Source organism: Streptomyces sp. ISL-94 (genome assembly GCF_018614075.1).
GTDB lineage: Bacteria > Actinomycetota > Actinomycetes > Streptomycetales > Streptomycetaceae > Streptomyces.
In genome coordinates, this window is the sequence record NZ_JAGGOZ010000016.1 from 1 (window position 1) to 115343 (window position 115343).

Here is a 115343-nt window from a genome sequence, read left to right on the forward strand (position 1 = left end):
GAACTTCAAACAGGACCTAGTGACCAAAGTGCCGCGGTCGTCGGCGGCGAAGCCGCTGCCGCGCGGCCGCCCGGCGAGATCGCAGATCCTGACCAGCTCCGACATGGCCGCACCGCTCCCCCGCAACGCCCCGTGCTCACGACGGTAGGCAGGGGAAGATCAGCACGAACAGCACGCGTGGCGAACGCGCCCCCTTACGCTCCCTCCATTCACTCCGAGCGCCTGCTCGGACGGGTGAATACCAGGGTCCGGGTGGATAAGCACCTACCCGAGGGGGGTCGTGGAGCGGTGAGCGGAAATCGATGTGCGCTCACCGCTCCACGACAACGAGCAGGCAGCCGGGATCAGACGAAGACCGCGAGGGACTTGGCCTTGCCGCCCTTGCTCTCCACGAGCCCGAGCAGCGTTCCGTCCGGCCCGTACACCGCCACCGTCTGGCCGGCGGCGTACGCGTCCGGCATCTCGATCCGCACGCCGTTGGCGAGCAGCGAGGCGCGCCGGGCGTCCAGGTCCCAGCGCGGGAAGGCCGCGGCCGCCGCCTCGCCGATCGGCATGACGGTCAGCTCCTGCTGGAGCTGGTCCAGCGTCCGGGCCAGGTCGAGCTTGTACGGGCCCACCCGCGTGCGCCGCAGCGCCGTGAGGTGCCCTCCGACGCCGAGGCCGGCGCCCAGGTCGCGGGCCAGCGCCCGGATGTACGTACCGCTGGAGCAGACGACGGAGACGACGAGGTCGACGACCTTGGTGCCGTCCTCGGCCTCCGCCTCCCGCATGTCGTACACCTGGAACGACGAGACGGTCACCGGGCGGGCCGGGATCTCGAAGTCCTCGCCGTCCCGCGCCCGCTTGTAGGAGCGCACGCCCTTGATCTTGATGGCGCTGACCTTGGACGGAACCTGCATGATCTCGCCGGTCAGCTTCGCGATCTCCGCGTCCACGCCCTCCCGGGTGACCCCGGCGGCATCCGTGGAGGAGGTGATCTCGCCCTCGGCGTCGTCCGTCAGGGTGTTCTGGCCCAGGCGGATCGTGCCGAGATACTCCTTCTCCGTGAGCGCGAGGTGGCCGAGGAGCTTGGTGGCCTTCTCGACGCCCAGGACCAGCACGCCCGTCGCCATCGGGTCGAGCGTGCCGGCGTGCCCCACGCGGCGGGTCTTGGCGATCCCGCGCATCTTGGCGACCACGTCGTGCGACGTGAAGCCGGACGGCTTGTCGACGATGACCAGGCCTCCCCCGGCCTCCGGCCGGGGGGTGCCCCCAGGAGTCCTCCCTGCGTTGGTGCTCATTCCGCGGCTGCGTCCTCGTCGTCGTCCTCGCCCGGCTTCTTGTACGGGTCGGCCTCGCCGGCGTACTGCGCGCCGGAGGAGACCTCGCGTACCTGGGCGTCGGAGGAGCGCGCCTTGTCGAGGAGGTCCTCGATGGTCTTGGCGTTCTCCGGGAGGGCGTCCGCCACGAAGGTCAGGGTGGGCGTGAACTTGGTGCCCGCCGCCCGGCCGACCGCGGAGCGCAGGACGCCCTTGGCGCTCTCCAGGCCCGCTGCCGCGCTGGCCCGGTCCTCGTCGTCGCCGTAGACCGTGTAGAAGACCGTGGCCTCCCGCAGATCGCCGGTGACCCGGGTGTCCGTGATGGTCACGTGCGTACCGAGGCGGGGGTCCTTGACACCACGCAGCAGCTTCTCGGCCACCACCTCCCGGATGAGGTCCGCCAGCTTCTTCGCCCGCGCATTGTCGGCCACTGGTCCGTCTCCTTCTTATGTCTTGCTATCAGTCTTCATCACCGTGGAGGCGCCGTCGTACGGACAGCAGCTCCACTTCCGGACGCGCCGCGACCAGCCGCTCGCAGCGGTCCAGTACATCCGAGAGGAACCCCGCGTCCCCACTCACCAAGGCGACCCCTATAAGGGCCCTGCGGTGCAGGTCCTGGTCGCCCACTTCTGCCGCGCTCACGGAGAACTTGCGTTGGAGCTCGGCGACGATGGGCCGGACGACGGAGCGTTTCTCCTTCAGCGAGTGGACGTCGCCGAGGAGCAGGTCGAAGGACAGAGTCCCCACGTACATGCAGTTCCGGATATCCCGCCGGTGCGGGTTCGGTGGCCTGCCGGGCCGTCACCCGGCAGGTTCACCCGGCCGCCGTACGGCCGGGTCACCAGAACCGTACACGCAACGGCCGGGGCCGATCGACGGATATTCCGCCGACCGGCCCCGGTGTTACGAGTTACGACACGGTGCGAACCGCCTCGCGCTTACGCGCGGGGCTTCTCGCGCATCTCGTACGTCGCGATGACGTCGTCGATCTTGATGTCGTTGTAGGAACCGAGGTTGATACCGCCCTCGAAGCCTTCGCGGATCTCGGTGACGTCGTCCTTGAAGCGGCGCAGACCGGAGATGGTGAGGTTCTCCGCGACGACCTTGCCGTCGCGCAGCAGCCGCGCCTTGGTGTTGCGCTTGACCTCGCCGGAGCGGATGAGAACACCCGCGATGTTGCCCAGCTTGGACGAGCGGAAGACCTCGCGGACCTCCGCCGTACCGAGCTCGACCTCTTCGTACTCCGGCTTGAGGAGACCCTTCAGGGCCGCCTCGATCTCCTCGATGGCCTGGTAGATCACCGAGTAGTAGCGGACGTCGACACCCTCGCGGTCCGCCATCTGCGCGGCACGGCCGGCCGCACGGACGTTGTAACCGATGACGATGGCGTCGGAGCCCATCGCCAGCGAGATGTCGGACTCGGTGACCGCACCCACACCGCGGTGCAGGACCCGGATGTCGACCTCTTCACCGACGTCGAGCTGGAGCAGCGAGGACTCGAGAGCCTCGACCGCGCCGGACGCGTCGCCCTTGATGATGAGGTTGAGTTCCTGGACCAGACCGGCCTTGAGCACGGAGTCGAGGTCCTCGAGGGACACGCGACGGACGCGCTTGGCGAAGTTGGCGTTGCGCTCACGCGCAGCACGCTTCTCGGCGATCTGACGGGCCGTACGGTCCTCGTCGACGACGAGGAAGTTGTCGCCGGCGCCGGGGACGTTGGTGAGACCCAGGACCAGGACGGGGGTCGACGGACCCGCTTCCTCGACGTTGTTGCCCTTGTCGTCGAGCATGGCGCGCACTCGGCCGTAGGCGTCGCCCACGACCATCGTGTCACCGACGCGGAGGGTACCGCGCTGGACGAGGACGGTGGCGACGGCACCGCGGCCGCGGTCGAGGTGGGACTCGATCGCAATACCCTGAGCGTCCTGCTCCGGGTTGGCGCGCAGGTCGAGCGAGGCGTCGGCGGTGAGGACGACGGCCTCGAGCAGGGAGTCGATGTGCAGACCCTGCTTGGCGGAGATGTCGACGAACATCGTGTCGCCGCCGTACTCCTCGGCGACCAGACCGAACTCGGTGAGCTGACCGCGCACCTTGACCGGGTCGGCACCCTCGACGTCGATCTTGTTGACCGCGACGACGATCGGGACGCCGGCGGCCTTGGCGTGGTTGAGCGCCTCGATCGTCTGCGGCATGACGCCGTCGTTGGCGGCGACCACGAGGATCGCGATGTCGGTCGACTTGGCACCACGGGCACGCATGGCGGTGAACGCCTCGTGACCCGGGGTGTCGATGAAGGTGATCTTGCGCTCTTCACCGTTGACCTCGGTACCGACCTGGTAGGCACCGATGTGCTGCGTGATGCCGCCGGCCTCGCCCGCAATGACGTTCGTCTTGCGGATGGCGTCGAGCAGTCGGGTCTTACCGTGGTCGACGTGACCCATGACGGTCACGACCGGCGGACGCGGCATGAGGAATTCCTCGCCGCCCTCGTCCTCGCCGAACTCGATGTCGAAGCCCTCGAGGAGCTCGCGGTCCTCTTCCTCCGGGCTGACGATCTGAACGACGTAGTTCATCTCGCCGGCCAGCATTTCGAGGGTCTCGTCGGAGACGGACTGCGTGGCAGTGACCATCTCGCCGAGGTTCATCATCACGGCGACGAGCGACGCCGGGTTGGCGTTGATCTTCTCCGCGAAGTCGGTGAGGGAGGCACCGCGCGACAGGCGAACGGTCTCGCCGTGGCCGCGGGGCAGCATCACGCCGCCGACCGACGGGGCCTGCATGGCCTCGTACTCCTGGCGCCTCTGGCGCTTGGACTTGCGACCGCGACGGGCCGGACCGCCGGGACGGCCGAAGGCACCCTGCGTGCCACCACGGGCACCGGGACCACCGGGACGCCCGCCGAAGCCGGGACGACCGCCGCCGCCGGCACCAGCCGGGCCGCCGCCGAAGCCGCCGCCACCGGGACGGGGACCACCGAAGCCGCCACCGCCGCCGGGACGCGAGCCCGGACCGGCCGGACGGCCGGCGAAGCCGCCGCCCGCGGGACGACCAGCGCCGCCACCGGGACGAGCGCCGCCCGCACCGGGACCACGGCCACCGGGGCCGCCACCGGGACGGGGACCGGGACCACCGGCAGCGGGACGCTGCGGCATCATGCCCGGGTTCGGACGGTTACCACCGGGAGCACCACCCGGACGCGGGGCGCCGCCCTGCGGACGGGGCATGCCGCCCGGGGTCGGACGACCCGCACCGGCGCCCTGCGGACGCGGAGCGCCACCGGGACCACCCTGCGGGCGGGGAGCACCCTGGCCGCCGCCGGCGCCGGGGGCACCGGGACGGGGAGCGCCGGCCGGACGGGGCGCCTGCGGGCGCGCCATGCCGGTGGAGCCACCAGAGGTGAACGGGTTGTTGCCCGGACGGGGACCCGCCGGGCGGGCACCCTGCGGACGCGGCGCCGAGGCACCGGGACGCGGGGCGGAGGCACCGGGGGCGGTGCCGGCCGGGCGCGGGGCGCCGGGACGGGCGCCGGCCTGCGGCTGACCGCCCTGGGCGGCCGGACGCTGCTGCGCCGGACGCGGACCGGGGGCCGCGGCGGGACGCTCGGTGCGCGCCGCCGGGGCGGCCGGGGCCGCCGGAGGCGCAGAGAACTCGGTCGCCACGGGCGCCGCCGGAGCGGGCTTCGGGGCGGCCGGAGCCTTCGGGCCGGGACGCGGGCCGGAGGCGGCCGGGGTCACCGGGGTACCGGCGGCCGGAGCCTCGGCAACGGCCGGCTTGGGGGCCGGTGCGCCGGGCTTCGGGGCGGCGGGGCGTGCCGCGGCGGCCGGGGAGGGCGCCGCGGGCTTGGCGGGCGCGGCCTTGCGGGGCGCGCCGGGCTTTGCAGCGGTCTTGCCGGCGTTGCCGCCGGGCCCCTGCAGTGCGTCAGTCAACTTGCGTACAACCGGCGCCTCGATCGTCGAGGACGCCGAACGGACGAACTCACCGAGTTCCTGGAGCTTGGCCATGACGACCTTGCTCTCAACTCCGAACTCCTTGGCGAGTTCATATACCCGGACCTTAGCCACTTCGCTCCTTTTAGGTCCGGGTTACGCCGGACCGTTGCTACTTCATGGGCGTACTCATCGCGTACTCATCGAGTGCTCATCGCAATCTCGACCTACTTCCAACTCGCGAGGTACCTGACCGCACGGGGTATCCGTGCCGTTCTCTGTCTTACGGTGTCGCCTCGGCCTGAACGGCCAGGGCTTTGCGCAGTTCCGTCGTGTCGAGCACTCCGACGGACCGAAGGGCCCGGGGGAACGCCCGGCGGCGGACCGCCTGGTCGACGCAGACCACGGCGGGGTGCACGTAGGCACCCCGGCCGGGCAGCGTACCGCGTGGATCGGGGACGCATTCGTCCTCGATCGCCACGATGCGCAGCAGATCGCTCTTGGCCGCTCGCTCCCGACACCCCACACAGGTTCGTTCGGGGCATGCGCGGGCTTGCGTCCGGCCAGACACGCCTCAGTCTACCTCCCCGTACCGACCTCACCCCTTCAGGTGATAAATCGAACGGATGTTGTTGTTCATAGACCCCCGGTGGGGGGCCCACGGTGGTCCCTGTCTACCGCCGGGGTAGCCCCCCGCGGTAGCGGTTTTATTCCCCGCCCTGCTCCGACGGCTGCTCGGTGTCGGAGCGGATGTCGATGCGCCAGCCGGTGAGCCGCGCGGCGAGGCGGGCGTTCTGGCCCTCCTTGCCGATGGCCAGCGACAGCTGGTAGTCGGGCACGGTGACCCGGGCGGAGCGGGTGTCCCAGTCGACGACCTCGACCTTGCTGACCCGGGCGGGTGACAGGGCGTTCGCGACCATCTCCGCCGGGTCGTCCGACCAGTCGACGATGTCGATCTTCTCGCCGTGCAGCTCGGCCATCACGTTGCGCACACGGCTGCCCATCGGGCCGATGCAGGCGCCCTTCGGGTTGAGGCCCGAGCGGGTGGACCGTACGGCGATCTTCGTGCGGTGACCGGCCTCACGGGCGATCGCCGAGATCTCGACGCTGCCGTCGGCGATCTCCGGGACCTCCAGCGCGAAGAGCTTCTTCACCAGGTTGGGGTGGGTGCGGGACAGCGTCACGGACGGACCGCGGACGCCCTTCGCCACCCGCACGACGTACGCCTTCAGGCGCAGCCCGTGCGTGTACTCCTCCCCCGGGACCTGCTCCTGCACCGGCAGCATGGCCTCCATCTTGCCGATGTCGACGAGGACGTTCTTGGGGTCCTTGCCCTGCTGGACGACGCCGGTGATGACGTCGCCCTCGCGGCCGGCGAACTCGCCGAAGGTCAGGTCGTCCTCGGCGTCGCGCAGACGCTGGAGGATCACCTGCTTGGCGGTCGTCGCCGCGATCCGGCCGAAGTCCGACGGGGTGTCGTCGAACTCCTTGGGTTCCTGGCCCTCTTCGAGGTCCCTCGGGTCTTCCGTCGCCCACACGACCACGTGACCGTTGGTGCGGTCCAGCTCGACGCGTGCGCGGCGGAAGCTCCCCTCGGTCCGGTGGTACGCGATGAGGAGGGCCGACTCGATCGCCTCGACGAGCAGGTCGAAGGAGATCTCCTTCTCCCGGACCAGACCCCGCAGGGCACTCATGTCGATGTCCACGGCTACGCCTCCTCTTCCTTCTTGTCCTTGCGGCTGAACTCGATCTCGACACGCGCCTTGGCGATGTCGGTGAAAGCAATACGGCGGGCGGTCGCCTTGCGGCCCTTCACGCCCGGGACTTCGAGGTCCAGTCCCTCGTCGTCGGCGTCGAGAATGCGGGCGATGATTTCCCCGCTCTCGGCCAGCTGGAACTTCACGAGACGGCCGATCGCCCGTACGTAGTGACGGTGCTCGGTCAGCGGGCGGTCGGCGCCCGGCGAGCTCACCTCGAGGACGTACTCGTCCTCGCCCATCACATCGGTGTCGTCGAGCCGGTCGGAGATCTCGCGACTCAGCTCGGCACACGTGTCCAGCTCCACGCCCTCGTCGGAATCCACGATGATGCGCAGCATCCGGCGCTTGCCCGCCCGGGACATCTCGATCTCTTCGAGGTCCAGGCCCTTGGCGGCCACGAGCGGCTCCAGCAATCCGCGCAGCCTGTCGCTCTGGGTGGTGCTCATCCGGGTGACTCCTCGGCCGCGTGTGCTGTTGTGGTTTCGTCGTGTGTCAGGTCAAAGGGTATCCGGTCGCGGAGGGTGTTGCCGTCCGCCCTCTGGACAGGGCCCCGGGTACCGTGATCACACCCTGCCCCGCCATCACCCCCGAGGACGTCGCCGTGCCCTGGACCCTGCCACCCCGGCCCTCGCGGAGGAGCCTGCTCGCCGGTGCCGCCGGCGCGGCCGGTGCCGCACTGCTCACCGCGTGCTCCGACGGCCCCTCGCCCGACGGTGACACCGCGATTCCACTCGAACGGCGGATGCGCGAGGCGGCCGTTCGTGACAGTGGGCGACTGCTGGAACGTTACGACGCCACGGCCGCGGCCCATCCGGCCCTGGCGGAGCGGCTCGCCCCGCTGCGCGGCGCCGTCGCCGCCCATGCGGCGGCCCTGGCCCCCACCCCCTCGGGCTCGCCGTCCGCGTCCCGTTCCGCGGCCCCGTCCCCGGCCCCGTCCTCGTCCGGTGCCACGGGGGTGGCAGCGCCCGCGACCGGCCCCGAGCCGGTGCCGGCCCAGGCCGAGGACGCCCTGAGCGCCCTGGCCGACGCCGAGCGCAGCCTCGCGGAGGCCCGGACCATCGACCTGGCCGGGGCCCCGGGGGAGCTGGCCCGGTTGCTGGCCTCGGTGGCCGCCTGCGGTGCCGTACACGCCCATCTGCTGACCTCGACCCCGGGAGCCAAGCCGTGACCCCCGCACCCTCCCCCGCCGGCCGCCCCCTGGAAGCCGCGCAGGCCGCCCTGGCCGCCGAGCACGCGGCCGCGTACGGCTACGGGGTGATCGGCGCCCGGACCGCCGGCGCCCGCGCGACGGAAGCCCGGGAGGCGTACTCCGGCCACCTCGCGCGGCGTGACGCGCTCGCCCGGACCGTGCGGGAGCTGGGCGGTGCGCCCCGGCCCGCGGAGGCGGCGTACGCCCTGCCGTTCCAGGTGCGCACGCCCGCCGACGCCGAGCGGCTGGCCGCCGAGATCGAGGACCGGGTGGCGGGGGTGTACTCCGATCTGGTGCGGGCGTCGGAAGGCCCGCTGCGCCGCATGGCGGCCGACGCGCTGAGCGCCGCGGCCGTGCGCGCGGCACGCTGGCGTGGTGTCGGCGTAGCCTTCCCTGGGCTCACGGAACGGCGCGCGACCTAGCGCGACAGGCCCAGTCCAGCTGAAAGGGACCACGCACGCATGGTTTTCGAACCGCCGCAGCGGCTTGTACGGGCGCTCGGCGAGATGCCGGAATCGGCCCACGACGCGGACTGGATGCGGCAGTTGCCGAAGCTCGCCGAGGCCGCGCTGGCCCGGCGTGGGGTACAGGCACAGCGGGTGGCGGCCCCCGGCGGCCGCAGCAGCCTGGTCGTCCTCGTCCGGTACGCCGACGGCACCCCGGCCGCCCTGAAACTGGCGCCCCCGCAGGCCCGTCCCGACCGGGAGCTGGCCGCGCTGGCGCACTGGGCCGGATTCGGAGCCGTACGGGTCCTCGACACCCGGCACCACGAGGACGACGGGGCGCTGCTGCTGGAGCGGCTGCACCCGGAGGTCTCGCTGCGGTCGCTGCCGGAGGCGAAGGCGCTGCTGGAGGCCAGCGGCACGCTGCGCAGGCTGTGGGTGGCGCCGCCGGCCGGGCACGACTGGGAGACGGTGGCGGAGCGGACCGAGCGGCAGTCCGCGGCGCTGCGGGCGGCCCCGGCAGACGTGCGGGCCCTGGCCGACGCGGCGCTGGCGATGCGCGAGGAGCTGGTCGCGGCCCCGCCCGAGGAGGTCCTGCTGCACGGGAACTTCCGACAGGGCAAGGTGCTCGCCGGCGAGCGTGCGCCGTGGCTGACCGTGGGTCCGGACCCGCTGACCGGCGAGCGGGCGTACGACCTGGCGCGGCTGGTCCGGGACCGGCTGGAGGACCAGGTGGCCTCCTCGGCGGGGGCGGCGGGCGCCCGGCGCCGGGTGAACAAGCTGGCCGACGCCCTGGAGGTGGACCGGGACCGGCTGCGGGGCTGGACGGTGTTCCGGGCCGTGGAGTCGGGCAACCGGGCTCTGGCGGCCGGACGGGACCGGGACGCGGAGCAGCTGCTGGAGTTCGCGTCCTGGTTGTAGGGCATACCGTAGAAAAGAAAGGTATGTCCGGCAGGGGGCCGTCATGGTCGAAGAACTGCTGACAGCGGGAATCGCCGCGGGCGTGGGGATCGTGGCCTACATGGGCGCCGCCGCACGGGTGGTGAAGCAGTACGAGCGGGGCCTTGTCTTCCGCTTCGGTCGGCTGCGCGACGATATCCGGGGGCCCGGCTTCACGGTGATCGTCCCGGGCGTGGACCGCCTGCGGAAGGTGAACATGCAGATCGTGACGCTGCCGGTGCCGGCCCAGGAGGGCATCACCCGGGACAACGTCACGGTGCGGGTGGACGCGGTCGTGTACTTCAAGGTGGTCGACCCGGCGAACGCGGTCGTGGCGGTGGAGGACTACCGCTTCGCCGTCTCGCAGATGGCGCAGACCTCGCTGCGGTCGATCATCGGCAAGTCGGATCTGGACGACCTGCTGTCGAACCGGGAGATGCTCAACCAGGGGCTGGAGCTGATGATCGACAGCCCTGCGGTGGGGTGGGGCGTGCAGATCGACCGGGTGGAGATCAAGGACGTCTCGCTGCCGGAGACGATGAAGCGGTCGATGGCGCGGCAGGCGGAGGCCGACCGGGAGCGGCGCGCGCGGGTGATCAACGCGGATGCGGAGCTCCAGGCCTCGCACAAGCTGGCGCAGGCGGCGGCGGTGATGTCGGACCAGCCGGCGGCGCTCCAGCTGCGCCTGCTGCAGACGGTCGTGGCGGTGGCCGCCGAGAAGAACTCGACGCTGGTCCTCCCGTTCCCGGTGGAACTCCTCCGCTTCCTGGAGCGCGCCGCTCCGCCTCCGGCGGGGGGCGCGGACCATCCCCCGGACGCGGCCCAGCCACCGCCTGCCCCCGGCCGACCGGCGGACACCCCGCCCCCTGGCCTCAAGGGCCCTGCGGCGGATTCCACGCCCCCCGGCATCACGGGCGCTGCGGCGGATTCCACGCCCCCCGCCGTCACCGGCCCTGCGCCGGACGCCCCGCCCCCGAGCGGGTCCGACCCGACAGCGGACGCCGCGCCCCCTGGCCTCACGGGCCTTGCGCCGGATTCCGCGCCTCCCAGCGGGACGGGCCCTTCCGGGGATGCCCTGCCTCCCGGGGACGCCGACGGGCCCGTGGCCGGGGCGGACCGGGCCGGCGATGGCTCGGGGCCGGTCCCGGGCCTGAGGCTGGACGGTTCGCCGCCCCCGGCGGAGGAGCCGCCCGGGTAACCGCTGCGCGGGGCTTCCCTCCCCCACCCCGCCCCTTCCCGAAGCCGGGGCTCCGCCCCAGACCCCCGGACTCCGTCCGGGGAGGCCGATGGCGCTCCGCGCCCGCACCTCAACGCCGGCACGGCTGAGGCCACTGGGGCTCCGCCCCAGACCCCGCGCCTCAAACGCCGGCGAGGCTGGAGGTGGCTGCTGCCTCCTGCCTCGCGTGACACCCCAGCCCCGTCGGCGCTTGAGGCGGGGGCGCAGGGCAGAGCCTCGAACTCCCAGCCCCGTCGGCGCTTGAGGCGCGGGGCGGAGGACCGGCCTCCAGGCTCGTCGGCGTTTGGGGCGCGGGGCGGAGGACCGAACCTCCAGGCTCGTCGGCGTCTGGGGCGCGGGGCGGAGGCCCGGCGCGGGGTTACGTCAGGCGGGACAGGGCCTCCGGGAGGGGGAGTTCTTCGCGGGTGCCCGTGGTTCGGTGCTGGAGTTCGACCACGCCCTCGGCGGCGCGGCGGCCCGCGACGAGGATCCACGGGACTCCGATCAGCTCCGCGTCCGTGAGCTTCACGCCCGGCGACAGCCCCGGGCGGTCGTCCAGCAGGACCCGCAGGCCCGAGCCCGCCAGGGCCGCGGCCGCCTGCTCCGCCAGCGCGAGCGGCACGGCCTTGCCCGCCGCCACCACGTGGACATCGGCCGGGGCCACCGCCGCCGGCCAGCACAGCCCGCGCTCGTCCGCCGTCTGCTCGGCCAGCGCCGCCACCGCCCGCGAGACGCCGATCCCGTACGAGCCCATCGTGACCCGGACCGGCTTGCCCTCGCGGCCCAGCACGTCCAGCCCGAAGGCGTCCGCGTACTTGCGGCCCAGCTGGAAGATGTGGCCGATCTCGATCGCCCGGCCCAGCTTCAGACCGGCGCCGCAGCGCGGGCAGGGGTCGCCCGGCTCCACCACGACCACGTCCAGGTACCGGTCCACCTCGAAGTCCCGCCCGCAGACCACGTTCCGCGCGTGCGTGTCGGCCCGGTTGGCCCCGGTCACCCAGGACGTGCCCGGGGCGACGCGCGGGTCGGCCAGGTAGCGGACCTTGTCCAGGCCCTGCGGACCCACGTAGCCCCGTACGAGATCGGGCCGGTCCACGAAGTCCTCGGCCGTCACCAGTTCCACCACCGCCGGGGCCAGGTGCTCGCCCAGCTTGCCGAGGTCCACCTCGCGGTCCCCCGGCACGCCGACGGCCACGATTTCGCCGTCCACTTTCACCAGGAGGTTCTTCAGGGTCGCCGAGGCGGGGACGCCCAGGTGCGCGGCCAGGGTCTCGATCGTCGGGGTGTCCGGGGTGTCCACCTCCTCCAGCGCCGGGTGCCCGCCGGCCACCGGGGCGGCCAGGGCGAAGGTCACGGCCTCCGTGTTCGCCGCGTAGTCGCAGGACGGGCAGTCCACGAAGGTGTCCTCGCCCGCCTCCGCCGGCGCCAGGAACTCCTCGGACGCCGATCCGCCCATCGCCCCCGACACCGCCGACACGATCCGGTGGTCCAGGCCGAGGCGCTCGAAGATGCGGATGTAGGCCTCGCGGTGGAGCCGGTAGGACTCCGCCAGCCCCTCGTCGGACACGTCGAAGGAGTACGAGTCCTTCATCTGGAACTCGCGCCCGCGCAGCACCCCGGACCGGGGCCGCGCCTCGTCGCGGTACTTGGTCTGGATCTGGTAGAGCATGACCGGCAGGTCCTTGTACGAGGTGCACTGGTCCTTCACCACCAGGGTGAAGATCTCCTCGTGGGTGGGGCCGAGCAGGTAGTCCGCGCCCTTGCGGTCCTTGAGCCGGAACAGCAGGTCCCCGTACTCCGACCAGCGCCCGCTGACCTCGTACGGCTCCTTCGGCAGCAGCGCGGGCAGCAGCACCTCCTGCGCGCCGATGGCGTCCATCTCCTCGCGGACGATGCGCGAGACGTTGTCCAGGACCCGCTTGCCGAGCGGCAGCCACGTCCACACCCCGGCCGAGCTGCGCCGGACGTAGCCGGCGCGGACCAGGAGCCGGTGGCTGAGGGTTTCGGCGTCGGCCGGGTCCTCGCGGAGGGTCTTGGCCATGAGGCGGGACATGCGCTGCACGTGTTGCGTAGACATGCGGCGAGGCTACCGGGGGCCGTACGGGGGCCGGAAATGGATTCAGGGCCGCCGCAGCGGCAGCGGGGCGCCCATGACGGCGTACGGGAGGCTCGCGCTCGGGAAGTGGACCTGGCGGGCGAGGTCCGTGTAGCCGAGGGCCCGGTAGAGGCCGCGGGCGGGGCTCTCGGTGTCGACGGCGGAGAGGATGGAACGCTGCTCGGCGGCGTTGTCGGTGAGGCCGGTGATCAGCGCGCGGCCGACGCCGTGGCCCTGGAAGCCGGGGTGGACGTGCAGCTCGGTGATGACGAAGGAGCCGTCGAGCCAGTCCTCGTGCGCGGTGGCCCGCAGGTAGGGCTCGACGATCGTGGACCACCAGTGGGTCCGGTCGTTGGGCATCCCGTAGACGAAGCCGGTGAGGGCGCCGTCCTCGGTGAACGCGCCGAGGGCGCGGGCGCCGCGGCACGTCATGTGGCGCTGGACGATGTAGCGGCGGATGCCGACCTCCTCCTCGCTGAGGCCGAAGGCGACGGCCTGCACGCGCAGGGCCTCGTCCACGCGGGCGGCGAGGTCGAGGGGGCCGATGCGGAGTCCGGTAGGCAGCATGCGGCGACCTTACTTCGGGGTACGGGGCTGCCGGTATGGCCTCGGCCGGTTCAGAACAGGACGCTCATGAACGCGCCGATCTCGCGGAAGCCCACCCGCCGGTAGGAGGCCCGGGCGGCGGTGTTGAAGTCGTTCACGTAGAGGCTGACCACGGGCGCCACGTCCCGCAGGGCGTAGGCGACCACGGCGGCCATCCCGCTCTCGGAATGCCCGCGGCCGCGGAACTCCGGGGCCACCCACACGCCCTGGATCTGGCAGGCGCGGGCGGTGGCGGCGCCGATCTCCGCCTTGAAGACGACCTTGCCGTCCTCGACGCGGGCGAAGGAGCGGCCGCTGCCGACGAGCTCGGCGACGCGGGCCTGGTAGAGGAGTCCGCCGTCGCCGGCCATCGGCGAGATGCCGACCTCCTCGGTGAACATGGCCACGCAGGCGGGCATGATCAGGTCCATCTCGTCCTTGCGGACCCGGCGGACCAGGGGGTCGGGATCGACCGTGGCGGACGGGCTCTCGATGACCATGAGCGGCTGGTGGGAGCGGACGTCGCGGGCCGGGCCCCAGCTGGGCTCCAGGAGCTGCCACAGCAGCCGGGTGGCCCCGGCGGGGCCGACGATGGAGGAGCAGCGGCGGCCGGTGCGGCGGGCCCGGTCGGCGAAGGCGCGTACGGCGTCGGGTCCGGCGCAGACGGGGACCAGGTTGGCGCCGGCGTAGCAGAGGGAGCGGAGCTCGCCGTCGGCGTACCAGCCCCACATCTCGCCGCCCAGGCGCCAGGGGTCGAGTCCGGCGACCTGGACCCGGGAGGTGACGAAGGCGTTCTCGACCGGCTCGCGCCCGAGGACTTCGAGCGCGGCGTCGAGATCACTGGGCTCAAGGACCCGGGTGGTGGTCTGCGTCAACACTGGGGCCTCACCATGCAAGTCTGCTGATCTCCGCACTGTACCCGGCGCGGGTGTCGGCTGCCGCGTCGCAGAGGTCACGAAAAAGCCCCGGCCCCGCCCCCGAGCTGCGGGAACAGGGCCGGGGCACGCCTGGGTGCCGGGGCGGTCAGACGCCGATGGCCACGGTGGGCTCGCCGGAGGGGATGCCGTCCTTCTCCATCTGCTCGGCGATCTTCATGGCCTCTTCGATGAGGGTCTCCACGATCTTCGACTCGGGGACGGTCTTGATGACCTCGCCCTTCACGAAGATCTGACCCTTGCCGTTGCCGGAGGCGACGCCGAGGTCGGCCTCGCGGGCCTCGCCCGGGCCGTTGACGACGCAGCCCATGACCGCGACGCGCAGCGGGACCTCCATGCCCTCCAGGCCCGCCGTGACCTCCTCGGCCAGCTTGTACACATCCACCTGGGCGCGTCCGCAGGACGGGCAGGAGACGATCTCCAGACGGCGCGGCTTGAGGTTCAGCGACTCCAGGATCTGGTTGCCGACCTTGACCTCCTCGACCGGCGGGGCCGACAGGGAGACGCGGATGGTGTCGCCGATGCCCTCGGACAGCAGCGCGCCGAAGGCCACGGCGGACTTGATGGTGCCCTGGAAGGCGGGGCCGGCCTCGGTGACGCCCAGGTGCAGCGGGTAGTCGCAGGCGGCGGCCAGCTGGCGGTAGGCGTTGACCATGACGACCGGGTCGTTGTGCTTGACCGAGATCTTGATGTCGCCGAAGCCGTGCTCCTCGAAGAGGGAGGCTTCCCAGAGAGCGGATTCGACGAGCGCCTCGGGGGTCGCCTTGCCGTACTTCTTCAGCAGGCGGGCGTCGAGGGAGCCGGCGTTGACGCCGATGCGGATCGGGGTGCCCGCGTCGCTCGCGGCCTTCGCGATCTCCTTGACCTTGTCGTCGAACTGCTTGATGTTGCCCGGGTTGACGCGGACGGCGGCGCAGCCGGCGTCGATCGCGGCGAACACGTACTTGGGCTGGAAGTGGATGTCGGCGATGACCGGGATCTGCGACTTCTTCGCGATGACGGCGAGGGCGTCGGCGTCGTCCTGCGTCGGGCACGCCACGCGGACGATGTTGCAGCCGGAGGCGGTCAGCTCGGCGATCTGCTGGAGCGTGGCGCCGATGTCGGAGGTACGGGTGGTGGTCATCGACTGCACCGAGATGGGCGCGTCGCCACCGACGGCCACGGAACCGACCTGGATCTTGCGGCTGACCCTGCGGTCGGCAAGCTTCGTCGGCACGGCCGGCATTCCGAGAGAGATGGCAGTCATCTGCTGTGCAACCCCAAGGTGTGGATCGAGGTCCCGATATCGGCGGGCTCCAGCCTTCGAGATTACGCCAATCACCGCGCGCTCCTCGCATCCGAGGGGGGTGCGCCACCCGAACGCAGGGAGCCGGGCACGATGTGTGCCCGGCTCCCGTGGTCGTGGGATTCTCCCGGCGGCGCTAGGTGATCTTGATGGGGTTCACCACGTCGGCCACCATCACGAGCAGGGTGAAGCAGATGAAGATCCCGGCCACGACGTAGGCGACGGGCATCAGCTTCGCGACGTCGAAGGGACCGGGGTCGGGGCGCCGGAAGACCTTCGCCACGGTGCGCCGGACGGACTCCCACAGCGCGCCCGCGATGTGCCCGCCGTCGAGCGGGAGCAGCGGCAGCATGTTGAAGAGGAACAGCGAGAGGTTGAAGCCGGCCAACAGGTTGAGGAAGAAGACCAGCTGGTACTGGGCGGGGATGTCGAGGTTGAAGATCTGGCTGCTGACCCGCGCCGCGCCGACGACGCCCATCGGGCTGTCCTGCTTGCGCTCGGCGCCGTTGAAGGCCGCGTTCCACAGGTCGGGGACCTTGGACGGCAGGTCGACGAGCGACTGCACGCCGGCCGTCATCATCTCGCCCATGCGGTCGACGGACTGGTCGAAGGACTGCGGGACGTAGCCGGAGGCGGGGGCGAAGCCGAGGAAACCGGCGGTGACGTACTGGTCCTTGACGTACTTGCCGCTGCCGTCCGTCTTGGCGACCTTGTTCTCGATCAGGGTGGCGTGCAGGTCGAGGCGCTGTCCGGCCCGCTCGACGGTGATCGTGGCGGGGCCGACGGTGGCCCGGATGTCCTTCTGGAGCGCGGACCAGTCCTTCACCGGGCGCCCGTTGAAGGCGACGATCTTGTCCTTCTGCTCCAAGCCGGCCGCCTTGGCGGGGGCGGCCGGGTCACCGGAGGAACACTTGTCGCGCTTCTCGCTCTGCTGGATCACGCAGTCCGAGACCGAGCCGACCACGGTCGTCTGGGTGTTCAGCCCGAAGGCCATCAGGGTGGTGAGGAAGATCGCCACGGCCAGGACGAGGTTCATGAACGGGCCGGCGAACATCACGATCACGCGCTTCCACGGCTGGCGCGTGTAGAACAGCCGGCTCTCGTCGCCGGGCTGGAGCTCCTCGTACGCGGCCGAGCGCGCGTCCTCGATCATCGACCTGAACGGGGAGGTGGAGCGGGCGGTGACCTTGCCGTCGTCGCCGGGCGGGAACATCCCGATCATGCGGATGTAGCCGCCCATCGGGATGGCCTTGATGCCGTACTCCGTCTCGCCCTTGCTCCGCGACCAGATGGTCGGGCCGAAGCCGACCATGTACTGCGGCACGCGGATGCCGAACAGCTTGGCCGTGGAAAGGTGCCCGAGCTCGTGCCAGGCGATGGAGATCAACAGGCCCACCGCGAAGAGCGCGACCCCGAGCACCGTCATCAGAAGTGTCATGCGCCCGCCTCCACGACGGCCCGAGCCGCCATCTCCCGCGCCCGGGCCCTGGCCCAGGTCTCCGCTTCGAGGACGTCCCGGACGGTCAGGGAAGTTCCCGACTCCGGCGTCCCGTGCTCATCGACCACGGCAGAGACGGTATCCATGATTGCTGTGAACGGCAGCCGACCGGCCAGGAACGCCTCTACGCACTCTTCGTTGGCCGCGTTGAACACGGCCGGTGCGGTGCCGCCGAGGGTGCCCACGTGCCGGGCCAGGCCCACCGACGGGAAGGCCTCGGTGTCCAGCGGGAAGAACTCCCAGGTGGACGCCTTGGTCCAGTCGAAGGCGGGGGCCGCGTCCGGGATCCGCTGGGGCCAGCCGAGGCCGATCGCGATGGGGCCGCGCATGTCCGGCGGGGTGGCCTGGGCGAGGGTGGAGCCGTCCGTGAACTCCACCATCGAGTGCACGTAGGACTGCGGATGGACGACGACCTCGATCTGCTCGAAGGGGATGTCGTAGAGCAGGTGCGCCTCGATGACCTCCAGCCCCTTGTTGACCAGGGTGGCGCTGTTCACCGTGATCACCGGGCCCATGGCCCAGGTGGGGTGGGCGAGTGCGTCCTCGACCGTGACCGCGGCCAGCTCCTCGCGGGTGCGGCCGCGGAAGGGACCGCCGGACGCGGTGACCACGAGCTTGCGTACGTCGGCGCGGGTGCCGGCGGCGAGCGCCTGGAAGAGCGCCGCGTGCTCGGAGTCCACCGGGATGATCTGGCCGGGCTTCGCGAGGGCCTTGACCAGGGGGCCGCCGACGATCAGCGACTCCTTGTTGGCGAGGGCCAGGGTCCGGCCGGCCCGCAGCGCGGCGAGGGTCGGCGCGAGGCCGATGGAACCGGTGATGCCGTTGAGGACGGTGTGGCACTCGGAGGCGGCGAGATCGGCCGCCGCGTCGGGCCCGGCCAGGATCTCGGGCAGCGGCTCGCCGGGTCCGTACTGGGCGCTCAGCGCCTCTTTCAGGGCCGGTACGACGTCCTCGCGGGCGACGGCCACCGTCTCGACCCGCAGCAGCCGGGCCTGCTCTGCCAGCAGGCCGACCCGTCCGCCGGCGGCGGACAGCGCGGTCACCCGGAACCGGTCGGGGTTGCGCAGGGCCAGGTCGATGGCCTGGGTGCCGATGGACCCGGTGGACCCGAGGATGACGATGTCCCGGGGGCCGGCCGCGGCGTCGAAGAGGAGGTGCGGATCGGCGAGGGGGGCTGGGCGGTCGCTCATGCCCCCATTGTTGCCGCAAGTCAGGAGCGGCCGGACACGGAGCCCCCTTCCGTGACCCGCAGGAGAAGGTGCGGGAGCGTTCCGGCGAAGTCCGGGAGCGTGACGGCCACGCGCCACCAGGCGTCCGGATCGGCGCCGACGGCCACGGCGAACAGCCGGTCGGCCTCCGCGCGCGCGGCGAGCACCGGCGCGGCCCAGTCGTGGCGGTCGGGGTGGTTCACGTCCCCCAACCAGTGGTCCTCGTCCAGGGCCCAGCAGGCGGGCGCCTTGTGCCGGATCACGTCCTCACCAGTGAGCAGCCCTCGGGCCAGGCAGTCGCGCACCCACCGGATGTCCTCCTGGACGGACTCCATGGGCACCGCGAGGCTCGCCAGGGCCAGTTCGCGCTCCACGCCCCCGACTGGCTCGGCGGCCCTCGGCGCCAGGGAGCGCACCGCCGCGGCGAGCCCGAAGACGGCCGGTCCGTCGTCGGCGGACTCCGGCAGGGTGCCGCGCACGATCCGGGCCACGAGCACCGGGAGGGTGCCGCGGAAGGCGGGGGCGTGCCGGAGCAGCTCGGCCCAGAGCCGGGGGTCGTCCCGCAGGGGGCGCAGCGCCCGGGCGACGGCGGTTCGCATCCCGGTCCATTCGGGCAGGGACCAGCGCAGGCCCCGGGTCTCGGGGAGGTCCGCGAGCAGCAGGGTGCGGTGCGCGGGGGCGACGTGGGCGGCGAGCTCGTCGCAGGTGAGCAGCCCCATCCGGACGGCCCTGACGGCGGGCCGGTACCAGCGGTACCCGGCCGTGTCCTGCGTACCGGCGTCGAGCAGCGCCCGGCAGACCTCGCGGGGCAGTCCGCCGACCAGCAGCAGGGCCTCGACGGCGGTGGGCGGCAGCGGCTCGCGGGCGTGTTCGCGCAGCAGCGTCCCGGCATCGAGGGGGGCGTGCGGCATCCGCAGCAGGGCGAGCGGGACCCGGGGCCGGCGCGTGTGCCGGCGCAGCAGGGCGATCAGCTCGCCGGTGGTGAACGGACCCGGGCCGACCTCCCGCAGCAGCTCGGGCGACGGCCCGGAGCGGGCCGCGTAGCGCGCCGGTCCGGGCAGCCCGGGCAGGGGCCGTCCGACGACGTGGGGGTTGCGGGCGACGTACTGCCGGTCCTCCTCGCTGCCGTGGCGCAGCAGCAGGGTGACGGTGGAGGGCGACAGCCACTCGTCGCGGCACAGGTACTTGCGGGCCGGCGCGTCGAGCCGGCCGATCAGGTCGTCGACGACGTGGTCCGGTGCGTGGCGCAGCAGGTGCGCCACGCACCAGGCCAGCCGTCGGCTGGAGCGGTCTTCCTCGGCCGTCGGCATCGCTCTCTCCGCCTTGCCCGTGCTCGTACGTGTACGGAGTTCGTACGCATACTCATCCTCGTACGTCTGTCCGACGTCCGGCGATGATCGCAGGTCAGCGGATGGGGCGGTGCACGTTTTTCCGGGCGGAGGGGCCGGGGGCGGCGTCCGCGATCCAGGGGCCGTCGCCGGAGGGGTCGATGATGCCCTCCTCCAGCCAGGTGTAGGTGCCGGTCAGCACTCCTTCGACGACCTTGCGGTCGAGCTCGTCGGTGTTGGTCCAGAGCCGTCCGAAGAGCTCCTCGACGCGGATCCGGGACTGCCGGCAGAAGGCGTCGGCCAGCTGGTAGGCCTCGCGGCCGTGCTCGCCGGTGGCGCGCAGGTGCTCGGCGCGGACGCAGGCCGCACTCATCGCGAAGAGCTCGGCGCCGATGTCGACGATCCGGCCCAGGAAGCCCTGCTTGGTCTCCATCCGGCCCTGCCAGCGGGACATGGCGTAGAAGGTGGAGCGGGCGAGTTTGCGGGCGCAGCGTTCGACATAGCGCAGGTGGGTGGCGAGATCGGGGTGGCCGCTCGGGTGGAAGGCCCGGAAGCTGCCCGGGACCTGGCCGGCGCCGGTGGCCAGCTGGGGCAGCCAGCGGGCGTAGAACCCGGCGGCGCGGGCACCCGCCCTGGCCTTGTCGCCGAGCGCCTTCTCCGGGTCGATGAGGTCGCCCGCGACCGACAGGTGGGCGTCGACGGCCTCACGGGCGATCAGCAGGTGCATGATCTCCGTCGAGCCCTCGAAGATCCGGTTGATGCGCAGATCGCGGAGCATCTGCTCGGCGGGGACGGCGCGCTCGCCCCGGGCGGCGAGGGACTCGGCGGTCTCGAAGCCGCGCCCGCCGCGGATCTGGACCAGCTCGTCGGCCATCAGCCAGGTCATCTCGGATCCGTAGAGCTTGGCGAGGGCCGCCTCGATGCGGATGTCGTTGCGGTCCTCGTCGGCCATCTGGGAGGCGAGGTCCACGACCGCTTCGAGGGCGAAGGTGGTGGCGGCGATGAAGGAGATCTTGGCGCCGACGGCCTCGTGCCGCGCGACGGGGCGGCCCCACTGCTCGCGTACGCCGGACCACTCGCGGGCGATCTTCAGGCACCACTTCCCGGCCCCGACGCACATGGCGGGCAGCGACAGCCGGCCGGTGTTGAGGGTGGTCAGGGCGATCTTGAGCCCGGCGCCCTCGGCGCCGATGCGCTGGGCCGCGGGGACCTTGACCTGGTGGAAGCGGGTCACGCCGTTCTCCAGGCCGCGCAGGCCCATGAAGGCGTTGCGGTGCTCGACGGTGACGCCGGGCGAGTCGGCCTCCACGACGAAGGCGGTGATGCCGCCGCGGTGGTTCTCGCTCTTCGGCACGCGCGCCATCACCACGAGCAGGTCGGCGACCACCCCGTTCGTGGTCCACAGCTTCACGCCGTCCAGGACGTAGCCGTCCGCCCCGTCCGGGACCGCCGTGGTGGCCAGGCGCGCCGGGTCGGAGCCCACGTCGGGCTCGGTGAGGAGGAAGGCGCTGATGGCGGTGGTGGCGCAGCGCGGCAGGTAGGTGTCCTTCTGCTCCTGCGTGCCGAAGATCTTCAGCGGCTGGGGTACGCCGATCGACTGGTGGGCCGAGAGCAGGGCGCCGATGGCGGGGCTGACCGAGCCGACGAGGGCCAGCGCCTTGTTGTAGTACACCTGCGTGAGGCCCAGGCCCCCGTACTTGGGGTCGATCTTCATCCCGAGGGCGCCGAGCTCCTTGAGCCCGCGCACGGTCTCGTCGGGGATCTTCGCCTCGCGCTCGATGCGGGCCCCGTCGATCTCGTTCTCGCAGAACGTCCGCAGCCGGGCCAGGAAGGCCTCGCCCCGCCGGACGTCCTCGTCCGGGGGGAGCGGGTGGGGATGGATCAGGTCGAGCCGCAGCCGCCCGAGGAAGAGCTCCTTGGCGAAGCTGGGCTTGCGCCAGTCCTGCTCCCGGGCCGCTTCCGCGACCTGCCGTGCCTCGCGCTCGGTCACCTTGGGCTGTACGGGCTGTGTTGCCGACATGAGGGACTCACCTCGCCGCCGAGTCGGGTGGTTCACCGATACCAGTCGGTGCTACCTGTGAGTCGTACCCAATGTGCGCGGAATGGAAAAGGGGGACGGCCGGAGCCCCCGCACAGTGGTCTCCCTGCAACGCCCCTGACCTGCGGCTTCTCTCGCACCTGCGCCAATGCTCGGCGCTTCGGCCCGCATCTTCACGCATCTGGCCGCATCCACCCGCATGATCGGCCATCGGTGTTCCATCCACCGTGGCCTCCACGGTGTCGTCGGCGATCCGTTCCGGGAAATGGGACTTCCCGTAGTAGCGGAGGCCGGTGGGGAAGAAGGCGTCGGCCGCGGCCTGAAGTTCCGTATATGCGACCGGGCCGATCCCGTCGACAAGCGGCGGGCCGAACCGCCGCAGTGGTCGCAGCACACGCTCGCCCTCCTCCACCGACCCGATGTAACACGCGGAGATGGCGAGCAAGGGGTCGCCATCGGGCGAGGTCAGGAAGATCGCGTCGGCCGACAGCTCGTCGGGAGCCGACAGGGAGTACTCGCCGTATAAACTCAGCGCGGCCTTCGCCTTCTTCAGGGGGTGGACGACGACGCCTCCGAGCACTTCGGGGCCCACGCGGTGGAGCTGGAACTCCAAGGAGGTCGTGACCCCGAAGTTGGCTCCGGCGCCCCGCAGACCCCAAAAGAGGTCGGCGTTGTCGGACTCGTCTGCTCTCACCACCCGGCCGTCGGCGGTGACGACCTCCGCGGCCCGCAGATTGTCGCAGGAGAGGCCGTACCTCCGGGCCAGCCGGCCCACGCCGCCGCCCAAGTGAGCCCGGCGACGCCCGTGTGCGTGACGACGCCAGACGTCGTGGCCAGGCCCGATGCCTGCGTGGCTCGGTCCAGTTCCTTGAGGGTCGCACCTCCCCCGACTCGGGCCGTGCAGCGCTCCGAATCGACCGCGACACCTCGCATGGGCGAGAGGTCGATCATCAGGCCGCCGGTGCACACCGCTTTGCCCGCGATGTTGTGCCCGCCTCCTCGCACCGACACCAGCAGGTCGTGCTCACGGGCGAAGGCGACGGCCTGAACGACGTCGGCCGCTCCGGAGCAGCGGGCGATCAGCGCGGGCCGGTGGTCGTCAGGCCGTTTCCAGACTGCACGCGCCTGCTCGTACGCATGATCACCCGGGCGGAGTAGCCCGCCACGCAGCCCCGCACCCAAGCGCTCGGCAGCCGATTCATCCAGGACCACCAGGTCGCCGGTTCGCGATTGCACCTGTAGGGACGGCACCACGCCTCCCCGGAATCTCTCGGGGCTCTCTCTCGTATGCCAGGCCGCCGCCCATTCGACCGCAGTGCGGAGCGGTTGACCTGGTCCCGGCGCGCGGTCTCGGCTGACAGGGAAGGTTGCCCGGGTTACTCAACGCGGAGGCGCACCCGCGGCCTCAGTAGAGCGCGAACCCGAAGCCCGGCATCACCGGGCAGCATCTCGACGGGCACCTCGGCGCCCGCCAACTCCTCAAGGAGGACCGGCGAGGCCGGATCCTCGACGTTTCGCCTGATGGTGGCGTCCACGGACGACATGGCCCTGCGTCACGTAGGCGTACGAGATGTTGCGGTGTGCGATCAGCGGGCTGAGGGTGGGCGGGACGGCACCGGATCCCCAGTGAGCGCGGATGAGACCGCGCACGTCGCGGTGCGCGAGGAGAGTTTGCGATGCGGATGATGATGAAGGCCCGCATGGACACCCAGATGTCGAATCAGGTGACCAAGGGCGGAGCGATGCCCGAGTCGCTGAAGTCGACCCTTGAGCGCCTGAAGCCGGAGGCCGCCTACTTCACCCCTGAGGGCGGGCGCACCATGATCCTCGTGTTCGACATGCAGGACAGCTCGCAGCTGCCTTCCATCGCCGACCCGTTCTTTCAGGAGATGGGCGCCGAGGTCACGTTCGAGCCGGTCATGAACCTTGATGATCTACAGAAGGGCCTTTCCGCCCTGCGGTAGCACCGCCTGAGGCCGGGTGTGCCGTAGTCAGCGGAGTTCGTCCGGGCAGGTTCGATCTTGCCGCCATTCTCATCCAGAGGTGCCAGCCAGGGGGAATACGGTGACCCGGATCAAGACCCTGCCCGGTGCGTCGAGGCGGACGACGACCTCCTCCGCGCCCGCCCGCTGCACCTCGGCGGGCGGGTTGGCCAGCGGGGTCGGGTTGTCGACCTCGTACAGCCGCCGGTTCTCGTCGGACCAGACCTGACTTCAGATACGGCAGCCCAACCCCGACCAGCTCCGTTTCCCGCTCCGCGCCCGAGTCGGGCACCCCGGTCCGGAGCACCGTGTAGTCCACCGCCCAGACGGGGTGAGCGCGGAGGACTCGCGGTGGCTGGAGGCCGGAACGGCCACGGCCTCGATCGCCGAAAAAGACGGCCGGAGCCCCCGCACAGTGGACTCCTCACTGTGCTGCCGCTGACCTGCAATCTTTCTCTCACGAACGCCCGGTGGCTTCAGCCCGCATCTTCACTCATCTGCCCTGATCTCCGCGCCTCCTCGATCACCCGTGTTCCCGTGGGAACACGGCTGGGACCGGAACATGAACCGGAGGGGGACATCGCCCAGTAGGGTGCGCCGAGTGAATAGTGCTTCTCGTCTCCCGGCCAGCTTCCGCCTCATCGTCACGGGGGGAGGAACCGGGGGGCACACCTATCCCGCGTTGACCGCGATCCGCGCGCTACAGCATCGGCTGGCGGCGGACGGCAGGGCGGTCGAGGTCCTGTGGATCGGCACAGCGGACGGCTTGGAGGCTCGGGTGGCACCGGCCGAAGGCATCGCCTTCAAGACCGTGGCCACGGGCAAGATTCGACGCTCCAGCAACCCGCTCAAGATGGTGAGCCCGGCGAACATGAAGGACATGGCGCGCGTGCCGCTCGGCGTGGCCCAGGCACGGAAGATCGTCGCCGACTTCCGGCCGGATGTCGTGCTCGCCACGGGCGGATACGTGGCTGTCCCGGCCGGCCTGGCCGCCCGCATGTGCCGCCGCCCGCTGGTCCTCCACGAGCAGACCGTGCGGCTGGGCCTGGCCAACCGGAAGCTCGCGAGCTCGGCGACGAGGATCGCGGTGTCGTCGGAGTCGTCGCTGCCGCTTCTGCCGGAGTCGGTGCGGGGCGCTGCGGTCGTCACCGGCAATCCGATCCGCCCCGAGGTGCTGACCGGGCACGCCGACAAGGCGGTGGAGGCTCTGGCCCTGCATGGCTTCGACCTGCGTCTGCCGACCGTGTACGTCACCGGCGGCGCGCAGGGCTCCCAGCAGATCAACGACGTCGTACGGGACGCCCTGCCTTGGCTGCTGGAGCGGGCGAACGTGATTCACCAGTGCGGGCCGGCCAACGTCGAAGGCCTGCGTCAGCGCGCGGCGGCTCTGCCTGTGGAGCTGTCGGGCCGGTACTACCTCGCCGGGTTCGTCGGCCCGGAGCTCCCCGACGTGCTGGCGCTGGCCGACGTCGTGGTCTCCCGGAGCGGCGCCGGGACGCTCGCCGAGCTGACCGCGCTGGGCAAGCCGGCGGTGTTCATCCCGCTCGCCTCCTCGGCCGGGAACGAGCAGGCGCACAACGCGCGGCACCTGGAGGACGCCGGGGCCGCCGTTGCGCTGCTCGGTGAGGTGACCGCGGGGAGCCTGCGGGAGGCGGTGGGCCCCCTCCTCACCGATCCCGCACGGCGCAAGGCGATGGCGGAGCGAGCCCGGGCGCACGGACGGCCGGACGCGGCGAACAGACTCGTGGACGTGATCCTGTCCGCCGCGTCAGGCTGAACGGCGCGGGTGAATCAGGAGGGAGCGATGGAAGCCACCCTCGTGCGGGAATGATAGGCAGCGGGTATCATTTACTCATGTTGTATTCGACTCCCCGTCTCGGTTCCGACGATCACCTGGTGCTGGAACAGATCGACGGACTGCGTGAGCGCCTGCGTGATGCGGTGCAGCAGGCCCCCATGAAGTGGACCCTCGATCTGCGCAAGGCGCTGACCGCCAGCGCGATCGCCGCGTCGAACACGATCGAGGGCTATCAGGTCGACGCGAAGGATGTCGCCGACCTGATGGACGGCGAGCGCGAAGTCGAGACCAGCGACGAGAACAAGGCGGAGACCCTCGCCTACCAGCAGGCGATGACATACATCCAGTCCCTCCACGACGTCACCGACTTCCAGTACAGCAAGGAACTCCTGAACGCGCTGCACTGGATGCTGCAGGGCCACCACCACCCGCTGCGGACAGCCGGCCAGTGGCGCAAGACCTCCATCCGCATCACCGCCCCGGGCGACGAGCTCGCCACCGACTACGACGGCCCCGACCAAGAACTCGTACCCGGCCTCATGGCGGAGCTGGTGGACTGGCTCAACGACGGCGACCTCGAAGAACACGTCCTGATCCGGGCCGCGATGGCACACCTGAACCTGGTGAAGATCCACCCGTGGTCGGACGGCAACGGCCGGATGTCCCGCTCGCTGCAGACCCTGCTGATCGCCCGAGGCGGGGTGCTGGCTCCGGAGTTCTCCTCGATCGAGGAATGGCTGGGTATGCCCGGCAACACATGGGAGTACTACAAGGTGCTCCGCGAGGTCGGCGGACCGGTCTACTCGCCCGAGCGTGACACCCTGCCGTGGATCAAGTTCAGCCTCCTCGCCTACCACCAGCAAGCCCAGCGCGTGCAGCACCGGGTCAACCGCTCGAACGACTGCTGGATGCAGCTCATGGACCACGCCCAGGCTCACGGCATCAGCGAGCGGCAGGTCACCGCCCTCCACGAGGTGGCGATGGTGGGCCGGGTCAGGCGCTCACGCTACGAGCGGGCCGAGGCCATCAACACCCAGCAGGCCACCCGGGACCTCCAAGCCCTGACCAAGGCCGGAGTACTGACTGCGGTCGGACAGACCAAGGGCCGCCACTACACCGCCGGCCCCCGGTTCCCGCAGAACGTCCTGGCCACCGCCCGCAGGCCGCACACCATCTCCAACCCCTACACCGCGTAGCCGAACCCAGGACTGCCGAGAACCCGGATCTGCGGTGGCGGCCCCGGAACCGAACTCGGTTCCGGGGCCGATCAGCCCGTCCTGGAGCCATCTGCGGAAAAAGGCGTAGACCCGGTCCCAGGCGGGGAAGTCGACCGGCATCGCCCGCCATTTGATGCCGTTGTCCACCAGGTAGCGGATCGCGTCGATCCCGGGAGCGCCGACCGGAACACCCGCTCGATCAACAGACAGCATGATCGATCGAACTGCAGCTTCTTACGCAAAACTACGCATTCGCACGCGTGGCGCTTAGCCCCACGTGTTCCCACAACTCTTCAGAGACTGCCAAGAACTGGCCATTCCAGCAGGTCAACGCAGGGATAAGGAAGACGGCCGGAGCCCCCGCACAGTAGGCTCCGGCCGTCGGCTTTTTGGCCGTACGAGATCAGATGTCGAGGCCGGTCAGGACCAGGACTCGCTCGTACGTGTAGTCGTCCATCGCGTAGCGGACACCCTCGCGGCCCACACCGGACTGCTTGACGCCGCCGTACGGCATCTGGTCGGCGCGGTAGGACGGCGCGTCACCGACGATCACACCGCCGACCTCGAGCTCGCGGTGGGCGCGGAACGCGGTCTGGATGTCGCGGGTGAAGACGCCGGTCTGCAGGCCGAACTTCGAGTCGTTGACGGCGGCGAAGGCCTCGTCGGTGCCGTCGACCTTCTGCAGCGTCAGCACCGGCCCGAAGACCTCCTCGGTGGCGAGCTTGACGCCCGCCGGAACCTCCGCGAGCACGGTGGGCTCGTAGGAGGCACCCTCGCGCTTGCCGCCGGTGAGCAGCTTGGCTCCGGCGGACACGGCCTCGTCGACCCAGGACTCGACACGCTTGGCGGCGTCCTCGGAGACGAGGGGGCCGACGTCGGTGGCGGAGTCGGACGGGTCACCGGTGACCTGGGCCTGGACCTTCTCGACGACCTTCTCGACGAGGGTGTCGTAGACGGAGGCGTCGGCGATCACGCGCTGCACCGAGATGCAGGACTGGCCGGCCTGGTAGTTCGAGAAGGTCGCGATACGGGTCGCGGCCCAGTCGAGGTCGGCCTCGGAGGCCCAGTCGGCGAGGACGACGGCCGCGGCGTTGCCGCCGAGCTCCAGGGTGCAGTGCTTGTGGGGCACCGACTGCTGGATGGCGTAGCCGACCGTGTCGGAACCGGTGAAGGAGATGACGGGGAGGCGCTCGTCCTTGACCAGAGCGGGCATCTTGTCGTTCGCGACCGGCAGGACCGACCAGGAGCCGGCCGGGAGGTCGGTCTCGGCGAGCAGCTCACCCAGGATCAGGCCGGAGAGCGGGGTCGCCGGGGCCGGCTTCAGGATGATCGGCGCGCCGACGGCGATGGCCGGGGCCACCTTGTGGGCGCACAGGTTCAGGGGGAAGTTGAACGGCGCGATGCCGAGGACCGGGCCCTTGACGAAGCGGCGGGTCAGCGCGAGGCGGCCGACGCCGCCGGCGTCGGTGTCGAGGCGCTGGGCGTCTCCGCCGTTGAAGCGGCGGGCCTCTTCCGCGGCGAAGCGGAACACGGACACCGCACGTCCGACCTCACCGCGGGCCCACTTGACGGGCTTGCCGTTCTCGGCGGAGATCAGCTGGGCGATCTCCTCGGTGCGCTCGACGAGCCGCTTGGACACGTGGTCCAGGGCGGCGGCCCGCACGTGGGCCGGGGTCGCGGAGAACTCCGCCGTCACGGCGTACGCCGCGGCCACGGCCTCTTCGACCTGCGCGTCGGTGGGCACGCTGACCGTGCCGACCAGCCGGCCGTCCCACGGGGAGTGGACGTCGAAGCTGTCCTGGCCGGTGGCCTGGCGGCCGGCGAGCCAGAAGGCGTGGGTGGAAGTCATGCGAATCCCGGCCCTTCGGATGTGTGCGGTGGGTCGTTGACTCCTCCACGGTAGGACTCCACCGGGGATTCGGTGTTTATCCGACGTGTAGTACCTGCCGCGGAGGCTGCGCCGGTTTGTCAGTGTCGGGGGGCGGCACGCCCGTGCCGGGCCCCTGCGGGGTGCTTGGCGGGGCCCTGCGGGGCGCGGCGCCGCGCCGCTGCTGGGGCTCCGCCCCAGTCCCCGCGCCTCAAACGCCGGCGAGGCTGGATCTGGCTGCGCCGCGCCGGCACGCGCCGGCCCACGTTTCAGCGGCGCCGGCCCATTTCAGCCTGGTCGGCACATTGCAGTCCGGCCGGCACACTCCAGCCCCGCCGGCGTTTGAGGCGCGGGGGCTCGGGGGCGGAGACCCCGGAGCGGCGCCGCACCGGCATGCCGAGCCCCGCCGGCGATTGAGGCGCGGGGGCGGGCAGCGCCCGGGGGCTCCGCGCAGCGGGTCACACCCCGGGCGCTACGACGGCGACGGGCTGGCCTTGAGGGCGAGCCACAGTTCCATGCGGACGTCCGCGTCGTCCAGGGAGCGGCCGAGGATCTCCTCGACCCGCTTCATCCGGTAGCGCAGGGTGTGCCGGTGCACGCCCAGGTCGGCGGCCGCCGCGTCCCACTGGCCGTGGCGGGAGAGCCACGCCTGCAGCGAGGCCACCAGGTCGCCCCGCCCGGTCGCATCGTGGTCCCGCAGGGCCCGCAGCGTACCGTCCGCGAAGGCCCGTACCGCGTCGTCGGCCAGCAGCGGCAGCACCGACCCCGCCGCCATGTCCTCGTGCTCCACCAGCGAGCGCCCCCGCCGCCGGGCCACGGCCAGCGCCTGGTCGGCCTGCTTCAGGGCCGCCGCCACCGTGCCCGGGCCCGCCGGCGCGGACAGGCCGACCACCAGCTCGTCCGGCTCCGGACCGGCGGCGTCCCGGCCGCGCCGCGCCTCGATCGCCTCCGCGTGGTCCACGCACGCCTGTACGGCCGACCCCGCGTCGGCGGCCAGCACCACGAGCCGCCCCGGCTCGGGGACGACCAGCAGCGTCTCGCCCGTACGGGCAGCCGCCGACTCCACCGCGTCGGCCAGCAGTGCCAGCCCCTCCGGCTGCGCCGTCCCCGGCAGCGCCGGCTCGGCCGCGATCAGCCGGAACGGCGCCTCCAGCAGGGCCCCGTAGAGGTCCCCGGCCACCGCCCGGGCATGGTCCGCCTCCCCCGCCAGCAGCATCCGCAGCACCGCCGCCCCCAGCCGGGACTCGGCGTCGTGCAGCGAGCGCGACCGCTCGGTGGTGAGGGTGAGGAGCGCGACCGCGGAGTGGACCGCGTACCGCTCGGCCGTGCCCAGCGGGGCCCCGGTGCCCACCGCGAGCGCGCCCCGCGGCCGCCGCCCCGTGCCCAGCGACTGGAGCTCGACCCGGTCCTCCGAGCCGCCGACCACGGCGCTCGCGGGCGCGGGCCGCTCCCGTAGCCGCTCCACATCGGGGGTGAGCCGGGCGGCCCTCCGCGCGGCCCAGTCGGGGGCGGCCGCGACGACCGCACCCGAGGTGTCGTACAGCGCGGCCCAGCCGTGCACGTGCGCCGCCAGCTTCGCCAGCAGCTCGGCGGGCCCGTCGGCGGAGAGCGCGGCGCGGGTCAGCTCCCGCTGCGCCTCGAACCCGGCGGTCACGGCCCGGTACTGGTCGGCCGCGAGGGCGGCGGAGACGGCCTTGCTGATCGCGAGGAACGGGGTCCGCCGGGGGACCTCCAGCAGCGGCATGTCCTCGGCCCGCGCCGCCTCGACCAGGGCTTCGGGGATCGCCTCGTAGTTGACGCCGATCGCGAAGCCGATCCCGACGACCCCGGCCGCCGCGAGCCGCCGTACGTAGCGGCTCATCTCCTGCGGATCCTCCGCATCCAGCTTCATCGCGGTGATCAGGAGCAGCTCCCCGCCCTCCATGTAGGGCACGGGGTCGGCGAGCTCGCTGACGTGGGCCCAGCGCACGGGGGTGTCGAGTCGGCTCTCCCCCGCCCGGACGCTGAGCTTGAGCGCCGAGTGCTGGACGAGCGAGGCGAGGGTGAGCGGCATCGGTTACCAGGGGCCTTAGCGGGAGGGGGCGAGGGACGGACGACGGGACGGGAAAGGCCGGCGCGGACTGCACCGCCAGAGAAGAGCAGCAGAGGAGCCGCCCACTCTTTTCGCCGTGTCGTATGAACGGCTCCCCTCGATTCTGCCACCCCGTACTGGTCCGCTCAGCCCGAGTCAGCCCGTCGCCGCTCCCGCCAGCCGGACCAGCAGCGGAGCCGCCCGCTCCCCGCCGACCGAGGTCAGCGACAGCACCGCGTGCCCCGGCGGTACGGCGTGCGCCAGGTCCGAGGCGGACCAGCGTTCGCGCTCCACCTGGCGCACGGTGACCGCGTCCGTGGTGACGGCCTTGCCGGTGACGAGCTTGCGGAAGGCATGGATGGCCCGGGTCAGCGGCTGGTCGGCGAAGACGGTGCGGTGGGTGACATCGCGGGTCTCCACCCACTCGGTGCCCCAGGTCTCGGCGAACCGCTTGCCGTCCCAGGTGGTGACCCCGGAGAAGGCCATGCGGCAGCCGACCGCGCCGAGCAGCGGGGTCCGCAGCGCCTCCGGTACGTCGTCCAGGGTGCGCAGCGTGAGCAGGACCCCGGCGTTGGCGGAGCGCAGCCGCTGGATGCCCCGCACGGTCCCCGGGGTCAGCGTGTGGGAGGCGTCGTCGAAGGCGAGGAAGGCGAAGAGGGAGCGGTCGGTGCGGGCGGCCGCGGCGGCGTTGAACTGGGCGAGCAGCAGCCGCGCCAGCATGCGGGAGGCGTCCGCGTGCCCGCGCTCGGGGAGGTCGATGCGCACGCGGATCGGGTGTTCGAGGGTGCGCAGCGAGAAGGGCCTGCCCTGGCCGGTGGTGTCGAAGCCCCCGACATCGAAAAACGTGGCGAAGGCGGGGCGGTCGAGGAGGGCCACCCGGTCGGCGAGGGCGGGGCCGGGGTCGGCGGGGGCCCCGTGCTGGCGTTCCCTGGCGTCCAGCTCGCGCAGCATGGTGTGCTGGCCGGCGTCGTCCAGTGCCCGGCGCAATCCGTCGAGCACGTCCGGGACCTGGTCGAGCAGTTCGCGGAGCTCGGGCACGGCGGGGAACCGGTCGTAGGCCGTCCGGAACGGCCCGAGGAGCTGGGCGAGGGCGGTCGCGGCCCGGCGTACGTCGATCCCGGGGACATCGCCGACGAAGGCCTCGGCGAGGAGGGTGGCGGCCTCGTCGGGGTCGGTGGCGCCGCCGTACAGGTCGAGGTCGTAGACGGAGGCGGGGTCGCCGACGCGGACCACGACGTCGTAGGCGGCGTCGGGCCCCAGCTGGGCGCCGGCCGCGCCGACGGCGACGACGGCGGCCTGGCCGGCGAGCGCCTGCAGGGCGAGGGATTCGACGACGGGCCGCACCAGCCGGCCGGTCTTTCCGCAGCCGGAGGGGCCGACGGCGAGCAGGGAGGTCCCGAGGACGTCGGGGTCGAGCGCGAGCGAGGTGCCGCGGCGGGCGTACGGGTTGCGCGGGCCGTCCTCGACGGTGCCGAGCAGCACCTGACGGGCGAGCAGATCGTGCCGGGCGGCGCGCACGGGCAGGTCCCGCGCCCCGGACGGATGTACGCAGGCCCCGGCGCCCTTGTCCCGCACGGCCTCGGCGAAGGCCCGCAGCCGGGAGGGGTCCACCCGCACCGACTCCCAGGCCCGCCGGATCCGCGCGTAGTCCACGTCGTTCATCCGCCCGGCACCGGCCTCCTTCTCCAGCCGTTCGGCCGCCTCCACCAGCCCGGCCCCGCGCACCTGCGGCCACCGCACGGCGTCCTCGGGGCCGCCCTGCTCGGGCCGGGCGGCCGGGACCACGGCCTGTACGGCCCGTGCGGCGCGGCTGCCGACGATCCGGCGGGCCAGCTCGGACCAGCGGCCGAGGCGCCCGAAGCCGACGGCGAGGGTGAGGGCCACCACGCCGTACCAGACGTACGCGGCGACGACGGAGGGGAGCGTCCCGGCCCAGGAGTCGGGCGTGAACATGTAGAGCGGCCAGAGCCAGAAGCCGCCGAGGTAGCCGTTCCACAGCAGGGACCACAGCAACAGCCCGGCCAGCAGCGCGATCAGGGCCCCGCTGATCAGCTGGCGGATCGGGGTCACCTCGGGCTCTTCGGCGGCCCGCGGCACGTGCCCGTACGACCAGACGCCCGGCCCGTCCGAGGTGCGCGGGACGCGCAGCCAGTCCTCGAGCGTGGGCCCCGCCACCGGCGCGTGGGCCGGCTTCGGCGGGAGGCCCGGAGGGGGTGGCGAGGCCGGCCGGGGGATCTGCCCGGTCCGGGGCGGGCGCGTCTCGTGCGTGCCGTCGGTGTCCATGAAACCCCTGCCCCCTGCCCTTTCCTGCGCTGCGCCGCTCAATGTAGTTGCCCGACGGCGGCCGTGGGCCCGTAGCGGTGCACCGTTTCGCCGTGCCGTCCGCACGACCCGCCCGCGCCCTTCCTATGGCCGTCACGGACAAGGACACGCGGGCACCACTCCCGAACGGAGCATGCAGTACCCCCGCTCCCGGGCCTAGCCTGCGGACAAAGACACAAGTGCGTCCGAAAACACCCCCCAGGAGCCCTCCATGACCGCTGTTCCGCAGGAGCGCCGCATCGTCACCGCGATCCCCGGCCCCAAGTCGCAGGAGCTGCAGGCGCGCCGCCTCGAGACGGTGGCCGGCGGCGTGGGCTCCGTGCTCCCCGTCTTCACGGCCCGCGCGGGCGGCGGCATCATCGAGGACGTCGACGGGAACCGCCTGATCGACTTCGGCTCCGGCATCGCCGTGACCTCCGTCGGCGCCTCCGCCGAGGCCGTCGTGCGCCGCGCCTCCGCGCAGCTCGCCGACTTCACCCACACCTGTTTCATGGTCACCCCGTACGAGGGCTACGTCGAGGTCTGCGAGGCCCTCGCCGAGCTGACGCCGGGCAACCACGCCAAGAAGTCGGCCCTGTTCAACTCCGGCGCCGAGGCCGTCGAGAACGCCGTCAAGATCGCCCGTGCGTACACCAAGCGCCAGGCCGTCGTCGTCTTCGACCACGGCTACCACGGCCGTACGAACCTCACGATGGCGCTGACCTCGAAGAACATGCCGTACAAGCAGGGCTTCGGCCCGTTCGCCCCCGAGGTCTACCGCGTCCCGGTCGCCTACGGCTACCGCTGGCCCACCGGCGCCGAGAACTGCGGCCCCGAGGCCGCCGCCCAGGCGATCGACAACATCACCAAGCAGATCGGCGCCGAGAACGTCGCCGCGATCATCATCGAGCCGGTCCTCGGCGAGGGCGGCTTCATCGAGCCGGCCAAGGGCTTCCTCCCGGCGATCGTGAAGTTCGCCAACGACAACGGCATCGTCTTCGTCGCCGACGAGATCCAGTCCGGCTTCTGCCGCACCGGCCAGTGGTTCGCGTGCGAGGACGAGGGCATCGTCCCCGACCTGATCACCACCGCCAAGGGCATCGCGGGCGGTCTGCCGCTCGCCGCCGTGACCGGCCGCGCCGAGATCATGGACTCCGCCCACGCGGGCGGCCTGGGCGGCACCTACGGCGGCAACCCGGTGGCGTGCGCCGGTGCGCTCGGTTCCATCGAGACCATGAAGGAGCTCGACCTCAACGCCAAGGCGAAGAAGATCGAGTCCCTCATGAAGGCCCGCCTCTCCGCGATGCAGGAGAAGTACGAGATCATCGGCGACATCCGCGGCCGCGGCGCCATGATCGCGATCGAGCTCGTCAAGGACCCGGTCTCCAAGACCCCGTTCCCGGAGGCGGCCGGCGCGCTGGCCAAGGCCTGCCACGCCGAGGGCCTGCTCGTCCTCACCTGCGGCACGTACGGCAACGTGCTCCGCTTCCTCCCGCCGATCGTCATCGGCGAGGACCTGCTGAACGAGGGCCTGGACCTCATCGAGGCCGCCTTCGCGGCCATCGGCACGGAGATCTGATCGACGTCTAGAACGCCCGATCGCAGTGCGCCCGACCGGTACCGCCGGTAACGGTCGGGCGCTGTGAAGAAGGTGTGGGGGGCCGATGGCGGGAGCGCGTTCCCGCTGTCGGTCCCCTTTTCTCTGCCGTACGGTTTCTGCAGATGAGTGAGACACCCCGCTCCCGGGAAATCGGGGGCGACACCAGTACCGGGCTTCCCCAGCGCCGTATTGGGCATGCGTTCGCGCACACTCCTCACCGATCGGACGGCCGTCCGCCCCAAACCCCCCGGGGCGTGCGGCAACCCGATCCGGGCGGCCGTCCCGGAACCATCCCCCCTGTTCCGGGACGGCCGGCCATCATCCGGCCCGCCGTCTGCCTGGCCGCCTTGTCTCTGACGGCCTTCGCCCTGATCACCTGGCAGGTCCTGGTCGCGGGCCCCCTGCTGTCCCCCGACGAGCGCCTCAGCCGCGCCGTCGTCCGCTCCGTCCCGGACGCCGTCACCGAGCGCCTGTCGGACCTCGGCAACATCCCGGTCGCGCTCCCCGTCCTGGTCCTCGCGATCGCGTACGCCGCCTGGCGCGGCCACCGCCCCGGCGCGGCGGCCGCGGCCCTGGCCATGGCCCTGGTGCCGGCCCTGATCGTCCCGCTCAAGGAGTGGACCGCCCGCCCGGGCCCCCTGGAGCCCTGGGCCGCCGGCTACTACCCCTCGGGCCACACCGCCACCTCGGCCGTCGCCTACATCGCCGCGGCCCTGCTGATCCGCCCGTACACCCGCCGCGGCTGGCCGACAGCCGCCGCCCTCCTGCTGACGGCCGCCACGGCCGCCGGCCTGATCGTCCGCGGCTGGCACTGGCCGCTCGACGTCCTGGCCAGCCTGCTGCTCTGCACGCCCCTGCTGCTGGCCGTCCGATGGGCCGTACGGCGCCGCAGTGTCAGGCCCTCCGGCTAGCCGCCGAAGTACGCGTCGAAGTTCCGGCTGAACTCCCAGCCCCCGAAGCGGTCCCAGTTGACCGACCAGGTCATCAGGCCGCGCAGGGCGGGCCAGGTGCCGTGCGTCTGGTACGTGCCGCAGTTCGTCTTCTTCGTCAGGCAGTCCAGGGCCTTGTTCACCTCGGCGGGCGGGGTGTGGCCGTTGCCCGCGTTCGCCGTGGCGGGCAGGCCGATGGCGACCTGGTCCGGGCGCAGCGCCGGGAAGACGCGGGCGGTGTTGCCCGCGACCGGGAAGCCGGTGAGCCGGTGAGCAGCATGTCGGTCATGGCGATGGGGAAGTCCGCGCCGCCCATGGAGTGGTACTGGTTGTCCAGGCCCATGATGGAGCCCGGGTTGTAGTCCTGGACGTGGAGCAGGGTGAGGTCGTCGCGCAGGGCGTGGATGACCGGGAGGTAGGCGCCGGCGCGCGGGTCCTGGCCGCCCCAGGGGCCGGAGCCGTAGTCCTGGTAGCCGAGCTGGAGGAAGAAGGTCTCGGGGGCCATGGTCAGGACGAAGTCCGGGCCGTACTTGGCCTTGAGGGTCTTCACGGCGGAGATCAGGTTGACGATCACCGGGGTGGTGGGGGCGCGGAAGTCGGTGTCGCCGGCGGCCAGGGAGAGGGAGTGGCCCTCGAAGTCGATGTCCAGGCCGTTGAGCCCGTATGCGTCGATGATCGCGCTGACGGAGGAGACGAAGGCGTCGCGGGCGGCGGTGGTCCCGAGCTGGACCTGGCCGTTCTGGCCGCCGATCGAGATCAGGACCTTCTTGCCGGCGGCCTGCCTGGTCTTGATGGCCGCCTTGAACCCGCCGGGGTTTCGGCGTTCGGGCACTCCGCGACCGGGCAGAGCCGGAAGCGTATGTCGCCGGAGGTCACCGAAGTCGGCTCGCCGAAGGCGAGGTTGACGACGTCCCAGGAGGCGGGCACGTCGGCCATCCGGACGTAGCCGGAGCCGTTGGCGAAGCTCGCGTGCAGGTAGCCGACCAGCGCGTGCGCCGGGAGGCCGCCACCGCCGCCACCGCCGCCGCTCGTCGTGGTCCCGGAGACGGGGGCGCTCTTGTGGGACTCGCCCGCCGCGTTCACCGCGCTGACCTGGAAGGTGTACGTCGTGGACGCGGTGACCCCGGTGACCGTCGCCGAGGTTCCGGCCGCGCGCCCGCACACGGTGACCGGCAGTGTGCGCCGGGCGCGTGCAGGTCAGCTGTCGAAGCCGAGCCCGAAGCGGTCCAGCGTCTTCAGCCACAGGTTCCGGTGGCCGCCGCGCGCGTCGGCGCGGGCCAGCGACCACTTGGTGAGCGCGATCCCGGTCCACGCGAAGGGCTCGGGCGGGAACGGCATCGGCTTCGAGCGCACCATCTCCAGGCGTGTGCGCTCGGTGGGGACGCCGTCCAGCAGGTCCAGCATCACGTCCGCGCCGAAGCGCGTGGCGCCCACGCCGAGCCCGGTGTAGCCGGCCGCGTAGGCGGCCCTCCCCGAGTACGCGGTGCCGAAGAAGGCGGAGAAGCGCGAGCAGGTGTCGATCGCACCGCCCCAGGCGTGGCTGAACTTCAGGCCCTCCAGCTGCGGGAAGCAGGTGAAGAAGTGCTCGGCGAGCTTGAGGTAGGTCTCGGGGCGGTGGTCGTACTCGGAGTCGAGCTTCCCCCGGTAGGGGTAGATGGCGTCGTAGCCGCCCCACAGGATCCGGTTGTCCCGGGTGATCCGGAAGTAGTGGAACTGGTTGGCGCTGTCGCCCAGCCCCTGCCGGTTCTTCCAGCCGATGGCCGCCAGCTGCTCCTCGGTCAGCGGCTCGGTCATCAGCGCGTAGTCGTAGACCGGGACGGTGAAGGGGCGGATCCGCCGGACCAGTGACGGGAAGATGTTCGTGGCCAGGGCGACCCGGCGCGCGAGGATCGTGCCGTACGGGGTCTGCACGGTCATCCCGGGCCCGACCGAGGCCATCTTCAGGCCGCGGGTGTTCTCGTAGATCCGCACCCCGAGGTCCAGGCAGGCCCGCTTGAGCCCCCAGGCCAGCTTCGCCGGGTGGAGCATGGCCACCCCGTCGCGGTCCCACATGCCGGCGAGGAAGGTGGGCGAGTTCACCTCGGCGCGCACCGCGTCGCCGTCGAGGAACTCGGCGCCGCCGGCCAGGCCGAGGCGCTCGGCCTCCTGATGGAGTTCCCTCAGCTCCTCCACCTGGTGCGGTTCGGTGGCCACGTCGATCTCGCCGGTGCGCTCGAAGTCGCAGTCGATGCCGTAGCGGGCGACCGCCTCCTCGATGGCGTCGAGGTTGCGCGCGCCCAGCTCCTCCAGCTTCGCGAGCTCACCGGGCCAGCGGGCCAGGCCGTTGGCGAGGCCGTGGGTGAGGGAGGCCGCGCAGAATCCGCCGTTGCGGCCGGAGGCGGCCCAGCCCGCCTCCTTGCTCTCGATCAGGACGACGTCCCGCTCGGGGTCCCGCTCCTTGGCGAGGAGCGCGGTCCACAGCCCGCTGTAGCCGCCGCCGATGACCAGCAGGTCGCAGCGCTCGTCGGAGGTGAGCGCCGGCTGGGGGGCGGGCTTGCCGGGGTCGTCCAGCCAGTACGAGACCGGCTTCGCTTCGGAAAGGGATTTCGCAACACCACGCATGGCGACTGGGGCCATGGCTTCCAACTCCCTACGGAACTGACGACGTGCTCTTGAACTACTTCGGTTGTGCCTTCTTGCGGCGGTTGCCGACCATCTGGCCGGCGAGGACCACCAGCACCGCGATGACGAACATCGCCGTGCCGATGACGTTGATCTGCACAGGCGTACCGCGCTGGGCCGATCCCCACACGAACATGGGGAAGGTGACGGTGTTGCCCGAGTTGAAGTTGGTGATGATGAAGTCGTCGAACGACAGCGCGAAGGAGAGCAGCGCGCCCGCCGCGATACCGGGGGCCGCGATCGGCAGGGTGACCCTTACGAAGGTCTGCACCGGGCCCGCGTAGAGGTCGCGGGCGGCCTCCTCCAGCCTCGGGTCCATGGACAGGACACGGGCCTTGACGGCGGCGACGACGAAGCTGAGGCAGAACATGACGTGGGCGATCAGGATCGTCCAGAAGCCCAGCTGGATGCCCATGTTGAGGAAGAGGGCGAGCAGCGAGGCCGCCATCACGATCTCGGGCATGGCCATGGGGAGGAAGATCAGCGAGTTGACCGCGCCGCGCGCCCGGAAGCGGTAGCGGACCAGCGCGAAGGCGATCGCGGTCCCCAGGGCGGTGGCCGCGAGGGTGGCCCACAGGGCGATCTGGAGCGAGAGCGAGAGGGAGCCGCACAGGTCGGCGACCCCGCAGGGGTCCTTCCACGCGTCGAGCGAGAACTCCTGCCAGGCGTAGTTGAACCGTCCGGTGGGGTTGTTGAAGGAGAAGACGGTCACGACCACGTTCGGCAGGATCATGTACGCGAGCGTGCCGAGACCGAAGATGACGACGAGATTGCGCCGCAGCCAGGTGGTGAGAGTGCGCATCAGACCAGGTCCTCCGTCCCCGCTCGGCGGATGTAGATGGTGACCATGATCAGCACGATGGCCATGAGGATGAAGGACAGCGCGGCGGCCGTCGGGTAGTCGAGGATGCGCAGGTACTGCGACTGGATGACGTTGCCGATCATCCGGGTGTCCGTGGAGCCGAGCAGTTCGGCGTTGACGTAGTCGCCGCTCGCCGGGATGAAGGTCAGCAGGGTCCCGGAGACCACACCCGGCATGGAGAGCGGGAAGGTCACCTTCCGGAAGACCGTGGCGGGCTTCGCGTACAGGTCCCCGGCCGCCTCGTGGAGGCGGGTGTCGATGCGCTCCAGCGAGGAGTACAGCGGCAGGATCATGAAGGGGAGGAAGTTGTACGTCAGACCGCAGACGACCGCGAGCGGCGTGGCGAGCACCCGGTCGCCCTGGGTGATGCCGATCCAGCTGGTGGCGTCGAGGAAACCGATCTTGTTGAGGACGGCGACGACCGGGCCGCCGTCGGCCAGGATCGTCTTCCAGGCCAGTGTGCGGATCAGGAAGCTGGTGAAGAACGGGGCGATGACCAGCACCAGAAGGAGATTGCGCCAGCGGCCTGCCTTGAAGGCGATCAGGTAGGCCAGCGGGTATCCGAGCAGCAGGCAGAGCACGGTGGCGGTGCCCGCGTAGAGCAGGGAGCGCAGGAACTGCGGCAGGTACTCGGTGAAGGCGTCCCAGTAGGTCTGGAAGTGCCAGGTGACCTCGAAGCCCTCTTCGAGCGAGCCCGTCTGCACCGAGGTGGAGGCCTGGTAGACCATCGGCAGCACGAAGAAGACCAGCAGCCACAGTATGCCGGGGAGCAGCAGCCAGTACGGGATCAGCCGCTTGCGCCGGGAGGCCCTGTGCACCGGGGGTTCGGCGGGGGCGGGCGCCTGGGGCGGCGCGGCGGTGGCGGTCATGCGCTCTCCCCGGCCGTCTCGACGCCCGCGTCGCCCATCGTCCCGGCAAGCATGGACTGGGCCGCGTCGAGGCCGAAGGTGTGCTCCGGGTTCCAGTGCAGGAACACCTCGGCGCCCGGCACGAGGCGGGCGTCCCGCTCGATGTTCTGGGCGTAGACCTCCAGCTCGGGGCAGACCGGGCTGTCGATGACGTACTGGGTGGAGACGCCGATGAAGGAGGAGTCGGCGATGCGGCCGGGGATCTTGTTGCGGCCGGCGGCGATGGTGTGCTCCTCGTCGGCATGGACCAGGGAGATCTTCTCCGGGCGCACTCCGACCAGCAGCTTTCCACCGGCGCGGGGGGTGGTCGAACATCGGGCGGCCGGCAGGTGCAGCGTGCTGCTGGAGGCGGAGACCACGACCTCGGTGCCGGCGGACTCCACGGACGCCTCGATGAGGTTGGAGGTGCCGAGGAAGTTCGCGACGAAGGTGGTGCCCGGGTTCTCGTACAGCTCGGCGGGGGCGCCCAGCTGCTCGACGCGGCCGCCGTTCATCACGGCGACCGTGTCGGCCATGGTCATGGCCTCCTCCTGGTCGTGCGTGACGTGCACGAAGGTGATGCCGACCTCGGTCTGGATCCGCTTGAGCTCCAGCTGCATCTGGCGGCGCAGCTTGAGGTCGAGGGCGCCGAGGGGTTCGTCGAGGAGGAGCACCTGGGGGTGGTTGATCAGGGCGCGGGCCACCGCGACGCGCTGCTGCTGGCCGCCGGAGAGCTGGTGCGGCTTCTTGCCGGCCTGCTCGCCGAGCTGCACCAGCTCCAGCATGTCGTCGACCTGCTTCTTGACCGACTTGATGCCGCGGCGGCGCAGGCCGAAGGCGATGTTCTCGAAGATGTTCAGGTGTGGGAAGAGCGCGTAGCTCTGGAAGACCGTGTTCACCGGGCGCTTGTACGGCGGCAGGTGCGTCACCGCACGGTCGCCGAGGTGGACCGTGCCGGTGGAGGGCTCCTCCAGGCCGGCGATCATGCGCAGGGTGGTGGTCTTCCCGCAGCCCGAGGCGCCGAGCAGGGCGAAGAAGGAGCCCTGGGGGATGGTGAGATCCAGCGGGTGCACGGCGGTGAAGGTGCCGTAGTGCTTGCTGATCCCGGCGAGGCGGACGTCGCCGCCCGCGGTCTTGTCAGTCATGGGTGGGTCCCGGGGTTGGGTGGGGGAAGGGTCAAGGGGCTGGGCGGGGCCGGCCGGAGTGCGCCGCCGCCGGAGTCGTCCGGTGGGCGGCGCCCCGGTCCTCCACGGCTTGCCACGAGGCGTCAGGCGTCAGGCTCCGATGAGCTTGGCGAACTTCTCTTCGTACGCCGTCTCTTCCTCGCCGGTGAGCGAGCGGAAGGCGTGTGCCTTGGCGGCCATCGCCTTGTCCGGGACGATCAGGGGGTTGTCCGCGAGCGCGGGATCGATCTTGGCCAGCTCGTCCTTGACGCCCTCGACCGGGCAGACGTAGCTGATGAAGGCGGCCAGCTGGGCGGCGACCGGGGGCTCGTAGTAGTAGTCGATGAGCTTCTCGGCGTTGGCCTTGTGCCGGGCGTGTGCGGGGACCAGCAGGTTGTCGCTGGAGGTGATGTATCCGGGCGCCGGGATCGCGTACTGGATGTCCGGGTTGCCGGCCTGGAGCTGGATGACGTCGCCGGCCCAGGCGAGGCAGGCGGCCAGGTCTCCCTTGTCGAGGTCGGCGGTGTAGTCGTTGCCGGTGAAGCGGCGGATCTGCTTGGTGTCCACGCCCTTCTGGAGCCGGCCGATCGCGCCGTCGAAGTCCGCGGTGGTGAAGTTCGCGGGGTCCTTGCCCTGGTCCAGCAGGGTCATGCCGACGCTGTCGCGCATCTCGGTGAGGAAGCCGACCCGGCCCTTGAGGGTGGGGTCGTCGAGCAGCTGGGTGACGGAGTCGACCTTCTTCCCGCCGGTGGCCTTGGTGTTGTAGGCGATGACGGTGTCGATGCCGGTCCACGGGTAGCTGTACGAGCGGCCCGGGTCCCAGTCGGGGGTGCGGAACTGCGGGATCAGGTTGGCGTAGGCGTGCGGCAGGTGCGAGGGGTCCAGCTTCTGCGCCCAGCCGAGGCGGATGATGCGGGCGGCGAGCCAGTCGGTGACGACGATCAGGTCGCGGCCGGTGTCCTGGCCGGCGGCGAGCTGCGGGCGGATCTTCCCGAAGAACTCGACGTTGTCGTTGATGTCCTCGGTGTACTTGACGTTGATCCCGGTCCGCTTGGTGAACTCCTCCAGGGTCGGACGGGTCTTCTCGTCGTCGCTGGTGTCCATGTACTCGGTCCAGTTGGAGAAGTTGATCTCCTTCTCCTGGGCCGAGTGGTCGTCGGAGGCCACTGCCGTGTCGCCCGCGCGCTTGGCGGGCGGGATGCCGCACCCGGCGAGGGTGGACAGACCGCCGAGGGTGAGTGCCCCGACGCCGGAGGCGCGCAGCAGCGAGCGGCGGGTGAGGGCCCCGCGCCCGCTGGTGATGCTGCGCCGCACCGCGGCGAGTTGCGCCGCCGAGAGGCGGTCGGGCTCGAACTGCTCCATGCGCGTTGCCCTTTCGGAAGGTGTGCCGCTGGTCAGGCGGGTCGTGGTGCCACGTGGCGGAAGCCGCACATGGCTACGGACGGTCCCCGAAGATCGTGCGGTGCCAGTCCTTGGCCGCCACCGCCGTGTTGTCGTACATCACGTGCTTGACCTGCGTGTACTCCTCGAAGGAGTAGGCGGACATGTCCTTGCCGAAGCCGCTGGCCTTGTAACCGCCGTGGGGCATCTCGCTGATGATCGGAATGTGGTCGTTGACCCAGACGCAGCCCGCCTTGATCTCGCGGGTGGCGCGGCCGGCGCGGTAGACGTCGCGGCTCCAGGCGGAGGCGGCGAGTCCGTAGGGGGTGTCGTTGGCGAGGGCGATGCCCTCGTCGTCGGTGTCGAAGGGCAGTACGACGAGGACGGGTCCGAAGATCTCGGACTGGACGACCTCGCTGTCCTGGGCGGCGCCGGCGATGAGGGTGGGCCGGTAGTACGCGCCTTCGGCCAGTTCCCCGCCGGGGATCTCGCCGCCGGTGACGACGGTGGCATAGGCGCGGGCCCGCTCGACGAAGCCGGCGACCCGGTCGCGCTGGGCGTGCGAGACCAGCGGGCCGAGGTCGGTGGTGGGCGCGAAGGGGTCGCCGAGGCGGACGGTCTCCATCAGCTCGGCCACGCGCGCGACGAAGGCGTCGTGGAGGGGGCGCTGGACGTAGGCGCGGGTGGCTGCGGTGCAGTCCTGGCCGGTGTTGATGAGGGAGGCGGCGACGGCGCCGTGCGCGGCGGCCTCCAGGTCGGCGTCGTCGAAGACGAGGAAGGGGGCCTTGCCGCCGAGCTCCAGGTGGAGCCGCTTGACGGTCGCGGTGGCGATCTCGGCGACCCGCTTGCCGACGGCGGTGGAGCCGGTGAAGGAGGTCATGACCACGTCGGGGTGGCCGACCAGGTGCTCGCCGGCGTCGCGGCCGGCCCCGGTGACGATGTTGATCACGCCGTCGGGGAGGCCGGCGTCCTTGGCCGCCTGCGCGAACATCAGCGAGGTCAGCGGGGTGAGTTCGGCCGGCTTCAGCACGATGGTGTTGCCGGCTGCGATGGCCGGGAGGATCTTCCACGCGGCCATCTGGAGCGGGTAGTTCCAGGGCGCGATGGAGCCGACGACCCCGATGGGCTCGCGGCGTACGTAGGAGGTGTGGTCGCCGGAGTACTCGGCGGCGGCCTGCCCCTGGAGGTGGCGCGCGGCGCCCGCGAAGAAGGCGGTGTTGTCGATGGTCCCCGGTACGTCGAACTCCGTGGACAGCTTGATCGGCTTGCCGCACTGGAGGGACTCGGCGTACGCGAAGTCCTCGGCCTGCTCGGCCAGTACGGCGGCCAGCCGGTGCAGGGCGTCCGCCCGCTCGCCGGGGGTGGCGGCGGACCAGCCCGTGAAGGCCCTCTTGGCGGCGGCGACTGCCTCGTCGACGTCGGCGGTGCCCGCCAGTTCGTAGGTGAGGACCTCGTTGCGGGTGGCCGGGTCGACCACGGTGTGTGACTGTCCGGAGGTGCCGGGCCTCAGCTGCCCGTCGATGTACTGCGCGCCGTCTGCGAAGCGGTCTTTGACCTGGAAGCGGTTGCCCATGACGCTCTCACGCTCTCCGTAGCTACAGTTCGAGCTACAGCTCGAATTGAGTGCCGATCCTGACAGAGGAGGGCCTCTCGGCCAAGTGATTCCGTTGTTGCCTTTTGATTACGCGACGGATTCGGTCGACCATGTGTCGAGGCGTGCCCGAAATCCCGTACGAACTGTCCGTGGCGACTGTCAGACTCGCGTGCATGGAGATGATCGACGACCTGATCAAGCAGGTCAGCCGTGGTGAGCGGGTGAAGTTCCTGCCGTTCTGGGGCCACCGGGCCAGGCCGGACGGGACGCTCGGGCCGAGCTGTCTCAGCCAGTGGTGGCCGTCCGCTTTCACTGTGGGTGACGTCCGTTATGCGACGGCCGAGCACTGGATGATGGCCGGGAAGGCCCGGCTCTTCGGGGACGCGGAGGCGGAGCGGGCGGCCCTCTCGGCCCGGACCCCGGCCGAGGCGAAGAAGGCCGGGCGGCTCGTGCGCGGCTTCGACGACGCGATATGGCAGCGCGAGCGGTACGAGATCGTGGTGGAGGGCAGCGTGCACAAGTTCGCCTCCGACCCGGCACTGCGCTCGTACCTGCTGACCACCGGCGACCGGGTGCTGGTGGAGGCGAGCCCGGTCGACCGCATCTGGGGCATCGGTCTGGCCCCCGACGACGAGCGCGCCCTGGACCCGGCGAGCTGGCGCGGCCTGAACCTGCTGGGCTTCGCCCTGATGGAGGCCCGGGAGCGGCTGAGGGCCGACGCAGCGTGACGGACCGGCAGGCAATGCCGGAGCGGCGCCGGGTCGCCGCCGTGATCATCCGGGACGGCTGCGTGCTGATGGTGCGCGAGCGCGGGCGGGGACCCGCGGGCCGGCACGACGGGCCGGAGTACTGGACCCTGCCCGGTGGCGGGCTCGAAGCCGGCGAGCAGCCCGAGGAGGCGGTCCGGCGGGAGGTGGCCGAGGAGGTGGGGCTGCGCGCCCTGGGCGTGCGGTACGCCTACGACTCGCCGTACCCCTCGGGCTGGACCTCCTGCTTCCGTGTGGACGTCGAGCCCGGCGAGCCGGTCCTCGGCGTCGACCCGGACCTGGAGTGCGACTGCCCGCGGATGGTCGGGCTCATCTGGGTCCCGCTGTCGCGCGGGGGCGGCGACGGCGAGGTCATGGTGCCGACGCTGCTGATGGCGGCCGCGGTCTGACGGGCACGGTCTGACGGGCACGGTCTGACGGGGCGGTTAATGCGTGGCGGCGCCCGGGCCCGGCGCCTAACGTGATCCTTGTCCAGGTGCGCAGGCGAGACATACTTCCACTCTTCATGGGGCGGTCGCGGGTTCGAGTCTCGTCACCGGCTTCCGGCCGGTGTAGCTCAGTTGGCAGAGCACCACGTGGTTTCGCCGAACTCGATCTCTGGACACCCACGTCACGCACCTCCCGGTGCGCAGGCTGCGGCTCCTTCTTTTGCAAAGACACCAGGCCGCCGCCACCTTGATCTCGGGAGGCCGTGCGTGGGGGATGCCCGGTGCGCAGGCAGCGGTTACTTCGGGGACCCGGAGGTCGTGGGTTCGAACCCCACCCGGCCCCTCGCCCTCAAGGGCGACGGCCGGTGGAGCAGCCAGGCAGCTCGCCAGGTACAAGGTCCGCCGCCGACTCCTGATCTCGGGCACCCCTCACGTCACGCCTCCCCCGCTTCCTTTGAATTCGGGGGGATTCACCATGGCTCGTTTCAACCTGCGCGCGCTCACGTCCGAGCCCGCCCCGCCCACTTCGCCCGTCCGCTCGACCCGCCGCTCCCGCACCCGGGAAGGCGGACCGGGCCGCGAACGGGATGCCCGCTCCGAGCTGTTCCTGCTCGCGGTCGCCAACTTCGTGACCCAGCGGACCTTCTACGAGAGCGGCGAAGCCCGCGACGACCGCTTCGGCGCGCTCGTGCGCCGGCTCGCGGTCGAGGATCCCGCGTGGACCGCCGGCCTGCTCGGCTGGCTGCGCGGGGACGCGAACATGCGGACCGCCTCGCTCGTCGGCGCGGCCGAGTACGTCAAGGCGCGGCTCGACGCGGGCGCCGCCGACGGGCCGTCGAACCGCCAGGTCGTGGACTCCGTACTGCGGCGGGCGGACGAGCCCGGCGAGCTGCTGGCCTACTGGACGGCGACGTACGGCCGCAACGTGCCCAAGCCGGTCAAGCGCGGCATCGCCGACGCCGTACGCCGCCTCTACTCCGCCACCTCGCTGCTGAAGTACGACACCGCCTCCGCGCGGCGGGGATACCGCTTCGGCGACGTCCTCAACCTCGTGCACGCCTCCCCCGACCCGGCCAAGCCCTGGCAGGGCGAGCTGTTCCGCTACGCCCTCGACCGCCGGCACAGCCCCGAGACCGCGCAGGTCCCGGACGGCAACCGGACCCTGGCCGCCCACCGGTCGCTGATGGAGCTGCCGGTCTCCGAGCGTCGCGGGGTCGTCACCGCACCGGACGGCGCCGAGCGCCTCGCGGAGGCGGGCATGACGTGGGAGGCGCTGGCCGGGTGGCTGCAGGGGCCGATGGACGCGGCCGCCTGGGAGGCGGTCATCCCGTCCATGGGCGCGATGGCGCTGCTGCGCAACCTGCGCAACTTCGACCAGGCCGGGGTTTCGGACGAGGTGGCCTCGCGGGTCGCGGCGAAGATCTCCGACCCGGAGGTCGTGGCCCGGTCGCGGCAGTTCCCCTTCCGCTACCTGGCCGCCTACCAGCACGCGCCCTCGCTGCGCTGGGCGTACCCGCTGGAGGAGGCGCTCGGGCACTCGCTGGCCAACGTACCGGCGCTGCCGGGCCGGACGCTGGTCCTCGTCGACCGTTCCGGGTCGATGTGGTCCCCGCTGTCGGAGCGCTCGCAGCTCAACCGGGCCGACGCGGCGGCCGTCTTCGGGGCGGCGGTGGCCCTGCGCGCCGAGCACGGCGACCTGGTGCAGTTCGGCTCGGACAGCCGCGCCGTTCCCTACACCCGGGGCCAGTCCGTGCTGAAGGTGCTGGAGCGGTTCGGGAGCCTCGGCGGCACCTACACGGCCAAGGCCGTGCGGGAGCACTACCGGGGCCACGACCGGGTGCTGATCGTCACCGACGAGCAGGCCGCCTCGTACGGTTACGGCGGAGACCCGACGGTGGAGGTTGCGGAGACGGTCCCGGTGTACACCTGGAACCTGGCCGGCTACCGGGTGGGCCACGCGCCGTCCGGTTCCGCGAACCGGCACGTCTTCGGCGGGCTCACCGATGCGGCCTTCCGCATGGTGTCCCTGATCGAGGGCGGCCGGAACGCCGACTGGCCGTGGGCGGTCTGAGCCCGGCTCAGACCTTCTCGTGCACCTGGGAGTTCGAGTACGGGCTGTCGTGGTCCGAATCGCTCCCCCGGTCGCCGAGCAGGAGACCGCCGATCACGAGCGCGATCATCAGGATGCTGATCACGATGCCGACCGTGCCCAGGATGATGCCGGCCAGTGCCATCGAACCGTTGTCGGCCTCGCCGCGCCGGGCTTTGCCGCGGCCCAGCACGCCGAAGATGACCGCCGGGACTCCGAACAGGAGGCCCAGGTAGCAGGTGATCACGCCGATGATGCCGAGGACGAGGGCGGTGATGGCGAAGCCGTTGCTCGGCAGGGGCCCGTACTGCGGGTACCCGGCGTATCCCGGATACCCCGGGTAGCCGGGCTGACCCGGATATCCGGCCTGCCCGGGGTCTCCGGGATAGCCCGCGTCACCCGGGTACCCGTATCCCGGCATGGCCGGTGGCGTGGGCGGGCCGGGGTAACCGTAGGCGGCCGGCGCGGGCCCGGTGACCGGCGGCGCGTCCGCCACCGGGGACGCGAGCGGCGCGAACGGGGTCGGTGGGGCGTCGGCGGGTATCCCCGCGAGCGTCGGCTGGTCGTGCACGGACGGCGGACCCGACACCCCCGGCGCCCCCGGCTTGCCCAGATCGACCGCCGGCCGCTCCGGCGGCGCCCATGGGTCTCGCTGCTCGGAACTGTTCTCGGTCATACGGCACCCCCCTCTCGTACAGCCATGCTAAGCGCTGCCACCGACAGTCACCGGCCTGCCTACGATGAAGCCCGACCTGCCCGTACGCGCGTCCTCCCGGAGGCAACCCCATGACCGACCTGCACCCCTTCATCGCGGGGCTGCCCAAGGCGGAACTCCACGTCCACCACGTCGGCTCGGCATCGCCGCGCATCGTCGCCGAGCTCGCCGCCCGGCACCCCGACTCGAAGGTCCCCACCGACCCCGAGGCGCTCGCCGACTACTTCACCTTCACCGACTTCGCGCACTTCATCGAGGTCTACCTGTCGGTCGTCGACCTGGTCCGCACCCCCGACGACGTACGCACCCTGACCTTCGAGGTCGCCCGCGACATGGCCCGGCAGAACATCCGCTACGCCGAGCTGACCATCACCCCGTACTCCTCCACCCGCCGCGGCATCGAGGAGAAGGCCTTCATGGCGGCCATCGAGGACGCCCGCAGGGACGCCGAGGCCGAACTGGGCGTCATCCTGCGCTGGTGCTTCGACATCCCCGGCGAGGCCGGCCTGGAGGCCGCGGCCGAGACCGCCCGCCTCGCCGTCGACCTGCGCCCCGAGGGCCTGGTCTCCTTCGGCCTCGGCGGCCCCGAGGGCGGCGTGCCGCGCCCGCAGTTCAAGCCGTACTTCGACCGGGCCCGGGCCGCCGGCCTGCACAGCGTGCCGCACGCCGGCGAGACCACCGGCCCGGAGACGGTCTGGGACGCCATCCGCGAGCTCGGCGCCGAGCGCATCGGCCACGGCACCAGCGCCACCCAGGACCCGGAGCTCCTCGCGTACCTGGCGGAGCACCGCATCGCGCTGGAGGTCTGCCCGACGTCCAACATCGCGACCCGGGCCGTCACCGACCTGGACCTGCACCCCGTCAAGGAGATGGTGGCCGCGGGCGTGCTCGTCACCATCAACAGCGACGACCCGCCGATGTTCGGCTCCGACCTCAACAACGAGTACGCGGTGGCCGCCCGCCTCCTGGACCTCGACGAGCGCGGCTTGGCGCAGCTCGCGAAGAACGCGGTCGAGGCCTCCTTCCTGGATCCGGCCGGCAAGGCGAAGCTCACCGCGGAGATCGACGGGTACACCGCAGAATGGCTCGCGCGCTGACGTCCCCTTGATCCGGCCGGCCCCGAGAATGGGGCCATGCGAACCCTGACTGCCGTCGGCCACCGCGGCGATCCCTACCGTGTCCGTGAGAACACCCTCTTCTCGATCCGCTCCGCCTTCGCACGCGGGGCGGACGCAGTGGAGATCGACGTACGGCTGACCCGTGACGGGGTGCCGGTCCTCCTCCACGACGAGACGCTCGAGCGGCTGTGGGGCCATGACGTGCGGCTCGACGCCGTCACGGCCCCACAGCTCGAGGAGTTGACGGAGGGCGGGATTCCGACGCTGCGCGACGCCCTGATGGCGGCCGGGGCGGGCCGGGTGATGATCGACCTGCCCGGTGCGAGCGCCGAGTCGGTACGGACGGTCGTGGACCAGGTCCGCGAGTGCGGGGCGCGCGAGCGCGCGTACTACTGCGCGGGCCCGAACACCATGCTGGCGGTCCGCGCCGCCGATCCGGGCGCGGAGATCGCGCTGACCTGGACCACGCTGTCGCCGCCCCGCCGGGTGCTGATCGACGCGGTGGCCCCGCGCTGGCTCAACTACCGCTTCGGGCTGGTGAGCCGGGAACTGACGGACGCCCTGCACCGGGACGGGCTGCTGGTGTCGGCGTGGACGGCGGACACGAAGCGGACGATGCGGGGGCTCCTCAAGGCCGGGGTCGACTCGATCACCACGAACCGGGTGGACGCGCTGGCCGCCGTACGGGCCGAGCTCGGCCGGTGATACGCGCCTTACGGGAGGCGGTCCTCGGAGCCGATCCGCGGTGGCAGGACCTGGGGCTGACGGTGCTCGTGCAGCTGGCCGTCACGATGCCGTTCGTCGTGCCCCGGTCGCCCGGACTCCCGCCCGTGACCTGGGCCTCGTACGCAATGACCACGCTCGCCGTGCTGCCCCTGGTCTGGCGGCGACGGGCACCGGTCGGTGTCCTGGCGGCGATCCTGGTCGTCGGAGGTGTCTACAAGGTCGCTCTCGACGGGCCGGGCCAGCCGCTGCCGTACGCGGGCCTCATCGCCTTCTACACCGTCGCCCTGCAGTGCACGCCGCGGGTCCGCGCGGCCGTGGGACTGGCCTCCGTGGCGGGGGTCGCGCTGTCGGTGGGCTGGGAGACGGGGACGGCGCGGGAGCTGCTGTTCACCCTCTTCGTCTCGGCGGCGGCCTACGCCCTGGGACGGCTCCAGCACACCCGGCAGGCCTATACCGAGGCCGTCGAGGCCCGCGCCGCCGAACTGGAGCGGGCCAACCGGATCGAGGCGGAGCAGGCTGCCGCACGCGAACGGGCGAGGATCGCACGGGAGATGCACGACATCCTCTCGCACGCGGTCAGCATCATGATCGTGCAGGCGGAGGCCGGGCCGGTGGCCGTGCGCAGGGCCCCGGAACGGGCCGAGGCGGCCTTCGAGGCGATCGCGGAGACGGGGCGCGACGCGATGGCGCAGCTGCGCGCGATGCTGGGTGTGCTGCGCACCGATGAGGCCGCCCCCAGGAGCCCGCAGCCGCGGATCGCCGGGCTGCCGGAGCTGGTGGACCGGGTACGGGCCAGCGGTCTGCGGGTGTCGTACGCGCGGACGGGCGCGGTGCGCGAGCTGCCGGCCGCGCTGGAGGCGACGGTGCACCGGGTGGTACAGGAGGCGCTGACCAATGTGGTGAAGCACGCCGGGGCTTCGGCGGTGGATGTGACGCTCGCGTACGGGCCGGAGGCGCTCACGGTGGCGGTGACGGACGACGGCCGGGGGCCCGGCGCCGCCTCGGGCGGGCACGGGCTGATCGGCATCCGCGAGCGGGCGGCGGCGCACGGCGGAACCGCCGAGTCCGGCCCGGGGCCGGACGGCGTCGGGTACTCGGTCCGGGTGGTGCTTGTAACCTCGCCGCTGGAGGTGGGGAATTGACGATCCGTGTGGTGGTGGCCGACGATCAGGAGCTGGTGCGCAGCGGGTTCGCGATGATCCTCGACGTCCAGGAGGACATCGAGGTCGTGGCGGAGGTCGGTGACGGCGCGGCGGCGGTGGAGGCGGTGGCCCGGCTCGCACCGGACGTGGCGCTGCTGGACATCCGGATGCCGGTGCTGGACGGAATCGAGGCGTGCCGGAGGATCTCCGCCGGGAGCGGGTGCCGCACGGTGATGCTCACGACCTTCGACTCGGACGAGTACGTCTACGAGGCGTTGCACGCGGGGGCGAGCGGGTTCCTGCTCAAGGACGTGCGGCGGGACGATCTGGTGCACGCGGTACGGGTGGTGGCGGCGGGCGAGTCCCTGCTGGCGCCTTCGGTGGCTCGGCGGCTGATCGAGGAGTACACGGCGGTGACGGGGGCGGCGCGGGCTGCGCTCCCGGCGGACCGGCTGGAGGTGCTGACGGCGCGGGAGCGGGAGACGCTGCTGCATCTGGGGCGGGGACTGTCGAACGCGGAGATCGCGGCGGCGCTGGTGGTGAGCGAGCACACGGTCAAGTCGCACGTGGGGAACGTGCTGGCGAAGCTGGGGCTGCGGGACCGGATCCAGGCGGTGATCTGCGCGTACGAGACGGGCCTGATCGCGGCGGGTACTCCCTCTGGGGAGTGAGGGAACGGCGTGTCGCCTCCCTCTCGCCGGTGAGTTGTCGTACCGGTGAAGACCCCTCTCGGGGGTGATCCGCAACTACCCCTCTGACCAGCAGCATTGAGTCATCGGGGCCGCAGTGGCCACGGTGAACTCACAGGGGGATTCCACCATGAAGGCTCGCACGCGCACGCTGATCGCCGCCGCCCTGGTTCTGGGCGTCGCGTCCGGACCCGTCGTCGCCCACGCCGCTCCGGTTCCCGCCCCGGCGGGGGTCGGGGTCGCCGCGCCCCTCGTCTCGACCCCGCCGAACGCCGCGGCACTGGAGCGGGCGGTCGCCGGCCTCGGAGCGGAGAACAAGGACGCGACGGCCGCGCTGGTCCGCGTCGGGGGTACGAGCGGCAGCTGGCGGGGCAGTGCCGGTGTCGCGGACATCGGCACCGGGCGGGAGGCCGTCGAGCAGGGGCGGTTCCGGGCCGGGTCGGTGACCAAGACCTTCACCGCGGCTGTGGTGCTCCAGCTGGTGGCCGAGGGCCGGGTGGATCTGGACAGGCCGGTCCGGTGGTACCTGCCCGGGACCGTCCCCGACGCCTACGGCTCGGTCACCGTGCGGCAGCTGCTCGACTACACCAGCGGCATACCGGCGGCGGACGGCCCGGGCGACTCGTTCGAGGCGCAGTGGGAGCACCGCTTCGATGTGACCGACCCGCATGACCAGCTGGCCAACGCCTTCGCGAAGAAACCGGAGTTCGCCCCGGGCGCGGCCCAGCACTACCTGAACATCGGCTACACGGTGCTGGGCGTGCTCATCGAGAAGGTGACGGGCACTTCGTACGAGGAGGCAGTCGCCCGGCGCATCCTGAAGCCGCTGGGCCTGCACCAGACCTCCTTCCCGGCCCGGACGCAGACGAAGATCCACGGTCCGCACAACCGGGGCTACCAGGCGATGGCGAAGGCGGACGGCTCCAGGGAGCTGCGGGATGTGACCGAGTGGAACTCCTCGGACCGGTGGGCGGCGGGGGACATCATCTCGACCACGGCCGATCTGGAGCGGTTCACCAGGGCCCTGTTCGGCGGGCGGATCGTGCCGAAGGCCCAGCTGGAGGAGATGTTCACGGTCCCCGCGGTGAAGAACTTCACCAACGGGAAGGACGCGACCCTGACTGCGGGGCTGTCCAGGATCGTGCTGCCGGACGGCACGGTGGCGTGGGGCAAGACGGGCGGCCGGTACGGCTACAACACCGCGATAGGCGCGACCCGCGACCTGTCCCGCACCCTGGTGTACTCGGTCAACTCCACCGACGCGAAGGGCGAGGACATGAACCCGGTCGCCCTCGGCATCGTGGTGGCGGCCTTCGCGCGGTAGCCCACCTACGCCGGCATCGCCTCAAGGCGCTTGATCATGCGGCGGAGCACCAGCAGCGGGATCACCCCGAAGGCACCGAACGACATGTCGATGACGCTCCACCCGAAGGGGATCCCGCGGATCGGGCCGCAGATGAGGGCCAGCGGGATGATGCCGGCGCAGGCGATCATGCCGGCTTCGACGATCCAGATGTTGCGGACCGGGTCGCGGTGGACGCCGTAGAAGAAGACGGCGATGACGAGGTGGGCGAAGGCGAGCCAGTCGGTGCCGTAGAGGAGGAAGGGGTACTCGGCATCGGCCCGCTCCAGCCCGTCGCCCACCCGCCGGAGCCACTCGTTGTCCACCAGTGCGTTGGCCCAGTGGAGCTCACCGACCAGGGGGAAGGCCGTGAGACCGCTGATCACCAGGCAGACGAGGAACAGGATCAACCAGGCACGGATCCGCCGCTGAAGGGCGCTTCTCTCGCTCATGGAAGGAAGCGTACACAGAAATTGAACATGTTCAGCCAAATTGCTGAACATGTTCAAGTCGCCCCCGGTCCCTGATCGGAGTCCGACGATCGCGTTCCACCGCCTGGCGAGGGACCGCCGCTCGGTGGTGGAGATGTCCCGGGCCACGACGAGCCGACGGCGCGTCGCGTCGTCGGGGAAGACCACCGGGTTCTCGGCGAGTTCGGCGGTCTCCCTGTCGTCGGAGCCGGCCAGGACCTCGCGGGCGGCCGGGACCGGGCATACGGGGGCAGGCCCGCGGCGCCGAGGCAGCCAGCGCGTCGCGGCGGGAGAAGTCGAGCCGAGGCATGGCCAAAGCCTCAACAAGCGCGAAAGAGCGGGCAATAGACATGGTGTCTACTGCCCGCCCCTTCAGCGCTGTGCTGTGATCAATGCGCGGATGCCGCAGATGCGACCGATCAGCTGTCGAGCGAGGTCATCACGTGCTTGATGCGCGTGTAGTCCTCGAAACCGTAGGCGGAGAGGTCCTTGCCGTAGCCGGACTTCTTGAAGCCGCCGTGCGGCATCTCGGCGACGAGCGGGATGTGGGTGTTGATCCACACGCAGCCGAAGTCGAGGTTCTTGGACATCCGCATCGCGCGGCCGTGGTCCTTGGTCCACACGGAGGAGGCGAGGGCGAACTCGACGCCGTTCGCGTACTCCACGGCCTGCTTCTCGTCCGTGAAGGACTGGACGGTGATGACGGGGCCGAAGACCTCGTTCTGGATGATCTCGTCGTCCTGCTTGAGGCCGGAGACCACGGTCGGGGCGTAGAAGTAGCCCTTCTCGCCGACCTGGTGACCGCCCGCCTCGACCTTGGCGTGCGCGGGGAGGCGCTCGATGAAGCCCGCGACCTGCTTGAGCTGGTTCGGGTTGTTCAGCGGGCCGTACAGCACGTCCTCGTCGTCCGGCTGGCCGGTCTTGGTGTCGGCGGCGGCCTTGGCGAGCGCGGCCACGAACTCGTCGTGGATCGACTCGTGGACGAGCACGCGGGTGGCGGCGGTGCAGTCCTGACCGGCGTTGAAGTAGCCCGCGACCGCGATGTCCTCGACGGCCTTGACGATGTTCGCGTCCTCGAAGACCACGACCGGGGCCTTGCCGCCGAGCTCCAGGTGGACGCGCTTGACGTCCTTCGAGGCGCTCTCGGCGACCTGCATGCCCGCGCGCACCGAGCCGGTGATGGAGGCCATCGCCGGGGTGGAGTGCTCGACCATCGCCTTGCCGGTCTCGCGGTCGCCGCAGACGACGTTGAAGACGCCCTTGGGCAGGATCGAGTCGATGATCTCGGCCATCAGGACGGTGGAGGCGGGGGTGGTGTCCGAGGGCTTGAGGACCACGGTGTTGCCCGCGGCGATCGCCGGGGCGAACTTCCACACGGCCATCATCATCGGGTAGTTCCAGGGCGCGACCTGGGCACATACGCCGACCGGCTCACGGCGGATGATCGAGGTCATCCCCTCCATGTACTCGCCGGCCGAGCGGCCTTCGAGCAGGCGGGCGGCGCCCGCGAAGAAGCGGATCTGGTCCACCATCGGCGGCAGCTCCTCGCTGGCCGTCAGGCCCAGCGGCTTGCCGGTGTTCTCCGACTCGGCGGCGACGAGCTCGTCCGCGCGCGCCTCGAAGGCGTCCGCGATCTTCAGCAGGGCCTTCTGCCGGTCCGAGGGCGTGGTGTCACGCCAGCCCGGGAACGCGGCCGCGGCGGCGGCCATGGCGGCGTCGACATCGGCCTGGCCCGAGAGCGGGGCAGTGGCGTACACCTCGCCGGTGGCGGGGTTGACCACCTCGGTGGTCCGCCCGTCAGCGGCGTCCTTGAACTCCCCGCCGATGTAGTTGCGCAGACGACGCAGTTCCGTGGTCACTCCAGCCACACTCCTGATCACATGTCCATCGATTGAGACTGCTCCCAAGGGTAGCCCCTCGGCGGACGCTTTCGACAGAGCCGGACACGAGTAACTACGAAATCAGTGAGATCGACGGCGCCAAACGACGGATTTCATTGATTCCATCTTGCGGAACAGACGACTCCTCGTGCACAGTGAGGTCGTGGTCAGTCGAAGCGCAGATTCCAGGAACAGACAACCGTCCCCTTCGGTCGATGCTGTGTCCCTGGCGATCATCGAGCAACTGCAGGAGGACGGTCGCCGTCCCTACGCAGCGATCGGCAAGGCCGTAGGCCTGTCCGAGGCGGCCGTACGCCAGCGCGTACAGAAGCTGCTCGACCAGGGCGTCATGCAGATCGTCGCCGTCACCGACCCGCTCACCGTGGGCCTGCGACGCCAGGCCATGGTCGGCATCAACGTCGAGGGAGACCTCGACCCGGTCGCGGACGCGCTCACCGCCATGGCGGAGTGCGAATACGTGGTGATGACCGCAGGATCGTTCGACCTGATGGTGGAGATCGTCTGTGAGGACGACGACCACCTGCTCGAAACGATCAACAAGAAGATCCGCACGCTCCCCGGCGTGCGATCAACCGAAAGCTTCGTCTACCTGAAGCTGAAGAAGCAGACCTACATGTGGGGAACTCGATAGCCCGTGAGCCAGGACCTCTCCAAAACCGCGTACGACCACCTGTGGATGCACTTCACCCGCATGTCGTCATACGAGAACGCACCCGTCCCCACCATCGTGCGTGGTGAGGGCACCTACATCTTCGACGACAAGGGCAAGCGCTACCTCGACGGTCTCGCCGGACTGTTCGTGGTCAACGCTGGTCACGGCCGCAAGGAACTGGCCGAGGTCGCCTACAAGCAGGCGCAGGAACTCGCGTTCTTCCCCATCTGGTCGTACGCGCACCCCAAGGCCGTGGAGCTCGCCGAGCGCCTCGCCCACTACGCCCCGGGCGACCTGAACAAGGTCTTCTTCACCACCGGTGGCGGCGAGGCCGTCGAGACGGCCTGGAAGCTCGCCAAGCAGTACTTCAAGCTGCAGGGCAAGCACACCAAGTACAAGGTCATCTCGCGTGCGGTCGCCTACCACGGCACCCCGCAGGGCGCCCTGTCCATCACCGGCCTGCCGGCCCTGAAGGCCCCCTTCGAGCCGCTGGTCCCCGGCGCGCACAAGGTGGTCAACACCAACATCTACCGCGCCCCGATCTACGGCGACGACCCCGAGGCCTTCGGCCGCTGGTGCGCCGACCAGATCGAGCAGGAGATCCTGTTCGAGGGCGCCGACACCGTCGCCGCCGTCTTCCTGGAGCCGGTGCAGAACGCCGGTGGCTGCTTCCCGCCGCCGCCCGGGTACTTCCAGCGGGTCCGCGAGATCTGCGACGAGTACGACGTGCTGCTCGTCTCCGACGAGACGATCTGCGCCTTCGGCCGACTCGGCACGATGTTCGCCTGTGACAAGTTCGACTACATCCCGGACATGATCACCTGCGCCAAGGGCATGACCTCGGGCTACTCCCCGATCGGCGCCTGCATCATCTCGGACCGCCTCGCGGAGCCCTTCTACAAGGGCGACAACACCTTCCTGCACGGCTACACCTTCGGCGGCCACCCGGTCTCCTCGGCGGTCGCGCTGGCCAACCTCGACATCTTCGACAAGGAAGGCCTCAACCAGCACGTGCTGGACAACGAGGACGCCTTCTTCTCGACGCTGAAGAAGCTGCACGACCTGCCGATCGTCGGCGACGTCCGCGGCAACGGCTACTTCTACGGCATCGAGCTCGTCAAGGACAAGGCCACCAAGGAGTCCTTCACGGACGAGGAGACGGAGCGCGTGCTCTACGGCTTCCTCTCCAAGGCGCTCTTCGACAACGGCCTGTACTGCCGGGCCGACGACCGCGGCGACCCGGTCATCCAGCTGGCCCCGCCGCTGATCGCGGACCAGAGCACCTTCGACGAGATCGAAGGCATCCTGCGCTCGGTGCTCACCGAGGCGTGGACCAAGCTCTAGGGACCAGGCTCCACCTAGTCCGATCACACGGCCCGGATCCTTCGTTCGAGTGAGAACGCGGGGGTCCGGGCCGCGTGCTGTCACCATCCAAGACGTTCGTCTCTTTTCATCTCAGTGCGGCGCCAGTGACTTCCGCGGGCCCCGCTTCGTTCCCCCGGACGGAGGTGTACGCCATGGTGGCTCCACCGGACCAGGCCCCGCCGGACAATGATGTCCTCTGGGCACGGTCCCTTCATTACTCCCACAGCGGCTCGCCCGGCCTGATCGGAGTCTCCGTCGGAGTCCGCCAGGGCGAGATCCTGGCGCTGACCGGCCCGCGCGGCAGCGGCAAGACCACCTTGCTGCACTGCCTGTCCGGGCGGCTGCGGCCCGACCAGGGCGAGGTCTGGTTCAACAGCGCCCCCGTGCACACCATGGGAGCCGTGGCCCGCGAACGGCTGCGCCGCGACCGGTTCGGCTGGATCGGCCCCGAGCCGCAGCTGCTGCCCGAGCTGAAGGTCTGGGAGAACGCGGCCCTGCCGCTGCTGATCGCCGGCGCCTCCCACCGCAGCGCCAAGCACGCCGCCTGCGCATGGCTGGACCGCCTCGACATCGGCGGCTTCGCGCGCAAGCGCCCCTCCGCACTCAACCGCGCCGAGTCCCAGCGCGTGGCCCTGGCCCGGGCCCTGGTCAACGAGCCCGCGGTGATCTTCGCCGACGAGCCCACGGCCCCCCTGCACCGGACCGAGCGCGCCCTGCTGCTCCGCACGCTGACCACCGCGGCCCGCTCCCACGGCATCACCGTGCTGCTGGCCACCCTCGACGAGGAGACCGCGGCCGCCGCCGACCGCCGGCTGGCCCTGCTCGACGGCCGCACCGCCGCCGCCGCCGGAGCCCTGGCCTCCCCCGCCGCCGACACCCCGGAGGGCCAGACCGCGTGCTCGCTCTCCGCCTAGCCCGCGGCTCCCGGCCGCTGGTCCAGCTGCGCCGGCTGCTCGTCGCCGCCGCCTCGGCCGGCACCGGGTTCCTCCTCCTGTACGTGCTCGCGGAGGCGGTGGCGCGGCCCGCCGGATCGTTCCCTCGCCTGCTGTGGGCCCTGGTCCCGCTCGCCTTCACCGTGCAGCTCGCCGTCGCCGTGGCCCGGACCGACCCCGCCACCCGGCCCCGGGACGGGCTGGACGCCGCCGGGCTGGGGCCCGTACGGCTCGGCCTGGTCGCCGCGGTCTCCACCGCCATCGCCTGCACCCTGGGCGGCGCCCTGGCCCTGGCCGCCTTCCTCCACCTGCGCGGCGACCTGACCGGGCTGCCGTTCGACGGCGCCGGGGCCCGGCTGCTCCACGCCGACCGGCCGCTGCCCGTCGCGGCCGCCCTCACCCTGCTGGCCCTGATCCCCCTGACGGCCTCGGCCGCCACCGCCGGCACCGCGCGCCGGCGCACGGTGCCGGCTCCGCAGACCGGGCTTCCCTGGGGCATCGCGCTGACCGCCTGCGGGCTCGCGGTGGAGGCCTACGCCGGACGCGGCGGCCCCGGCATGCTCGCGGGCTGGTCACTCACCGCCATCGGCCTCGCCCTCGCCGGGCCGGGCCTGGCCTACGCCTGCGGGGCGCTGCTCCAGGCGGTACGCCCGGGCGGCCTCCGGCTGCTGGCCGGCCGGGCCCTCCAGGAGGAGGCGCCCCGGCTCGGCGCGCCCCTCGGGGTGCTGTGCGCGGTCGGCGCGGGCGCCCTGACCGCGCTGACCCTGCGCGACCAGGGCGGGCTGCTCGTCCCGCTCGGTGCGCTGACCGGCCCGGCGGCGGCCCTGGTGGCGCTGTGCGCGGCCGCGACCCTTCTCACATCCGCGGTGGAGGTCCGGCAGGGCCGCGCCGCCGTCCGCGAGGCCCTGCTCGGCATGGGCGCACCGGCCAAGGTCCTCCGTACGGCGGCGAGTTTGCGGGCCACCGCGCTGGTGGCCGGGTGCGTACCGCTCAGCTGGGGTGTGGCACAGCTGACGTCCCTGGCCCTGACCCGCTGACGCGGGCAGCCCTTAGGGTGGGCCGAATGGTCAACGCAGACATCGAGATCGAGACGCTCGCAGAATTCGACCAGGTCGTGGCCCGCGGCTCGCTCAGCGGCTACCGGATCCAGTCGGTCAACCTGCTGGAGCGGACCTTCGCGCTGCTGTCCGCCGACACCTCGGCCGCCGTGTTCCTGGGCTGCGCGATGGAGCCGGACGCCTCGGTGAAGGTCCGCGCCGACGGTGCGCTGGTCTTCCCGCCGGTCCCGGACCTGCCGTTCAACCCGTACCGCGGCTTGCTCTACACGCCCGAGGAGCTGTTCGCCGGGCTGCCCGGCGGCTACGAGGCCACCCCGGACGCCCAGGCGTACGCCTGGTTCCAGGAGACCAAGGCCGACGGCGACATCTTCTCCTCGATGCTCCGCTCCCTCCACGACGACGCCATCTCCGACGCCCTCGACGAGCACCTCGCCGGCGCCCGGGTGGTGGGCGTGATGGGCGGCCACGCCATGGCCCGCGGCGGCAGCGACTACCGCGGCGCGGCGGAGCTGGGCCGGGCGCTGACCCGGTCCGGGCTCACGGTGGCCACCGGGGGCGGCCCCGGCGCCATGGAGGCCGCCAACCTCGGCGCCTACCTGGCCCCGGCCCGGGACGAGGCCCTTGCGGAGGCCTTGGAGCTGCTGGCCAAGGCCCCGTCCTTCGCGCCGTCGGTGTCCGACTGGGCGCGGGCGGCCTTCGCCGTACGGGAGCGCTGGCCCGACGGCGGCGATTCGGTGGGCATCCCGACCTGGTTCTACGGGCACGAGCCGCCGAACGCCTTCGCGGGGCACATCGGCAAGTACTTCGCGAACGCCACCCGGGAGGACGGCCTGCTGGCCCGTTCCACCGCGGGCGTGGTGTTCCTGCCGGGTGCGGCCGGCACGGTCCAGGAGGTCTTCGACAGCGCGACGCCGAACTACTACGCGTCGCGCGGCGAGCCTGCACCGATGGTCCTGGTCGACCGGGCCCACTGGACGGAGCACCTCCCGGCATGGCCCCTGCTCCGGGCGCTGGCGCGCGGCCGGGCGATGGAGTCCCGGATCGCCCTCGTGGACTGCGTGGACGAGGTCCCGGACGCCCTCGCCGCAATGGCCTGACGTCCGGAAGCAACTTCCCGGCCCGTTCACACGTCTGGCAGAGGTACCGCAAAACCTGCCAGACGTGAACGGAGCCTTTGGTGCTCATAGGCCTGCTGACCGCTGTCGCGGCGTCCATCTGCTACGGCACGGGATCCGTGCTGCAAGCCGTCGGATCTCGCCGCGCCGCCCGGATGTCCCCGCCCACGGCCGGGGTGACGGCGCACGGCGGACCCAATCTGTCGTCCACCGCCAAAGCCGCGATGACCTGGGAGTTCATCGTCGGGACGATCCTGGACTTCGTGGGCTTCGGCCTCGGCGCGCTGGCGGCCCGGCTCCTGCCCCTGTTCCTGTCCCAGACGGTGATCAGCGCCAACCTGGTGATCACGGCCGTGCTGAGCGTGAAGATGCTGGGCATCCGGCTGAGCCGCAAGGAGTGGACGTCGATCGGAGTCGTCTGCACCGCGCTGGTGCTGCTGGCGACGGCGGCGGGCCACGAGGGCGGCCACCACGCGCCGATGTCCACGCACTGGTGGCTGCTGGGGATCACGCTGCTGCTGATGGCGGGCGGCACGGTGGCCGTACGCCTCCTCGGAGGCGGCGCGGCGATCCTGGCGGGTCTGCTGTCGGGCCTGGGCTTCGGAGCGCTGGGCGTCGGCGTGCGGATCCTGGACGGCGTCGACCCCTTCGACCTCGGCACGCTGCTCTGCGACCCGGCCCTCTGCGCCATCCTGGTGGCGGGCGTCGGCGGCATGTACCTGCACACGGTCGCCCTCCAGATCGGCTCGGTGAACGGGGCGACGGCGGCCCTGGTCGTCGGCGAGACGGTCCTGCCGGGCGCGATCGGCGTCCTGTGGCTCGGCGACGCCTCCCGCCCGGGCCTGGCCTGGCTGGCGGTCCTCGGCTTCGTCCTGGCCGTCACGGGCGCGGTGGCGGTCGCCTGGTACGGCAAGCACGAGGGTGCCGAGGAGGAGGCCGGGGCCCCGGTGCCCGAGGCGGTGGCGTAGCCCGGCGGGTTCACCTGGTCGGCCCGTCCCCGGTGGTGCCGCGGTGGCGGCTGCCGCTTGCTGGACGGGGGAGAAAGCGAGGGTTCATGGAACCCACCAGCGAGCGGCTGCGGACTCCGTGGGCCGCGGGAATGGCCGGAATCGCCTTCGCGGTACTGCTCGCGGTGGCGATCGTGCTGATGCGGATCGCCGTGCCGTCGGGGAACGGCGCCGAAGCGGCCATCGATCCGGACCGGCGCTGGGCGGTACGGCTGGCCCTGGAGATCGTGCCCTTCGCGGGGATCTTCTTCCTCTGGTTCATGGGCGCCCTGCGCGCCCACACGGGCGAGGCCGAGGACAAGTTCCTCGCCACCGTGTTCCTCGGCAGCGGGTTCGTCTTCGTCGCCACGCTGTTCGTCGCCGCCGGGGCGGCCGGCACCGTGCTGGCGCAGGACACGCCCTCCGATTTCGGCCGCCACTACGCGTACACGGTCCTCGCGACCTACTCCATGCGGATGGCGGCCGTCTTCGTCTTCTCGACCTCGACGATCGGGCGGCGGCTCGGGGTCTTCCCGCGGCCGCTGGCCCTGCTGGGGGCCGTCGTCGCCCTGGTGCTGATCGTGGTGGGGTCCGGTGTGCCCTGGTCCGAGCTGGTGTTCCCGGCCTGGGCCCTCGTCGTCAGCGTCCACATCCTGCGCACCCGGCTGCGCTAGCCGGCGCCCGGACCCCCTACACCCACCATGACCTGCGGGTTCACCTCCTGGGAGGCTGCACCCGGCTCCCGCGCGCATGCTGGATGAGGAAGGGCGAAGAGGGGGACCGGGGACTCGGGAATGACGGGGATGACGGGGATGATCGGGCCACGGAAGGGCTGATCTTGCATGAGGCTTGTCGTCGACCTCAATCGCTGCCAGGGATACGCGCAGTGCGCGTTCCTCGCTCCGGATGTGTTCGCCATGCACGGAGACGAGTCACTGCTCTACAACCCGCAGGCCGACGAGGAGCAGCGGGAGGACATCGCGCGCGCCGTCGCCGCCTGCCCGGTCGGGGCGATCCTCGTCGAATACGACGCGCCGGACGCGCCCGTACTCACCCCGGAGGTGCCCGGTGAGCGGTGACGGAAGCCTGGAGCACCTCAAGCGCGAGGGCCGCATCGTCGTCGTCGGCGCTTCCCTGGCCGGCTTGCGCGCGGCCGAGACCATGCGGGAGAAGGGCTTCGCCGGGTCTCTGACGATGATCGGCGACGAGCCGTACGAGCCGTACGACCGGCCCCCGCTGTCCAAGCAGGTCCTGCTGGGAAAGGCCACCGCGGACCGTACCGCGCTCCCCCGCCGCCGGGACATCGACGCGAGGTGGCGCCTCGGCGTCCCCGCCTCCGGCCTGGACATGGCGGCCCGGCGCGTGCGCCTCGCCGACGGCGACGAGGTGGAGTACGACCGGCTGCTGATCGCCACCGGCGTACGGGCCCGGCCCTGGCCGAACGAGGACGAGGGCGCCCTCGACGGCGTGTTCGTCCTGCGCACCCGTGACGACGGCGCCGCGCTGGAGCGCAGCCTCGCGGCCGGTCCGCGCCGGGTGCTGGTCATCGGAGCCGGCTTCACCGGGTCCGAGATCGCCTCCGCCTGCCGGGAGCGCGGTCTTCCCGTCACCGTCGCCGAGCGGGGCGCCGCACCCCTGGTCGGCGCGCTCGGCGGGGTCATCGGCGAGGTAGCGGCCGAGATGCACCGCGAGAACGGGGTGGACCTGCGCACCGGGGTCATGGTCACCGGGCTGGAGGGCGACCCCTCGGAGCGCGTCCGCGCCGCCCACCTCTCCGACGGCGCCACCGTCGAGGCCGACGTGGTGGTCGTCTCGCTCGGCGCGCAGCGCAACACCGAATGGCTCGCCGGGTCCGGACTGGGTGCGGGTCCCCGGGGCATCGCCTGTGACGCGGGCTGCCGGGCCTTCGACATCTGGGGCATCGTCACCGACGACATCTATGTGGCGGGTGACGTGGCCCGTTCCCCGCACGCGCTCTTCGGGTACCAGTTCCTGTCCCTGGAGCACTGGGGCAACGCCGTCGCCCAGGCCGAGACGGCGGCGCACAACATGCTCAGCGAAGGCATGGACCGCCGCCCCCACGTGTGGGTCCCTGCCTTCTGGTCCTCCCAGTTCGGCGTGAACATCAAGTCCGTCGGCGTGCCCCCGATGGGGACGGAGATCCTCATCGCGCAGGGCTCGCGCGACGAGCGCCGGTTCAGTGCCGTGTACGGGTACCAGGGGCGGGTCATCGCCGCCGTCACCTTCGACCAGTCGCGGTGGCTGCCGTTCTACCAGCACCTGATCGAGACGACCGCGCCGTTCCCGCCGGAGTTCACCACCGTGGACCGCAGGCCGGAGGGCCACAAGCCGATGCCGGCGGACTTCCCGGACCCGTCGGTGCCCACGCACGGACCGACCATCACGCTGAGCGGGTACTCGCCGGCGGACCGGAAGATGACCTTCACCCCCGCGCACCACTGACCCCGGAGCGCCGTCCCCCGAGGACACGAGGACTGTCATGACACGAGCCATCCTGCGGGAGATCATCGACTACGCGAACCGCGCGAATCCGTATCCGCTCTACGAGGAGCTCCGCAAGACGCCGGTGGCCCACGACGGGGACGGGCCATACGTCATCAGCACCTACTACGAGATCCAGAGCCTCCTCCACGACCCCCGGATCAGCTCCGACCGCCGCAACCTGACGCCGGCGGCCGCTGATCCGCTGGCCCAGCCCGAGGAGCAGGAGACGACCCTGCCGCCGGCCTTCCTGAACCTGGACCCGCCGCAGCACGACCGGCTGCGCCGGATGACGAACCGGCCGTTCGGGCCGCCGCACTCGCCGCGCCGGGTCCACGACATGCGCGGCGAGCTCGGGGGCATCGTCTCCGGGCTGATCGACGGCATCGTCGCCGCGGACGGGCTGGACCGGATCGACCTGGTCGACCAGTTCTCCTACCCCTTCCCGGTCTCGGTCATCTGCCGGCTGCTGGGTGTGCCACCCGCCGACGAGCCGCGTTTCCACGTCTGGGCGGACGCCCTCGCCGCCGGCTTGGACCCCGACCCGGACGCCGATCCCTCCCAGCGCCACAAGGGCTCCCAGGACACGCGGATGGAGCTCGGCATGTATCTGGCCGGGCTGGCCGAGGAGCGGCGCAAGAGCCCGGGCGACGACATGCTGTCCCACCTGGCGACCGCGGACGGGCCGGACGGCTCGATGACCACGATGGAGGTGCTCAGCACCGCGGCGCTGCTGCTGATCGCGGGCCACGAGACGACGGTCAACCTGATCACCAACGGCATGCTGACCCTGCTGCGCCACCCGGACGTCCTCCAGCGGCTGCGCGAGGACCCGGGCCTGGCGGTGCCGATCGTCGAGGAACTCCTGCGGTACGAGCCGCCCGTGCAGCTGCTGCCCCAGCGCAGCACGCTCGCCGACATCGACATCGCCGGGGTCACCATTCCCAAGGGCTCGTCCCTCTGGCTGATCCTGGCGTCCGGGAACCGCGACCCCGAGCGCTTCGACCACGCCGACCGCTTCGACCCTGACCGCGGGGACATCCAGCACCTCGGCCTCGGCAGCGGGATCCACAGCTGCTTCGGGGCTCCGCTGGCCCGGCTGGAGGGCCAGCTGGCACTGAGCGAGCTCGCCCGCCGGCTGGAGAACCCCCGGCTGCTGGAGGATCCGCCCCCATACCGGCAGAACGCGGTCCTGCGCGGCCCGCGCCACCTCCCGATCGCCTGCGACGGCATCCTGCCCGCCTAGTCCAGGCGTAGTCCAGGCCTAGTCCGCCGGCAGGACGACGACCTCGGCCGGGCTGAAGGCGACCGCGACCCGGGCGCCCACGGCCGGTGCCCCGGCCAGCTCGCACTCCGCCTCCAGGACCGGGCCCGCCTCCGGCCGCAGCAGCAGCGCGACGTGCGTGCCCCGGAAGGTACGGGAGATCACCTCGCACCCCAGGCCGGTCTGGCAGAGCACGACCCCTGCCGGGCGGATCAGCAGCCGGTGCTCCCCGTCCGGGGAGCCCGCCGGTACCGGGACCTTGCCCCAGGCGGTCGCGGCGGCGCCGCCCGAGACCGTGGCCGGGACCACGTTCTCGAAGCCCAGGAACCGCGCCACGAACTCCGACCCGGGCCGCTGCCAGACCTCCAGCGGGGTCCCGGCCTGCGCGATCCGCCCGTCCCGCATCACCACCACCCGGTCGGCCAGCGCGAAGGCCTCCCCCTGGTCGTGCGTGACGGCGAGCACCGTGGTCCCCAGCCGGGCGAACAGCCCCTGGAGCTCGACCACCAGCCGCTCCCGCAGCCCCCGGTCCAGCTGCCCGAGCGGTTCGTCCAGCATCAGCAGCCGTGGCGACGGCGCCAGCGCCCGGGCCAGCGCCACCCGCTGCTGTTCACCGCCCGACAGGGAGGCCACCGCCCGGCCCTGGGCCCCGGGGAGCCCGACCAGCTCCAGCAGCTCCGCGACCCGGGCCTCGTACGACGACCCGCGCGAAGAGCCCCGCACCCGCAGGCCGAAGGCGACGTTCCCGCCGACGTCCCGGTGCGGGAAGAGCTGGTGGTCCTGGAACATCAGGCCCACGCCCCGCCGGTGCACGGGCACGCCCGCCTGGTCGGCGCGCCCGAGCAGCACCCGCCCGCCGGACACCGGCTGGAGCCCGGCGACGACCCGCAGCAGGGTGGACTTGCCGCTCCCGCTCGGCCCCAGCACGCACACGATCTCGTGCTCGGCGACCGCGAGGTCCACGGAGTCCACGACCGCACGCTCACCGAAGCGGACCGACACCCCTTCCAGCTGAAGCAGGGTCATCAGAACTCTCCGGAGGTCTTGTCGGGGCGCAGTCGCTCCAGCACCAGCAGGGACACCGCGCACACCAGCATCAGGATCGTGCTCAGGGCCATCGCCTGCCCGTAGTTCAGCTCTCCGGCCCGCCCCAGCAGCCGCGCCACGGCCACCGGCAGCGTCGGCTGGTCCGGCCGCGCGATGAAGACGGTGGCGCCGAACTCCCCCAGCGAGACCGCGAAGGCGAATCCGGCCGCGATCAGCAGCGCCCGCCGCACCAGCGGCAGGTCCACCTCCCGCCAGACCCGCAGCGGGGACGCACCGAGCACGGCGGCGGCCTCCCGCAGCCGCCCGTCCACGGCGCGCAGCACCGGCAGCATGGTCCGTACGACGAACGGCACGCCCACCAGCGCCTGCGCGAGCGGCACCAGGATCCACGAGGTCCGCAGGTCGAGCGGCGGCTGGTCCAGGGTGATCAGGAAGCCGAAGCCCACCGTCACGGCGGAGACGCCGAGCGGGAGCATCAGCAGCGCGTCGAAGCCCCGTACGAAGCGGCCCCCGCTGGGGGTACCCCCGGACGAAGTCTGGGGGAGGGTCAGCGCCGCCGCCGCGAGCCCGCCGACGACCAGGGCGATCGCGGTGGCGGCGAGCGCGTACCTCAGGGAGTTCCAGATCGCCTCCAGCGGCGGCACCAGGAAGGTCCCGCCGCCCGCGGCCGCGTCCTGCAGGGCCCGGTAGAAGCCGAGGCCGTACCCGCCCGGGGCGTCGAAGGACCGCTCCACCAGCACACCGAGCGGCAGTACGATGAGGAGCGCCACCGTCAGGAGCACGGCGGCGAGCAGCAGCCGCTGCCCGGGGCCGCGCGGCCGGTGCGTGGTGCGCCCCGGATCCACCAGCCGCAGCGCGGTCTCCCGCTTGCGCACGGTCCAGGCGTGCACGCCGAGGACCAGGCCGATCGCCACGAACTGCACCATCGTCAGGACGGCGGCCGTCGGCAGGTCCAGGAGCTGCGCGGTCTGCCGGTAGACCTCCACCTCCAGGGTGGCGTACGAGGGGCCGCCCAGGATCACCACGACGCCGAAGGAACTGAAGGTGAAGAGGAAGACCATCAGCGAGGCGGCGGCCACCGCCGGGGCCAGCGCGGGCAGCGTCACGCGCCGCCAGGCGGCGAACCGGCCGGCGCCCAGCACCCGGGCGGCCTCCTCCTGGCGGGGGTCCAGCTGCGCCCAGAGCCCGCCCACCGTGCGTACGACGACGGCGTAGTTGAAGAAGACGTGCGCGAGCAGGATCGCCCACACGGTGGTGTCGAGCCGGACGCCCCACATCTCGTCCAGCAGCCCTCCCCGGCCGACGAGCGCGAGGAAGGCGGTGCCGACCACCACGGTCGGCAGCACGAAGGGCACGGTCACCACGGCCCGCAGCAGCTGCTTGCCGGGGAACTCGAAGCGCGCGAACACGTACGCGCCGGGGAGCGCGATCAGCAGCGTGAGCAGGGTGGAGGCGAGCGCCTGCCAGGTGGTGAACCACAGCACGCCGGCGATGTCGGGACGGGCGACCACCTCGCCGATCCGGCCGAACTGCCAGCCGGCGCCGGTCTTGAGGCCGCGCCCGACGATCGCGGCGACGGGGTAGGCGAAGAACAGCCCGAAGAAGGCCAGCGGCACGGCCATCAGCGCCAGCCGCACGGCCGTCGCCCGGCCCCCCTCACGGCGGCCGGGACGCGGGTCCCGGCCGGGGCCCGGCGCGGCGCCCGCCGGCGCCGCGCCCGACTCCTTGGCACCGCTTACTTCACGACGAGCGAGGTCCATGCCTTGACCCACTGCTCACGGTTCTTGGCGATGGTCTGCGGTGCGACGTTCTCCGGCTTCTCGACCACCACACCGTGCTTCGTGAACAGCTCCGGCAGGGCAGCGTCCTTCGTCACGGGGTTCACGAACATCTGGAGCGGCATGTCCTCCTGGAACTTCTTGCTGATCAGGAAGTCCACGAGGGCCTTGCCGCCCTCCTCGTTCTTCGCTCCCTTGAGCAGACCGGCGAATTCGATCTGGCGGAAGCAGGTGCCGGTGGCGACGCCCGTCGGGGCCTCGGCCGGCTGCGGGTCGGCGTAGAGCACCTCGACCGGCGGGCTGGAGGCGTAGGAGACGACCAGCGGGCGGTCGCCCTTGGCCTTCTTGCCGCCCGCGGAGCCGGAGAAGCGCTCGTTGTAGGCCTGCTCCCAACCGTCGACGACCTCGACGCCGTTGGCCTTGAGCTTGCTCCAGTAGTCCTTCCAGCCCTCCTCGCCGTACTTGCCGACGGAGGCGAGCAGGAAGCCGAGGCCGGGCGAGGAGGTCGCGGCGTTCTCGGTGACCAGCAGGTTCTTGTACTCCGGCTTGACCAGGTCGTCCAGCGTCTGCGGCGGGGCGATCTTCTTGTCGGCGAAGTACGCCTTGTCGTAGTTGACACAGATGTCGCCGGAGTCGATCGGGGTGACCCGGTGCTCCTTGTCGAGCACGTACTCCGGCTTCACGTCGCCCAGGCCCTTGGCCTCGTACGGCGTGAAGATGCCGTTGTCGAGGGCGCGCGAGAGGAGGGTGTTGTCGACGCCGAAGAAGACGTCGCCGCGCGGGGTGCCCTTGGTGAGGATCTCCTGGTTCAGGGCGGCGCCCGCGTCTCCGGACTTCAGGACCTTGACGGTGTAGCCGCTCTGCTGCTCGAACTCCTTCAGGACCGCGTCGGTCACGTTGAAGGAGTCGTGGGAGACGAGGGTGACGGTCTTGGACTTCGGGGCGTCGGTCGCGCCCCCGGACTTGTCCTTCGCGTCGCCGCCGCCACAGGCGGTGAGCGTGGTGACGCCGAGCGCGGCCGCGAGCGCGGCGCCCGCGATCTTCTTGGTGGTGCTCACTGGTGAATTCCTCCTGGGATGTCCAGGAGAAGACGCGGCCCTGCCCGGCGCTCTGTGGGAGCGGACGCCGGGCAGGGCGCAACAGCTTGAGTGGTGACCGAACTTCCTACCCCGAATGACCGGGGCGAGGTTCAGAGGGTCTGCGGATGACGGTTACCGCACTCTCAGCGCTGTGGCGCTCCCCTGTCGGAATATGAAATTGGTTCGGCCACAGGGTACCCCGTGGCCGAATGCGAACGGCCAGAACCGGAACCTACCGCTCCGATGCGGCCAGCTGTCCGCAGGCGCCGTCGATCTCCTGGCCGCGGGTGTCCCGTACGGTCACGGGCACACCGTGCCGGGCGATGGCCTCGACGAAGGCCTTCTCGTCCTCGGGGCGCGAGGCGGTCCACTTGGAGCCCGGCGTCGGGTTCAGCGGGATCAGGTTGACGTGGACACGCTTGCCCTTGAGCAGTTTGCCCAGGAGGTCGCCGCGCCAGGCCTGGTCGTTGATGTCGCGGATCAGGGCGTACTCGATGGAGATCCGGCGGCCGGACTTCTCCGCGTACTCCCAGGCCGCGTCCAGCACCTCGCGGACGTTCCAGCGGGTGTTCACGGGGACCAGGGTGTCGCGCAGCTCGTCATCGGGCGCGTGCAGCGAGACCGCGAGGCGGCACTTGAAGCCCTCGTCGGCGAAGCGCAGCATGGCCGGGACCAGGCCGACGGTGGAGACGGTGATGCCGCGCTGCGACAGGCCCAGGCCGTCGGGCTCCGGGTCGGTGAGGCGGCGGATGGCGCCGACCACGCGGTTGTAGTTGGCCAGCGGCTCGCCCATGCCCATGAAGACGATGTTCGACAGCCGGGCGGGGCCGCCGGGGACCTCGCCGTCGCGCAGGGCGCGCATGCCGTCGACGATCTGGTGCACGATCTCGGCGGTGGACAGGTTGCGGTCCAGGCCGGCCTGGCCGGTGGCGCAGAACGGACAGTTCATGCCGCAGCCGGCCTGCGAGGAGATGCACATGGTGACCCGGTCGGGGTAGCGCATCAGCACGGACTCGACGAGCGTGCCGTCGTGCAGCTTCCACAGGGTCTTGCGGGTGGTGTCGTCGTCACACGAGATGTGCCGGACGACGTTCATCAGATCCGGCAGCAGCTCCTGCTGGAGCTTCTCCCGCGAGCCCGCCGGGATGTCGGTCCACTCGGCCGGGTCGTGCGCGTACCGCGCGAAGTAGTGCTGCGAGAGCTGCTTGGCCCGGAACGGCTTCTCGCCGATCGCGGCGACCGCCTCGCGGCGCTCGGCCGGGGTCATGTCGGCGAGGTGCCGGGGCGGCTTCTTGGCCCCGCGAGGGGCGACGAAGGTGAGCTCTCCCGGAACGGGGCGGGCCATGGCAGGTACTCCTTGTAAGACGAAAGGCGCGCCGCAAAAGCAGCGCGCCCTTCAAGAGTAACCGCCCGGACGGTATCAGCCCGTGCCGACGAAAGCCGCCAGCAGCAGCCAGACCACCGGGGCGGTCGGCAGCAGCGAGTCGAGCCGGTCCATGATGCCGCCGTGGCCGGGGAGCAGGGCGCCCATGTCCTTGATGCCCAGGTCACGCTTGATCATCGACTCGCCCAGATCGCCCAGGGTGGCGCTGACCGCGACCGCGAGCCCCAGCAGCAGGCCCTGCCACCACAAGCCGTCGTCGATCAGGAACTCCATGCACAGCGCGCCGGCCGCCATCGCGAAGGCGACCGCTCCGAACAGCCCCTCGCGGGTCTTCCCGGGGCTGATGCGGGGCGCGAGCTTGGTCTTGCCGAAGCGCCAGCCGACCGCGTAGGCCCCGGTGTCGCTGACCACGGTCAGGACCAGGAAGGTGACCACGCGCTGGGGCCCGTCGTCGGCGGTGAGCAGCATCGCGACGAAGGTGGCCAGGAAGGGCACGTAGAACGCCGCGAAGACGCCCGCGGTCACGTCCTTGAGGTAGTCCTCGGGCGGTTCGGTCATCCGCCAGACCAGGACCGCCAAGGCGGTCAGGGCCATGGCGACCCAGGCGCCCTCGGCCCCCCGGACGTAGCCGGCGATGACCATGGCCGCGCCGCCGACCGCGAGCGGGACGAGGGGGGCCTTGATGCCCTTCTTCTCCTGGAGGCGGGAAGTGAGCTCCCACAGGCCCACGACCACCGCGACGACGATGACGCCGACGAAGACCGCCTTGACGACGAACAGCGAAGCGAAGATCACCGCGCCGAGGCCGACGCCGACCCCTATGGCGGCCCGCAGGTCCCTACCCGCGCGCTTCTTCGGCGGCGGGGAGGAGTCCTGCGGCTGCGGGGCATGCGGAGGCGGGGGGCTGGGCATGGGCTCCTGCGGCGGCGTCTCGGCGCGGAAGAGGGGACCGCCGTCCGCGGCGGCCCCCCGATCGCGTGCTTCCCGGTCGTCGAAGTCACGGCCGGCGGCATCGGGCACGATGGGCATGGGCCGAGTGTGCGGGCCCACCTGCGCATCGTATGCGGGACCCGCCGGAACCGGCTCCGGCTGCCAGGAAGAGTCGTTCATCAGACTTCGAGGAGCTCGGCTTCCTTGTGCTTGAGCAGCTCGTCCACCTGCGCGACGTACTTCGCGGTGGTGTCGTCGAGCTCCTTCTCCGCGCGGCGCACCTCGTCCTCGCCGGCTTCCTTGTCCTTGACGAGCTTGTCGAGGGCGTCCTTGGCCTTGCGGCGGACGGCGCGGATGGAGACCTTGGAGTCCTCGGCCTTGGTGCGCGCGACCTTGATGTACTCCTTGCGGCGGTCCTGCGTCAGCTCGGGGAAGGTCACCCGGATGATGCTGCCGTCGTTGCTGGGGTTGACGCCCAGGTCGGAGTCGCGGATGGCCTGCTCGATGTTGCGCAGGGCGCTCTTGTCGAACGGGGTCACGATCGCCATGCGCGGCTCGGGAACCGAGAAGGAGGCGAGCTGGTTGATGGGCGTGATGGCGCCGTAGTAGTCCGCCACGATCTTGTTGAACATCGCCGGGTGCGCACGGCCGGTGCGAATCGCGGCGAAGTCTTCCTTGGCGACGACGACGGCCTTTTCCATCTTCTCCTCGGCCTCGAGGAGGATCTCTTCGGTCACCACGTGCTCCTGCATGTCTTGAATGGATGGTTCAGGCGGGCGGGACGTGCGGGGCCGGGCAGGGCCCGGCCCCGCGAGCGGGCTGCTCAGGCCCGGGTTCCCTGGTCGCTGACGAGCGTGCCGATCTTCTCACCCTTGACGGCGCGGGCGATATTGCCCTCGGCGAGCAGCTCGAAGACGAGGATCGGCAGCTTGTTGTCGCGGCACAGCGTGATGGCGGTGGCGTCGGCGACCTTGAGGTCCCGCGAGAGCACCTCGCCGTATTCCAGCGCGTCGAACTTCACCGCGTCCGGGTTCTTCTTGGGGTCGGAATCGTAGACCCCGTCGACACCGTTCTTGCCCATGAGCAGGGCCTCGGCGTCGATCTCCAGGGCGCGCTGGGCGGCCGTGGTGTCGGTGGAGAAGTACGGCATGCCCATGCCGGCGCCGAAGATGACGACGCGGCCCTTCTCCAGGTGGCGCACGGCGCGCAGCGGGATGTACGGCTCCGCGACCTGGCCCATGGTGATGGCGGTCTGCACGCGGGAGTCGATGCCCTCCTTCTCCAGGAAGTCCTGGAGGGCGAGGCAGTTCATGACCGTGCCGAGCATGCCCATGTAGTCGGACCGTGCCCGGTCCATGCCGCGCTGCTGGAGTTCGGCACCGCGGAAGAAGTTGCCACCGCCGATCACGATGGCGATCTCCGCGCCGTCGCGGACCACCGCGGCGATCTCGCGCGCGATGGCGTGCACGACGTCGGGGTCGACGCCCAGTCCTCTGCCACCCGAGAAGGCCTCGCCCGACAGCTTCAGCATGAAGCGGCGGCCCTTCTTGTCCTGGTCGCTCTTGTCGTCGGATGCGGTGTGGGTGTCCACGCCCTGATTCATGGAGATCTCCTCGTGCACATACGAAGAAGGCCATTGCCGGTGGGTCCTTGCGGTTCCCTCTACGGCAATGGCCTCCTCGTCAGATCTGCGGTCGTCCTGCGCAAGCGCGGACGACTGCCTCAGACCCTACCGGGGTCCGGTGTCCGTCGCGTACGGACGGACTCAGATGCCGACCTTGATGCGCGCGAAGCGCTTCAGGGTGACACCGGCCTCGTCCAGAACCTTCTGGACGGACTTCTTGTTGTCCAGGGCGTACGGCTGGCCGAGGAGGGTGGCCTCCTTGAAGAAGCCGTTGACGCGACCCTCGACGATCTTCGCGATGGCAGCCTCGGGCTTGCCCTCCGCGCGGGTGACCTCTTCGGCGATGCGACGCTCGGACTCGACCTTCTCGGCCGGAACGTCTTCCTGGGAGAGCCACTGCGGGGAGAACGCGGCGATGTGCTGCGCGACGCCGCGGGCGACCTCGGCGTTCTCCTTGTCGAGCTCGACGAGGACACCGATCTGGAACGGCAGGTCGGGCATCGTACGGTGCATGTACGAGGTCACGTAACCGCCGGTGAACTGCGCGAAGCGGTCCAGGACGATCTTCTCGCCGAGGTTGGCGTTGGCCTCGTCGACGAAGGCGGTGACGGTCTTGCCGGGCTCGATCTCGGACGCGAGCAGCGCCTCGATGTCGGCCGGGGAGGTGGCGGCGACGTGCGCGGCCAGCTGGTTGGCGACGGCCAGGAACTTCTCGCCCTTGGCGACGAAGTCCGTCTCGCACTTCAGCTCGACGAGGACACCGGAGGTGTTGTCGTCGGCGATGAGGGAGACCACGGCACCGTTCTCGGCAGAACGGCCCTCGCGCTTGGCGACGCCCTTCTGACCCTTGATGCGGAGGGCTTCCTGAGCCTTCTCGACGTCACCGTCGGCGTCCACGAGCGCGTTCTTGCAGTCCAGCATGCCGGCGCCGGTGAGCTCGCGGAGCTTCTTGACGTCAGCGGCGGTGTAGTTCGCCATGAGTCTGTGATTCTCTCTCGAAGTCGTAGATCTACGGGTGAACGGCGGAGGCGCCGCGCCCCAGGCGCGGCTCCCCCGCCGTCATCGTCCGTGCTGCGAGTGCCCGGCGCGTGAACGCCGGGCTCTCTCAGGGGGTCAGGCCTGCTCGGCGTCGGCGGCCGGGGCCTCGACAGCCTCGGTGGCCTCGGGGGCCTCGGCGGCCGGGGTGACCTCGGCAGCGACCTCGGCGGCAGCGTCGGCGTCCACCTTGGCGGCGTCGACATCGGCGGCCGGGGCCTCGTCAGCCTTCTTGTCGCCCTCGAGCAGGTCGCGCTCCCACTCGGCGAGCGGCTCGGCGGCGGCCTTCTCGCCCGGCTTCGAGTCGCCGGTCGCGGCGCCGGAGCGGGCGATGAGGCCCTCGGCGACGGCGTCGGCGATCACGCGGGTGAGCAGGGTGACGGAGCGGATCGCGTCGTCGTTGCCCGGGATCTTGTAGTCGACCTCGTCGGGGTCGCAGTTGGTGTCGAGGATCGCGACGACCGGGATGTGGAGCTTGCGCGCCTCACCGACGGCGATGTGCTCCTTCTTGGTGTCGACGATCCAGACGGCGCTGGGGACCTTCGACATCTCGCGGATACCACCGAGGGTCTTCTCCAGCTTGGTCTTCTCGCGGGAGAGGACCAGGAGCTCCTTCTTGGTGAGACCCGAGGCGGCGACGTCCTCGAAGTCGATCGCCTCAAGCTCCTTCAGACGCTGGAGGCGCTTGTAGACGGTGGAGAAGTTGGTGAGCATGCCACCCAGCCACCGCTGGTTGACGTACGGCATACCAACGCGCGTCGCCTGCTCGGCGATGGCCTCCTGGGCCTGCTTCTTGGTACCGACGAACATGATGGAACCGCCGTGGGCGACGGTCTCCTTCACGAACTCGTAGGCGCGGTCGATGTACGACAGCGACTGCAGCAGGTCGATGATGTAGATGCCGTTGCGCTCCGTGAAGATGAAGCGCTTCATCTTCGGGTTCCAACGACGGGTCTGGTGACCGAAGTGGACGCCGCTTTCCAGCAGCTCCCGCATCGTGACGACGGCCATGGCCATCTCCTTGGTTTCTCGGTTTGGTTCCTGACGCCCCACCGCGCCCTGCCCCCATGAGGGACCGAGAGACGCTGTCACCTGGCCCTTTCGGGCTGGTGCCGGGGCGTGCGAAGTCGACCCGGTGACCCGGATCGCCACAAGAAGTGTACGGGACCCGGTGGTATGCCGGGTGACGCCGTTGTCCACATGCGCCGGCCTGTCCACAGGCCCGCTCGTCGTCCCCGCGTACGGAGGACGCTGTGGGCCATGACGACACTGCTGCTCAGCCTGATCCTTGCCCTGGCCCAGGCGGCCGTCCCCGGGGTCCGCCCCCTGCCGGCGCCCCTGACGGTGGCCCGCTGGTGGGACCCGCCCCCGACCCCGTACGCGGCCGGCCACCGCGGTGTGGACCTGTCCGCGCCGGTGGGCGCCGAGCTCCGCGCGGTCGGCCCGGGCCGGGTGCACTACGCCGGACAGGTCGCGGGCCGCGGAGTCCTGTCCATCACCCTCCCGAACGGCCTGCGCACGACCTACGAACCGGTCCGCCCCCTGGTCGCGGAGGGCGAGCAGGTCACGGCGGGCCAGGTGGTGGCGACCCTGACGGCGGGCTCCCACTGCCCGGCCCCCTGCCTCCACTGGGGCCTCCTGGCAGGCGAGACCTACCTCAACCCCCTCACCCTCCTCCCCCGCCCCACACCACGGCTCCTCCCGGACCCCATCCCCAGATCCAGCCCGCTGCATCCAGCCCGGCCGGCACCTGAGGGATCTTTCAGCCCCGCCGGCGTCTGAGGCGGCCTTTCAGCCCCGCCGTCGTTTGAGGCGTGGGGTCCTGGGCGGAGCCCCAGGGACCTCAGCCCCGGACGCCCCGCAGGGCCAGGGCCACGGCAGCCTCGGTGACAACGGCCGGCTCCTCGGCAGCCCCGAGCTCGATCCTCCGGACAGCCGCGTCCACAACCCCCTGCAACAGCATCGCGGCAAGCTTCGGCTGTTCCTGGCCGAGGGCGGCCAAGGCCTCGACGATCATCGCCACCAGCCCACCGTGGGCGGCACGGATCTTCTCCCGCGCCCCGGCATCCAGCTCGCTCGCCGAGATGGCCACCACCGCCCGGTGCCGCCGGTCCCCCACCAGCCCCAACTGGCTCCGCACGTAGGCCTCGATCTTCGCCTCCGGCGACTGCGCCTCCTGCATGGCCGCCTCGATCTCGGCCGCCCACACGGGGAAGTCCACCGCACACAGCTCTTCGACGACGGCCGCGCGGGACCGGAAGTACTCATACACAGAGGACCGGGCGAGCCCGGTCCGCTCCGCGAGGGCGGGGAAGGTCAGCGCCTCCGTACCGCCTTCGGACAACAGGGAGCGCGCGGCGTCCAAGAGGGCGCCGCGCTGCATCGACCGGTGCTCGGCCACGGAGGCCGCTCGAATCCTGGGCACCTGTCCACTCTACGGAGGTCCCGCAAGCTCAGCGCCCCACATCGGCCAGCTTCGCGCGCAGTTGCAGCACCGACTTGGTGTGGATCTGGCTGACCCGGCTCTCGGTGACGCCCAGCACATTGCCGATCTCGGCCAGCGTGAGGCCCTCGTAGTAGTAGAGGGTCACCACCGTCTTCTCCCGCTCGGGCAGCGTGTTGATGGCCCGCGCCAGCAGCCGCCGCAGCTCCCGGTCCTCGGCCACCTCCACCGGATTGTCGGCGGCGGTGTCCTCCAGGGTGTCCATCAGCGAGAGCCGGTCGCTGCCCTCCCCGCCGGCGTGCAGCAGCTCCTCCAGGGCGACCACGTTCGCAAGGGACAACTGGCTGAAGACCGCGTGGAGATCCTCCACGCCGATCCCCATCTCCCCGGCGACCTCGCTCTCGGTCGGGGTGCGCCGCAGCTGCGCTTCCAGCGTGGCGTAGGCCCGCTCGACGGCACGCGCCTTCTGCCGCACCGAGCGCGGGATCCAGTCCAGGGCCCGCAGTTCGTCGATCATCGCGCCGCGGATGCGGGTGATGGCGTACGTCTCGAACTTGATCGACCGGTCGATGTCGAACTTCTCGATGGCGTCGATGAGTCCGAAGACGCCGGAGGAGACGAAGTCGGCCTGCTCCACATTGGGCGGCAGTCCCACGCTGACGCGGCCGGCGACGTACTTGACCAGCGGCGAGTAGTGCAGGATCAGCTGCTCCCGGAGCCGTTCGTCACCGGAGTCCTTGTACGAGCGCCAGAGCACCTCCAGGGACGAGGGCGCGGTGGACCGCACGCTGCCGCGGGCAGCGGGGGGCACCGCAGCGCGGTCAGACCCTGAGGTGTGCTGGGGCATGCTTCGCCTTTGCCGGAGCGGGATTCCTTGGGAGCGTAGCGTGACGGAAGTGTCGCGGTGCGCGAAGAGTACGGGATCGCGCGGGGGCACAGGCGCGTCCCGACTCGCGCGGGCGACCCGGGACCGGCGCCTGGCGCACGGTCCCGGCGGCTGCCACCGGGAAGACCGCGTCTCTCATCGGTTTCACTCTTTCACCGGAACGCCCCAGGTCAACGACCGCCTCGCCGTGGGGCCCCGGTTTGTGTGCCTCCTCCAGGTGTTTGCCGGGTCAACTGCCAGCCGTCGCCCTGCCGTTCGACGAACCCCAGAGAGTGAAGTTCGTACAGTCTGCCGATGACTTCATCGGTGCCGGTGCCGGAGGCAAGTGCCACCTGCTCCACGTCCGCCGGCCTGCCGGCGGGGAGGGCTTCGAGCACCCGGGCGGTCTCCCGGTCCAGCAGGTCCCGCGCGACGACCGGGCCGCGCCGCTCGGGAGCCAGCTCGCCGATGGAGCCGACCAGCTCGACCACCTCGGCCGCGTCGGTCACGAGGGCGGCCTCGCCCCGGAGCAGCTCGTGCACCCCGGCCGAGAGCCCGCTGGTGGCGGGCCCGGGGACCCCCATGGTGATGCGCCCGAGCTCGCGGGCCCGCCGGGCGGTGACCAGGGAACCGCTGCGGTGGGCGGCCTCCACCACGACCGTCCCCCGGGTGAGGGCGGCGATGACCCGGTTGCGCAGGACGAAGCGGCTGGGGGTGGGGTGGCTGCCGGGTGGCAGCTCCCCCAGGACGAGGCCTTGGCCGGCGATCCGCCCGAGGAGCCCGGCGTGGCCCCGCGGGTAGGCGACATCCGCCCCGCAGGCCAGCACCGCCGCGGTGGCGCCGCCCGAGGCCAGCGCCCCGCGGTGGGCGGCGCCGTCGATCCCGTACGCGGCCCCGGAGACCACCACCCAGCCCAGCTCGGCGAGCCCTGCGGCCAGGGTCTGGGCCATGTGCGCTCCGTACGGGGTGCAGGCGCGGGCCCCGACCACGGCGACCGAGCGCAGCGCCCAGGTACGCAGGCTCGGTCTGCCGCGGAGCCACAGTCCGACGGGCCGGGCGTCGCCGAGGTCGTCGAGCTGGGTGGGCCACTCCGCCGATCCGGGGCACACGAACCGGCCCCCCGACTCGGCGGCCAGCTCCAGGTCCCGCCGGGGGTCGGCCAGCGCCGCCCGCTTGCGGTAGCCGGCGAGCCGTTCCTGTCCCACCCCGCCCGGAACGCCCGGCTCCGCCTCCGGCGCCGTGAGGAGCCCCATCAACCCGACGGCTCCGTACTCCCGCAGCCAGCGCCCGCCGTGCTCGTCCCCGGGCTCCAGCACCCGCGTCAGCGCGGCCCTCGCCAGCTCCTCCGGGGTCACGGCCCGCCCCCCGCCGCCAGGGTCGCCCCGCGGGCGATCCCGGTCCGCAGTTCCAGCGCGACGGCCACGTCCAGCGCGTCGGGCCGGTCACGCCCCCGCAGGTCGGCGACGGTCCAGGCGACACGCAACACCCGGTCCAGCCCCCGTGCGGTGAGCAGCCCGCGCTCCATGTCCCGCTCGGCCTGCGCCAGGGCTCCCGGAGCGGGCTGCCAGCGGGTGCGCAACTCCTGCCCCGGCACCTCGGAGTTGAGCCGCCAGGGGGTGTCGGCGAGCCGGACGGCGGCCCGGTCCCTGGCCTCCCGCACCCGGTCGGCGACCACTGCGGTGGATTCGCCGCGGCCGCCCTGTCCCAGCAGGTCGGAGCGGGTCACGGGCTCGACCTCCACCCTCAGGTCCACCCGGTCGAGCAGCGGCCCGGACAGCCTGGCCTGATAGCGCCGGATCACCGAGGGCGGGCACTCGCAGCCGGCTCCGTGCAGGGTGTGGCGCCCGCACGGGCAGGGGTTCGCGGCGAGCACCATCAGGAATCTGGCGGGCAGCCTGACCACCCCCGCGGCGCGGGCGATGACCACGTGCCCGGATTCGAGCGGCTGGCGAAGGGCGTCAAGCGCCCGGCCGTGGAACTCGGCGGCCTCGTCCAGGAAGAGCACGCCCCGGTGGGCCAGGGAGACGGCTCCCGGCCTGGGGACCCCGTTGCCGCCGCCCACCAGGGACTGCATGGTCGCCGAGTGGTGCGGTGCGCAGTAGGGCGGTCTGGCGACGAGCGGCTCGCCGGGCGGGAGGATGCCCGCCACCGAGTGGACAGCCGTGACCTCCACGGAGTCCTGGCGGGTGAGCGGCGGCAGGATCCAGGGCAGCCGCTCGGCCAGCATGGTCTTGCCCGCCCCGGGGGGCCCGCTGAGGAAGAGGTGGTGGCCCCCGCCGGCCGCCACCTCCAACGCCCGCCGCGCGGTGTGCTGCCCGGCCACGTCGGCGAGGTCGGGGAAGTCCCCCGCATCCCCCTGGCCGGAGCGGCCGGCAGCCAGGCCCGTGCCGAGGGCCGCCCCCGGGACGAGCAGCCCGGCCAGCATCGGATCCGGGCGCCCCGGCGGGTCGGCGGGTTCCTCCTCGGGGACCACCCCGTCGGTCAGCACCGCGATCAGCTGGCGCAGGCTGCGCACGCCGAGCACCGAGACGTCCGGCACGAGCGCCGCCTCGGCGGCGCACTGCTGCGGGACCACCACCTGCCGGTATCCGGCCTCCGCGGCGGCGAGGACCGCCGGCAGGATCCCCCGGACCGGGCGCACCCGGCCGTCCAACCCCAGCTCCCCGATCAGGACGAGATCGGCGATCGCGCCCGGGTCGACCACCTCGGCGGCGCCCAGGACAGCTGCCGCCACGGCCAGATCGAAACCGGCACCCGATTTCGGTACGGAGGCCGGGCTGAGGCCGACCGTGAGCTTCTTCTGCGGCCAGGCCGCGCCGGAATTGACCACGGCGGCCCGCACCCGGTCCCGGCTCTCGACGAGGGTCTTGTCGGGCAGGCCCACCAGCGTGAAGGCCGCGACCCCGGGCTCCAGGTCGGCCTGGACCTCCACCACCACCCCGTCGACGCCGACCAGGGCCACCGAACAGGCTCGTGCGAATCCCATCAGGCCACCCCCCTGACGTGCTCCACCACGGGCGCACCGCGCCGCGGCAGCAGGACTCCGACCAGGTCGATGCGGACCCCGCCGGGGGGCGGTCCGCCGTGGTCGGCGAGCCAGCGCCCGGCGAGCCTGCGCAGGCGCTCGGCCTTGCCGGACCGCACGGCGGCCATGGGATGTTCGAAATCCCCCGCCCGGCGGGTCTTGACCTCGCACACGACGAGGGCGTCACCGTCCCGGGCGACGATGTCGATCTCCCCGCCGCGACACCGCCAGTTCCGTGCGATCACGGTCATCCCGGCCTCGGCCAGCCGCCGCGCCGCGAGCTCCTCGCCGTACCGCCCCAATGCCTGCCGTGCCACGCCGTTCGCGTTCATTCGGCACCACCTCCGGCACCGACGATCCCGCGCCCCCGCCGACCCTGTGGATCTTGGTGGACAACCCCGCCGTTGTGGACAACCCGGTCACCCACACGGGGAGGAACCTCAGCTGCCGGGCAGTTCGAGATCGCTCTTGTTGAGCTCCTCGATGTTCACGTCCTTGAAGGTGAGCACCCGCACCTGCTTCACGAACCGGGCCGGCCTGTACATGTCCCAGACCCACGCGTCGGCCATCGAGACCTCGAAGAAGACCTCGCCCTGGACCGAGTGCACCTGCATCTCGTAGTCGTTGGTGAGGTAGAAACGGCGTTCGGTCTCGATCACATACTTGAACAGCCCGACGACGTCGCGGTACTCCCGATAGAGCTTCAGCTCCATCTCGGTCTCGTACTTTTCGAGGTCCTCGGCACTCATGGCATGTTCCCCTTCAGCCGTGCGTCCCCCCATTGTGCGCCAGGCCCCTGGGCCCCTAGACGATTTCCGGGGCCAGGACCACCGGCGCACCCGGAGGACCGTCGTCGAGCAGCGTACGGAGCAGCTCGGCGAGTCTGGTCGGGTACACCGTCTCATGGGCCGCGAGAAGTTCCTCGGAGGTCCACCACCTGGCTCCGGTGACGCTGCGCCGCTCCAGCTCGGTGAACCCGGTGATCCGGGTCGCCGTCTGGGCGGTACGTGCCAGGAAGTACCACTCGTCCTGCTCCCAGCGCCGCCCGTCGAAGGGGAAGGAGCAGTACCGGTGCCACAGCACCGGCCCCAGCTCCACCTCTGTGATCCCCGTCTCCTCCGCCAGCTCCCGCAGTGCGGCCTGTTCCCGGCTCTCGGCGCCTTCCACCCCGCCGCCCGGGGTGAACCACCAGTCGTCCGCGGGATCGGCCGGTTCGAAGCCGTGGAGCAGCAGGATCCGGTCCGCCGGGTCCAGCAGGATCACCCGCGACACCTTGCGGGGACCACCGGCGGCGGCCGCCTCAGCGGACACCGGCCCGCTCCCGCCGCCGCCCGCGCCCGAGGACCCGTACGAGGGGCCCGTACGCGGCCCCCAGCAGCACCAGCGCGGCTCCGGCCACCACCGCCGCCACCTGGAGGCGCAGGGGCCCGGGCTGCGAGACCCCGCCCGGCAGGCCCGCGTACGTCCGCGGCCGCTCCAGCATCGTCGTGGAGGGCCAGGCCAGGGCGTCGACGCGGGCGCTGACCGTAGACCGGGGGACCGTGCCCTGCCCGGCCTCCTGGAGGTGCGCCCGGGAGTCCAGGGAGGCCGCCCGCCGGTCGCCCAGCAGGAAGAGGTTGCCTTGGGGGACCGTCACCTCGAAGGGGGTCCCGGGGGCCGGCGCCTGCCCGGGGGGCATGGCCAGGCCCGAGTCGGGCCGGGTGGCGTCGATGTAGGGCTCGTCCAGAACCGTGCCGTTCACGGTCAGCTCGCCGGCGGCGCCGCAGCACTTCACGGTGTCGCCGCCGATGCCGACGACCCGCTTGACCATGGGCGAATCGCTCCACAGGGAATCAGTGAAGATGACCACGTCACCGCGGCGCACCTCACCGCCGTCGATGCGCTGCGCCAGCACCCGGTCCCCCGGGCGCACGGTGGGCATCATCGAGTCGGTCGGCACCGTATAGGGCTGGTAGACGACCGCTCCCCACACGAAACCGCCGAGGAAGAGCGCAAAACCGATGGCCACGGCGATCCCCGACAGCACATTGCCGAGTCCGCCGCGGCCATCCTTGCCACTACGTATTGCTTGGTTACCGCCCATTGCAGCGCCCCCACACTCGGAGATCGTCGACCTGGGCGGCACCCTACCCGGCGGTACGGCCCCGGGTCAGCTTCCGCCGGCGCCACATGACGAGCGGCACGGCCCCCGTGACGCCCAGCGCGGCCGGGCCCAGCCCGACCGGAGCAAGTCCCGAGGCCCCGAGACCGAGCGCGGTGGCCTTGGTCTGGTTGCCGATGCCCGGCTGGTCGAAGGTGTCCGGGACCGGCAGGGTGGCCCAGCGGGTGATCGGCCACGCGACCACTACGGCCCGCCCGACGACGTCGTCGACCGGGACGAAGCCCTGGGTGGAGTCCTGCATGTGGTAGCGGGAGTCCTGGGAGTTCTGCCGGTGGTCGCCCATCACCCAGATCTTGCCCTCGGGCACGGTGATCGGGCCGAAGGGGGCGTCGTCGCACGGGGTGTTGCCGGGGAAGATGTACGGCTCGACGAGCTCCTTGCCGTTGACGACGACCGGTCCCCCCTTCTTGCACTCGACCGTGTCCCCGCCGATGGCGATGGTCCGCTTGATCAGGTCCTTCTCCTCGGCGGACGGCATCAGGCCGATCCAGCTAAGGGCCTTCTGTGCGAAGTTCGGCTCCGGGGTGGGCTCCCCGGACAGCCAGTTCGCGGGGTCGTGGAAGACCACGACCTCTCCGCGCTCGGGCTCGGAGCCGAACCACGGGGTCAGCTTGTCCACCAGGACCCGGTCCCCGCGCTGCAGGGTGTCCTGCATCGAGTCGGACGGGATCGAGAACGCCTGCACCAGGAAGGTCTTGATCAGCAGGGCCAGCAGCAGGGCGATACCGATGAGGAGCGGAAGCTCCTTCCAGAAGGAACGGTGCGGGCGCGCCTTGGTGCCGCCGTCCTCCTCGGCCTCGCGCTTGACGGCATCGTCCGGCCGCTCCTCGCCTTCGTCGCGTCCGGATCGTGCGCCTACCGCCACATCCCCCACATCCACTCCTCACTCGGAAATCGCCGCCCGCGCCGAATCGGACACGGGCCCTCCCCTCCCCTAACGAGCGGGAGTTCCCTAGGGCTCGGGAGACCCAGGACACACTATGCGAACGGCGCGCCCCGACGGCGCCGCCGACGGGCGCGTCCCCCGCGCCGCGCCTGGTCCGGCACCATCCGGAAGGTCGCGGGCTGTTCCAGCCGGCGCCAGTGGTCATACGGCCATGCGATCACAACGGCCTCGCCCACGACCCCGTTCTCGTCGATGGTGCCTTCGAAGGCCTCGTCGAGGTGGTAACGGGAATCGGACGAGTTCGCCCGGTGGTCGCCCATCACGAAGAGCCGGCCCGCCGGCACCTCCACCTCGAAGCGGATCTCCGACGGAGCGTTGCCCGCGTTCACGTACGGCTCATCGAGCGGCGAGCCGTTGACCGAGACCCGGCCCCTGGCGTCGCAGCACTTGACGGTGTCCCCGCCGATCCCGATGACCCGCTTGATCAGGTCCTGCTCGTCGGCCGAGGGCAGCAGGCCGATGAAGGTCAGGGCCTGCTTGATCTGCTTCACGCCGACCGGATCGGGGGCGGGCCGGGCCGCCTCGCCCTTGAGCCAGCCGCCGGGGTCCTTGAAGACGACGATGTCGCCGCGCTCGATCTCGGAGCCGAACCACGGGGTCAGCTTGTCCACCAGGACCCGGTCGCCGATCCGGATGGTCTGCTCCATGGAGCCCGACGGGATGAAGAAGGCCTGCACCAGGAAGGTCTTGAGGAGCAGGGCGATGCACAGGGCCACTGCCACCAGCAGCGGCAGCTCGCCCGCGCGGCGCGTGCGGCGGCGCCTGCGCACCCTGCGGGCCAGCCGGCGCCGCTCGGCCCGGCCGCCCTCGACCACCGGGCCTGGTTCCGGCTCCGGCTCCGGCTCCGGCTCCGGCTCGGGCTCCCGCTCGCGCCGCGGCCGCCCCCGGCTACCCATCAGCGCCGCCGACGACGCCCCAGCGCGAGACCGGCCAGCCGATCCAGTCGACCCGCCCGATCACCTTTTCCACCGGCACCATCCCCCCGCCCGGTTCCCCGAGGTGGTCCCGGGAGTCCCGGGAATGGGCACGATGATCACCCATCACCCACAGGGTCCCAAGGGGTACGACGATCCGGAAGGGCACCTTCGAGGGAGCGTCGCCGGGGTACAGGTACGGCTCCTCCAGCGGAACCCCGTTGACCTCCACCCGGCCGCCGGCGTCGCAGCACACCACGTCGTCACCGCCGACGCCCACGACCCGCTTCACGAAGTCGGTGTCGGAGGGCTCCGCGAGTCCGAGCGCCGAGGCCGCGCCGTGCAGGACCGTACCGATGGGATTGCCGTCGGGCCGTTCCCGTACGAAGGATCCCGTGCCGTCGAAGACCACCAGGTCTCCGCGGCGCGGCGGATCGCCGAAACGGTACGCCAGCTTGTTGACCAGCACCCGGTCCCCGACCTGGAGCGTCGGCTCCATCGAGCGGCTGGGGATCAGGAAGGGCTGGACCGCGAAATGGCTGAACAGCAGCACGAAGACGGTGAGGACCACGCCGAGCAGTCCCGCCCGCCGCAGGGTCAGCCGCGGCCCGACCCCTGAAAACGCGAAACGCGACCGCCCCTCCCCCTCGCGGGGGGAAGAGTGGCCGCGTTCCGTGTGAGGTGCTTCGGTGTCCATCGGGGGCGAGCCTATCCGGCCGGCCCGGGACCCCGAAGGGGACCTCAGTTGTCGCGCTTCTCCTTGATCTTCGCGGCCTTGCCGCGGAGCTCACGGAGGTAGTACAGCTTGGCGCGGCGCACGTCACCGCGGGTGACGAGCTCGATCTTCTCGAAGATCGGGGAGTGGACCGGGAAGGTACGCTCCACGCCGACGCTGAAGGAGACCTTGCGGACCGTGAAGGTCTCGGAGACACCGGCGCCCTGGCGGCGGATGACTACGCCCTTGAACTGCTGGATACGGGAGCGGTTGCCCTCGATCACGCGGACGTGCACGTTGATCGTGTCACCCGGGCGGAAGGCCGGGACGTCCGAGCGGAGCGCGGCGGCGTTGACGCCATCGAGCAGGTGAGACATGTTCTTCGTCTGCTTTCTTCGCATGACGCCACAGGTCGCCAGTGCGGGTATCCGGAGAGAATTCGGGAGCCGTGCCACCCTGCGGACGACGGTCCCCCTGTGGCAGGGGCGTCCACGAGCACACAGCAGCCGCCTATTCTTCCACGGCCTGCGGCCTGCGCCAAAATCGGCCGTCGGGGGACGGCTGCCAGCCGAGGATGGAGAGGATCTCCCGGTCCTTCTTGTCGAAGGCGGCGGCATCGCAGCGCTCGATCAGGTCCGGACGGTTCTGCGCGGTGCGGCGGAAGGCCTCGTCCCGGCGCCAGCGGGCGATCTTGCCGTGGTGCCCGCTGAGCAGCACCTCGGGGATGTCCCGGCCGCGCCACACGGGGGGCTTGGTGTAGATGGGCCCCTCCAGCAGGTTCGCCATCTCGCCGGGCGCGAAGGAGTCGTCCCGGTGGGATTCGGCGTTGCCGAGCACCCCCGGCAGCAGCCGCGCCACGGCCTCGGTGACCACCAGGACGGCCGCCTCGCCGCCCGCCAGCACGTAGTCGCCGATGGAGACCTCGTACACCGGCATGCGCGTGGCGTACTCGTCCGCGACGCGGCGGTCGATGCCCTCGTAGCGGGCCGGCGTGAAGATCAGCCAGGGCCGCTCGGAGAGCTCGACGGCCAGCTCCTGGGTGAAGGGGCGGCCGCTGGGCGTGGGGACCACCAGGACGGGCCCGTGCGCGCCCGCCTCGTAGCCGTCGGCCAGCGCCTCGTCGAGGGCCTCGCCCCACGGCTCGGTCTTCATGACCATGCCGGGACCGCCGCCGTACGGGGTGTCGTCGACCGTGTTGTGCCGGTCGTACGTCCAGTCCCGCAGGTCGTGGACGTGTACGTCGAGCCGGCCGCGGGCGCGGGCCTTGCCGACGAGGGAGACGTTCAGCGGCTCCAGGTACTCGGGGAAGATCGTGACGACGTCGAGACGCATCAGGCGTCGTCCCCGGGGCCCTGGGAGTCCCGGGAGCCCTGGGAGTCCTTGCTGTCCTCGGCGTCCTCGGCGTCCTCGGCGTCCTCCTCGCGGGTCGAGTCGACGATGGCCTCGCGCTCGTCGATCAGCCCGGGCGGCGGGGTGATGACACAGCGCTGCTCCTCCAGGTCGATCTCGGCGACGATCTCCTCCACGAAGGGGATCATCACCTCGGAGCCGTCCGGCCGCTCGACGATGAAGAGGTCCTGCGAGGGCAGGTGGGAGATCTCGGTGATCCGGCCGATCTCGGTACCGTCCTCCAGCACCACGTCCAGGTCCATCAGCTGGTGGTCGTAGTACTCGTCGGGCTCCTCCGGCAGCTCCGCCGGGTCCACCTCGGCGATCAGCAGGATGTTGCGCAGCGCCTCGGCGCCGGTGCGGTCCTTGACGCCCGCGAAGCGGAGCAGCAGCCTTCCGCTGTGCACCCGGCCCGTCTCGATGGTCAGCGGACCTGCCGAGGCGGGTTCGGTCCGGAGCACGGATCCGGGCGCGAGCCGCAGCTCCGGCTCGTCCGTCCGCACCTCGACCGTGACCTCACCCTTGATCCCGTGGGCGCGGCCGATCCGCGCGACTACCAGCTGCACTCTCATCTCTCCTGTTCAGACGACGACGGGCCGGGGCGGGCACATATGCCCTCCCCGGCCCGTGCCGGTGTTTCAACTTTTCAGCGGACCTGGTCCACGTCGACGAGGTCGACGCGGATCCCCCGGCCGCCGATGGCGCCCACGACGGTACGCAGAGCACGCGCGGTGCGGCCGTTGCGGCCGATCACCTTGCCGAGGTCGTCGGGGTGAACCCTGACCTCGAGCACCTGTCCGCGGCGCAAGTTGCGCGAGGCGACCTGCACATCGTCGGGGTTGTCCACAATGCCCTTTACGAGGTGCTCAAGAGCCTCCTCGAGCATGATCAGGCCTCGGTCGACTCGGCGGCGGCCTCAGCCTCGTCCGCCTTCTTGTCGGCCTTCTTCGCCTTCTGGGTGATGGCCTCGCCCTTGGCGTCGCCACCCTCCAGGGTCTTGGCGAACTCGTCGAAGGTACGACGCTTGTCTTCCTTCGTCGCCGGCTGCAGCAGCGGCGCGGGGGCGGGGAGGCCCTTGTGGGCCTGCCAGTCACCGGTCAGCTTCAGGATGGCGAGCACAGCCTCGGTGGGCTGGGCGCCGACGGACAGCCAGTACTGCGCACGCTCGGCGTTGACCTCGATGCGCGACGGGTTGTAGGTCGGGTGGTAGATACCGATCTCCTCGATCGCGCGACCATCCCGGCGGGTGCGGGCGTCGGCGACGACGATGCGGTAGTGCGGCTGGCGAATCTTGCCGAGGCGCTTGAGCTTGATCTTGACTGCCACTGGAGTGGTGTCTCCTGAACTTGACGTGGTTGGGCACATGAGATGCCACGTGGGGTTGCGGTACTCGGGTGCCCGATGGACGCGTCAGCCGGAGGAGAGAGGGGTCCTATGCGACTGTCGAGTACAGCTGTTCATTGTGCCATACCCCCGCGGCGCGCTCAGCCGCGCCGGGGCCCCGGGCTCCTCGGCGCCCGCCGCATCAGGACGCTGCGGCCGTGAGCGCGACCTCCGGGATGCGGAACGGCTTCATGCAGCCGCCGCACACGATCGGCGCCTGGGCGAGCACGGAGGGGACCACCCGTACGTTGCGCCCGCAGTCGCAGACCGCCTTGACCCGCACGCCGCCGCCGGAGGACCCGTGCCGGGCGGCCGGTCCGCGGAAGCTGCGCTTGGTGTCGGCGGCCGTGGCGGCCGTGTGCGCCTTCAGGGCCCGCTGGAGCCGCTCCATGGTGGGGCGGTAGCGCCGCTTCGCCTCGGGGTTGAGCGTGACCAGCGAGAAGCCGCTGCTGGCGTGCGGCTCTTCGGAGTGGTCCAGCCCCATCTCCTCGGCGATGGCCAGGAATCTGCGGTTGTGGTAGCGGCCGGCGCGCGAGGTGTCTCGGACCCCGCGGGCGGCGGCGATTCCGTGGACTGCCTCGTGCAGCAGTCGCTCGAAGGAGAGCTCGGCGCCACAGGCGGACGAGGACTCTCCGATCAGGGACTCGGGGGCGGCAAGGTCAGGCAGCTCGGGGTGGTGCCGCTGAATGTCGGCCCACGCCTGCGCCAGCTCTGCGGCGAGGACAGGTGGTGTCGTGCTCACGTCGTGACAACGAGCCGGGGTGCCCCGGTGTTCCGATTCCGGGCCATTCCAATTTTTTTGCCCGTACCAGTCAGTTCAGTCTCATGCGTCCTGACGAGGACGAGTGCGTCCATGTCAGGAGGAGTCCGTACGTAACGAGGACCAGCGACGCCCCGGCCCCGGTGGCGCGGCACGGGCCGCGCCGCCGGGGCGTGAGGGCGTCCTAGTCCCGGACTTCGCAGGTCACCCGATCGTGAAGATCAACCGGTCGCGATCGGTCGCCATCGGATAGTTGACGCCGTGCGGTCTGTCACGGCTGGGCCAACGCGGCCGAGATCGGCCAACGATCTTGAGTTGAGGCGTTCCTAACGGGTGACCTGCGAAGTACGGGCCTAGTACGAGCGCGCGACGATCGCGAGGTTGCCCGGGGCGTCGTCCGCCTCGGGAACCGACCCGTCGGCGGCGATCAGGCAGCGCACCGAGACGGCCTGCTCGGCCAGCTTGGCCTCGCCCTCCGGGCCGAGGTCGGCCCACGGGATGCGCGCCCAGCCGCCGGCGATGGCGGCCTCGGCGGCCTCCTCGATGGTGGCCACGTCGGACGTACGGGCCTCACGGCGCTCGCGGGACTCGCGCAGCAGCTGCGCCTGGTCCTCCTCCAGCACCTTGGGCAGCAGGTCGGCGAGCGCGTCGATCTGCACGGGGGTCTTGCCGCCCGGGATGCGGCGGGCCAGCATCGCGGTGCCGGCCTCCAGGTCGCGGGGGCCGATCTCGATGCGGACCGGTACGCCCTTGAGCTCCCAGTCCACGGCGCGGCGGCCGAAGGGGGTGTCGACACGGTCGTCGACGAACACGCGGATGCCGGCGGCCTTCAACCGGGCGCCCAGCTCGCGGACCTTGGCGACCGCCTCGTCACCCTTGATCGCCATGACGACGACCTGGACGTGCGCGAGGCGCGGCGGGACGCGCAGGCCGTTGTCGTCGCCGTGGGACATGATCAGGCCGCCGACCATGCGGGTCGAGACGCCCCACGAGGTCTGCCAGACGAGCTCCTGCTTGCCTTCCTTCGACAGGTACTGCGTGTTGAAGGCCTTGGCGAAGTTGGTGCCGAGCTCGTGGCTGGTGCCCAGCTGGAGGGCCTTGCCGTCGCCCATCATGCCCTCGAGGGTGAGGGTGTTGATGGCGCCGGCGAAGCGCTCCTTGGCGGTCTTGCGGCCGAGCACGACGTCGATGCCGAGCACGTTCGTCATGAAGTCGCCGTAGACGTCGCGGTGGATCCGGGCAGCGTAGTCGCGGGCGTCCTCGTACGAGGTGTGGGCGGTGTGGCCCTCCTGCCAGAGGAACTCGCTCGTACGGAGGAACACGCGCGGGCGCATCTCCCAGCGGACCACGTTGGCCCACTGGTTGATCAGCAGGGGCAGGTCGCGGTAGCTCTGGACCCACTTGGAGAAGTAGTCGTTGATGATCGTCTCGGAGGTGGGCCGGACGACGACCGGCTCGTCCAGCTCCTTGCCGCCGCCGTGCGTGACGACCGCGAGCTCGGGGGCGAAGCCCTCGACGTGCTCCGCTTCCTTCGTCAGGTACGACTGGGGGATGAACAGCGGGAAGTACGCGTTCTGGGCGCCCGCGTCCTTGATCCGCGCGTCCATCTCCTGCTGCATCCGCTCCCACAGACCGTAGCCGTACGGTCGGATGACCATGGTGCCGCGGACCGGACCGTTGTCGGCCAGCTCGGCCTTGTTGATCAGATCCTGGTACCAGCGGGGGAAATCCTCCGCCTGCGGGGTGAGAACGGGTGCCTTTGCCATGGCGCGAATGGTACGGCGCCGTGCGCGCCGAGCGTGAATCGGGTGGCTCGCTCCTCTGGACGCGGGCGCGAATGGGGAGTTCCCTGGCAACGGGGGCAAGGGGGCGACACGGAATCAGGAGCGCTCTTTCGATGACACCGATGCCGACGGCCACGCTCGTCGCCCGGGACTGGGCCGAGATCCAGGAACGGATGCTGGTACCGCTGTACGAGGCGGTGTACGACCGGCTGGAGGTCGGGCCGGGTGACCGGCTGCTCGGCCTCGACTGCGGGGCCGGGCTGGCCCTGCTGCTCGCGGCCGGGCGGGGTGCCGTGGCCACGGGTGTGGAGGCGGATCCGGCGCGGCGCGCGCTGGCCCGGGAGCGCCTCCTGGAGGTGCTGGCGGCGCCGCCCGCAGCGCCGCTGGGGAACCGCCCGTACGACGCCTTGCTGGCCTTCTCACCGGCCCCGGCGGCCTTGGCCGCGGCGCTGCCCGCGGTCCGGCGGGGCGGGGCCGTGGTGCTGGCCGACTGGGGTCCGGCGGAGCGCTGCACGGTGCCCTCGGTGCTGGGCGGCGGGCCCGCGCCCCGGGACCTGGACGCGCTGGTGGAGCGGGCGGGGCTGCGGCCGGACGGCTCGGGGCGGGTGTTCTGCCCGTTCGGGTACGCGGATGCGGACAGCGCCGTACGCGGGCTGCTGTCGACCCGCCTCTACGACGGCGTCGCGGACCCCGCGCTCGCGGAGAAGGAGCTGGCCGAGGCCCTTCACCCGTACGAGCGGCCCGACGGGGCCGTATGGCTGCCGAACATCTTCCGGTATGTGATCGCCCGGGTGGCCTGACCGGTCCCGGTCAGGCCGTGTCGTGGCTCTTCGCCAGGCGGGTGATTCCGGCCGCGGCGTACGCGGCCGGTTCGTCCAGGGTCTCGTTGGCGAGCAGGGCCTCGGCGAGGGAGTCCAGTTTCGGCCGGTGTTCGCGCAGGAGGTGGCAGGCCTCCACGTAGCACTCGTCGACGATCCGCCGCATCTCGTGGTCCACCGTGTCGAGGGTGGTGGGGGCGGCGGACAGGCCGTAGGGGCCGCCACCGTCGGACGGGATGGCCGTGAGCTTGCCGACGCGCTCGCTCATGCCCCAGCGGCCGACCATGCCCCGGACGATGTTGGTGACCTGTTCGAGGTCGTTCTCCGCGCCCGTGGTGATGACGTCGTAGACGACGTGCTCGGCGGCCATGCCCCCGAGCGCCCCGATGATGCGGCCGCGCAGGTACTGCTCGGTGTACGCGTACCGGTCGGCGTCCGGGGTCGAGAGGGTGACGCCGAGGGCGCGGCCGCGGGGCACGATCGTGATCTTGCGGACCGGGTCGGCGCCCGGCTGGAGCATGCCCAGGAGGGCGTGGCCGCTCTCGTGGTACGCGGTGCGGCGGCGCTCCTCCAGGGGCATGACCAGGGACCGCTCGGCGCCGAGCTGGACCTTCTCCAGGGCGTCGGACAGGTCGGACTGGGTGACCTCGTCCTGGCGGCGTTTGACGGCCAGCAGCGCGGCCTCGTTGGCCAGGTTGGCCAGTTCGGCGCCGGTCATTCCGGGGGTGGTACGGGCCACCTGGGCGAGGTCGACGCTCGGGGCGAGCGGGATGTCCCGGGTGTGGATGCGCAGGATGGCCTCGCGGCCGCCGCGGTCGGGCGGGGAGACGGTCACCGTGCGGTCGAAGCGGCCGGGCCGGGTCAGGGCGGGGTCCAGGACGTCGGCGCGGTTGGTGGCGGCGAGGACGACCACACCCTCCGAGCCGGAGAAGCCGTCCATCTCGGTGAGGATCTGGTTCAGGGTCTGTTCGCGTTCGTCGTGGCCGCCCATGGCCGCGCCGCCGCCCCGCACCCGCCCGATGGTGTCGATCTCGTCGATGAAGATGATCGCGGGGGCCACTTTGCGCGCCTCGGTGAACAGTTCGCGCACCCGTGAGGCGCCGACGCCGACGATCATCTCGATGAACTCGGAGGCGGAGGCGGAGAAGAACGGCACCCCGGCCTCGCCGGCGACCGCCCGCGCGAGCAGGGTCTTGCCGGTGCCGGGCGGGCCGGAGAGGAGCACGCCGCCGGGCATCCGGGCGCCGAGCTTGCGGTAGGCCTGCGGGTTCTTGAGGAAGTCGACGACGTCGTTGAGCTCGCCCTCGACCTCGTCGATGCCCGCCACGTCCTCGAAGGTGGTGCGCTTGGCGCCCTCCTCCAGCTCCACCGGCTTGGGCGGCGCCTTGCGGCCGAGTCCGCCGAGGCCGCCGCCCATGGCCGCGCCCATCCGGCGGGCGATGAAGACCCACAGCAGGACCAAGAGCAGCATCGGGGCGAGGGACAGCAGCAGGTTGGCCAGGAAGCTGCGCTGCTCGACCACCGGGGAGGCGGTCACGTTCACGTTCTGCTTGGTGAGGTTGGCCCAGAGGTCGTCGTCGGCGAAGGCGGGGCGCTGCGTGACGAACTTGGTGTAGTCGCCCTTGCCGCCGTCGGGCACCGGCTGCTTGGCCTTCAGCTGGCCCTGGATGGCGTCGCCCTTGGAGTAGATCTTCGAGACGTTGCCGCCGGAGACCTGCTGGCTGAACTCGGTGTACGAGATCGTCGGCTCGTCGCCCTCGTTGAAGAAGGACAGCACCAGGTTGGTGATCAGGTACACGATCAGCGCGGTGAGGATCAGCCACCGCCAGCCGCCCGGCATCCGCTTCTTCGGCGGAGTGGTGGGCGGCGCGCCCTCGGAGCGCCAGGGCGTGTCGGCCCGGTCGCGGGGCGGTACGGGGGTGGGGCTGGGCACGGGGCGCCTCCTATTGCCGTCCTCCCGGCCGACGATAAGCGACAAATCCACCCATTGCCCCGCAGAATATGGAGGGCCCCGGCCGTGAACACACGACCGGGGCCCTCCGCTGCCTGCCTGCGCGGTACTACTTCATGAACTTCTTGAACTCGTCCGGAAGGTCGAATTCCTGGCCCGGCTGGCCGCCGCCGGCCGGAAGGCCGAACGGGTTGGCGCCGGCCGCGGGCTCGATCGCCTGCGGGCCCTGCTCGCGGCGGGCCGCGGCTGCGGCCTCCTCTTCCCTGCGCTTCATCGGGTTGCCGCTCTTGCGCTTGCCCTTGGCCTGCTTGACCTGCTTCTTCTGCCGGCCGGGGCCGCCGCCCATCCCGGGGATGCCGGGCATGCCCGGCATCCCGCCGCCCTGGGCCATGCGGGACATCATCTTGCGGGCTTCGAAGAACCGCTCGACGAGCGACTTGACGGCGCTGACCTCGTTGCCGGAGCCCTTGGCGACACGGGCACGGCGCGAGCCGTTGATGATCGTCGGATCCTGGCGCTCGGCCGGGGTCATCGACTTGATGATCGCGGCCATGCGGTCCACGTCGCGCTCGTCGATGTTGTTGATCTGGTCCTTGATCTGCCCCATGCCGGGGAGCATGCCGAGGAGCTTGGAGATGGAGCCCATCTTGCGGACCTGCTCCATCTGGGCCAGGAAGTCGTCGAGCGTGAACTCCTTGGGGCCCTTGGCGAGCTTGGCCGCCATCTTCTCGGCCTCGGCCTGCGAGAAGGTCTTCTCGGCCTGCTCGATGAGGGTGAGCATGTCCCCCATGTCGAGGATCCGGCCCGCCATGCGGTCCGGGTGGAAGGCGTCGAACTCGTCGAGCTTCTCGCCGTTCGAGGCGAACATGACCTGCTTGCCGGTGACGTGCGCGATGGAGAGCGCGGCACCACCGCGGGCGTCGCCGTCGAGCTTCGACAGCACGACGCCGTCGAAGCCGACGCCGTCGCGGAAGGCCTCCGCGGTGTTGACCGCGTCCTGACCGATCATGGCGTCGACGACGAAGAGGATCTCGTCGGGGCTGACGGCGTCGCGGATGTCCGCGGCCTGCTGCATCAGCTCGGCGTCGATGCCGAGACGGCCGGCGGTGTCGACGATGACGATGTCGTACTGCTTGGTGCGCGCGTACTCGACGGAGTCCTTGGCCACCTGGACCGGGTCGCCGACGCCGTTGCCCGGCTGGGGGCCGTAGAACGCCACGCCCGCGCGGTCGGCGACGACGGAGAGCTGGTTGACGGCGTTGGGGCGCTGGAGGTCGCACGCGACGAGGAGCGGGGTGTGGCCCTGCCCCTTGAGCCAGAGGCCGAGCTTGCCCGCGAGAGTGGTCTTGCCGGCACCCTGGAGGCCGGCCAGCATGATCACGGTGGGGGCGGTCTTGGCGAAGCGCAGCCGCCGGGTCTCGCCGCCGAGGATCGTGACGAGCTCGTCGTTGACGATCTTGAGGACCTGCTGGCCGGGGTTCAGCGCCTTGCTGACCTCCTCGCCGCGGGCCCTCTCCTTGACGTTCGCGATGAAGGAGCGGACGACCGGGAGCGCGACGTCGGCCTCAAGGAGCGCGATACGGATTTCCCGGGCCGCCGAGTCGATGTCAGCCTCGGACAGCCGGCCTTTGCCGCGCAGGCCCTTGAAGGTATTCGCCAAGCGGTCGGAGAGCGTATCGAACACGGTGGTCGCGATTCCTCGGGTCGGGGGCGTGGTGGTCGTTCCCCAGGGTATCCGGCCGCGCCGCCGTCCCGCCCCTGCGGGCAGCTTTTCCCTCCCAGCCCGCCCTGCGTCCGAGGGCACGGGCGCGAAGCGCACGTACGGCGTCTGGGCGGAGCCCGCTTTCGGGAAGGGGCGGGGTGGGGGACGGCCCCGCGCGGCGGCCGCCCCCGCTACGCCAAGGCCTCCTGCACGGATCCGGCCAGAGCCGCCGCCCGCACGGGCTCCAGCGGCTTGCCCTCCAGGGTGGTCACGTACAGCGTGTCCACCGCGTTGGCACCCAGCGTCGACACGTGCGCGCTGCGCACCCGTACGCTCCCCGCCTCCAGCGCCCGCCCGATCCGGTGCAGCAACCCCACCGCGTCGGGCGCCCGCACCTCCAGGACCGTGGCCAGCGAGGAGACGTCCGGGACCACCGCGACCCGCGGCGGCGGCGGGACGACCCCCCGCCGGCGCGGGTAGGCCGCCTCGCGGTCCGCCAGCTTCGCCGGAACGTCCAGCGAGCCGTCCAGCGCCCGGATCAGGTCGGTCCGCAGCCGCGCCGCCTGCGGCAGCGAGCCGTACTCGGCCGCCACCCGCCACCGCAGCACGAGGACCTCGCCCAGCCGGTCCGGCAGTTCCATGGAGCGCAGGTCGGCGGCCCGGACCGTGAGGCGGTGCAGGGCCAGCACCCCCGCCACCGCCGGGAGGACGCCCGGCTGGTCGGGGACGGCCACGACGAGTTCCACGCCGACGGCGTCCTCCTCCTGCCGGGTGTGCAGCGCGAGCACCGGCTCCCCGGTGCGCAGGGCCTCCACGGCCAGGCGTTCCTGTTCCGTCGTCGGGATCTCCGCCTCCCCCGCCGCCGGGGCCGTGCCGCGCAGGACGGCGGCGACCCGCCCGACGAGGTCCGCGACGAGCGATCCCCGCCAGGTGCTCCACGCCGCCGGCCCGGTGGCCAGGGCGTCCGCCTCGGTCAGGGCGTGCAGGATCTCCAGCGTGCCCACCGACCCCACGGCCTCGGCGACCGAGCGGACCGTCGCCGGGTCCTCCAGGTCGCGCCGGGTCGCGGTGTCGATCAGCAGCAGGTGGTGCCGTACGAGGGTGCCCAGTACGGCGACGTCCTGCGCGTCGAAGCCGAGCCGGACCGCGACGTCCCGCGCGATCGTCTCGCCGGCCACCGAGTGGTCCCCCGGCCAGCCCTTGCCGATGTCGTGCAGGAGGGCGGCCATCAGCAGCAGGTCGGGGCGGCCGACCCGGCGGGTCAGGGCCGAGGCGCGGACGGCCGTCTCGATCAGGTGGCGGTCCACCGTCCAGGTGTGGACGGGATTGCGCTGCGGGCGGCAGCGCACCCGTTCCCAGTCGGGCAGCAGCCGGGTGATCAGGCCCTCGGCCTCCAGGGCCTCCCACACGGGCACGGTGGGCTCCCCCGCCCCCAGCAGCGTCAGCAGCTGTTCCCGGGCCTCCGCCGGCCACGGCACCGGGAGCGGTTTGGCCTGTACGGCGAGCCGGCGCAGGGCGTGCAGCGATACGGGAAGACCCGCCTGCGCGGCCGCCGCGGCGAGCCGGAGCGCGAGCACCGGATCGCGGTCGGGGCGCGCCGCCAGGGCCAGTACGGCCTCGCCGTCGGACTCCACGACCCCTTCGGCCAGCGGCGCCCGCTCGGCCGCCGGGGCGCCCCGGGTGCCCAGCAGCCCGCGCAGCCGCGGCCGGGCGGCGCGCGCCCGCAGCACGCGTCCGACCTCCCGCCAGGTCACGTCGGCGGCGTACGCGACGACCCGCGCGGCCTCGTACACCTCGCGCAGCAGCGCGTCCGCGTCGAGCAGCCCGAGCTGCGCGGCGACCTGGTCCTGCTCCTGGAGGGAGAGCCGGTCGGTGGCCCGGCCGGTCACCAGGTGCAGGGCGTCCCGCGCGTCCAGGAGCCGGCGCCGGGCGTCGGCGAGGCCCTCGCGCGGGGCGTCGGCCAGCCAGGACGCCGCCACCGCCCGCAGCGCGGTGGCGTCCCGGAGCCCGCCGCGGGCCTCCTTGAGATCGGGTTCGAGCAGGAAGCGGAGCTCCCCGGCCCGCTCGGCCCGCTCCCGGCACAGGTGGTGCAGCTGCGGGAGCCGTTTGGCGGCCTGGTTGCGCCAGTCCGCGAGCACGGAGGTCCGCAGGCCGGCCAGGAGTCCGACGTCCCCCGCGACCGGCCGGGCGTCCAGCAGCCCGAGGTGCACCTTGAGGTCCTCGGAGGCGGTCTTGCGGGCCTCGCCCGGGGTCCGTACCGAGTGGTCGAGGGCCAGGCCCAGGTCCCACACCGGGTACCAGAGGCGGTCGGCCAGCGCGCTCAGGGCTCGCGGCTCGGCCTTGCCGTCGTGCAGCAGCACCAGGTCGAGGTCGCTGCGCGGGGAGAGCTCGGCCCGCCCGTAGCCGCCGACGGCCACGAGCGCGGCGCCGCGTACGCCGGTCTCCCGGACCGCGGTCGTGAACAGCGAGTTCAGCCATGCGTCGGTCAGCCCGGCCAGGGCGGAACGCCGCGACGGCCCGGACCGCGACTCCTCCTGGAGGAGTCGCAGCCGGGCCGCGGCGTATCCGCTGGGTCCCGAGTCGGCCGTGTGGTCCGTGGTCTCTTCGACGCTCGTCACCCAGGAGCTCCCGTCAGTTAGGACCTGTCCGGTCGATCATGCCGGGCTCGCGTGCCCTGGTGCGCACGCTCGCCGTGTTGTGGCCCCGCTCGCTTGTCCGGCCCGACCGACCGGACAGGTCCTACAGCGCGTCAGCGCCGCGCTCGCCGGTGCGGACCCTGACCACCGAGTCCACGGGGACGCTCCACACCTTGCCGTCGCCGATCTTTCCGGTGGCGGCGGAGCTCACGATGACCCGGATCACCTCTTCGGCGTCGGCGTCCTCGACCAGCACCTCGATGCGGATCTTGGGTACGAGGTCCACGGTGTACTCGGCGCCGCGGTAGACCTCGGTGTGGCCGCGCTGGCGGCCGTAGCCGCTGGCCTCGGTGACCGTGAGCCCCTGGACTCCGAAGGTCTGGAGGGCTTCCTTGATCTCGTCCAGCTTGTGCGGCTTGACGATCGCGGTGATCAGCTTCATGCGTCAACCTTCTTGCTCGCGGCGGCAGCGGGGGTCGGGAGGGCGGTGCTCCGGGAGGAGGATCCGCCGCCGGCCCCGCTGAAGTCGTAGGCCGTCTCGGCGTGCTCGACCTGGTCGATGCCGGAGACCTCGTCGTCCTCGGTGACCCGCATCCCGATCGTCTTGTCGAGCAGGAAGGCGAGCAGCGCGGACGCCACGAGAGAGTAGGCGAGGACGGAGAAGACTCCGATGGCCTGCTTGCCGAGCTGCTCCAGGCCGCCGCCGTAGAAGAGGCCGGCGACGTCGGACTGGACCCCGCCGGTGGCGAAGAGGCCCACCAGCAGGGAGCCGGCGACACCGCCAACGAGGTGGACGCCGACGACGTCGAGGGAGTCGTCGTAGCCGAACTTGTACTTGAGGCCCACCGCCATGGCGCAGAGCACACCGGCGATGGCGCCGACGGCGATCGCGCCGAGCGGGCTGACCGCGCCGCCGGAGGGGGTGATGGCGACGAGGCCGGCGACCGCGCCGGAGGCGGCGCCCAGGGTGGTGAAGGAGCCGTGGCGCAGCTTCTCGTAGAGCAGCCAGGCGAGCATGGCTGCGGCGGTGGCGACCTGGGTGTTGACGAACATGACCGCGCCGACGCCGTCGTCGTTGCCGAGCCAGGAGCCCGCGTTGAAGCCGAACCAGCCGAACCAGAGCAGACCGGCGCCGAGCATCACGAGCGGGAGGCTGTGCGGGCGCATCGGGTCCTTCTTGAAGCCGACGCGCTTGCCGATGACCAGGATCACGCCGAGGGCTGCGGCGCCGGCGTTGATGTGGACGGCGGTGCCGCCCGCGAAGTCGATGACGCCGAGCTCGAAGAGCCAGCCGCCGTCGCCCCAGACCCAGTGGGCGACGGGGAAGTAGACGACGGTGACCCACAGGACGGTGAAGAGGGCCCAGGCGCTGAACTTCACCCGGTCGGCGAGGGCGCCGCTGATCAGGGCCGGGGTGATGACGGCGAACATCAGCTGGAAGACGGCGAAGACGTAGACCGGGATGGTGTAGCCGTCCCACAGCTCGGTGATGCCGATGCCGCTGAGGCCGACGTAGTCGGAGTTCCAGCCGATGAGGGAGCCGGAATCGGTGCCGAAGGCGAGGCTGAAGCCGTAGAGGACCCACAGGATCGTGACGATCCCGAGGCTGATGAAGCTCATCATCAGCATGTTGAGACTGCTCTTGACGCGGACCATGCCTCCGTAGAAGAAGGCGAGGCCCGGGGTCATCAGCATGACCAGGGCGGAGCAGATGAGCATGAACCCGGTGTTCGCGGCAGACAGCGTGGGGGCGTCTGCCGCGAGGGTCGTGATGGCTGATGCCATCGGCGTCTCCTCGTCGTCGGTACGTTCGCGTGCGGGCGATCGTGAAAACCTGAGCGGCGGTATAAGGAACTGGCCGGTTATTGGCCTTGAGATTCGCGCAGGCCGGTTTCCGGCGGCGCCGCTCGGTGTTTCGCGCCCGTGACGAAGAGGTCGTGCGTGTTACGCCTCCATGAACGAGGGTTCGTGAAAAACCGGCCGCGGCAGTACCCGGACGTCCTGGCTGGGGGAGCCTGATCGGGCTTCACGGGGTGACTGCCGCGGCCGGGGCCTTGGGGGGACGGCCGCGTGGGCCGTCAGACGGCCTCCGCGGCTTCGGGGAGGCGGGAGGCGAGGTGGTCGGTGAGCCGGACCACCTCGGCGACGTCGCCGTACTCACGGGCGGCGGTGTCGACCGTCTTGCGGAGCCGGGTGTTCACCCGTTCGGACCGAACCTTTCCCGCCACGTCGAGGGCCCGGTCGACGAGGACGGCGGCCTGCTCGGGCTCGCGCTGGAGCAGGTGGACGGTGGCCATGCCGATGAGGTTGAGGGCGTAGGAGCGCTGGTGCTCCTGGTCCTTCTCGAAGAGCTCGACGGCCCGCTCCATGACGGGTTCGGCGAGGGAGGCGTAGGTGGGGCTGCGCCCGGCGACGTAGGCCAGATCGCGGTACGAGTGGGAGTTCTCCCCGTTCAGCTCGGCCTCGGAGAAGAAGCGGATCCAGTCGGGTTCGGGCTCGCCGCCGAAGCCGACGTCGCCGAAGGTGTCCTCGGCCATCCGCACGGCCCGCTTGCAGCGGCTGGGCTGGCCCATGTTGGCGTACGCGCGGGCCTCCATCGCATACAGCATGGCCTGGGTGCGCGGGCCGGCGCAGTCGCGGCTGCCGTACTGGGCGAGGTGGATCAGTTCGAGGGCATCCTCGGGGCGGCCCAGGTGGATCATCTGGCGGCTCATGCTGGAGAGGATGTACGAGCCCAGCGGCTTGTCCCCGCCCTCCTTCGCGGCGTGCAGCGCGAGCACGAAGTATTTCTGCGCGGTGGGGTGCAGGCCGATGTCGTAGCTCATCCAGCCGGCGAGCTCGGCGAGTTCGGCGGCCACCTTGAAGAGCCGCTTCATGACCGGCGCCGGGTGGTTCTCCTGGAGCAGGTCGGTGACCTCGTGGAGCTGCCCCACGACGGCCTTGCGGCGCAGCCCGCCCCCGCACTGGGCGTCCCACTGGCGGAACATGACGGTGGTGGCGTCGAGGAGGTCGAGCTCGGGCGTGGAGAGCCGGGGCGGGCGGTGGCCGCCGAGGGCCCCCGCCAGCCCCGTCTGGCGCGGTCCCGGGTCGGCGGCCGGGACCGGGACGAGCCAGCGCTGCATGGGCTCGATGAGGGCGGGGCCGGCGGAGAGGGCGAGCGAGGTCCCGAGGAAGCCGCGGCGGGCCAGCATCAGGTCGCTGCGGGAGAACTCGCCGAGCAGTTCGACGGTCTGCGGGCCGGCCCAGGGCAGGTCGACGCCGGATACCGAGGGGGTCTGGTGGGCGGTGCGCAGGCCGAGCTGCTCGATGGCGACGACCGAGCCGAAGCGCTCCGAGAAGAGTTCGGAGAGGATCCGCGGGACGGGCTCGCGGGGCTGTTCGCCGTCGAGCCAGCGGCGCACCCGGGAGGTGTCCGTGCTGATGTGGTGGGCGCCCGTCTGACGGGCCCGGCGGTTGACCTGGCGGGCCAGCTCGCCCTTGGACCAACCGCTGCGGACGAACCACGAGGTCAGCTGTTCATTGCGCGCAGCAGAGTCGTCCATCGTTCCGCTTGCGCCGTTGCCGCTCACTGGAACGCCCCCATCCGCTCAGCCTCTTCCACACGAAACCCTGGCGCGGGCGGCGAGCGCCGCAACGGACCTTCACAGGTCCTCCACACATTGCCTCCGGCATACCCACGGGCGGGCCTGCCTTCGGGGTTCGTGCACCGAAAGTAATCCTACGATCACCCCTCCGGCGAGCCCGATTCCGGAAACGCCACCATTCGCCACCCCTTCGAATGAACAAGCCACCCGCCAGGCGCGATTCACTTGACACCGAGGTGAAACGGCTTTGGTTGGACTGGAGTGCGCTCGGGGCGCGCGCGGCGAGGAGTGCGCCGGGCCGCATCGGACGACACCCCCGCGGCGGACCGCCCGCAGCCGGGGGAACCTCCCGGCGGTGGCCGGGGGAGTCCGGCCGACGTCGTAACCACCGGCGCGTCCGACCCGTTGGAGGGGGCATGGGCATGGGCTTCACGACCGGCGGCAGCCGCGGCACCAGGGAGTTCCGTTCCGGCGTCCGGCGCCGCGGCCGGACCTCGGAGTGCACGGCGGTGGCGGAGTACACCGGGCTGTGGGGCTGGGACGTGGTCCCCGGCGCCCGCGCCGCGGCGCCCGCCCGGGACTGCTCCTGCGGGGACCCCCGGTGCGCCGCCCCCGGCGCGCATCCGCTGGACTTCGCCCCCACGGTCAAGGCCGGGGCCACCCTGGACGAGGCCACCGAGACCTGGGGCGAGTACCCCGGCGCGGCGGTGCTGCTCCCCGCCGGCCGCTCCTTCGACGTCATCGAGGTCTCGGAGGAGGCAGGGCGGCGCGCACTGGTCCGGCTGGAGCGGATGGGCCTGCCGCTCGGGCCGGTCATCGTGACCCCGGACGGCCGGGCGCAGTTCTTCGTCGCCCCGGGCGCGGCCGCCGAGCTGCCGGAGCTGCTGTACCGGATGGGCTGGGACGACGCCCACCTCGACCTGCGCGCCCTGGGGCACGGGGCCTTCGTCACGGCCCCGCCGTCCGACCGGGCCGGGCTCGGACCGGTCTGCTGGCTGCGGCCGCCCGCGCTCGACTCCGCGGGGGGTCCGCCGCAGGCGCGGCTGCTGCTGGGCACGCTCGCCTACCTGTGCCACCGCTTCCGCCGGTAGCCGCCCGCCCCGACTCCCCGCGTGCGAGTGCCCCCGTGTTCCGGACGGAACACGGGGGCACTCGCACGGATCCGTACGATCCGCGCTGTCCGGTCCGCGCTCAGTCGCCGATCAGGGCGTCCACGAACGCCTCCGGCTCGAAGGGCGCCAGGTCGTCCGCTCCCTCGCCGAGGCCGATGAGCTTGACCGGAACGCCCAGCTCGCGCTGGACGGCGATGACGATGCCGCCCTTGGCGGTGCCGTCGAGCTTGGTCAGCACGATGCCGGTGATGTCCACGACCTCCGCGAAGACACGGGCCTGGGCCAGGCCGTTCTGCCCGGTGGTGGCGTCCAGGACCAGCAGGATCTCGTCGAGCGGGCCGTGCTTCTCCACGACGCGCTTGACCTTGCCGAGCTCGTCCATGAGGCCGGTCTTGGTGTGCAGGCGGCCGGCGGTGTCGATGAGCACCACGTCGGCGCCCTCGGCGATGCCCTCCTTGACCGCGTCGTAGGCGATCGAGGCGGGGTCACCGCCCTCGGGGCCCCGGACGGTACGGGCGCCGACGCGCTCGCCCCAGGTCTGGAGCTGGTCGGCGGCGGCGGCGCGGAAGGTGTCGGCCGCGCCGAGCACGACGCTGCGGCCGTCGGCGACAAGCACGCGGGCCAGCTTGCCCGTGGTGGTGGTCTTGCCGGTGCCGTTGACGCCGACGACCATGATCACGCCGGGGGTGTCCTCGCCGCTCTCGGTCTTCACGACGCGGTCGAAGTCGGTGCCGACCAGGGTCAGCAGCTCCTCCTTCAGCAGGGCGCGCAGGTCCGCCGGGGTGCGGGTGCCGAGCACCTTGACCCGCTCGCGGAGCCGGTCGACCAGCTCCTGGGTCGGGACGACACCGACGTCGGCGACGAGGAGGGTCTCCTCGATCTCCTCCCAGGTGTCCTCGTCGAGGTGCTCCCGGGAGAGCAGCGTGAGCAGGCCCTGGCCGAGGGAGTTCTGCGACCGGGCGAGCCGGGCGCGCAGCCGGACCAGACGGCCGGCGGTGGGCTCGGGCACCTCGATCTCGGGCGCGGCCGGAACCTCGGGCTCTACCGCAGGCGCCTCGACGGGAGCCGCGGCCTTCGGGAGCGCGACCTCCTCGATCGTGCGGCGCGGCTCTTCCGCCGTCTCTACGGCGTCCTCCCCCACCTGCGGTTCGGCAGGCGGGGCAGTGATGGTCGGCGTGCTCGACGGTGCCGGGGGCGGCAGCTGCTTCTTCTTGCGGCTGCTGACCACGAGCCCGCTGATCGCGCCGACCGCGACCAGGGCGATGACTACAGCAAGGATGAGGATTTCCATAACCCGTCCAGTATGCGCGACCTGGCCCACGGCACTCCGTTGTCCAGGCGGCCCTATGCGCCTCCGCGGGCCGGACTGGTCCGCCGCTCGGCCACGTGTCGGCGGGAAGCCCTTTCAGGGCGGAGTCACAACCACCCCGGTGTCGGGCGTGGCGGCGCAGAGCGCCCAGGGGCTGTCGCAGCTCATACAGTGGGCCGCGACAGCCCCTGACTCTTGGGTCATCACACAGGCACCAAGCCTCTCCGTCGGCCTGATCCCGATCTCCGGAAAGCGCGGCGGCGCCCCCGGCAGGGCCCTGTCCCGGGCGGGGTTCGGGCAGCGCGGCAACCCGACCTACGACGGCCCCGCCCTGCCGGACACCACGCGGGCCAGTGCCTACTGGTACCGGGGCGGCTTCGCCTGGCAGGCGATGACCGCGTGGGGCCTCGCCCTCGTCGCGGGCCTGCTGTTCCCCGCGGTGGACTGGTTCGGCGGACCGCTCGCCTCCGCCTGGATGGGGCAGAACGGCCCGGGCTGGCCGGCGGGCATCCTCACCTCGGCCGCGCTGTACGCCGTACTGCCGCGCACGGCCCCGGCGGAGCCGGCCGCGGCAGAGGAGCGCGAGCTCGCCGGATCCCTGTCAAACTGACGCCACGTCAGCTAACGTCCCCCTTCGCCCGCCCCACCACCTCCGGCGAAGGGGGACTTCTCCATGCCCATCACCGTGGCCCGGTTCAATCTCGTCGACCCGAACGGCACCCCCGAATCCCTCTCCGCCCGCTACAAGGCGGCGCTGGAGATGGCCCGGTACGCGGACGACCGCGGGATCGACACCGTCCAGACCGAGGAGCACCACGGCACCGGCAACAACTGGCTGCCCTCCCCCTTCGCCTTCGCCGCCGCCGTCTTCGGCGCCACCCGCCGGATCGCCGTCACCGTCTCGGCGATCATCGGCCCGCTGTACGACCCGTTGAAGGTGGCCGAGGACATCGCCGTCCTCGACCTGCTGAGCGGCGGACGCCTGGTCACGGTCGCGGGCATCGGCTACCGGCCGGAGGAGTACGAGCAGCACGGCGTGGAGTGGGGCCGGCGCGGCAGGCTCCAGGACGAGCTCCTGGAAACCCTGCTGAAGGCGTGGACCGGCGAGCCCTTCGAGTTCCGCGGCCGGACCGTACGGGTCACCCCGCGACCCTTCACCCGGCCGCACCCGATGCTCCTGGTCGGCGGCAGCTCCGAGGCCGCCGCCCGGCGCGCGGCCCGGCTGGGGCTGCCCTTCTTCCCCAGCGCGCACCTGCCGGAGCTGGAGGCGTACTACCAGGCGAAGCTCGCGGAGTACGGCACGGAGGGCTTCTGCATGATGCCCGCGGCCCAGACCCCGCTGCTGCACATATCCGAGGACCCCGACCGCACCTGGGCCGAGCACGGCGAGCGCTTCCTGCACGAGGCGGGCATGTACGCGTCCTGGCAGTCGAAGGACATCCGCAGCGCCGTACGGTCGTCCGCGCGCTCGGTGGCGGAGCTGCGCGCGGAAGGCGTCTACCGGATCCTCACCCCGGACGAGGCGGTGGCGTACGCCCGGGGCGCCGGCGAGGCGGGGAACCTGGTGCTGCACCCGCTGTGCGGCGGGATGCCGCTGGACGAGGGCTGGCGCAGCCTGCACCTGCTGTGCGAACAGGTACTGCCCCGGCTCAAGGACTGAGCCGGGGCAGTATCGAGGAGAAGGGGTGGTGGCGGGGAGTGTTACCCCATCTCCTCCAGCGCCTTGCCCTTGGTCTCCGGCACCCACTTGAGGATGAAGGGGATCGAGAGCACGGCGAAGACCGTGTAGATGACGTACGCGCCGGACAGGTTCCAGTCCGACAGGCTCGGGAACGAGACGGTGATGACCCAGTTGGCGATCCACTGGGCCGCGGCGGCGACGCCGAGGGCCGCGGCCCGGATGCGGTTGGGGAACATCTCGCCGAGCAGCACCCAGACCACCACGCCCCAGGACAGGGCGAAGAAGAGCACGAAGCAGTGCGCGGCGATCAGCGCGACCGTGCCCTGGGTGTCGGGCATGGAGATGTTGTCGCCGGTGCCGGTCTTGTACGAGAACGCCCAGGCGCAGAGGCCGAGGGAGAGCGCCATTCCGGCCGATCCGATGAGCGCGAGCGGCTTGCGGCCGATCCGGTCGACGAAGATCATCGCGATCACCGTGCCGATGATGTTGATGATCGACGTGGTGAAGGAGTACAGGAACGAGCTGGTCGGGTCGATGCCCACGGACTGCCACAGCGAAGAGCTGTAGTAGAAGATCACGTTGATGCCGACGAGCTGCTGGAAGACGGAGAGGCCGATGCCGATCCAGACGATGGGCAGGAAGGCGAAGCGGCCGCCGAGCAGGTCCTGGAAAGTGGACTTGTGCTCGGAGCGCATGGCCAGGTCGATCTCGGCGACGCGCGCGTCCAGGTCGACCTTCGAGCCCTCGACCTCGCGCAGCACCTGCTTGGCCTGCTCGGTGCGGCCGACGGAGATCAGGAAGCGCGGGGACTCCGGGATGACGAAGGACATCAGCCCGTAGAGCACGGCGGGGACGACCATGACGCCGAGCATCCACTGCCAGGCCTCGAAGCCGGCGAGCTTGCCGCGCTGGTCGCCGTCGGCGAGGTTCAGGATGCCCCAGTTGACGAGCTGGGAGATGGCGATGCCGATGACGATGGCGGCCTGCTGGAAGGAGGCCAGGCGGCCGCGGTAGGCGGCCGGGGACACCTCGGCGATGTAGGCGGGGCCGATGACGGAGGCCATGCCGATGCCGAAGCCGCCGATCACGCGCCAGGCGGCCAGGTCCCAGAGGGCGAAGGGCAGGGCCGAGCCGATGGCGCTCGCCGTGAAGAGGACGGCGGCGATCTGCATGCAGCGGATGCGGCCGATCCGGTCGGCTATGCGGCCGGCAGTGGCGGCGCCGAAGGCGCAGCCGATCAGCGCGGCGGCGATCACCTGGGCGAGTGCCCCGGATCCGATGCCGAACCGGTCGCGGATGGCTTCGACGGCGCCGTTGATGACGGAGCTGTCGTAGCCGAAGAGGAAACCGCCCATGGCCGCGGCCGCGGTGATGAAGATGACGTGCCCGAGATGGTCGGGCTGCGCCACCCGGCCCCTGCCTGACGCGGGTGCGTTCGCTGTGCTGGTCAAGGTGCGCTCCTGGGCCCGGCGTCGACGGCGGGCGGTGTGGGGGTGTGCATCTGTGCGCGTGTTCCTCCAGTGGCGCACAGCAAACTGCTCACCACCACCTGAACGTCGGACACGCCAAAGCAGAGCTTATGACTTCACCTTCTGAAGTCAATAGGGGGAGTCAGGCCTTTGCGTCGGAGTGAAGCGAGCCACAGTGTTCACTTCCTGAAGTGAACGGGTCAGCGCAGCCGCTGGCTGATGACCTTGGAGACCCCGTCGCCCTGCATCGAGACTCCGTAGAGCGCGTCCGCGACCTCCATCGTCCGCTTCTGGTGCGTGATGACGATCAGCTGTGAGCTCTCCTGGAGCTCCTCCATGATCCTGATCAGCCGCTGCAGGTTGGTGTCGTCGAGCGCGGCCTCGACCTCGTCCATCACGTAGAACGGGCTGGGCCGCGCCTTGAAGATGGACACCAGCAGGGCCACGGCGGTGAGCGAGCGCTCGCCGCCGGAGAGCAGCGACAGCCGCTTGACCTTCTTGCCCGGCGGGCGGGCCTCGACGTCGACCCCGGTGGTCAGCATGTTGCCGGGGTCGGTGAGGACCAGCCGGCCCTCGCCGCCGGGGAACAGCCGCGAGAAGACCCCCTCGAACTCCCGGGCCGTGTCCCGGTACGCCTCGGTGAAGACCTGCTCGACGCGCTCGTCGACCTCCTTCACCACCTGAAGGAGGTCGGCGCGGGTCTTGCGCAGGTCCTCGAGCTGTTCGCTGAGGAACTGGTGGCGCTCCTCCAGCGCGGCGAACTCTTCCAGCGCCAGCGGGTTGACCTTGCCGAGCTGCTGGTAGGCGCGCTCGGCCGCCTTGAGCCGCTTCTCCTGCTGGGCGCGGACGAAGGGGCCGGGCTGGTTCCGCGGGTGCTCTGTGCCCTCGGCGTCCTGTGGCAGCTCCTCGCCCTCGGCGGGCGGGGAGGGCGGCACCGGCTGGTCGGGGCCGTACTCGGCGACGAGCCCGGCGGCCTCCATGCCGAACTCCTCCAGCGCCTTGTCCTGCACCGCCTCGATGCGCAGCCGCTTCTCGGCGCCGAGCACCTCGCCCCGGTGCACGGAGTCGGTGAGCTTGTCGAGCTCGCCCTTCAGGTCCCGGGCGCCGGTGCGGGCTTCGCCGAGCTCCCGCTCGCGCAGGCCCTTGGCGTACTCGGCCGCGGCGCGCTCCTCGTCGGCGCGGAGGAGGGAGACCTCCACGTGCGCGAGGAGCTGGCGGGCCCCGTCGGCGACGGCCCGGGCCACCTCCGCCTCATGCCGAAGCCGTGCCCGGCGCCGCTCGGCCCGGGCCCGGGCCTCCCGTTCCGCCCGGGCCCCCCGATCGAGTGAATCGGCTCGCCCGGCCAGGCCCTTGACCCGCTCCTCGTGGGTCCGGAGCTGGAGCCGGGCCTCCATCTCCGTCTGCCGGGCGTTGGCCCCGTCGGCGGCGAGCCGGTCCCGCACGGCGGTGTCCGGCTCGTCCTCTACGGGCATCTCCTCGGCGGTGGCCAGCCGTTCCGCGCACTCCTCGACGTCGGCCAGCGCCTGTTCGAGCGCGTCCTGGGCCTTGGCCGCGGCGGCGGCACTGCGCTCGGCCTCGCCGGCGGCCCCCTTCGCCTGCCCGGCGAGCCGCCCGAGCTGCTGCGCGACTCCAGCGCGGGCCTGCTCGGCGGTCCGCCGCCGCGCGGCGAGCTCCTCGACCAGGGCCGCGGCGTCCTGCCGCCGTTCCTGGGCGGCGGCCTGGGCGGCGGCCAGCTCCGCGCACTGCACGTCCAGCCGGGCCAGCTCCGCCGCGGCCTCGTCCACCGCGGCCTGCACCTCGATCAGGCTGGGCGCGCCCGCGGAGCCGCCGTGCGCGAGATGTGCCCCGAGCACGTCTCCGTCCAGGGTTACGGCGACGGCATCGGGCCGCTGCGCGACGAGGCTCTCGGCCTCGTCGAGCGTCCCGACCACGACGTGCTCCCGCAGCACCCACGCGACGGCCCGCCACACCTCGGCATCCCCCTGCACCAGCTCCGCAGCGGCCACCCCGCCTACGGCTCCGCCGCCGGGTCCCGACCCCGAACCCGGCGCCTCAATCGCCGGCGGGGCTGAATGCGCGGGGCTCCGCCCAGGGCCCTGGGGCCCAGCCACCGGCGGAGCCGTAAGTGCGGAGCTCGGCCCCGGCACCGTCCCCATCCCCATCGCCGGCGCGGCCGGGACGGGGCTCTGCCCAGGGCCGTGGGGCCCCGTCACCGGCGCGGCCGGAAGTGCGGAGCTCCGCCCCGCAGCCCGCGCCTCAAACGCCGGCGGGGCTGAAAGCGCGCGGCTCTGCCCAGGGCCGTGGGGCCCCGTCACCGGGGCCGGAAGTGCCGCGGCGCGGCCCTCCGGCGCGCCGGGGCAGCCCGGATGCTGGGACCGCAGCTCCAGCCCCGCCGGCGTTTGAGGCGCGGGTCCGGGCAGAGCCCGGTCTCGGGAAGGGGCGGGGTGGGGGAAGACTCCCTCGGCCCCGGCCGAAGCCGCCGAGTCCAGGGCTGGGTCCTGAGGGGCGGGGTCCCGCCGGCCAGACCCCGGAGCGGACACCCGGTCCGGCAGGGCAGCCGGCCCGGCGGAGCCCGGGGTCTCACCCGGGAGGGAGGCACCCGTCGCGGCAGACCCCGGAACCGACACCCGGTCCGGCAGGGCCGCCGGGCCGGCGGAGCCCGGGGTCTCACCCGGGAGGGAGGCACCCGTCGCGGCAGACCCCGGAACCGATGCCTGAGCCGGCAGGGCAGCCAGGCCGGCGGGGGCCGGGGTCTCACCCGGGAGGGTCGGCGGGTCCGCCGGGGCTGCGGCGCGGCCCGGGAAGGCAGTCGGGCCGGTAGGGGCCTCGGTCCCGCCCGGGAGGGCAGGGGTGATCAGGAGGGTCGCGCGGCCCGCGTCCGCGGTGCGGAGGTGGCGGATCGCCGCGGCCGCGAAGGCCGGGGAGGACACCGCCACCGCGTCCGCCGCCGAGCCCAGCGCAGCGGCCACGGCGACTTCGTAGCCCGGGGTCACCGACAGCCGCTCCGCCGCCGGCCCCAGCAGCCCGGCCAGCCGTTCGCGCGCCGCGAGCAGCGCCCCCGTACCGTCCTTGCGCCGCAGCCCGAGCGCCAGCGCGTCCCGGCGCGCCGAGACCGCCGCACGGGAGCGTTCCGCCGCGGTGACCGCATCCCGCGCAGCAGCCAGCCCGGCTTCCGCCGTCGCCAGCTCCGCCCGCGCGGCCTCGTGCTCCGCGTCCACCGACGGGTCGTCGAGGCCGCCGACCTCCTCCGCCAGGGCCTCGTACTCCTCCTGCGCCGCCACCGCCCGGGACTCCGCCTCGTCGCGCGCCGCGACCAGCCGGTCGATCTCCGCCTGCGCGGCGCCCGCCCGCGACCGGGCCGCGCCGAGCCGCCCCGTCAGCCGGGCCAGCCCCTCGCGCCGGTCGGCGATGGCCCGCGCCGCGTCCCGCAGCCGCCGTTCCTCCTCGGCCAGCGCCCGCTCCAGCTCCGCCCGGTGCGCGGCCGTGTCCTCCAGCGCGCGCGAGGCCGCCTCCAGGGCCGCCGTCAGTTCCGCCTCCTGCTCGCGGATCCGCGCCGCCTCCCGCTCCATTTCCTCCGGGTCCCGGCCCCGCCGCTCCTCCTCCACCGGAGCCGTCGCACTCTTGACCCGGGCGTCCGCCAGGGACGCGGTGCCCCGTACCCGCTCGGCGAGCTGCGACAGCTCGTACCAGGTCTGCTGCGCCCGCTGGAGCCGGGGCGCGAGCTCCCGTACCGCCTGCTCCAGCTCCGCCTCGCGCCGCAGCGCGCCCGCGAGCTGCGCCTCCGCCTGCTCCTTGCGCTGCTTCAGCGCGGCCTCGTCCGCGATCTCCGCGTCGAGCGCCCGCCTCAGTGTGACGAGGTCGTCGGCGAGCAACCGCAGCCGCGCGTCCCGCAGGTCCGCCTGGATCACGGCCGCCCGCCGGGCCACCGCCGCCTGCCGCCCCAGCGGCTTCAGCTGCCGCCGCAGCTCTTCGTTGAGGTCCTGCACGCGCGCGAGGTTGGCCTGCATCGCGTCCAGCTTCCGCAGCGCCTTCTCCTTGCGCTTGCGGTGCTTGAGTACACCCGCCGCCTCCTCGATGAAGGCGCGGCGCCCCATGGGGTCGGCGTGCAGTACGGAGTCCAGCTGGCCCTGTCCGACGATGACGTGCATCTCGCGGCCGATGCCGGAGTCGGAGAGCAGTTCCTGGATGTCGAGGAGGCGGCAGGTGTCCCCGTTGATCTGGTACTCGCTGCTGCCGCCGCGGAACATGATCCGGGTGATGGTGACTTCGGCGTAGTCGATGGGCAGTGCGCCGTCGGAGTTGTCGATCGTCAGCGAGACCTCGGCGCGCCCCAGCGGCGGACGCCCGGTGGTCCCGGCGAAGATGACGTCTTCCATCTTCCCGCCGCGCAGGGATTTGGCCCCCTGTTCGCCCATGACCCAGGACAGCGCGTCCACCACATTGGACTTGCCGGAGCCGTTCGGCCCCACCACACACGTGATGCCGGGTTCGAAGCGCAGGGTGGTGGCGGAAGCAAAGGATTTGAAGCCGCGCAGGGTCAGGGACTTGAGGTGCACGCCGCCGGACTCTACCTTTCAGGTTCCGTTTCGCCCATGAAGGCGCAGGGCACGACAGACGACAAAGGAATCGGCGGCAAAAGAAAGAAGGGACGCCGGAGCGTCCCTTGCAGATCATGCGAGGCTGGAGTCGTGCGACGTTATGGGATCAGGTGAGCGCAGGCTCCGCCTGGGGTACGTCGATATCGATGCTGTCCAGCAGCGAGTCTCCGTCGTGCTGAGCGGCGGCCGCGTTCAGCGCGTCATTTTCGGACTGAATCCGTACGAGCTCGGACTCGAGGTCCTGGACGCGCTGCTGAAGCCGTCGCATCTCGGCGAGGAGTCGCGGATCGGAACCGCCGACGTAACCGAGAAGCGCCTTTGCCATGATGGATGGTCCTCCACATTGAGTGACCGACCGAAGCGGTGTGGGTCGTGAGGGAATCGCACCCGCGGATGTCCGGCAGCGACTGTCAGTCACTGCGCTTACTACTGCCAGCACTGCCAAACAGCTCAGGTGCGCGGGGCTTCCAGCGTCTCACCAAAAAGTTTGACGGTCAACACGATCACGCCCCGTATCGGCGGGCGACCCGGCCCCTGCACGGGGCGTGGAGATCATCCTCACCTCCGAGCCTTCCACGGATCTGCCGTGTCGGCAATGCGTCGGCGAAGAATGCGCAGATCCGACCAGGTAAGGACGGTCCGGAGATGTGATCAGTACATGATCAGCCGATCCGTCAGCGGATGGCGAACCCGTCATAGCCACCGCGCGGTGTGCCCCAGATCTCTGTCACACCGTCCACCCGGCCGGGCGTGTCGGCCGAGCGCAGCCAGTCCAGCAGCCGGTGGCAATTCTCACGTTGACCTTCCGCCACCACCTGCACTCGCCCGTCGTCGAGATTGAGTGCGAAGCCGACCACGCCGCCGACCTCCAGGGCGTTCTCCCTGGTGAACCAGCGGAAGCCCACTCCCTGTACACGGCCGCGCACCCACGCGGTCATGCGGACATCTTCATTCATGCGTGAACGCTAACCGGGCAAACACTTTCGGGGCACATCGCCCCCTGGGGCCATGGCGTACAGTCGCGCACCAATGAACTCACCCGTTTGGGTGAGTAAGGGACGATCTTGACCTGGTAAGGAAGGCATGACGCCGATGGGACGCCACCGACTCCCCGCCCCGCCGCGCCGCGACGGCAAGCGCGGCACCGCCGTGCGCAACGGCCTGCTGGGTGTCTCGGCGGCCGTGGCCCTGGGCACGGCGGCGGTCACGACCGGCGTGGTGCCGGTCGGCCAGTCCTTCCCCTATGTGGGGGTCAGCGGTACCGGTTCCGCGGGCGGCGCGCAGGCGAAGGCGAAGCCCTCGGCGAGCCCCGACAACACGACGGAGCAGCAGGGCGGCCTCGCCAGCCTGTCCGGCCGCACCTCCGCCGGCACCGGCGCCTCCCCCTCCGGCACCCCGTCCGCCTCCCCGTCGCCCTCGGCCTCGCCGAGCCCGTCCGCGTCGCCCTCGCCGAGCGCCTCCCCCTCGGCCGCGCCCTCCACGAAGGCCCCGCAGAAGGCGCCCGCCCCGGCGCCCTCGAAGCCGGCGACCAAGGCCCCGGCTCCGGCACCGGCGCCGGTCACCCCGCCGGCCTCGGACGGGCACTCGGCCGAGGAAGCCGCCGTACTGGCCCTGGTGAACCAGGAGCGCGCCCAGGCCGGCTGCGGTCCGGTCCGGGCCAACCCGCCGCTGGCGGCGCTGGCCGGGGCCTTCAGCAAGGACATGGCCGTCCGCGGCTTCTTCGACCACACCGACCCCGACGGGAACACCCCCTGGGACCGCGCCACCAAGGCGGGGATCTCGGGCATGGGCGGCGAGAACATAGCCCGCGGCCAGGGCGACGCCACGGCCGTGATGAAGGCCTGGATGAACAGCCCGGGCCACAAGGCGAACATCCTGAACTGCGAGTTCCGCACGCTGGGCGTCGGCGCCTACTTCGCCGCCGGCGGCCCCTGGTGGACGCAGGACTTCGGCTTCTAGCCCGCGCCTGCCACTCCCGCTGCCCTCGCTACCGGCGCAACGGCGACTAGACCGCCGCGAGTGCGGCGCGGCCCGCGACCACGACCCGGGTGTGCTCGGCCACCCGGCGGCCGAGGTGCTCGGCGGTCGCGATGTCGGCCTTGTGGACGGCGTCCACACCCCCGTCGGAGTTGGTCTGGGCCGCCGCGCCGGCGAAGACGCCGAGGCGGTTGAGGTCGTTCTCCGAGGCGGTGCTGGCGTTCCAGCCCGGCTTCAGGCCCAGGTTCACCCAGCTCATGCCGTGCTGCGCGGCCAGGATCTGGAAGAACTGGAGCGTGTGCAGCTTGTCGCCGCTCTTGGAGGCGGAGTTGGTGAAGCCGGCGGCCACCTTGTCCTGCCAGGCGTCGCCGAACCAGCGCTTCGAGGTGGCCTCGGCGAAGACGTGGAAGGCGCCGGAGGCGGTGCCCATGTAGGTCGGGGAGCCGAAGACGATCGCGTCGGACGCGTCGAGCAGCTCCCACTGCGCGTCGTCGATCTCGTCGACCTTGATCAGGTGGACGGTGGCGCCGCCCTCGGCGGCACCGGCCCGGACGGCCTCGGCGATGACGGCGGTGTGGCCGTAGCCGGAGTGGTAGGCAATCGAGACGACGGGGGTGTGCGTGGTACCGGACAAGGCGGGTCTCCTCGGTAAGTCTCGCCGCACCACCGGGCGGGGGGCGACGGGAGAAGACAATCACTAACTTTTAGAAAGCGCAATCCCTCAGTTAGCGCTACCCGGGGGTACGCTTGCTTCATGGAGACACCAGCCATCTGTACCGAGGCCGAACAGGCCGCCGGATCCGATCTCCCGTTCGACGCCTTCGCGCGCGCCTGCCCCTCCCGGGAGACCCTGGAGCACGTCACCGGCCGCTGGGGCAGCCTCACCGTGGGCGCGCTGCGCGAGGGCCCGTGCCGCTTCAACGAGCTGCGCCGACGGGTGGAGGGCGTGAGCGAGAAGATGCTCTCCCAGACCCTGCACGCGCTGGAGCGCGACGGCATCGTCAACCGCGAGGCGCAGCCCACGAACCCGCCCCGCGTCGACTACGAACTGACCCCGCTCGGCGTCGAGGTCGCGAACCGGCTGCTCGCGCTCATCCACTTCCTGGAGGGGAGCATGCCGCAGGTGCTGACCGCCCGTGCGTCCTACGACGAGACGCGCGGCGGCCGCTGACAGCGCGGGCAGAAGTAGCTCGACCTGTTCATCCACGGGCGGCGCCGCATCGGCGTACCGCAGCGCCGGCAGGGCTCGTCCTCCCGCCCGTAGGCGTCGAGCGAGCGGTCGAAGTAGCCGGACTCGCCGTTCACGTTGACGTAGAGGCTGTCGAAGCTGGTGCCCCCGACATCGAGGGCCGCGTTCATGACGTCGCGCACATGCCCGAGGAGTTCCGCGCTCCGGGGGCGCGTGAGGGTGAGGGTGGGGCGCTCGTAGTGCAGTCTGGCGCGCCACAGCGCCTCGTCCGCGTAGATGTTGCCGACCCCGCTGATCAGCGACTGGTCCAGCAGCGCCCGCTTGACGGTGGTCCGCTTGGCACGCAGCGCGAGGTGGTAGGCCCCCTCGTCGAACAGCGGGTCCAGGGGATCGCGCGCGATGTGCGCGATGACGTCGGGCAGCCCGTCGCGCGTGTTCTCGTGCAGGGAGAGCCCGCCGAAGGTCCGCTGGTCCACGAAGCGCAGCTCGGTCCCGGCGTCGTCGTCGAACCGCACCCGGATCCGCAGGTGCTTCTCGTCCGGGGCGTCCTCGGGCTGTACGAGCAGCTGCCCGCTCATCCCCAGATGCCCCAGCACGGACAGGTCCCGCCCCTCCAGGGGCAGCCACAGGTACTTCCCCCGCCGCTGCGGCACCCCGATCGTCTGCCCGCCGAGCCGCGCCGCGAAGTCGGCCCCGCCGGCCGGATGGCGACGTACCGCCCGCGGGTGCAGGACCTCGA

103 protein-coding genes, 3 pseudogenes and 1 riboswitch (1 of these 107 running past the window's edge) are annotated in these 115343 nt (G+C 71.7%); of the genes and pseudogenes, 34 read left to right on the forward strand and 72 right to left on the reverse strand.

Annotation, left to right across the window (positions count from 1 at the left end):
- Positions 1-344: 344 nt before the first annotated feature.
- From truB to rimP, 7 genes are all read right to left on the reverse strand, one after another.
- Complete coding sequence (gene truB, locus J7E94_RS05605) at positions 345-1280, reverse strand: tRNA pseudouridine(55) synthase TruB (RefSeq protein ID WP_215012871.1); 936 nt, start codon at positions 1278-1280, stop codon at positions 345-347.
- Positions 1277-1729 carry a 30S ribosome-binding factor RbfA gene (rbfA, locus tag J7E94_RS05610; protein ID WP_215012874.1) on the reverse strand — a complete coding sequence of 151 codons (453 nt, stop codon included), beginning with the start codon at positions 1727-1729 and terminating at the stop codon, positions 1277-1279. Before rbfA ends, truB begins: the two co-directional genes overlap by 4 nt.
- Positions 1730-1757: 28 nt before the next feature.
- On the reverse strand, positions 1758-2051 hold the full coding sequence (locus tag J7E94_RS05615; protein WP_215012875.1) for a DUF503 domain-containing protein: 294 nt from the start codon (positions 2049-2051) through the stop codon (positions 1758-1760).
- Positions 2052-2236: 185 nt separating this feature from the next.
- Entirely contained in the window at positions 2237-5359 is a 3123-nt protein-coding gene (infB, locus tag J7E94_RS05620) for a translation initiation factor IF-2 (RefSeq protein ID WP_215012877.1), read from the reverse strand.
- Between the two features lie 148 nt (positions 5360-5507).
- The gene (locus J7E94_RS05625) at positions 5508-5795 is read right to left on the reverse strand and encodes a YlxR family protein (protein WP_215012879.1); all 288 of its coding nucleotides are present in this window, start codon (positions 5793-5795) and stop codon (positions 5508-5510) included.
- 136 nt (positions 5796-5931) lie between these two features.
- On the reverse strand, positions 5932-6930 hold the full coding sequence (gene nusA / locus J7E94_RS05630) for a transcription termination factor NusA (RefSeq protein WP_215012881.1): 999 nt from the start codon (positions 6928-6930) through the stop codon (positions 5932-5934).
- Between the two features lie 2 nt (positions 6931-6932).
- Positions 6933-7430: a ribosome maturation factor RimP gene (gene rimP / locus J7E94_RS05635; RefSeq protein WP_215012883.1), complete on the reverse strand. Its 498-nt coding sequence runs from the start codon at positions 7428-7430 to the stop codon at positions 6933-6935.
- A 113-nt stretch (positions 7431-7543) separates the two neighbouring features.
- Between rimP and J7E94_RS05640 the strand changes: the two genes are divergently transcribed.
- The 4 genes from J7E94_RS05640 to J7E94_RS34230 are packed head-to-tail and all read left to right on the forward strand — an operon-like array spanning position 7544 to position 10753.
- On the forward strand, positions 7544-8152 hold the full coding sequence (locus J7E94_RS05640; protein ID WP_308344602.1) for a hypothetical protein: 609 nt from the start codon (positions 7544-7546) through the stop codon (positions 8150-8152).
- Positions 8149-8595: a ferritin-like domain-containing protein gene (locus J7E94_RS05645; protein ID WP_308344604.1), complete on the forward strand. Its 447-nt coding sequence runs from the start codon at positions 8149-8151 to the stop codon at positions 8593-8595. The genes J7E94_RS05640 and J7E94_RS05645 overlap by 4 nt, the downstream gene beginning before the upstream one ends.
- Before the next feature lie 39 nt (positions 8596-8634).
- Positions 8635-9537, forward strand: coding sequence for an aminoglycoside phosphotransferase family protein (locus J7E94_RS05650; protein WP_215012885.1), 903 nt, complete (start codon positions 8635-8637; stop codon positions 9535-9537).
- A 43-nt stretch (positions 9538-9580) separates the two neighbouring features.
- Complete coding sequence (locus J7E94_RS34230; RefSeq protein ID WP_251056191.1) at positions 9581-10753, forward strand: slipin family protein; 1173 nt, start codon at positions 9581-9583, stop codon at positions 10751-10753.
- 397 nt (positions 10754-11150) lie between these two features.
- Here J7E94_RS34230 and J7E94_RS05660 read toward each other — a convergent pair whose 3' ends face one another.
- From J7E94_RS05660 to J7E94_RS35880, 10 genes are all read right to left on the reverse strand, one after another.
- Positions 11151-12848 (reverse strand): proline--tRNA ligase, encoded by a 1698-nt coding sequence (locus J7E94_RS05660; RefSeq protein ID WP_215012887.1) that lies wholly within the window; start codon positions 12846-12848, stop codon positions 11151-11153.
- A 42-nt stretch (positions 12849-12890) separates the two neighbouring features.
- Positions 12891-13433 carry an N-acetyltransferase gene (locus tag J7E94_RS05665; RefSeq protein WP_215012889.1) on the reverse strand — a complete coding sequence of 181 codons (543 nt, stop codon included), beginning with the start codon at positions 13431-13433 and terminating at the stop codon, positions 12891-12893.
- Positions 13434-13483: 50 nt separating this feature from the next.
- Complete coding sequence (locus J7E94_RS05670) at positions 13484-14329, reverse strand: GNAT family N-acetyltransferase (protein ID WP_215012891.1); 846 nt, start codon at positions 14327-14329, stop codon at positions 13484-13486.
- A gap of 145 nt (positions 14330-14474) precedes the next feature.
- Positions 14475-15632, reverse strand: coding sequence for a flavodoxin-dependent (E)-4-hydroxy-3-methylbut-2-enyl-diphosphate synthase (gene ispG / locus J7E94_RS05675; RefSeq protein ID WP_215012893.1), 1158 nt, complete (start codon positions 15630-15632; stop codon positions 14475-14477).
- 175 nt (positions 15633-15807) lie between these two features.
- Complete coding sequence (locus tag J7E94_RS05680) at positions 15808-17109, reverse strand: RIP metalloprotease (protein ID WP_215012896.1); 1302 nt, start codon at positions 17107-17109, stop codon at positions 15808-15810.
- A complete protein-coding gene (gene dxr / locus J7E94_RS05685; RefSeq protein WP_215012898.1) occupies positions 17106-18359 on the reverse strand; it encodes a 1-deoxy-D-xylulose-5-phosphate reductoisomerase in 1254 nt (417 codons plus the stop codon). Before dxr ends, J7E94_RS05680 begins: the two co-directional genes overlap by 4 nt.
- Before the next feature lie 20 nt (positions 18360-18379).
- Positions 18380-19687 carry a hypothetical protein gene (locus J7E94_RS05690; protein ID WP_215012900.1) on the reverse strand — a complete coding sequence of 436 codons (1308 nt, stop codon included), beginning with the start codon at positions 19685-19687 and terminating at the stop codon, positions 18380-18382.
- 94 nt (positions 19688-19781) lie between these two features.
- Positions 19782-21725 carry an acyl-CoA dehydrogenase family protein gene (locus J7E94_RS05695; protein ID WP_215012901.1) on the reverse strand — a complete coding sequence of 648 codons (1944 nt, stop codon included), beginning with the start codon at positions 21723-21725 and terminating at the stop codon, positions 19782-19784.
- 7 nt (positions 21726-21732) lie between these two features.
- Positions 21733-22518 (reverse strand): FAD-binding oxidoreductase, encoded by a 786-nt coding sequence (locus tag J7E94_RS05700; protein ID WP_215012902.1) that lies wholly within the window; start codon positions 22516-22518, stop codon positions 21733-21735.
- Positions 22434-22997: an FAD-binding oxidoreductase gene (locus J7E94_RS35880; RefSeq protein WP_374224396.1), complete on the reverse strand. Its 564-nt coding sequence runs from the start codon at positions 22995-22997 to the stop codon at positions 22434-22436. Before J7E94_RS35880 ends, J7E94_RS05700 begins: the two co-directional genes overlap by 85 nt.
- 422 nt (positions 22998-23419) lie before the next feature.
- On the opposite strand from J7E94_RS35880, the gene J7E94_RS05705 reads away from it, so the two are divergent.
- From J7E94_RS05705 to J7E94_RS05715, 3 genes are all read left to right on the forward strand, one after another.
- Positions 23420-23707, forward strand: coding sequence for a DUF3303 family protein (locus tag J7E94_RS05705; protein ID WP_215012903.1), 288 nt, complete (start codon positions 23420-23422; stop codon positions 23705-23707).
- A 580-nt stretch (positions 23708-24287) separates the two neighbouring features.
- Positions 24288-25502, forward strand: coding sequence for a UDP-N-acetylglucosamine--N-acetylmuramyl-(pentapeptide) pyrophosphoryl-undecaprenol N-acetylglucosamine transferase (locus tag J7E94_RS05710; protein ID WP_251056192.1), 1215 nt, complete (start codon positions 24288-24290; stop codon positions 25500-25502).
- 77 nt (positions 25503-25579) lie between these two features.
- Positions 25580-26719 (forward strand): Fic family protein, encoded by a 1140-nt coding sequence (locus J7E94_RS05715; protein ID WP_215012905.1) that lies wholly within the window; start codon positions 25580-25582, stop codon positions 26717-26719.
- An 84-nt stretch (positions 26720-26803) separates the two neighbouring features.
- Here the strand turns inward: J7E94_RS05715 and J7E94_RS35340 are convergent.
- The 4 genes and pseudogenes from J7E94_RS35340 to J7E94_RS05735 form a co-directional block, all read right to left on the reverse strand.
- A pseudogene (locus J7E94_RS35340) lies at positions 26804-26953 on the reverse strand (transposase); the annotation flags it as partial.
- Between the two features lie 190 nt (positions 26954-27143).
- The gene (locus J7E94_RS05725; RefSeq protein WP_215012906.1) at positions 27144-28589 is read right to left on the reverse strand and encodes an aldehyde dehydrogenase family protein; all 1446 of its coding nucleotides are present in this window, start codon (positions 28587-28589) and stop codon (positions 27144-27146) included.
- Positions 28590-29079: 490 nt separating this feature from the next.
- A complete protein-coding gene (locus J7E94_RS05730; protein WP_215012908.1) occupies positions 29080-30660 on the reverse strand; it encodes a PucR family transcriptional regulator in 1581 nt (526 codons plus the stop codon).
- A gap of 174 nt (positions 30661-30834) precedes the next feature.
- On the reverse strand, positions 30835-32961 hold the full coding sequence (locus J7E94_RS05735; protein WP_215012910.1) for an ATP-binding protein: 2127 nt from the start codon (positions 32959-32961) through the stop codon (positions 30835-30837).
- Positions 32962-33211: 250 nt separating this feature from the next.
- Here J7E94_RS05735 and gabT point away from each other — a divergent pair, with 250 nt between their 5' ends.
- Both gabT and J7E94_RS05745 read left to right on the forward strand, forming a co-directional pair.
- Complete coding sequence (gene gabT, locus J7E94_RS05740) at positions 33212-34558, forward strand: 4-aminobutyrate--2-oxoglutarate transaminase (RefSeq protein WP_215012913.1); 1347 nt, start codon at positions 33212-33214, stop codon at positions 34556-34558.
- A 368-nt stretch (positions 34559-34926) separates the two neighbouring features.
- Positions 34927-35490, forward strand: a complete 564-nt coding sequence (locus J7E94_RS05745; RefSeq protein WP_308344607.1) for a phosphatase PAP2 family protein — start codon at positions 34927-34929, stop codon at positions 35488-35490.
- Here J7E94_RS05745 and J7E94_RS05750 read toward each other — a convergent pair.
- From J7E94_RS05750 to J7E94_RS05780, 7 genes and pseudogenes are all read right to left on the reverse strand, one after another.
- Positions 35487-36657, reverse strand: a pseudogene (locus J7E94_RS05750) (chitinase); the annotation flags it as partial. The gene J7E94_RS05745 and the pseudogene J7E94_RS05750 sit on opposite strands and share 4 nt — an antisense overlap.
- Before the next feature lie 48 nt (positions 36658-36705).
- Complete coding sequence (locus J7E94_RS05755) at positions 36706-38124, reverse strand: FAD-binding oxidoreductase (RefSeq protein ID WP_215012917.1); 1419 nt, start codon at positions 38122-38124, stop codon at positions 36706-36708.
- 40 nt (positions 38125-38164) lie between these two features.
- Entirely contained in the window at positions 38165-38971 is an 807-nt protein-coding gene (locus J7E94_RS05760; RefSeq protein WP_215012918.1) for an ABC transporter permease, read from the reverse strand.
- Positions 38971-39900: an ABC transporter permease gene (locus J7E94_RS05765; RefSeq protein ID WP_215012919.1), complete on the reverse strand. Its 930-nt coding sequence runs from the start codon at positions 39898-39900 to the stop codon at positions 38971-38973. The genes J7E94_RS05760 and J7E94_RS05765 overlap by 1 nt, the downstream gene beginning before the upstream one ends.
- The gene (locus tag J7E94_RS05770) at positions 39897-41063 is read right to left on the reverse strand and encodes an ABC transporter ATP-binding protein (protein ID WP_215012920.1); all 1167 of its coding nucleotides are present in this window, start codon (positions 41061-41063) and stop codon (positions 39897-39899) included. Before J7E94_RS05770 ends, J7E94_RS05765 begins: the two co-directional genes overlap by 4 nt.
- Before the next feature lie 129 nt (positions 41064-41192).
- The gene (locus J7E94_RS05775) at positions 41193-42443 is read right to left on the reverse strand and encodes a spermidine/putrescine ABC transporter substrate-binding protein (RefSeq protein ID WP_215012921.1); all 1251 of its coding nucleotides are present in this window, start codon (positions 42441-42443) and stop codon (positions 41193-41195) included.
- 73 nt (positions 42444-42516) lie between these two features.
- Positions 42517-44034 (reverse strand): gamma-aminobutyraldehyde dehydrogenase, encoded by a 1518-nt coding sequence (locus tag J7E94_RS05780; RefSeq protein WP_215012922.1) that lies wholly within the window; start codon positions 44032-44034, stop codon positions 42517-42519.
- 194 nt (positions 44035-44228) lie between these two features.
- Between J7E94_RS05780 and J7E94_RS05785 the strand changes: the two genes are divergently transcribed.
- The 3 genes from J7E94_RS05785 (at position 44229) to J7E94_RS05795 (ending at position 47321) form a co-directional block, all read left to right on the forward strand.
- On the forward strand, positions 44229-44783 hold the full coding sequence (locus J7E94_RS05785; RefSeq protein ID WP_215013067.1) for an NADAR family protein: 555 nt from the start codon (positions 44229-44231) through the stop codon (positions 44781-44783).
- The gene (locus J7E94_RS05790; RefSeq protein WP_308344609.1) at positions 44780-45211 is read left to right on the forward strand and encodes an NUDIX domain-containing protein; all 432 of its coding nucleotides are present in this window, start codon (positions 44780-44782) and stop codon (positions 45209-45211) included. The genes J7E94_RS05785 and J7E94_RS05790 overlap by 4 nt, the downstream gene beginning before the upstream one ends.
- A gap of 514 nt (positions 45212-45725) precedes the next feature.
- Positions 45726-47321, forward strand: coding sequence for a TROVE domain-containing protein (locus tag J7E94_RS05795; protein WP_215012924.1), 1596 nt, complete (start codon positions 45726-45728; stop codon positions 47319-47321).
- A 7-nt stretch (positions 47322-47328) separates the two neighbouring features.
- Here J7E94_RS05795 and J7E94_RS05800 read toward each other — a convergent pair whose 3' ends face one another.
- On the reverse strand, positions 47329-48015 hold the full coding sequence (locus J7E94_RS05800; protein WP_215012926.1) for a DUF4190 domain-containing protein: 687 nt from the start codon (positions 48013-48015) through the stop codon (positions 47329-47331).
- A 110-nt stretch (positions 48016-48125) separates the two neighbouring features.
- Here J7E94_RS05800 and J7E94_RS05805 point away from each other — a divergent pair, with 110 nt between their 5' ends.
- The 5 genes from J7E94_RS05805 (at position 48126) to J7E94_RS05825 (ending at position 53053) form a co-directional block, all read left to right on the forward strand.
- On the forward strand, positions 48126-49151 hold the full coding sequence (locus tag J7E94_RS05805) for an adenosine deaminase (protein WP_215012928.1): 1026 nt from the start codon (positions 48126-48128) through the stop codon (positions 49149-49151).
- Between the two features lie 36 nt (positions 49152-49187).
- Positions 49188-49877, forward strand: coding sequence for a glycerophosphodiester phosphodiesterase (locus J7E94_RS05810; RefSeq protein ID WP_215012930.1), 690 nt, complete (start codon positions 49188-49190; stop codon positions 49875-49877).
- Positions 49878-49963: 86 nt separating this feature from the next.
- Entirely contained in the window at positions 49964-51040 is a 1077-nt protein-coding gene (locus tag J7E94_RS05815; protein WP_215013070.1) for a sensor histidine kinase, read from the forward strand.
- The gene (locus J7E94_RS05820; RefSeq protein ID WP_215012932.1) at positions 51037-51711 is read left to right on the forward strand and encodes a response regulator transcription factor; all 675 of its coding nucleotides are present in this window, start codon (positions 51037-51039) and stop codon (positions 51709-51711) included. Before J7E94_RS05815 ends, J7E94_RS05820 begins: the two co-directional genes overlap by 4 nt.
- A 148-nt stretch (positions 51712-51859) precedes the next feature.
- The gene (locus tag J7E94_RS05825; protein ID WP_215012934.1) at positions 51860-53053 is read left to right on the forward strand and encodes a serine hydrolase; all 1194 of its coding nucleotides are present in this window, start codon (positions 51860-51862) and stop codon (positions 53051-53053) included.
- 5 nt (positions 53054-53058) lie between these two features.
- On the opposite strand, the gene J7E94_RS05830 is transcribed toward J7E94_RS05825, so the two are convergent.
- The 3 genes and pseudogenes from J7E94_RS05830 to J7E94_RS05835 form a co-directional block, all read right to left on the reverse strand.
- Positions 53059-53523 (reverse strand): hypothetical protein, encoded by a 465-nt coding sequence (locus J7E94_RS05830; protein ID WP_215012936.1) that lies wholly within the window; start codon positions 53521-53523, stop codon positions 53059-53061.
- A 78-nt stretch (positions 53524-53601) separates the two neighbouring features.
- Positions 53602-53787, reverse strand: a pseudogene (locus tag J7E94_RS34240) (spermidine/putrescine ABC transporter substrate-binding protein); the annotation flags it as partial.
- A gap of 173 nt (positions 53788-53960) precedes the next feature.
- Positions 53961-55400: a gamma-aminobutyraldehyde dehydrogenase gene (locus tag J7E94_RS05835; protein WP_215012938.1), complete on the reverse strand. Its 1440-nt coding sequence runs from the start codon at positions 55398-55400 to the stop codon at positions 53961-53963.
- 169 nt (positions 55401-55569) lie between these two features.
- Here J7E94_RS05835 and J7E94_RS05840 point away from each other — a divergent pair, with 169 nt between their 5' ends.
- From J7E94_RS05840 to J7E94_RS05885, 10 genes are all read left to right on the forward strand, one after another.
- Complete coding sequence (locus J7E94_RS05840; RefSeq protein ID WP_031144106.1) at positions 55570-56073, forward strand: Lrp/AsnC family transcriptional regulator; 504 nt, start codon at positions 55570-55572, stop codon at positions 56071-56073.
- Between the two features lie 3 nt (positions 56074-56076).
- A complete protein-coding gene (locus J7E94_RS05845; RefSeq protein ID WP_215012940.1) occupies positions 56077-57438 on the forward strand; it encodes an aspartate aminotransferase family protein in 1362 nt (453 codons plus the stop codon).
- A 173-nt stretch (positions 57439-57611) separates the two neighbouring features.
- A complete protein-coding gene (locus J7E94_RS05850; protein ID WP_215012941.1) occupies positions 57612-58373 on the forward strand; it encodes an ABC transporter ATP-binding protein in 762 nt (253 codons plus the stop codon).
- Positions 58355-59428, forward strand: a complete 1074-nt coding sequence (locus J7E94_RS05855; RefSeq protein WP_215012942.1) for a hypothetical protein — start codon at positions 58355-58357, stop codon at positions 59426-59428. Before J7E94_RS05850 ends, J7E94_RS05855 begins: the two co-directional genes overlap by 19 nt.
- Positions 59429-59454: 26 nt before the next feature.
- Positions 59455-60546, forward strand: a complete 1092-nt coding sequence (locus J7E94_RS05860) for an LOG family protein (RefSeq protein ID WP_215012943.1) — start codon at positions 59455-59457, stop codon at positions 60544-60546.
- An 80-nt stretch (positions 60547-60626) separates the two neighbouring features.
- A complete protein-coding gene (locus J7E94_RS05865; RefSeq protein WP_215012944.1) occupies positions 60627-61532 on the forward strand; it encodes a hypothetical protein in 906 nt (301 codons plus the stop codon).
- A gap of 86 nt (positions 61533-61618) precedes the next feature.
- Positions 61619-62224 (forward strand): hypothetical protein, encoded by a 606-nt coding sequence (locus J7E94_RS05870; protein ID WP_215012945.1) that lies wholly within the window; start codon positions 61619-61621, stop codon positions 62222-62224.
- Between the two features lie 168 nt (positions 62225-62392).
- The gene (locus J7E94_RS05875) at positions 62393-62629 is read left to right on the forward strand and encodes a ferredoxin (protein ID WP_215012947.1); all 237 of its coding nucleotides are present in this window, start codon (positions 62393-62395) and stop codon (positions 62627-62629) included.
- Positions 62619-64013 (forward strand): FAD-dependent oxidoreductase, encoded by a 1395-nt coding sequence (locus J7E94_RS05880; protein WP_215012949.1) that lies wholly within the window; start codon positions 62619-62621, stop codon positions 64011-64013. The genes J7E94_RS05875 and J7E94_RS05880 overlap by 11 nt, the downstream gene beginning before the upstream one ends.
- Positions 64014-64050: 37 nt before the next feature.
- A complete protein-coding gene (locus J7E94_RS05885) occupies positions 64051-65298 on the forward strand; it encodes a cytochrome P450 (protein ID WP_215012951.1) in 1248 nt (415 codons plus the stop codon).
- An 18-nt stretch (positions 65299-65316) separates the two neighbouring features.
- On the opposite strand, the gene J7E94_RS05890 is transcribed toward J7E94_RS05885, so the two are convergent.
- The 9 genes from J7E94_RS05890 to rpsB all read right to left on the reverse strand — a co-directional run bounded on the left by J7E94_RS05890 (position 65317) and on the right by rpsB (position 75204).
- Entirely contained in the window at positions 65317-66342 is a 1026-nt protein-coding gene (locus tag J7E94_RS05890; RefSeq protein ID WP_215012953.1) for an ABC transporter ATP-binding protein, read from the reverse strand.
- Positions 66342-67985: an iron ABC transporter permease gene (locus J7E94_RS05895; protein ID WP_215013071.1), complete on the reverse strand. Its 1644-nt coding sequence runs from the start codon at positions 67983-67985 to the stop codon at positions 66342-66344. Before J7E94_RS05895 ends, J7E94_RS05890 begins: the two co-directional genes overlap by 1 nt.
- Positions 67986-68098: 113 nt before the next feature.
- Positions 68099-69199 (reverse strand): thiamine ABC transporter substrate binding subunit, encoded by a 1101-nt coding sequence (locus J7E94_RS05900; RefSeq protein ID WP_215012955.1) that lies wholly within the window; start codon positions 69197-69199, stop codon positions 68099-68101.
- Positions 69200-69284: 85 nt separating this feature from the next.
- Positions 69285-69394: riboswitch (TPP riboswitch) on the reverse strand.
- 58 nt (positions 69395-69452) lie between these two features.
- Entirely contained in the window at positions 69453-70565 is a 1113-nt protein-coding gene (gene rlmN, locus J7E94_RS05905; protein ID WP_215012956.1) for a 23S rRNA (adenine(2503)-C(2))-methyltransferase RlmN, read from the reverse strand.
- Between the two features lie 75 nt (positions 70566-70640).
- Positions 70641-71714, reverse strand: coding sequence for a phosphatidate cytidylyltransferase (locus J7E94_RS05910; RefSeq protein WP_215012957.1), 1074 nt, complete (start codon positions 71712-71714; stop codon positions 70641-70643).
- On the reverse strand, positions 71714-72271 hold the full coding sequence (gene frr, locus J7E94_RS05915) for a ribosome recycling factor (RefSeq protein ID WP_031144133.1): 558 nt from the start codon (positions 72269-72271) through the stop codon (positions 71714-71716). Before frr ends, J7E94_RS05910 begins: the two co-directional genes overlap by 1 nt.
- An 86-nt stretch (positions 72272-72357) precedes the next feature.
- Positions 72358-73137, reverse strand: coding sequence for a UMP kinase (gene pyrH, locus J7E94_RS05920; protein WP_215012959.1), 780 nt, complete (start codon positions 73135-73137; stop codon positions 72358-72360).
- A 162-nt stretch (positions 73138-73299) separates the two neighbouring features.
- Entirely contained in the window at positions 73300-74136 is an 837-nt protein-coding gene (gene tsf / locus J7E94_RS05925) for a translation elongation factor Ts (RefSeq protein ID WP_215012961.1), read from the reverse strand.
- A 135-nt stretch (positions 74137-74271) separates the two neighbouring features.
- A complete protein-coding gene (gene rpsB / locus J7E94_RS05930) occupies positions 74272-75204 on the reverse strand; it encodes a 30S ribosomal protein S2 (protein ID WP_215012963.1) in 933 nt (310 codons plus the stop codon).
- Positions 75205-75453: 249 nt separating this feature from the next.
- Here rpsB and J7E94_RS05935 point away from each other — a divergent pair, with 249 nt between their 5' ends.
- Positions 75454-75975 (forward strand): M23 family metallopeptidase, encoded by a 522-nt coding sequence (locus tag J7E94_RS05935; protein WP_215012964.1) that lies wholly within the window; start codon positions 75454-75456, stop codon positions 75973-75975.
- Between the two features lie 61 nt (positions 75976-76036).
- On the opposite strand, the gene J7E94_RS05940 is transcribed toward J7E94_RS05935, so the two are convergent.
- The 18 genes from J7E94_RS05940 to proS all read right to left on the reverse strand — a co-directional run bounded on the left by J7E94_RS05940 (position 76037) and on the right by proS (position 90560).
- On the reverse strand, positions 76037-76594 hold the full coding sequence (locus tag J7E94_RS05940; RefSeq protein ID WP_215013073.1) for a TetR/AcrR family transcriptional regulator: 558 nt from the start codon (positions 76592-76594) through the stop codon (positions 76037-76039).
- Between the two features lie 52 nt (positions 76595-76646).
- The gene (gene whiG, locus J7E94_RS05945) at positions 76647-77483 is read right to left on the reverse strand and encodes an RNA polymerase sigma factor WhiG (RefSeq protein ID WP_215012966.1); all 837 of its coding nucleotides are present in this window, start codon (positions 77481-77483) and stop codon (positions 76647-76649) included.
- A gap of 209 nt (positions 77484-77692) precedes the next feature.
- Positions 77693-78856: a DNA-processing protein DprA gene (gene dprA, locus J7E94_RS05950; RefSeq protein ID WP_215012968.1), complete on the reverse strand. Its 1164-nt coding sequence runs from the start codon at positions 78854-78856 to the stop codon at positions 77693-77695.
- A complete protein-coding gene (locus J7E94_RS05955) occupies positions 78853-80487 on the reverse strand; it encodes a YifB family Mg chelatase-like AAA ATPase (protein ID WP_215012970.1) in 1635 nt (544 codons plus the stop codon). The genes dprA and J7E94_RS05955 overlap by 4 nt, the downstream gene beginning before the upstream one ends.
- Positions 80487-80858: a YraN family protein gene (locus J7E94_RS05960; RefSeq protein ID WP_215012972.1), complete on the reverse strand. Its 372-nt coding sequence runs from the start codon at positions 80856-80858 to the stop codon at positions 80487-80489. Before J7E94_RS05960 ends, J7E94_RS05955 begins: the two co-directional genes overlap by 1 nt.
- Positions 80859-80966: 108 nt before the next feature.
- A complete protein-coding gene (locus tag J7E94_RS05965; RefSeq protein ID WP_005311352.1) occupies positions 80967-81275 on the reverse strand; it encodes a DUF2469 domain-containing protein in 309 nt (102 codons plus the stop codon).
- A 55-nt stretch (positions 81276-81330) separates the two neighbouring features.
- A complete protein-coding gene (locus J7E94_RS05970) occupies positions 81331-81837 on the reverse strand; it encodes an NUDIX hydrolase (RefSeq protein WP_215012974.1) in 507 nt (168 codons plus the stop codon).
- Positions 81827-82609, reverse strand: coding sequence for a signal peptidase I (gene lepB / locus J7E94_RS05975; RefSeq protein WP_215012976.1), 783 nt, complete (start codon positions 82607-82609; stop codon positions 81827-81829). The genes J7E94_RS05970 and lepB (J7E94_RS05975) overlap by 11 nt, the downstream gene beginning before the upstream one ends.
- Before the next feature lie 43 nt (positions 82610-82652).
- Positions 82653-83552, reverse strand: a complete 900-nt coding sequence (gene lepB / locus J7E94_RS05980) for a signal peptidase I (RefSeq protein ID WP_215012978.1) — start codon at positions 83550-83552, stop codon at positions 82653-82655.
- Between the two features lie 113 nt (positions 83553-83665).
- Positions 83666-84529, reverse strand: a complete 864-nt coding sequence (gene lepB / locus J7E94_RS05985) for a signal peptidase I (protein ID WP_215012980.1) — start codon at positions 84527-84529, stop codon at positions 83666-83668.
- Positions 84522-85244: a signal peptidase I gene (lepB, locus tag J7E94_RS05990; RefSeq protein ID WP_215012982.1), complete on the reverse strand. Its 723-nt coding sequence runs from the start codon at positions 85242-85244 to the stop codon at positions 84522-84524. The genes lepB (J7E94_RS05985) and lepB (J7E94_RS05990) overlap by 8 nt, the downstream gene beginning before the upstream one ends.
- Before the next feature lie 44 nt (positions 85245-85288).
- Positions 85289-85639: a 50S ribosomal protein L19 gene (gene rplS / locus J7E94_RS05995; RefSeq protein ID WP_073911044.1), complete on the reverse strand. Its 351-nt coding sequence runs from the start codon at positions 85637-85639 to the stop codon at positions 85289-85291.
- Positions 85640-85772: 133 nt separating this feature from the next.
- Positions 85773-86594 (reverse strand): tRNA (guanosine(37)-N1)-methyltransferase TrmD, encoded by an 822-nt coding sequence (gene trmD, locus J7E94_RS06000; protein ID WP_215012984.1) that lies wholly within the window; start codon positions 86592-86594, stop codon positions 85773-85775.
- A complete protein-coding gene (gene rimM, locus J7E94_RS06005; protein ID WP_215012986.1) occupies positions 86594-87217 on the reverse strand; it encodes a ribosome maturation factor RimM in 624 nt (207 codons plus the stop codon). The genes trmD and rimM overlap by 1 nt, the downstream gene beginning before the upstream one ends.
- Before the next feature lie 80 nt (positions 87218-87297).
- Positions 87298-87537 carry an RNA-binding protein gene (locus J7E94_RS06010; protein ID WP_007266827.1) on the reverse strand — a complete coding sequence of 80 codons (240 nt, stop codon included), beginning with the start codon at positions 87535-87537 and terminating at the stop codon, positions 87298-87300.
- 2 nt (positions 87538-87539) lie between these two features.
- Entirely contained in the window at positions 87540-87977 is a 438-nt protein-coding gene (rpsP, locus tag J7E94_RS06015) for a 30S ribosomal protein S16 (RefSeq protein ID WP_215012987.1), read from the reverse strand.
- A gap of 199 nt (positions 87978-88176) precedes the next feature.
- Positions 88177-88776: a hypothetical protein gene (locus J7E94_RS06020; RefSeq protein ID WP_215012988.1), complete on the reverse strand. Its 600-nt coding sequence runs from the start codon at positions 88774-88776 to the stop codon at positions 88177-88179.
- Positions 88777-89147: 371 nt separating this feature from the next.
- The gene (gene proS / locus J7E94_RS06025; RefSeq protein ID WP_215012989.1) at positions 89148-90560 is read right to left on the reverse strand and encodes a proline--tRNA ligase; all 1413 of its coding nucleotides are present in this window, start codon (positions 90558-90560) and stop codon (positions 89148-89150) included.
- A 131-nt stretch (positions 90561-90691) separates the two neighbouring features.
- Between proS and J7E94_RS06030 the strand changes: the two genes are divergently transcribed.
- Positions 90692-91378: a methyltransferase type 11 gene (locus tag J7E94_RS06030; RefSeq protein WP_251056196.1), complete on the forward strand. Its 687-nt coding sequence runs from the start codon at positions 90692-90694 to the stop codon at positions 91376-91378.
- A 10-nt stretch (positions 91379-91388) separates the two neighbouring features.
- Here J7E94_RS06030 and ftsH read toward each other — a convergent pair whose 3' ends face one another.
- The 6 genes from ftsH to J7E94_RS06060 all read right to left on the reverse strand — a co-directional run bounded on the left by ftsH (position 91389) and on the right by J7E94_RS06060 (position 101227).
- A complete protein-coding gene (gene ftsH, locus J7E94_RS06035) occupies positions 91389-93329 on the reverse strand; it encodes an ATP-dependent zinc metalloprotease FtsH (protein ID WP_215012991.1) in 1941 nt (646 codons plus the stop codon).
- Positions 93330-93456: 127 nt separating this feature from the next.
- Positions 93457-95031 (reverse strand): signal recognition particle protein, encoded by a 1575-nt coding sequence (gene ffh, locus J7E94_RS06040; RefSeq protein WP_215012993.1) that lies wholly within the window; start codon positions 95029-95031, stop codon positions 93457-93459.
- A gap of 209 nt (positions 95032-95240) precedes the next feature.
- Complete coding sequence (locus tag J7E94_RS06045) at positions 95241-97667, reverse strand: [protein-PII] uridylyltransferase (RefSeq protein ID WP_215012995.1); 2427 nt, start codon at positions 97665-97667, stop codon at positions 95241-95243.
- 121 nt (positions 97668-97788) lie between these two features.
- A complete protein-coding gene (locus J7E94_RS06050; RefSeq protein WP_215012997.1) occupies positions 97789-98127 on the reverse strand; it encodes a P-II family nitrogen regulator in 339 nt (112 codons plus the stop codon).
- Positions 98124-99470 (reverse strand): ammonium transporter, encoded by a 1347-nt coding sequence (locus J7E94_RS06055; protein WP_215012999.1) that lies wholly within the window; start codon positions 99468-99470, stop codon positions 98124-98126. The genes J7E94_RS06050 and J7E94_RS06055 overlap by 4 nt, the downstream gene beginning before the upstream one ends.
- Before the next feature lie 293 nt (positions 99471-99763).
- Positions 99764-101227 carry a hypothetical protein gene (locus tag J7E94_RS06060; RefSeq protein WP_215013001.1) on the reverse strand — a complete coding sequence of 488 codons (1464 nt, stop codon included), beginning with the start codon at positions 101225-101227 and terminating at the stop codon, positions 99764-99766.
- 464 nt (positions 101228-101691) lie between these two features.
- On the opposite strand from J7E94_RS06060, the gene J7E94_RS06065 reads away from it, so the two are divergent.
- On the forward strand, positions 101692-102360 hold the full coding sequence (locus J7E94_RS06065; RefSeq protein ID WP_215013004.1) for a bifunctional DNA primase/polymerase: 669 nt from the start codon (positions 101692-101694) through the stop codon (positions 102358-102360).
- Positions 102361-102460: 100 nt separating this feature from the next.
- Here the strand turns inward: J7E94_RS06065 and ftsY are convergent, their stop codons facing one another.
- Positions 102461-103672 carry a signal recognition particle-docking protein FtsY gene (gene ftsY / locus J7E94_RS06070; protein ID WP_215013006.1) on the reverse strand — a complete coding sequence of 404 codons (1212 nt, stop codon included), beginning with the start codon at positions 103670-103672 and terminating at the stop codon, positions 102461-102463.
- Positions 103673-103820: 148 nt separating this feature from the next.
- Between ftsY and J7E94_RS35885 the strand changes: the two genes are divergently transcribed.
- Entirely contained in the window at positions 103821-104300 is a 480-nt protein-coding gene (locus J7E94_RS35885; protein WP_374224397.1) for a hypothetical protein, read from the forward strand.
- 63 nt (positions 104301-104363) lie between these two features.
- The gene (locus tag J7E94_RS06080; RefSeq protein WP_215013008.1) at positions 104364-105350 is read left to right on the forward strand and encodes an LLM class flavin-dependent oxidoreductase; all 987 of its coding nucleotides are present in this window, start codon (positions 104364-104366) and stop codon (positions 105348-105350) included.
- 41 nt (positions 105351-105391) lie between these two features.
- Here the strand turns inward: J7E94_RS06080 and J7E94_RS06085 are convergent, their stop codons facing one another.
- The 4 genes from J7E94_RS06085 to J7E94_RS06100 form a co-directional block, all read right to left on the reverse strand.
- Complete coding sequence (locus J7E94_RS06085; RefSeq protein WP_215013010.1) at positions 105392-106822, reverse strand: sugar porter family MFS transporter; 1431 nt, start codon at positions 106820-106822, stop codon at positions 105392-105394.
- Between the two features lie 218 nt (positions 106823-107040).
- A complete protein-coding gene (locus J7E94_RS06090; protein WP_215013012.1) occupies positions 107041-111396 on the reverse strand; it encodes an AAA family ATPase in 4356 nt (1451 codons plus the stop codon).
- Between the two features lie 148 nt (positions 111397-111544).
- Entirely contained in the window at positions 111545-111763 is a 219-nt protein-coding gene (locus tag J7E94_RS06095; protein WP_030032603.1) for a hypothetical protein, read from the reverse strand.
- Between the two features lie 349 nt (positions 111764-112112).
- Complete coding sequence (locus J7E94_RS06100; protein ID WP_215013014.1) at positions 112113-112394, reverse strand: acylphosphatase; 282 nt, start codon at positions 112392-112394, stop codon at positions 112113-112115.
- A gap of 136 nt (positions 112395-112530) precedes the next feature.
- Between J7E94_RS06100 and J7E94_RS06105 the strand changes: the two genes are divergently transcribed.
- The gene (locus J7E94_RS06105) at positions 112531-113397 is read left to right on the forward strand and encodes a CAP domain-containing protein (RefSeq protein WP_215013017.1); all 867 of its coding nucleotides are present in this window, start codon (positions 112531-112533) and stop codon (positions 113395-113397) included.
- A 46-nt stretch (positions 113398-113443) separates the two neighbouring features.
- Here J7E94_RS06105 and J7E94_RS06110 read toward each other — a convergent pair whose 3' ends face one another.
- Positions 113444-114049: a flavodoxin family protein gene (locus J7E94_RS06110; protein ID WP_215013019.1), complete on the reverse strand. Its 606-nt coding sequence runs from the start codon at positions 114047-114049 to the stop codon at positions 113444-113446.
- Between the two features lie 120 nt (positions 114050-114169).
- Between J7E94_RS06110 and J7E94_RS06115 the strand changes: the two genes are divergently transcribed.
- Complete coding sequence (locus J7E94_RS06115; RefSeq protein ID WP_215013021.1) at positions 114170-114586, forward strand: helix-turn-helix domain-containing protein; 417 nt, start codon at positions 114170-114172, stop codon at positions 114584-114586.
- Here J7E94_RS06115 and mutM read toward each other — a convergent pair.
- Positions 114559-115343, reverse strand: partial view of a bifunctional DNA-formamidopyrimidine glycosylase/DNA-(apurinic or apyrimidinic site) lyase gene (gene mutM / locus J7E94_RS06120; protein WP_215013022.1) — the 3' portion only. Its footprint extends 76 nt past the window's final position; 785 of the gene's 861 nt are visible here — the last part of the coding sequence; its start codon lies off the right edge, out of view; it ends in the stop codon at positions 114559-114561. The two genes, J7E94_RS06115 and mutM, sit on opposite strands and share 28 nt — an antisense overlap.

Coding starts and splice junctions, on each gene's coding strand:
- truB (WP_215012871.1), bottom strand. CDS start 1,280: ATGAGCACCAACGCAGGGAGGACTCCTGGGGGCACCCCCCGGCCGGAG.
- J7E94_RS05615 (WP_215012875.1), bottom strand. CDS start 2,051: ATGTACGTGGGGACTCTGTCCTTCGACCTGCTCCTCGGCGACGTCCAC.
- rimP (WP_215012883.1), bottom strand. CDS start 7,430: ATGAGCACCACCCAGAGCGACAGGCTGCGCGGATTGCTGGAGCCGCTC.
- J7E94_RS05650 (WP_215012885.1), top strand. CDS start 8,635: ATGGTTTTCGAACCGCCGCAGCGGCTTGTACGGGCGCTCGGCGAGATG.
- J7E94_RS34230 (WP_251056191.1), top strand. CDS start 9,581: ATGGTCGAAGAACTGCTGACAGCGGGAATCGCCGCGGGCGTGGGGATC.
- J7E94_RS05660 (WP_215012887.1), bottom strand. CDS start 12,848: ATGTCTACGCAACACGTGCAGCGCATGTCCCGCCTCATGGCCAAGACC.
- J7E94_RS05665 (WP_215012889.1), bottom strand. CDS start 13,433: ATGCTGCCTACCGGACTCCGCATCGGCCCCCTCGACCTCGCCGCCCGC.
- ispG (WP_215012893.1), bottom strand. CDS start 15,632: ATGACTGCCATCTCTCTCGGAATGCCGGCCGTGCCGACGAAGCTTGCC.
- J7E94_RS05680 (WP_215012896.1), bottom strand. CDS start 17,109: ATGACACTTCTGATGACGGTGCTCGGGGTCGCGCTCTTCGCGGTGGGC.
- dxr (WP_215012898.1), bottom strand. CDS start 18,359: ATGAGCGACCGCCCAGCCCCCCTCGCCGATCCGCACCTCCTCTTCGAC.
- J7E94_RS05690 (WP_215012900.1), bottom strand. CDS start 19,687: ATGCCGACGGCCGAGGAAGACCGCTCCAGCCGACGGCTGGCCTGGTGC.
- J7E94_RS05695 (WP_215012901.1), bottom strand. CDS start 21,725: ATGTCGGCAACACAGCCCGTACAGCCCAAGGTGACCGAGCGCGAGGCA.
- J7E94_RS05705 (WP_215012903.1), top strand. CDS start 23,420: ATGCGGATGATGATGAAGGCCCGCATGGACACCCAGATGTCGAATCAG.
- J7E94_RS05710 (WP_251056192.1), top strand. CDS start 24,288: ATGAACCGGAGGGGGACATCGCCCAGTAGGGTGCGCCGAGTGAATAGT.
- J7E94_RS05715 (WP_215012905.1), top strand. CDS start 25,580: ATGTTGTATTCGACTCCCCGTCTCGGTTCCGACGATCACCTGGTGCTG.
- J7E94_RS05725 (WP_215012906.1), bottom strand. CDS start 28,589: ATGACTTCCACCCACGCCTTCTGGCTCGCCGGCCGCCAGGCCACCGGC.
- J7E94_RS05730 (WP_215012908.1), bottom strand. CDS start 30,660: ATGCCGCTCACCCTCGCCTCGCTCGTCCAGCACTCGGCGCTCAAGCTC.
- J7E94_RS05735 (WP_215012910.1), bottom strand. CDS start 32,961: ATGGACACCGACGGCACGCACGAGACGCGCCCGCCCCGGACCGGGCAG.
- gabT (WP_215012913.1), top strand. CDS start 33,212: ATGACCGCTGTTCCGCAGGAGCGCCGCATCGTCACCGCGATCCCCGGC.
- J7E94_RS05755 (WP_215012917.1), bottom strand. CDS start 38,124: ATGGCCCCAGTCGCCATGCGTGGTGTTGCGAAATCCCTTTCCGAAGCG.
- J7E94_RS05760 (WP_215012918.1), bottom strand. CDS start 38,971: ATGCGCACTCTCACCACCTGGCTGCGGCGCAATCTCGTCGTCATCTTC.
- J7E94_RS05765 (WP_215012919.1), bottom strand. CDS start 39,900: ATGACCGCCACCGCCGCGCCGCCCCAGGCGCCCGCCCCCGCCGAACCC.
- J7E94_RS05770 (WP_215012920.1), bottom strand. CDS start 41,063: ATGACTGACAAGACCGCGGGCGGCGACGTCCGCCTCGCCGGGATCAGC.
- J7E94_RS05775 (WP_215012921.1), bottom strand. CDS start 42,443: ATGGAGCAGTTCGAGCCCGACCGCCTCTCGGCGGCGCAACTCGCCGCG.
- J7E94_RS05780 (WP_215012922.1), bottom strand. CDS start 44,034: ATGGGCAACCGCTTCCAGGTCAAAGACCGCTTCGCAGACGGCGCGCAG.
- J7E94_RS05785 (WP_215013067.1), top strand. CDS start 44,229: ATGGAGATGATCGACGACCTGATCAAGCAGGTCAGCCGTGGTGAGCGG.
- J7E94_RS05795 (WP_215012924.1), top strand. CDS start 45,726: ATGGCTCGTTTCAACCTGCGCGCGCTCACGTCCGAGCCCGCCCCGCCC.
- J7E94_RS05800 (WP_215012926.1), bottom strand. CDS start 48,015: ATGACCGAGAACAGTTCCGAGCAGCGAGACCCATGGGCGCCGCCGGAG.
- J7E94_RS05805 (WP_215012928.1), top strand. CDS start 48,126: ATGACCGACCTGCACCCCTTCATCGCGGGGCTGCCCAAGGCGGAACTC.
- J7E94_RS05810 (WP_215012930.1), top strand. CDS start 49,188: ATGCGAACCCTGACTGCCGTCGGCCACCGCGGCGATCCCTACCGTGTC.
- J7E94_RS05815 (WP_215013070.1), top strand. CDS start 49,964: ATGCCGTTCGTCGTGCCCCGGTCGCCCGGACTCCCGCCCGTGACCTGG.
- J7E94_RS05825 (WP_215012934.1), top strand. CDS start 51,860: ATGAAGGCTCGCACGCGCACGCTGATCGCCGCCGCCCTGGTTCTGGGC.
- J7E94_RS05830 (WP_215012936.1), bottom strand. CDS start 53,523: ATGAGCGAGAGAAGCGCCCTTCAGCGGCGGATCCGTGCCTGGTTGATC.
- J7E94_RS05850 (WP_215012941.1), top strand. CDS start 57,612: ATGGTGGCTCCACCGGACCAGGCCCCGCCGGACAATGATGTCCTCTGG.
- J7E94_RS05860 (WP_215012943.1), top strand. CDS start 59,455: ATGGTCAACGCAGACATCGAGATCGAGACGCTCGCAGAATTCGACCAG.
- J7E94_RS05870 (WP_215012945.1), top strand. CDS start 61,619: ATGGAACCCACCAGCGAGCGGCTGCGGACTCCGTGGGCCGCGGGAATG.
- J7E94_RS05875 (WP_215012947.1), top strand. CDS start 62,393: ATGAGGCTTGTCGTCGACCTCAATCGCTGCCAGGGATACGCGCAGTGC.
- J7E94_RS05885 (WP_215012951.1), top strand. CDS start 64,051: ATGACACGAGCCATCCTGCGGGAGATCATCGACTACGCGAACCGCGCG.
- J7E94_RS05890 (WP_215012953.1), bottom strand. CDS start 66,342: ATGACCCTGCTTCAGCTGGAAGGGGTGTCGGTCCGCTTCGGTGAGCGT.
- J7E94_RS05895 (WP_215013071.1), bottom strand. CDS start 67,985: ATGGCCGTGCCGCTGGCCTTCTTCGGGCTGTTCTTCGCCTACCCCGTC.
- rlmN (WP_215012956.1), bottom strand. CDS start 70,565: ATGGCCCGCCCCGTTCCGGGAGAGCTCACCTTCGTCGCCCCTCGCGGG.
- J7E94_RS05910 (WP_215012957.1), bottom strand. CDS start 71,714: ATGAACGACTCTTCCTGGCAGCCGGAGCCGGTTCCGGCGGGTCCCGCA.
- pyrH (WP_215012959.1), bottom strand. CDS start 73,137: ATGAATCAGGGCGTGGACACCCACACCGCATCCGACGACAAGAGCGAC.
- tsf (WP_215012961.1), bottom strand. CDS start 74,136: ATGGCGAACTACACCGCCGCTGACGTCAAGAAGCTCCGCGAGCTCACC.
- rpsB (WP_215012963.1), bottom strand. CDS start 75,204: ATGGCCGTCGTCACGATGCGGGAGCTGCTGGAAAGCGGCGTCCACTTC.
- J7E94_RS05935 (WP_215012964.1), top strand. CDS start 75,454: ATGACGACACTGCTGCTCAGCCTGATCCTTGCCCTGGCCCAGGCGGCC.
- whiG (WP_215012966.1), bottom strand. CDS start 77,483: ATGCCCCAGCACACCTCAGGGTCTGACCGCGCTGCGGTGCCCCCCGCT.
- J7E94_RS05955 (WP_215012970.1), bottom strand. CDS start 80,487: ATGGGATTCGCACGAGCCTGTTCGGTGGCCCTGGTCGGCGTCGACGGG.
- J7E94_RS05960 (WP_215012972.1), bottom strand. CDS start 80,858: ATGAACGCGAACGGCGTGGCACGGCAGGCATTGGGGCGGTACGGCGAG.
- J7E94_RS05965 (WP_005311352.1), bottom strand. CDS start 81,275: ATGAGTGCCGAGGACCTCGAAAAGTACGAGACCGAGATGGAGCTGAAG.
- lepB (WP_215012976.1), bottom strand. CDS start 82,609: ATGGGCGGTAACCAAGCAATACGTAGTGGCAAGGATGGCCGCGGCGGA.
- lepB (WP_215012980.1), bottom strand. CDS start 84,529: ATGGGTAGCCGGGGGCGGCCGCGGCGCGAGCGGGAGCCCGAGCCGGAG.
- lepB (WP_215012982.1), bottom strand. CDS start 85,244: ATGGACACCGAAGCACCTCACACGGAACGCGGCCACTCTTCCCCCCGC.
- rplS (WP_073911044.1), bottom strand. CDS start 85,639: ATGTCTCACCTGCTCGATGGCGTCAACGCCGCCGCGCTCCGCTCGGAC.
- trmD (WP_215012984.1), bottom strand. CDS start 86,594: ATGCGTCTCGACGTCGTCACGATCTTCCCCGAGTACCTGGAGCCGCTG.
- J7E94_RS06010 (WP_007266827.1), bottom strand. CDS start 87,537: ATGCTCGAGGAGGCTCTTGAGCACCTCGTAAAGGGCATTGTGGACAAC.
- proS (WP_215012989.1), bottom strand. CDS start 90,560: ATGGCAAAGGCACCCGTTCTCACCCCGCAGGCGGAGGATTTCCCCCGC.
- J7E94_RS06030 (WP_251056196.1), top strand. CDS start 90,692: ATGACACCGATGCCGACGGCCACGCTCGTCGCCCGGGACTGGGCCGAG.
- J7E94_RS06050 (WP_215012997.1), bottom strand. CDS start 98,127: ATGAAGCTGATCACCGCGATCGTCAAGCCGCACAAGCTGGACGAGATC.
- J7E94_RS06055 (WP_215012999.1), bottom strand. CDS start 99,470: ATGGCATCAGCCATCACGACCCTCGCGGCAGACGCCCCCACGCTGTCT.
- J7E94_RS06060 (WP_215013001.1), bottom strand. CDS start 101,227: ATGGACGACTCTGCTGCGCGCAATGAACAGCTGACCTCGTGGTTCGTC.
- J7E94_RS06065 (WP_215013004.1), top strand. CDS start 101,692: ATGGGCTTCACGACCGGCGGCAGCCGCGGCACCAGGGAGTTCCGTTCC.
- ftsY (WP_215013006.1), bottom strand. CDS start 103,672: ATGGAAATCCTCATCCTTGCTGTAGTCATCGCCCTGGTCGCGGTCGGC.
- J7E94_RS06080 (WP_215013008.1), top strand. CDS start 104,364: ATGCCCATCACCGTGGCCCGGTTCAATCTCGTCGACCCGAACGGCACC.
- J7E94_RS06095 (WP_030032603.1), bottom strand. CDS start 111,763: ATGGCAAAGGCGCTTCTCGGTTACGTCGGCGGTTCCGATCCGCGACTC.
- J7E94_RS06100 (WP_215013014.1), bottom strand. CDS start 112,394: ATGAATGAAGATGTCCGCATGACCGCGTGGGTGCGCGGCCGTGTACAG.
- J7E94_RS06105 (WP_215013017.1), top strand. CDS start 112,531: ATGGGACGCCACCGACTCCCCGCCCCGCCGCGCCGCGACGGCAAGCGC.
- J7E94_RS06115 (WP_215013021.1), top strand. CDS start 114,170: ATGGAGACACCAGCCATCTGTACCGAGGCCGAACAGGCCGCCGGATCC.